The organism is Cognatilysobacter xinjiangensis (assembly GCF_014651995.1).
In the GTDB taxonomy this organism is placed as follows: domain Bacteria; phylum Pseudomonadota; class Gammaproteobacteria; order Xanthomonadales; family Xanthomonadaceae; genus Cognatilysobacter; species Cognatilysobacter xinjiangensis.
In genome coordinates this window covers 1-111,245 of record NZ_BMXY01000003.1, presented here as the reverse complement: position 1 = coordinate 111,245, position 111,245 = coordinate 1, and the positions used below count along the sequence as shown (strand labels likewise).

At 70.1% G+C, this 111,245-nt stretch carries 100 protein-coding genes, 6 tRNA genes, 3 rRNA genes, 1 other RNA gene and 1 pseudogene (1 of these 111 running past the window's edge); 55 read left to right on the top strand and 56 right to left on the bottom strand.

The genetic code is table 11. The features are described 5' to 3' along the window. Together IE066_RS11275 and uvrD are read left to right on the top strand one after the other, a co-directional pair. A protein-coding gene (locus IE066_RS11275) for a GAF domain-containing protein (RefSeq protein ID WP_189449889.1) crosses the window boundary here: on the top strand, positions 1-718 show its final stretch. Its footprint begins 980 nt before the window's first position; only the last 718 of its 1,698 coding nucleotides appear in the window; the start codon falls outside the window, past its left edge; its stop codon occupies positions 716-718. Positions 719-765: 47 nt separating this feature from the next. Beyond that, the gene (gene uvrD, locus IE066_RS11270) at positions 766-2,943 is read left to right on the top strand and encodes a DNA helicase II (protein ID WP_189449887.1); all 2,178 of its coding nucleotides are present in this window, start codon (positions 766-768) and stop codon (positions 2,941-2,943) included. Positions 2,944-2,962: 19 nt separating this feature from the next. Here uvrD and IE066_RS11265 read toward each other — a convergent pair whose 3' ends face one another. Both IE066_RS11265 and IE066_RS11260 read right to left on the bottom strand, forming a co-directional pair. Continuing rightward, complete coding sequence (locus IE066_RS11265; protein ID WP_189449885.1) at positions 2,963-3,637, bottom strand: OB-fold protein; 675 nt, start codon at positions 3,635-3,637, stop codon at positions 2,963-2,965. Between the two features lie 37 nt (positions 3,638-3,674). Beyond that, complete coding sequence (locus tag IE066_RS11260; RefSeq protein ID WP_189449883.1) at positions 3,675-3,971, bottom strand: DUF2782 domain-containing protein; 297 nt, start codon at positions 3,969-3,971, stop codon at positions 3,675-3,677. Positions 3,972-4,063: 92 nt separating this feature from the next. Between IE066_RS11260 and polA the strand changes: the two genes are divergently transcribed. After that, on the top strand, positions 4,064-6,823 hold the full coding sequence (gene polA / locus IE066_RS11255) for a DNA polymerase I (RefSeq protein WP_189449881.1): 2,760 nt from the start codon (positions 4,064-4,066) through the stop codon (positions 6,821-6,823). Positions 6,824-7,225: 402 nt separating this feature from the next. On the opposite strand, the gene IE066_RS11250 is transcribed toward polA, so the two are convergent. Together IE066_RS11250 and IE066_RS11245 are read right to left on the bottom strand one after the other, a co-directional pair. Then, positions 7,226-8,029: a class I SAM-dependent methyltransferase gene (locus IE066_RS11250; RefSeq protein ID WP_189449879.1), complete on the bottom strand. Its 804-nt coding sequence runs from the start codon at positions 8,027-8,029 to the stop codon at positions 7,226-7,228. Next, positions 8,026-9,444 carry an FAD-binding oxidoreductase gene (locus IE066_RS11245; protein ID WP_189449877.1) on the bottom strand — a complete coding sequence of 473 codons (1,419 nt, stop codon included), beginning with the start codon at positions 9,442-9,444 and terminating at the stop codon, positions 8,026-8,028. Before IE066_RS11245 ends, IE066_RS11250 begins: the two co-directional genes overlap by 4 nt. A gap of 114 nt (positions 9,445-9,558) precedes the next feature. On the opposite strand from IE066_RS11245, the gene IE066_RS11240 reads away from it, so the two are divergent. Then, complete coding sequence (locus tag IE066_RS11240) at positions 9,559-10,347, top strand: transcriptional regulator (RefSeq protein WP_189449876.1); 789 nt, start codon at positions 9,559-9,561, stop codon at positions 10,345-10,347. On the opposite strand, the gene hemF is transcribed toward IE066_RS11240, so the two are convergent. After that, the gene (gene hemF / locus IE066_RS11235) at positions 10,344-11,273 is read right to left on the bottom strand and encodes an oxygen-dependent coproporphyrinogen oxidase (protein ID WP_189450368.1); all 930 of its coding nucleotides are present in this window, start codon (positions 11,271-11,273) and stop codon (positions 10,344-10,346) included. The two genes, IE066_RS11240 and hemF, sit on opposite strands and share 4 nt — an antisense overlap. A 65-nt stretch (positions 11,274-11,338) precedes the next feature. Here hemF and IE066_RS11230 point away from each other — a divergent pair, with 65 nt between their 5' ends. Further along, positions 11,339-12,061, top strand: a complete 723-nt coding sequence (locus IE066_RS11230) for a pseudouridine synthase (RefSeq protein WP_189449874.1) — start codon at positions 11,339-11,341, stop codon at positions 12,059-12,061. A gap of 3 nt (positions 12,062-12,064) precedes the next feature. Here IE066_RS11230 and IE066_RS11225 read toward each other — a convergent pair whose 3' ends face one another. Beyond that, positions 12,065-12,559, bottom strand: coding sequence for a DUF2059 domain-containing protein (locus IE066_RS11225; protein ID WP_189449872.1), 495 nt, complete (start codon positions 12,557-12,559; stop codon positions 12,065-12,067). 84 nt (positions 12,560-12,643) lie between these two features. Here IE066_RS11225 and arfB point away from each other — a divergent pair, with 84 nt between their 5' ends. Continuing rightward, positions 12,644-13,054 (top strand): alternative ribosome rescue aminoacyl-tRNA hydrolase ArfB, encoded by a 411-nt coding sequence (arfB, locus tag IE066_RS11220; protein WP_229790788.1) that lies wholly within the window; start codon positions 12,644-12,646, stop codon positions 13,052-13,054. A 2-nt stretch (positions 13,055-13,056) separates the two neighbouring features. Continuing rightward, complete coding sequence (locus IE066_RS11215) at positions 13,057-13,683, top strand: lysophospholipid acyltransferase family protein (protein WP_189449868.1); 627 nt, start codon at positions 13,057-13,059, stop codon at positions 13,681-13,683. 169 nt (positions 13,684-13,852) lie between these two features. On the opposite strand, the gene IE066_RS11210 is transcribed toward IE066_RS11215, so the two are convergent. From IE066_RS11210 to IE066_RS11200, 3 genes are all read right to left on the bottom strand, one after another. After that, complete coding sequence (locus tag IE066_RS11210) at positions 13,853-14,641, bottom strand: isocitrate lyase/PEP mutase family protein (RefSeq protein ID WP_189449866.1); 789 nt, start codon at positions 14,639-14,641, stop codon at positions 13,853-13,855. Between the two features lie 30 nt (positions 14,642-14,671). Continuing rightward, positions 14,672-15,769 carry a bifunctional transcriptional activator/DNA repair enzyme AdaA gene (locus IE066_RS11205; RefSeq protein WP_229790787.1) on the bottom strand — a complete coding sequence of 366 codons (1,098 nt, stop codon included), beginning with the start codon at positions 15,767-15,769 and terminating at the stop codon, positions 14,672-14,674. A 67-nt stretch (positions 15,770-15,836) separates the two neighbouring features. After that, complete coding sequence (locus IE066_RS11200) at positions 15,837-16,775, bottom strand: LysR family transcriptional regulator (RefSeq protein WP_189449864.1); 939 nt, start codon at positions 16,773-16,775, stop codon at positions 15,837-15,839. 112 nt (positions 16,776-16,887) lie between these two features. Between IE066_RS11200 and aceB the strand changes: the two genes are divergently transcribed. Beyond that, positions 16,888-18,492, top strand: a complete 1,605-nt coding sequence (gene aceB, locus IE066_RS11195; RefSeq protein WP_189449862.1) for a malate synthase A — start codon at positions 16,888-16,890, stop codon at positions 18,490-18,492. 92 nt (positions 18,493-18,584) lie between these two features. Next, positions 18,585-19,874 (top strand): isocitrate lyase, encoded by a 1,290-nt coding sequence (gene aceA / locus IE066_RS11190; RefSeq protein ID WP_189449860.1) that lies wholly within the window; start codon positions 18,585-18,587, stop codon positions 19,872-19,874. Between the two features lie 158 nt (positions 19,875-20,032). On the opposite strand, the gene IE066_RS11185 is transcribed toward aceA, so the two are convergent. Then, positions 20,033-21,544 carry a YifB family Mg chelatase-like AAA ATPase gene (locus tag IE066_RS11185; protein ID WP_189449858.1) on the bottom strand — a complete coding sequence of 504 codons (1,512 nt, stop codon included), beginning with the start codon at positions 21,542-21,544 and terminating at the stop codon, positions 20,033-20,035. 10 nt (positions 21,545-21,554) lie between these two features. Continuing rightward, entirely contained in the window at positions 21,555-21,830 is a 276-nt protein-coding gene (gene ubiK / locus IE066_RS11180; RefSeq protein WP_189449856.1) for a ubiquinone biosynthesis accessory factor UbiK, read from the bottom strand. A gap of 161 nt (positions 21,831-21,991) precedes the next feature. On the opposite strand from ubiK, the gene IE066_RS11175 reads away from it, so the two are divergent. Then, the gene (locus tag IE066_RS11175) at positions 21,992-22,330 is read left to right on the top strand and encodes a P-II family nitrogen regulator (protein WP_189449854.1); all 339 of its coding nucleotides are present in this window, start codon (positions 21,992-21,994) and stop codon (positions 22,328-22,330) included. Between the two features lie 8 nt (positions 22,331-22,338). On the opposite strand, the gene IE066_RS11170 is transcribed toward IE066_RS11175, so the two are convergent. Both IE066_RS11170 and speE read right to left on the bottom strand, forming a co-directional pair. Beyond that, positions 22,339-24,213, bottom strand: coding sequence for a tetratricopeptide repeat-containing diguanylate cyclase (locus IE066_RS11170; RefSeq protein WP_189449852.1), 1,875 nt, complete (start codon positions 24,211-24,213; stop codon positions 22,339-22,341). A gap of 47 nt (positions 24,214-24,260) precedes the next feature. Continuing rightward, entirely contained in the window at positions 24,261-25,109 is an 849-nt protein-coding gene (gene speE, locus IE066_RS11165; RefSeq protein ID WP_189449850.1) for a polyamine aminopropyltransferase, read from the bottom strand. 267 nt (positions 25,110-25,376) lie between these two features. Between speE and speA the strand changes: the two genes are divergently transcribed. Together speA and IE066_RS11155 are read left to right on the top strand one after the other, a co-directional pair. Continuing rightward, positions 25,377-27,266: an arginine decarboxylase gene (gene speA / locus IE066_RS11160; RefSeq protein WP_189449849.1), complete on the top strand. Its 1,890-nt coding sequence runs from the start codon at positions 25,377-25,379 to the stop codon at positions 27,264-27,266. An 18-nt stretch (positions 27,267-27,284) separates the two neighbouring features. Further along, positions 27,285-28,142, top strand: a complete 858-nt coding sequence (locus IE066_RS11155; protein ID WP_189449848.1) for an NAD(P)-dependent oxidoreductase — start codon at positions 27,285-27,287, stop codon at positions 28,140-28,142. On the opposite strand, the gene IE066_RS11150 is transcribed toward IE066_RS11155, so the two are convergent. The 4 genes from IE066_RS11150 to radC all read right to left on the bottom strand — a co-directional run bounded on the left by IE066_RS11150 (position 28,143) and on the right by radC (position 31,946). Further along, positions 28,143-28,550 carry a hypothetical protein gene (locus IE066_RS11150; protein WP_189449846.1) on the bottom strand — a complete coding sequence of 136 codons (408 nt, stop codon included), beginning with the start codon at positions 28,548-28,550 and terminating at the stop codon, positions 28,143-28,145. 24 nt (positions 28,551-28,574) lie between these two features. Further along, positions 28,575-29,369 (bottom strand): SPOR domain-containing protein, encoded by a 795-nt coding sequence (locus IE066_RS11145; protein WP_189449844.1) that lies wholly within the window; start codon positions 29,367-29,369, stop codon positions 28,575-28,577. Then, positions 29,370-31,058 carry an arginine--tRNA ligase gene (argS, locus tag IE066_RS11140; protein WP_189449842.1) on the bottom strand — a complete coding sequence of 563 codons (1,689 nt, stop codon included), beginning with the start codon at positions 31,056-31,058 and terminating at the stop codon, positions 29,370-29,372. A 213-nt stretch (positions 31,059-31,271) separates the two neighbouring features. Then, complete coding sequence (radC, locus tag IE066_RS11135) at positions 31,272-31,946, bottom strand: RadC family protein (protein ID WP_189449840.1); 675 nt, start codon at positions 31,944-31,946, stop codon at positions 31,272-31,274. Between the two features lie 117 nt (positions 31,947-32,063). Between radC and coaBC the strand changes: the two are divergent. The 3 genes and pseudogenes from coaBC to IE066_RS14960 all read left to right on the top strand — a co-directional run bounded on the left by coaBC (position 32,064) and on the right by IE066_RS14960 (position 36,054). Then, a pseudogene (gene coaBC, locus IE066_RS11130) lies at positions 32,064-33,274 on the top strand (bifunctional phosphopantothenoylcysteine decarboxylase/phosphopantothenate--cysteine ligase CoaBC). Next, complete coding sequence (gene dut, locus IE066_RS11125) at positions 33,271-33,732, top strand: dUTP diphosphatase (RefSeq protein ID WP_189449839.1); 462 nt, start codon at positions 33,271-33,273, stop codon at positions 33,730-33,732. The pseudogene coaBC and the gene dut overlap by 4 nt, the downstream one beginning before the upstream one ends. Positions 33,733-33,750: 18 nt before the next feature. Then, positions 33,751-36,054, top strand: coding sequence for a phosphomannomutase/phosphoglucomutase (locus tag IE066_RS14960; RefSeq protein ID WP_189449838.1), 2,304 nt, complete (start codon positions 33,751-33,753; stop codon positions 36,052-36,054). A 90-nt stretch (positions 36,055-36,144) separates the two neighbouring features. Here the strand turns inward: IE066_RS14960 and IE066_RS11115 are convergent, their stop codons facing one another. Beyond that, entirely contained in the window at positions 36,145-36,804 is a 660-nt protein-coding gene (locus IE066_RS11115) for a hypothetical protein (protein ID WP_189449837.1), read from the bottom strand. A 60-nt stretch (positions 36,805-36,864) separates the two neighbouring features. Next, complete coding sequence (gene pyrE, locus IE066_RS11110; RefSeq protein ID WP_189450364.1) at positions 36,865-37,515, bottom strand: orotate phosphoribosyltransferase; 651 nt, start codon at positions 37,513-37,515, stop codon at positions 36,865-36,867. A 105-nt stretch (positions 37,516-37,620) separates the two neighbouring features. Here pyrE and IE066_RS11105 point away from each other — a divergent pair, with 105 nt between their 5' ends. Together IE066_RS11105 and IE066_RS11100 are read left to right on the top strand one after the other, a co-directional pair. Next, positions 37,621-38,427: an exodeoxyribonuclease III gene (locus IE066_RS11105; RefSeq protein ID WP_189449836.1), complete on the top strand. Its 807-nt coding sequence runs from the start codon at positions 37,621-37,623 to the stop codon at positions 38,425-38,427. Beyond that, a complete protein-coding gene (locus IE066_RS11100) occupies positions 38,417-39,763 on the top strand; it encodes an AmpG family muropeptide MFS transporter (protein WP_189449835.1) in 1,347 nt (448 codons plus the stop codon). The genes IE066_RS11105 and IE066_RS11100 overlap by 11 nt, the downstream gene beginning before the upstream one ends. Here IE066_RS11100 and IE066_RS11095 read toward each other — a convergent pair. Both IE066_RS11095 and IE066_RS11090 read right to left on the bottom strand, forming a co-directional pair. Further along, complete coding sequence (locus IE066_RS11095; protein ID WP_189449834.1) at positions 39,751-40,896, bottom strand: anhydro-N-acetylmuramic acid kinase; 1,146 nt, start codon at positions 40,894-40,896, stop codon at positions 39,751-39,753. The genes IE066_RS11100 and IE066_RS11095 overlap by 13 nt on opposite strands. Continuing rightward, positions 40,896-42,323 (bottom strand): M23 family metallopeptidase, encoded by a 1,428-nt coding sequence (locus tag IE066_RS11090; RefSeq protein WP_189449833.1) that lies wholly within the window; start codon positions 42,321-42,323, stop codon positions 40,896-40,898. Before IE066_RS11090 ends, IE066_RS11095 begins: the two co-directional genes overlap by 1 nt. A 182-nt stretch (positions 42,324-42,505) precedes the next feature. Between IE066_RS11090 and tyrS the strand changes: the two genes are divergently transcribed. From tyrS to rrf, 6 genes are all read left to right on the top strand, one after another. Next, entirely contained in the window at positions 42,506-43,714 is a 1,209-nt protein-coding gene (tyrS, locus tag IE066_RS11085; protein WP_189449830.1) for a tyrosine--tRNA ligase, read from the top strand. A 422-nt stretch (positions 43,715-44,136) separates the two neighbouring features. Next, positions 44,137-45,675: ribosomal RNA gene (locus tag IE066_RS11080) — 16S ribosomal RNA — on the top strand. A gap of 96 nt (positions 45,676-45,771) precedes the next feature. After that, positions 45,772-45,847: transfer RNA gene (locus IE066_RS11075), tRNA-Ala, on the top strand. Positions 45,848-45,879: 32 nt separating this feature from the next. Continuing rightward, positions 45,880-45,956: transfer RNA gene (locus IE066_RS11070), tRNA-Ile, on the top strand. Positions 45,957-46,196: 240 nt separating this feature from the next. Further along, positions 46,197-49,061, top strand: a 23S ribosomal RNA gene (locus IE066_RS11065). A gap of 156 nt (positions 49,062-49,217) precedes the next feature. Beyond that, a 5S ribosomal RNA gene (gene rrf, locus IE066_RS11060) occupies positions 49,218-49,331 on the top strand. Together the 16S, 23S and 5S rRNA genes with 2 tRNA genes alongside form the textbook arrangement of a ribosomal RNA operon. Before the next feature lie 709 nt (positions 49,332-50,040). Here the strand turns inward: rrf and rpiA are convergent. The 7 genes from rpiA to IE066_RS11025 form a co-directional block, all read right to left on the bottom strand. After that, complete coding sequence (gene rpiA, locus IE066_RS11055; protein ID WP_189449828.1) at positions 50,041-50,688, bottom strand: ribose-5-phosphate isomerase RpiA; 648 nt, start codon at positions 50,686-50,688, stop codon at positions 50,041-50,043. Between the two features lie 4 nt (positions 50,689-50,692). Beyond that, entirely contained in the window at positions 50,693-51,163 is a 471-nt protein-coding gene (locus IE066_RS11050; protein WP_189449827.1) for an EVE domain-containing protein, read from the bottom strand. Beyond that, positions 51,160-51,747: a 5-formyltetrahydrofolate cyclo-ligase gene (locus IE066_RS11045; RefSeq protein ID WP_189449825.1), complete on the bottom strand. Its 588-nt coding sequence runs from the start codon at positions 51,745-51,747 to the stop codon at positions 51,160-51,162. The genes IE066_RS11050 and IE066_RS11045 overlap by 4 nt, the downstream gene beginning before the upstream one ends. A 42-nt stretch (positions 51,748-51,789) precedes the next feature. Then, positions 51,790-51,975: non-coding RNA, 6S RNA (gene ssrS / locus IE066_RS11040), on the bottom strand. A gap of 143 nt (positions 51,976-52,118) precedes the next feature. After that, entirely contained in the window at positions 52,119-52,418 is a 300-nt protein-coding gene (locus tag IE066_RS11035) for a cell division protein ZapA (protein ID WP_189449823.1), read from the bottom strand. A 10-nt stretch (positions 52,419-52,428) separates the two neighbouring features. Then, on the bottom strand, positions 52,429-52,653 hold the full coding sequence (locus IE066_RS11030) for a TIGR02449 family protein (protein ID WP_189449822.1): 225 nt from the start codon (positions 52,651-52,653) through the stop codon (positions 52,429-52,431). A gap of 30 nt (positions 52,654-52,683) precedes the next feature. Next, complete coding sequence (locus IE066_RS11025) at positions 52,684-57,177, bottom strand: EAL domain-containing protein (protein ID WP_189449821.1); 4,494 nt, start codon at positions 57,175-57,177, stop codon at positions 52,684-52,686. Positions 57,178-57,303: 126 nt separating this feature from the next. Between IE066_RS11025 and IE066_RS11020 the strand changes: the two genes are divergently transcribed. Next, the gene (locus tag IE066_RS11020; RefSeq protein ID WP_189449820.1) at positions 57,304-57,852 is read left to right on the top strand and encodes a UPF0149 family protein; all 549 of its coding nucleotides are present in this window, start codon (positions 57,304-57,306) and stop codon (positions 57,850-57,852) included. A 70-nt stretch (positions 57,853-57,922) separates the two neighbouring features. Next, complete coding sequence (locus tag IE066_RS11015; protein WP_189449819.1) at positions 57,923-59,254, top strand: aminopeptidase P N-terminal domain-containing protein; 1,332 nt, start codon at positions 57,923-57,925, stop codon at positions 59,252-59,254. Between the two features lie 15 nt (positions 59,255-59,269). Here IE066_RS11015 and IE066_RS11010 read toward each other — a convergent pair whose 3' ends face one another. The 3 genes from IE066_RS11010 to IE066_RS11000 all read right to left on the bottom strand — a co-directional run bounded on the left by IE066_RS11010 (position 59,270) and on the right by IE066_RS11000 (position 61,560). Then, complete coding sequence (locus IE066_RS11010) at positions 59,270-60,199, bottom strand: histone deacetylase family protein (protein WP_189450361.1); 930 nt, start codon at positions 60,197-60,199, stop codon at positions 59,270-59,272. Between the two features lie 231 nt (positions 60,200-60,430). Then, positions 60,431-60,988, bottom strand: a complete 558-nt coding sequence (locus IE066_RS11005; protein WP_189449818.1) for a cob(I)yrinic acid a,c-diamide adenosyltransferase — start codon at positions 60,986-60,988, stop codon at positions 60,431-60,433. Then, a complete protein-coding gene (locus IE066_RS11000) occupies positions 60,988-61,560 on the bottom strand; it encodes a hypothetical protein (protein ID WP_189449814.1) in 573 nt (190 codons plus the stop codon). The genes IE066_RS11005 and IE066_RS11000 overlap by 1 nt, the downstream gene beginning before the upstream one ends. An 88-nt stretch (positions 61,561-61,648) precedes the next feature. Here IE066_RS11000 and ubiH point away from each other — a divergent pair, with 88 nt between their 5' ends. Both ubiH and IE066_RS10990 read left to right on the top strand, forming a co-directional pair. Beyond that, positions 61,649-62,893: a 2-octaprenyl-6-methoxyphenyl hydroxylase gene (gene ubiH, locus IE066_RS10995; protein ID WP_189449813.1), complete on the top strand. Its 1,245-nt coding sequence runs from the start codon at positions 61,649-61,651 to the stop codon at positions 62,891-62,893. Beyond that, positions 62,890-64,062 (top strand): FAD-dependent oxidoreductase, encoded by a 1,173-nt coding sequence (locus tag IE066_RS10990; RefSeq protein ID WP_189449812.1) that lies wholly within the window; start codon positions 62,890-62,892, stop codon positions 64,060-64,062. The genes ubiH and IE066_RS10990 overlap by 4 nt, the downstream gene beginning before the upstream one ends. A 66-nt stretch (positions 64,063-64,128) precedes the next feature. Here IE066_RS10990 and IE066_RS10985 read toward each other — a convergent pair whose 3' ends face one another. The 6 genes from IE066_RS10985 to IE066_RS10960 form a co-directional block, all read right to left on the bottom strand. Beyond that, entirely contained in the window at positions 64,129-64,635 is a 507-nt protein-coding gene (locus tag IE066_RS10985; protein ID WP_189449811.1) for an EF-hand domain-containing protein, read from the bottom strand. Positions 64,636-64,807: 172 nt separating this feature from the next. Beyond that, complete coding sequence (locus tag IE066_RS10980) at positions 64,808-65,227, bottom strand: EF-hand domain-containing protein (RefSeq protein WP_189450359.1); 420 nt, start codon at positions 65,225-65,227, stop codon at positions 64,808-64,810. A gap of 105 nt (positions 65,228-65,332) precedes the next feature. Beyond that, positions 65,333-66,427: a 23S rRNA (cytidine(2498)-2'-O)-methyltransferase RlmM gene (gene rlmM, locus IE066_RS10975; RefSeq protein ID WP_189449809.1), complete on the bottom strand. Its 1,095-nt coding sequence runs from the start codon at positions 66,425-66,427 to the stop codon at positions 65,333-65,335. Between the two features lie 7 nt (positions 66,428-66,434). Further along, the gene (locus tag IE066_RS10970) at positions 66,435-67,010 is read right to left on the bottom strand and encodes a nucleoside deaminase (RefSeq protein WP_189449806.1); all 576 of its coding nucleotides are present in this window, start codon (positions 67,008-67,010) and stop codon (positions 66,435-66,437) included. After that, entirely contained in the window at positions 67,010-67,474 is a 465-nt protein-coding gene (locus IE066_RS10965; RefSeq protein WP_189449805.1) for a hypothetical protein, read from the bottom strand. The genes IE066_RS10970 and IE066_RS10965 overlap by 1 nt, the downstream gene beginning before the upstream one ends. Positions 67,475-67,497: 23 nt before the next feature. Continuing rightward, positions 67,498-69,243 (bottom strand): glutamine--tRNA ligase/YqeY domain fusion protein, encoded by a 1,746-nt coding sequence (locus IE066_RS10960; protein WP_189449803.1) that lies wholly within the window; start codon positions 69,241-69,243, stop codon positions 67,498-67,500. A 75-nt stretch (positions 69,244-69,318) separates the two neighbouring features. Here IE066_RS10960 and IE066_RS10955 point away from each other — a divergent pair, with 75 nt between their 5' ends. After that, a complete protein-coding gene (locus tag IE066_RS10955) occupies positions 69,319-69,582 on the top strand; it encodes a putative signal transducing protein (RefSeq protein ID WP_189449801.1) in 264 nt (87 codons plus the stop codon). Between the two features lie 100 nt (positions 69,583-69,682). Then, positions 69,683-70,342, top strand: a complete 660-nt coding sequence (msrA, locus tag IE066_RS10950) for a peptide-methionine (S)-S-oxide reductase MsrA (protein ID WP_189450357.1) — start codon at positions 69,683-69,685, stop codon at positions 70,340-70,342. 7 nt (positions 70,343-70,349) lie between these two features. On the opposite strand, the gene IE066_RS10945 is transcribed toward msrA, so the two are convergent. From IE066_RS10945 to ahpC, 4 genes are all read right to left on the bottom strand, one after another. Beyond that, positions 70,350-71,000 (bottom strand): hypothetical protein, encoded by a 651-nt coding sequence (locus IE066_RS10945; RefSeq protein ID WP_189449799.1) that lies wholly within the window; start codon positions 70,998-71,000, stop codon positions 70,350-70,352. 4 nt (positions 71,001-71,004) lie between these two features. Further along, entirely contained in the window at positions 71,005-71,955 is a 951-nt protein-coding gene (locus IE066_RS10940; protein ID WP_189449797.1) for a LysR substrate-binding domain-containing protein, read from the bottom strand. A gap of 174 nt (positions 71,956-72,129) precedes the next feature. Beyond that, entirely contained in the window at positions 72,130-73,713 is a 1,584-nt protein-coding gene (ahpF, locus tag IE066_RS10935) for an alkyl hydroperoxide reductase subunit F (RefSeq protein ID WP_189449795.1), read from the bottom strand. Between the two features lie 191 nt (positions 73,714-73,904). Beyond that, positions 73,905-74,468 carry an alkyl hydroperoxide reductase subunit C gene (gene ahpC, locus IE066_RS10930; protein ID WP_189449793.1) on the bottom strand — a complete coding sequence of 188 codons (564 nt, stop codon included), beginning with the start codon at positions 74,466-74,468 and terminating at the stop codon, positions 73,905-73,907. 206 nt (positions 74,469-74,674) lie between these two features. Here ahpC and IE066_RS10925 point away from each other — a divergent pair, with 206 nt between their 5' ends. The 4 genes from IE066_RS10925 (at position 74,675) to pip (ending at position 80,684) form a co-directional block, all read left to right on the top strand. Continuing rightward, a complete protein-coding gene (locus IE066_RS10925; protein ID WP_189449791.1) occupies positions 74,675-77,359 on the top strand; it encodes a M1 family metallopeptidase in 2,685 nt (894 codons plus the stop codon). A gap of 259 nt (positions 77,360-77,618) precedes the next feature. After that, complete coding sequence (locus tag IE066_RS10920; protein ID WP_189449789.1) at positions 77,619-78,830, top strand: GGDEF domain-containing protein; 1,212 nt, start codon at positions 77,619-77,621, stop codon at positions 78,828-78,830. Positions 78,831-78,852: 22 nt separating this feature from the next. Then, positions 78,853-79,668 (top strand): peptide chain release factor N(5)-glutamine methyltransferase, encoded by an 816-nt coding sequence (prmC, locus tag IE066_RS10915; RefSeq protein WP_189449787.1) that lies wholly within the window; start codon positions 78,853-78,855, stop codon positions 79,666-79,668. A gap of 71 nt (positions 79,669-79,739) precedes the next feature. After that, positions 79,740-80,684: a prolyl aminopeptidase gene (pip, locus tag IE066_RS10910; RefSeq protein ID WP_189449785.1), complete on the top strand. Its 945-nt coding sequence runs from the start codon at positions 79,740-79,742 to the stop codon at positions 80,682-80,684. 67 nt (positions 80,685-80,751) lie between these two features. Here pip and galE read toward each other — a convergent pair whose 3' ends face one another. From galE to IE066_RS10890, 4 genes are read right to left on the bottom strand one after another with little or no spacing between them, the layout of a single operon-like run. After that, positions 80,752-81,723: a UDP-glucose 4-epimerase GalE gene (galE, locus tag IE066_RS10905; RefSeq protein ID WP_189449783.1), complete on the bottom strand. Its 972-nt coding sequence runs from the start codon at positions 81,721-81,723 to the stop codon at positions 80,752-80,754. A 29-nt stretch (positions 81,724-81,752) separates the two neighbouring features. Continuing rightward, positions 81,753-82,343, bottom strand: a complete 591-nt coding sequence (locus IE066_RS10900) for an NUDIX hydrolase (RefSeq protein ID WP_189449781.1) — start codon at positions 82,341-82,343, stop codon at positions 81,753-81,755. 30 nt (positions 82,344-82,373) lie between these two features. After that, positions 82,374-83,315 carry a 5'-3' exonuclease gene (locus IE066_RS10895; RefSeq protein ID WP_189449779.1) on the bottom strand — a complete coding sequence of 314 codons (942 nt, stop codon included), beginning with the start codon at positions 83,313-83,315 and terminating at the stop codon, positions 82,374-82,376. Continuing rightward, complete coding sequence (locus IE066_RS10890) at positions 83,315-83,920, bottom strand: nitroreductase family protein (RefSeq protein WP_189449777.1); 606 nt, start codon at positions 83,918-83,920, stop codon at positions 83,315-83,317. Before IE066_RS10890 ends, IE066_RS10895 begins: the two co-directional genes overlap by 1 nt. A 103-nt stretch (positions 83,921-84,023) precedes the next feature. On the opposite strand from IE066_RS10890, the gene IE066_RS10885 reads away from it, so the two are divergent. Both IE066_RS10885 and IE066_RS10880 read left to right on the top strand, forming a co-directional pair. Beyond that, on the top strand, positions 84,024-86,390 hold the full coding sequence (locus tag IE066_RS10885; protein WP_189449775.1) for a DUF1631 family protein: 2,367 nt from the start codon (positions 84,024-84,026) through the stop codon (positions 86,388-86,390). Between the two features lie 325 nt (positions 86,391-86,715). Then, entirely contained in the window at positions 86,716-87,822 is a 1,107-nt protein-coding gene (locus tag IE066_RS10880; RefSeq protein ID WP_189449773.1) for an NAD(P) transhydrogenase subunit alpha, read from the top strand. 13 nt (positions 87,823-87,835) lie between these two features. Here the strand turns inward: IE066_RS10880 and IE066_RS10875 are convergent, their stop codons facing one another. The 3 genes from IE066_RS10875 to IE066_RS10865 are packed head-to-tail and all read right to left on the bottom strand — an operon-like array spanning position 87,836 to position 89,198. Then, positions 87,836-88,249, bottom strand: a complete 414-nt coding sequence (locus IE066_RS10875) for a DUF3106 domain-containing protein (RefSeq protein ID WP_189449771.1) — start codon at positions 88,247-88,249, stop codon at positions 87,836-87,838. A gap of 5 nt (positions 88,250-88,254) precedes the next feature. After that, positions 88,255-88,650 carry a hypothetical protein gene (locus IE066_RS10870; protein WP_189449770.1) on the bottom strand — a complete coding sequence of 132 codons (396 nt, stop codon included), beginning with the start codon at positions 88,648-88,650 and terminating at the stop codon, positions 88,255-88,257. Further along, complete coding sequence (locus IE066_RS10865) at positions 88,647-89,198, bottom strand: RNA polymerase sigma factor (RefSeq protein WP_189449768.1); 552 nt, start codon at positions 89,196-89,198, stop codon at positions 88,647-88,649. The genes IE066_RS10870 and IE066_RS10865 overlap by 4 nt, the downstream gene beginning before the upstream one ends. Positions 89,199-89,391: 193 nt before the next feature. On the opposite strand from IE066_RS10865, the gene IE066_RS10860 reads away from it, so the two are divergent. Both IE066_RS10860 and IE066_RS10855 read left to right on the top strand, forming a co-directional pair. Continuing rightward, positions 89,392-89,691 carry an NAD(P) transhydrogenase subunit alpha part 2 gene (locus IE066_RS10860; RefSeq protein ID WP_189449766.1) on the top strand — a complete coding sequence of 100 codons (300 nt, stop codon included), beginning with the start codon at positions 89,392-89,394 and terminating at the stop codon, positions 89,689-89,691. Then, positions 89,688-91,139: an NAD(P)(+) transhydrogenase (Re/Si-specific) subunit beta gene (locus tag IE066_RS10855; RefSeq protein WP_189449764.1), complete on the top strand. Its 1,452-nt coding sequence runs from the start codon at positions 89,688-89,690 to the stop codon at positions 91,137-91,139. The genes IE066_RS10860 and IE066_RS10855 overlap by 4 nt, the downstream gene beginning before the upstream one ends. On the opposite strand, the gene IE066_RS10850 is transcribed toward IE066_RS10855, so the two are convergent. Next, positions 91,105-91,539, bottom strand: a complete 435-nt coding sequence (locus tag IE066_RS10850) for a hypothetical protein (RefSeq protein ID WP_189449762.1) — start codon at positions 91,537-91,539, stop codon at positions 91,105-91,107. The genes IE066_RS10855 and IE066_RS10850 overlap by 35 nt on opposite strands. A gap of 98 nt (positions 91,540-91,637) precedes the next feature. On the opposite strand from IE066_RS10850, the gene sufT reads away from it, so the two are divergent. Both sufT and IE066_RS10840 read left to right on the top strand, forming a co-directional pair. Next, positions 91,638-92,195: a putative Fe-S cluster assembly protein SufT gene (gene sufT, locus IE066_RS10845; protein WP_189449760.1), complete on the top strand. Its 558-nt coding sequence runs from the start codon at positions 91,638-91,640 to the stop codon at positions 92,193-92,195. Between the two features lie 473 nt (positions 92,196-92,668). Further along, the gene (locus IE066_RS10840) at positions 92,669-94,888 is read left to right on the top strand and encodes a M4 family metallopeptidase (RefSeq protein WP_308427445.1); all 2,220 of its coding nucleotides are present in this window, start codon (positions 92,669-92,671) and stop codon (positions 94,886-94,888) included. Positions 94,889-94,987: 99 nt separating this feature from the next. On the opposite strand, the gene IE066_RS10835 is transcribed toward IE066_RS10840, so the two are convergent. The 3 genes from IE066_RS10835 to wrbA are packed head-to-tail and all read right to left on the bottom strand — an operon-like array spanning position 94,988 to position 96,436. Continuing rightward, entirely contained in the window at positions 94,988-95,476 is a 489-nt protein-coding gene (locus IE066_RS10835) for an asparaginase domain-containing protein (protein ID WP_189449758.1), read from the bottom strand. A 46-nt stretch (positions 95,477-95,522) separates the two neighbouring features. Beyond that, complete coding sequence (locus tag IE066_RS10830; protein WP_189449756.1) at positions 95,523-95,849, bottom strand: DUF2069 domain-containing protein; 327 nt, start codon at positions 95,847-95,849, stop codon at positions 95,523-95,525. Further along, on the bottom strand, positions 95,846-96,436 hold the full coding sequence (wrbA, locus tag IE066_RS10825) for an NAD(P)H:quinone oxidoreductase (protein ID WP_189449754.1): 591 nt from the start codon (positions 96,434-96,436) through the stop codon (positions 95,846-95,848). Before wrbA ends, IE066_RS10830 begins: the two co-directional genes overlap by 4 nt. A 99-nt stretch (positions 96,437-96,535) precedes the next feature. Between wrbA and IE066_RS10820 the strand changes: the two genes are divergently transcribed. The 4 genes from IE066_RS10820 (at position 96,536) to IE066_RS10805 (ending at position 98,980) form a co-directional block, all read left to right on the top strand. Continuing rightward, positions 96,536-97,810 carry a YihY family inner membrane protein gene (locus IE066_RS10820; protein ID WP_189449752.1) on the top strand — a complete coding sequence of 425 codons (1,275 nt, stop codon included), beginning with the start codon at positions 96,536-96,538 and terminating at the stop codon, positions 97,808-97,810. Then, a complete protein-coding gene (locus tag IE066_RS10815; protein WP_189449749.1) occupies positions 97,807-98,352 on the top strand; it encodes a TlpA family protein disulfide reductase in 546 nt (181 codons plus the stop codon). Before IE066_RS10820 ends, IE066_RS10815 begins: the two co-directional genes overlap by 4 nt. After that, positions 98,349-98,618, top strand: a complete 270-nt coding sequence (yccX, locus tag IE066_RS10810) for an acylphosphatase (RefSeq protein WP_189449747.1) — start codon at positions 98,349-98,351, stop codon at positions 98,616-98,618. The genes IE066_RS10815 and yccX overlap by 4 nt, the downstream gene beginning before the upstream one ends. An 80-nt stretch (positions 98,619-98,698) precedes the next feature. Next, complete coding sequence (locus IE066_RS10805; protein WP_189449745.1) at positions 98,699-98,980, top strand: SemiSWEET family transporter; 282 nt, start codon at positions 98,699-98,701, stop codon at positions 98,978-98,980. Here the strand turns inward: IE066_RS10805 and IE066_RS10800 are convergent. The 4 genes from IE066_RS10800 to hemA form a co-directional block, all read right to left on the bottom strand. Next, positions 98,977-100,686, bottom strand: a complete 1,710-nt coding sequence (locus IE066_RS10800) for an O-linked N-acetylglucosamine transferase, SPINDLY family protein (protein WP_189449743.1) — start codon at positions 100,684-100,686, stop codon at positions 98,977-98,979. The two genes, IE066_RS10805 and IE066_RS10800, sit on opposite strands and share 4 nt — an antisense overlap. A gap of 1 nt (position 100,687) precedes the next feature. Then, on the bottom strand, positions 100,688-101,152 hold the full coding sequence (locus tag IE066_RS10795) for a GNAT family N-acetyltransferase (protein ID WP_189449741.1): 465 nt from the start codon (positions 101,150-101,152) through the stop codon (positions 100,688-100,690). 61 nt (positions 101,153-101,213) lie between these two features. Beyond that, a complete protein-coding gene (gene prfA, locus IE066_RS10790; protein ID WP_189449739.1) occupies positions 101,214-102,299 on the bottom strand; it encodes a peptide chain release factor 1 in 1,086 nt (361 codons plus the stop codon). A 66-nt stretch (positions 102,300-102,365) separates the two neighbouring features. Beyond that, entirely contained in the window at positions 102,366-103,640 is a 1,275-nt protein-coding gene (gene hemA / locus IE066_RS10785) for a glutamyl-tRNA reductase (protein ID WP_189449737.1), read from the bottom strand. A 95-nt stretch (positions 103,641-103,735) separates the two neighbouring features. On the opposite strand from hemA, the gene IE066_RS10780 reads away from it, so the two are divergent. From IE066_RS10780 to IE066_RS10725, 12 genes are all read left to right on the top strand, one after another. Next, positions 103,736-105,463: a tetratricopeptide repeat protein gene (locus IE066_RS10780; protein ID WP_189449735.1), complete on the top strand. Its 1,728-nt coding sequence runs from the start codon at positions 103,736-103,738 to the stop codon at positions 105,461-105,463. Then, positions 105,460-106,083, top strand: a complete 624-nt coding sequence (gene lolB, locus IE066_RS10775) for a lipoprotein insertase outer membrane protein LolB (protein ID WP_189449733.1) — start codon at positions 105,460-105,462, stop codon at positions 106,081-106,083. The genes IE066_RS10780 and lolB overlap by 4 nt, the downstream gene beginning before the upstream one ends. Beyond that, entirely contained in the window at positions 106,080-106,949 is an 870-nt protein-coding gene (ispE, locus tag IE066_RS10770; RefSeq protein ID WP_189449731.1) for a 4-(cytidine 5'-diphospho)-2-C-methyl-D-erythritol kinase, read from the top strand. Before lolB ends, ispE begins: the two co-directional genes overlap by 4 nt. A gap of 33 nt (positions 106,950-106,982) precedes the next feature. Then, positions 106,983-107,058: transfer RNA gene (locus tag IE066_RS10765), tRNA-Gln, on the top strand. 99 nt (positions 107,059-107,157) lie between these two features. Further along, positions 107,158-108,117, top strand: coding sequence for a ribose-phosphate diphosphokinase (locus IE066_RS10760; protein ID WP_189449729.1), 960 nt, complete (start codon positions 107,158-107,160; stop codon positions 108,115-108,117). 98 nt (positions 108,118-108,215) lie between these two features. Next, positions 108,216-108,839 (top strand): 50S ribosomal protein L25/general stress protein Ctc, encoded by a 624-nt coding sequence (locus IE066_RS10755; protein ID WP_189449728.1) that lies wholly within the window; start codon positions 108,216-108,218, stop codon positions 108,837-108,839. Between the two features lie 60 nt (positions 108,840-108,899). Then, a complete protein-coding gene (gene pth, locus IE066_RS10750; RefSeq protein ID WP_189449727.1) occupies positions 108,900-109,481 on the top strand; it encodes an aminoacyl-tRNA hydrolase in 582 nt (193 codons plus the stop codon). 67 nt (positions 109,482-109,548) lie between these two features. After that, positions 109,549-110,640, top strand: a complete 1,092-nt coding sequence (gene ychF / locus IE066_RS10745) for a redox-regulated ATPase YchF (protein WP_189449726.1) — start codon at positions 109,549-109,551, stop codon at positions 110,638-110,640. 80 nt (positions 110,641-110,720) lie between these two features. Then, positions 110,721-110,806 (top strand) — tRNA-Tyr (locus IE066_RS10740). Between the two features lie 63 nt (positions 110,807-110,869). Next, positions 110,870-110,943, top strand: a tRNA-Gly gene (locus IE066_RS10735). 32 nt (positions 110,944-110,975) lie between these two features. Next, a tRNA-Thr gene (locus IE066_RS10730) sits at positions 110,976-111,051 on the top strand. A 106-nt stretch (positions 111,052-111,157) separates the two neighbouring features. Beyond that, positions 111,158-111,245, top strand: an 88-nt coding sequence (locus tag IE066_RS10725) for a GTP-binding protein (protein ID WP_033473206.1), incomplete at its 3' end; no start/stop codon positions are given.

The window sequence follows — 111,245 nt, the reverse complement described above, 5'->3', positions numbered from 1 at the left end:
CGAGCTGGTGCGGCGCCTGGTCGACGCGCGCGACTTCGACGCGGCGCTGGTGCGCGAGCTGCCGCTGCTGCGCGCCGGCCTCGATGCCGACGGCGCCGCGCTGTGGTCGCAGGCGCGCTGGCAGGCCGACGGTCAGGGGCCGGACCCGCGCCGCATGGCCGCGCTGGTGGACTGGCTGCAGCGGCAGGGCGCCGCGGGCCTCGTCGCCAGCGATCGCGCCGAGGACTGGGCGCCGCGCATCGAGGGCGATCCGGTCGCCGGGGTACTGGGCTTGCGCCTGGGCGCGGACGACTGGCTGCTGCTGTTCCGCAACGAGCAGGTCGAGACCGTGCGCTGGGCCGGCGAGCCGAAAAAGGCGCTGGTGCCGACCGACGATGGCCTGCGCATCGCGCCGCGCCGCAGCTTCTCGGTCTGGCGCGAGAGCGTGCGCGGCCGCAGCGCGCCGTGGTCCGAGGCCGACCGTCGCGGCGCCACGCGCCTGCACGCCGTGCTGGCCGAGCAGCGTCGCCGCATCCAGAGCCGCCCGGACGACATGCCGGCGCTGGACCTGCAATACCGGCAGGCCGCGATGCACGACCGCAGCCGCCGCCTCGACGAACTCGCGCAGCTGCTGCAGGGCCTGTCGCATCTCGAGGCCGGCGCGAGCCGACGCCTGGACGCGCGGATCTCCGAGCTCGAGGCCGAGCTGCGCCGCCTCGCCGACATGCCGCTCACCTAGTACTGAACCACGCGGGGCCTGCGACAGCGGCCCCGTACACTGTCCGCATGGATGTCTCCCACCTTCTCGACGCGCTGAACCCGGCGCAGCGCGAGGCCGTCTGCGCGCCGCTCGGCCACTACCTCGTCCTCGCTGGCGCCGGGTCCGGCAAGACCCGCGTGCTCACCCACCGCATCGCCTGGCTCAACGAGGTCGAGCGCGTGCCGGTGCACGGCATCCTCGCCGTCACCTTCACCAACAAGGCCGCGGCGGAGATGCGCCACCGCGTCGACATGCAGCTGGAGAACGGCGCGCGCGGCATGTGGCTGGGCACCTTCCATGGCCTCGCGCACCGGCTGCTGCGCCTGCACTTCGAGGCCGCGCGCCTGCCCGACAGCTTCCAGGTACTCGATTCCGACGACCAGCTGCGGCTGATCAAGCGCGTGATGCGCGACCTGGAGATCGACGAGACGCGCTTCCCGCCGCGCCAGATCGGCTGGTGGATCAACGCGCGCAAGGACGAAGGCAAGCGCGCGCAGCACATCCAGGGCGGCGAGGACGAGTGGACCGACGTCATGCGCAAGGTCTACGCCGCCTATCAGGAACGCTGCGACCGCGCAGGCCTCGTCGACTTCGCCGAGCTGCTGCTGCGTGCGCACGAACTGCTGCGCGACCAGCCGCAGCTGCTCTCGCATTACCGAAACCGTTTCAGGCAGATCCTGGTCGACGAGTTCCAGGACACCAACGACATCCAGTACGCGTTCATCCGCGTCCTGGCCGGCGACACCGGGCAGGTGTTCGTGGTCGGCGACGACGACCAGGCGATCTACGGTTGGCGCGGCGCGAAGGTCGAGAACGTGCAGAAGTTCCTGCGCGACTTCGACGGCGCGAAGACCATCCGCCTGGAGCAGAACTACCGCTCCACCTCGACCATCCTCGATGCCGCCAACGCGGTGATCGCGCACAACCCCGACCGCCTCGGCAAGAAGCTGTGGACCGACGTCGCCGGCGGCGAGCCGATCGACCTCTACGCGGCCTACAACGAGATCGACGAGGCGCGCTTCGTCGTCGAGCGTGTCAAGCAGTGGGTCGCCAATGGCGGCAGCTATCGCGACACCGCCATCCTCTACCGCAGCAACGCGCAGTCGCGCGCCTTCGAAGAGGTGCTGATCGGCGAGCAGCTGCCCTACCGCGTGTACGGCGGCCTGCGCTTCTTCGAGCGCGCCGAGATCAAGGACGCGCTGGCCTACCTGCGCCTGATCGCCAACCGCGCCGACGACGCGGCCTTCGAGCGCGCGGTCAACACGCCGGCGCGCGGCATCGGCGAGCGCACGCTGGACGAAGTGCGCCGCGTCGCCCGTGCGGAGGGTTTCCCGCTCACGGTCGCCGCGCTCAAGCTCGCCAGCGGCAACGTGCTCGCCGCCCGCGCGCGCAACGCGCTGGCCGGTTTCCTCAAGCTGATCGACGACCTGCAGGTCGAATGCGCCGAGCGCACGCTGCCGGAGAAGATCGACCACGTGCTGCTGCGCTCCGGCCTGCGCGAGTTCTATGCGCGCGAGCAGAAGGGGCAGCTGGATTCGCGCATCGAGAACCTCGACGAACTGGTGTCGGTGGCCTCGCGCTTCAGCTACCGCGACGAGGACGACGAAGAGCCCGAGCTGCCCGAGCTGGTCGCGTTCCTGTCGTACGCATCGCTCGAAGCCGGCGAAGGCCATGCGCGTGCGAACGAGGACGGCGTACAGCTGATGACGCTGCACAGCGCGAAGGGTCTCGAATTCCCGCTGGTGTTCCTGGTCGGCCTGGAGGAAGGCCTGTTCCCGAACGGCAAGTCGGCCGAGGAAGCCGGCCGCATGGAGGAGGAGCGCCGGCTGGCGTACGTCGGCATCACCCGCGCGCGCGAGAAGCTGGTGCTGAGCTACGCCGAGGCCCGGCGCATCCACGGCATGGACATGTACGGCATGCCCTCGCGCTTCCTGCGCGAGATCCCGGCGCCGCTGATCCACGAGGTGCGCCCGAAGGTGCAGGTGGCGCGGCCGGTGTACGGCGCCGGCAGCCGCCGCGTCGACAGCGGCCTCGTCGAGACGCCTGCGATGCCGCTGGGCGCGACCGTGCGCCATCCCACCTTCGGCACCGGCACGGTCACCGACGTCGAGGGCAGCGGCGCGCATGCGCGCGTGCAGGTGAACTTCGACGACGTCGGCAGCAAGTGGCTGGTGGCGGCGTTCGCGAACCTGCAGCAGGTCTGAGACGTGGGGCCGCGGCCCCTCACTGCATCGAGCAGTCCACGACTTCCGCCGCGTTGCCGGTCGCGCCGGCGCCGCGGCAGGCCAGCGTGATCTGCTGCTCCGGCCGCAGCCCGGCCACCACTTCGTGCTTCAGCCCCTGCGCGCGCACGGGCGGGTAATCGTTGGCGGCCAGCGTCAGCGCCGAGCCGTCGCGGCCGGTGTCGGCCACCATGCCGGTCAGCAGCAGACCCTTGTCGCGGTACAGCCGGTCCGCCTCGGCCTTGTCGTAGGCATAGGCCGAGGCCAGCTCGACGGCGGTGATCGAGGTCATGAACGCACGCGCCGAGTCCTCCAGCCGCGGGCTGCCGACGGTCGAGGCCGGGGCGGGCGCGCTCGTGGCCGCCGGGGCGGCACCGGCGGGCGATGCGGCATCGGCCGTCGCGTCGTCGCCGATCAGCCGCGGCGCGATGGCGCCGCCCGGCGCGGCCATGAAGTACAGCAGCGGCGAGACCAGCACGGCGGCCACCAGCGGCGGCAGGCCGGTGCGGCGCCCGGCCCGCGCGGCCAGCAGCGCGAGCACCAGGCCGGCCACGGCCAGCGGCACGCCGGCGACGACGCGCAGCGACGGCAGCAGCAGCGCGATCCACGCCAGCACCAGCACGATCCAGGACAGGCGGGCCCACGGAGCGGGCTTCGACGCGGCAACGGTGGTCATATCGATCTCCCTTCGATCAGGACGGAACGGGTCGGGCTTACCAGCTCAGGATCTTGTACTGCACCGGCGTGATCGGGCCTTCGCCGCGACGGCCGTCCAGGCGTCCGTCGTTGTCATCGTCGGTGAGGTAATAGGTGACGCCGTGCCTGGGCACGATCTTCACCACGCGCAGCAGCCCGGCCACGCGGTACTCGGACACGGTGTCGCCGTTCTCCAGCGTGCGCGTGACCACGTCGGCATCGGCGAGCGCGAGGGTCGGATCGTCGACGGCGGCCATCGAGGCGCAGCCGGCAAGGACGGCTAGGCCGAGCGCGAGCGGGATCAGTCGGGGCATGGGCGGGCCTCCGGGCGGGCGCCCAGCATACGGCCGCCCGTGCGTGAACGCGCGGCGCAGGGCGCGCGACGCACGGCCCGTAGAATCGCCGGATGAAGAAGCTCGTGCTGATCGACGGTTCCAGTTACCTCTACCGCGCCTTCCACGCCCTGCCGCCGCTCACCAACGAGTTCGGCGAACCCACCGGCGCGCTGTTCGGCGTGGTCAACATGCTGAAGTCGGTGCTGGCCGAGAAGCCCGACTACGTCGCCTACGTGGTCGACGCCTCGGGCCCGACCTTCCGCGAAGCGCTCGACCCCACCTACAAGGCCAACCGCGCGCCCATGCCCGACGACCTGCGTGCGCAGGTGCAGCCGCTGTGCGACATCGTGCATGCTCTGGGCATCACCATCATCACCGAGCCGGGCGTTGAGGCCGACGACGTGATCGGCACGCTCGCGCTGCGCGGCTTCGCCGAGGGCCTGGACGTCACCGTGTCGACCTCCGACAAGGATTTCGCGCAGCTGGTGCGTGATCCGGTCGACGGCCGCGGCGTCGCGCTGGTCAACACCATGAGCGGCAGCCGCATGGATTCCACGCAGCGCGTGGTCGAGAAGTTCGGCGTGCGGCCCGACCAGATCGTCGACTTCCTCGCGCTGATGGGCGACAGCGTCGACAACATCCCGGGCGTGGAGAAGTGCGGCCCCAAGACCGCGGCCAAGTGGCTGGCCGAGTACGACACGCTCGACGGCGTGGTCGCGAACGTCGATGCGATCAAGGGCAAGATCGGCGAGAACCTCAGGCGCGTGCTCGACCGCCTGCCGCTCAACCGCACGCTGACCACGATCAAGACCGACTGCGCGCTCGCGCTCGGCCCGCAGGACCTCGCGTTGCGCGAGCGCGACCACGAAAAGCTGCGCGAGCTCTTCACCCGCTACGGCATGCGCCAGGCGCTGCGCGAGTTGGAAGGCGGCGACGCGGGCGCCGCGCCCGCCGGCCCGGGCAGTCGCGGCGTGGCGGCGCAGGTCGCGCCGGCCGAGGCGCTCGACCCTGCGCTGTCGGCCCCGGGCGAGTACGAGACGGTGCTGACGCAGGAACGGCTCGATGCGTGGGTCGAAACGCTGCGCGCGGCCGACGAGTTCGCGTTCGACACCGAGACCGATTCGCTGGACGCGCTGTGCGCGAACCTGGTCGGCCTGAGCTTCTCCGTCGAGCCCGGACGCGCCTGCTACATCCCCGTCGCGCACGACTATCCGGGCGCGCCCGCGCAGCTCGACAAGGCGCAGGTGCTGCGCGCGCTGGCGCCGATCCTCGAGGACGCATCGAAGAAGAAGCTCGGCCAGCACGGCAAGTACGACATCCACGTGCTGCGCTGCCATGGCGTCAACGTGCGCGGCTACAGCGACGACACGATGCTGGAGAGCTTCGTGCTCAATGCCACCGCCACGCGCCACGACATGGATTCGCTGGCGAAGAAGTATCTGGGCTACGAGACCATCAAGTACGCCGACGTCGCCGGCAAGGGCGCCAAGCAGATCCGGTTCTCGCAGGTCGCGCTCGACGACGCCACGCGCTATGCCGCCGAGGATGCCGACGTCACGCTGCGCCTGCATCGCGTGCTGGCGCCGAAGCTGCGCGAGGTGCCGCCGCTCGAGCGCGTGTACCGGGAGATCGAGATCCCGCTGATCCCGGTGCTCGAGCGCATCGAGGCCAACGGCGTGATGATCGACGCCGACGAGCTGCGCCGGCAATCCGCCGACATGGCGCGGCGAATGCTGGAGATCCAGCAGCGAGCGACGGAGGTCGCCGGCCGCACCTTCAACATGGATTCGCCCAAGCAGATCGGCGCGCTGCTGTTCGACGAGCTGGGCCTGCCTGCGACGGTGAAGACGCCGACCGGCGCGCCGTCGGTGAACGAAGAGGCACTCGAAGCCATCGCCGACCAGCACGAGCTGCCGCGGCTGATCCTCGATTACCGTGGCCTCGCGAAACTGCGCGGCACGTACACCGACAAGCTGCCGGAGATGCTCAATCCGCGCACGCACCGGCTGCACACGAGCTTCCACCAGGCCGGCGCGGCGACCGGGCGCCTCGCGTCCAGCGATCCCAACCTGCAGAACATCCCGATCCGCACCGAGGACGGCCGCCGCATCCGCACCGCGTTCATCGCGCCGGACGGCCGCCGCATCGTCGCCTGCGACTATTCGCAGATCGAGCTGCGGATCATGGCGCACCTGTCCGAGGACCCGGCATTGCTGCGCGCGTTCACCTCGAACGTCGACGTGCATACCGCGACCGCCGCGGAAGTGTTCGGCAAGACGATCGAGACCGTGGAGCCGAACGAACGACGCGCCGCCAAGGCGATCAACTTCGGCCTGATGTACGGCATGAGCGCGTTCGGGCTGGCGACGCGCCTGGGTATTTCGCGCGGCGAGGCGCAGGACTACATCGCGCTGTACTTCGCCCGCTATCCCGGCGTGCGCGAGTACATGGACCGCACGCGCCAGCAGGCGCGCGACCAGGGCTACGTGGAGACGGTGTTCGGCCGCCGGCTGTACCTGGAGAACATCAACGCCCGCAACCAGGGGCTGCGCTCGGGCGCCGAGCGCGCCGCGATCAACGCACCGATGCAGGGCACCGCGGCCGACATCATCAAGCGGGCGATGATCGACATCCACGGCTGGCTGCAGCCGGATGCCGAACGTGCGCTGATGGTCCTGCAGGTGCACGACGAACTGGTGTTCGAGGTGGACGAGGCTTTTGTGCCCGAACTGGTCGACGAGGTGAAGCGGCGCATGGCCGCCGCTGCCGAGCTGAAGGTGCCGCTGGAGGTCGAAGCGGGCGTCGGCCTCAATTGGGACCAGGCCCACTGAGGCGCCGCGCCTGCACCAGAACGATGCAGGGGCACCAACGCGAAGGCCGCTTCGGACAGGCCGCATGCGGACGCGGTCGCGCCGGTTCCCCGCGCCGGATCACGCTTTGCCGACAAGCGGCAGGAAATCGATGAATTCCCCCTGAATTTTTACGGATTGACAACGGATGCCTTCACTTTCCGTGCATGTTCCCGGTGCTTTCATGTCCCTGCGCCGGATGCAACGTCCGACGCTGATCCTCCCCTCCCCTGGAGCGATCCCCGGAACGTAAGGCCCCTCCCCAGGCCCCGTTCCTCAGCCCCGCCGGCCCCCCCTGCCTGCGGGGCTTTTTATTGCCCGCGATTCGCCGGCGGCCTGATGAGGCGCCTCGCGTCCGCATGTGCCGCCTCGCGTCGCAGGTCGTCATCGCGGTAGTGCCTCGGCCTCGATCATGTATTCGCCCAGCGCGCGCCCGGCCCATCGCGCTGTGACGGTGTAGCCGGCGCGTGCGAGGCAGCGACGCACCTGCTCGGGTGATGCGCGCCAGCGGAAGGGCTCGCCGTGGCGAACCAGCCAGCGCCGCGCCACCGCGGGCATGCGACGGAACCCGGCGCCGCAGCCATCCGCGGGCTCGAGTGCGGAAAAGATCAGCCTCGGAGGCACCGTGGACGCCGCCAGCCGGCGCAGCAGGCGCATCACGTCGCGTGGCGGCAGGTACATCAGGACGCCCTCGCAGACGACCGTGGCCGGCCGCGCCGCGCAGAGGGCGTCCAGCACATCGATGTCGACCGGCAGCGTGAGTGCGTGCATCCGCACCCCGGCTTCGTCGCCCAGGCGGGCACCACGTCGTCGCAGCGTATCGGGGTGATCGGTCTCGATCACGACCGCCTGCGGTGCGTGTCGCACGAGCGCGCGGCCCAGGCCGTCGAAGCCGATCCCTGCCCAGATCACCGGGGCGTCCACGACGGAGGTGCGCTGCAATCGCGCCCACAGCCAGGCCTTGCGCGCGCAGTGGTGCGCGGCGAGGCCCGGGAGCACCGCGCGCTCCACCAGGGCCATGAGCCATCGCCCGGGTCGGTAGCGCGCCAGCGCCAGCCACGATCCCTCTGCGTCGAGCGCGGTCTTCGCGATGCGGATGGCGGCAGGCGGAAGCCCGTGCGCGGCACCCGCTCGCACCACCGAACTGGCGACCAGCAGCGCGGTCGCACTCGGCGTGCCGGATTTCATGCCGCTGCGCGCAGCAGCGAGGCCTGCAGCGCGCAGTACCAGTCGCTGGCGAGCGTGCCCTGCGGATCGCGTGCGCGCTTGGTCGCGAGTACTTCGTCGATCCCCGGGTAGGCGGTGCGTAGCTGGTCGGGCCGCGCGTCGCGGTGGTAGGTCAGGTAGAAGCTGCCGCCCAGCTCGAGCGCCCGGTCGATGAAGCGCTGCATGTCCGCTCGCACGCGGCGCCGTCCGTCCGTGTCATGGCGCACGTGGACGTTGAGCACCACGCAGGCCCAGTCCTGCTTCGCCCAGCACAGGCGCGTCTCGTGTTCGGCGCGGATCTGCCGCACCGTGCCGTAGACGAGGTCGATTCGATGGCGTCGGCAGTCCTCGGCGAGCACCGCGAGGAAGTCGGCGATCGACCCACGCGGCACGTAGAGCTCGGTAATGAGCTCGGAGCCGCGGTGGCCGAGACAGGTATCGATGGCGTCGTGGTAGCCGTCGAGGTAGACCCCGAACTGGTGGTCGTCGCTGCCGTAGCGCTGGCCGTCGGTCGACAGGTAGAAGTCGCTGTAGCGCCGGAACGCGGCGGTCTTGTCGGTGTGGGCGAGGGCGAGCAGCTCGCGCCAGTGCGCGGACGACAGGTGGCGCGCCGCCTCCGCGGGATCGGCGTCGCCGTCGCAGGGCCGGTAGACCGAGAACACGCCGAGGTCGAGGAAGTCGGGACTGTCCGGGTCGATCGCGAACTGGAAGTCGCCGTACAGCGCGCCATCCACGCGGGCCTGCTCGAAGGCGGCATGCAGTTCGTGACGGCGTATCAGCGAGACATGGCGGGCCAGCACCCGGCGCGGCGCGAGGCGCAGGGTCAGGTCGGTCACGACGCCGAACATGCCGTAGCCACCGATCGCCAGCGCGAACGTTTCCGGCGCGCTGGCGCGGTCGACGCGGTGGATCCCGCCGTCGGGCGTGACCAGCGTGAATGCCTCGATGTCTTCGACGAACGGCCGCATGTCGAGCCCGCGTCCATGGATGTTGGCGGCGAGCGCGCCGCCGAGGCTGAAGTCGTCGGCCCCGGTCTGCTTCTGGCGCAGCGCCCAGCCGTCGCCGGACGGCGAGCGCCGCGCTTTCAGGAAGTGCTGCAGCGCCGGCCAGCGCGTACCGGCCCCGCAGCGCACGAGCCCTCGCGTGCGGTCGAAATCGATGACGCCGGCCAGCGCGGCGGTGTCGAGCAACCAGCCGCCCCCGGCGAACTGTTGCCCGCCCATCGCGTGCTGCGCGCCGGCCACGGCGACGCGCTGCCCCGACCGCGCCGCGCGACGCAGCAGCTCCGCGACCTGTTCGGCCGATTCCGGGCACTCGATGCGTGCGTGCCGCGTGGGATTGAGCCGGCTGTGGACGTCATTGCGTTGCAGCGGGTGGTCTCGATCGATCGGGTTCATGGGCGGGCTCCGGTGTGCGTCCGAAGCCAGCGGACCCGCGCCAGTAGCGCCATGCAAGCCCGGCATGCAAAGTAGCGCGAGGCGCTACCGCGCGTGACGCAGGCCGATACTTCGATGGACCTTCCAGGCCCGACGGCCGATCCCTCTGCGCTGATCGATGCGCTCAAGCGCGCCCTGCGCCGCCAAGGCCTGACCTACGCCGTCGTGGCCGGGCGCATGCGGCTGTCGGAGGCCAGCATCAAGCGGATGCTGTCGCGCGGGCGGCTGAGCCTCGCGCAACTGCTCCAGCTGGCGGAGATCGCGGGAACCGACCTCGCCGAGCTCGCACGGCAGGCGAAGGGCGGCACCCGCCTGCCGCGGCGGCTGAGCATCGAGCAGGAGCGCGCGCTGGCCGCCGACCCGCGTCTCCTGCTGCTGTTCCACCTGCTGGTGAGCGGGCGCAGCGTGGACGAGATCGCGGGCGACTTCGAGTTGCGAGGTACCGTCCGCACCCTGCTGCTCGCGCGGCTCGACCGCCTGGGGCTGATCGAGCTGTTGCCATCGGACCGTGTGCGCCTGCGCATCGCACAGGACTTCGCGTGGCGCAGCGATGGACCCGTGCGGCGCCGCTACGGCGCGCAGGTACTGCGCGAATTTCTCCACGACCGTTTCGACGGCGAGCGCACACTCCTGCGGTTCGAGGTGCGCGAGCTGAGCGAGGCGTCGATCGAAATCCTGCGGCGCAAGCTGCAGCGGCTCTCGGCCGAGGTCACCGAGCTTGCCGAGCTCGATGCGGAGCTGCCGAGCGGGCGCCGACGCAGCGTCGGCGTCGCACTGGCGATGCGGCCGTGGGTGTTCTCGCTCGCGGAAGCGCTGAAGTCGAAAGACGGTCCCGCAACGGGCGAGCCCGGCAGGACGGCCTAGCCCGCCAGCTCGGCTAGCCAGTCGCGCGGGCGCAGGTAGTCGGCCAGTCGCGACTCCGGCGAGCCGGGCTCGGGTGCGTAGCCGTACTCCCAGCGCACCAGCGGCGGCAGGCTCATCAGGATCGATTCGGTGCGGCCGCCCGACTGCAGGCCGAAGTGCGTGCCGCGGTCGAAGACCAGGTTGAACTCGACGTAGCGGCCGCGGCGGTACAGCTGGAAGTCGCGCTCGCGTTCGCCGCAGGGCGTGTCGCGCCGGCGCTCGATGATCGGCAGGTAGGCGTCGAGGAAGCCGTCGCCGACGGCGCGCGTGTAGCCGAAGGCCTCCTGGAAGTCGCCGTGCAGGTCGTCGAAGAACAGGCCGCCGACGCCGCGGGTCTCGTCGCGGTGCTTGAGGAAGAAGTACTCGTCGCACCAGCGCTTGTGCGCCTCGTAGCGTTCCTGGCCGCCGAACGGCTCGCACAGCGCACGGGCGACGCGGTGCCAGTGCAGCACGTCCTCGTCGAACGGGTAGTAAGGCGTGAGGTCGAAGCCGCCGCCGAACCACCACGCCACCGTCTCGCCGTCGCGCTCGGCGCGGAAATGGCGGACGTTGGCATGCGTGGTCGGCACGTACGGATTGCGCGGGTGGAACACCAGCGACACGCCGACCGCGCGCCAGAACGCGCCCGCGAGCTCGGGGCGGTTGGCGGTGGCCGACGGCGGCAGCCGCGTGCCGGAGACGTCGGAGAACCCGATGCCGGCCTGCTCGAACACGCCGCCCTCGCGGAGGATGCGCGTGCGCCCGCCGCCCTCGATCGGCGAGGTGCCGGGCACCTTGGTCCAGGCGTCCTCGACGAAGCGGGCGCGGCCGTCGGCGCCCTCGATGGCGGTGCAGATGCGGTCCTGAAGGCCGGTCAGCCAGTCGCGGACGGTGTCGAAGTCGGGCAGGGCGCTCATACGTGGATTCTAGCGAGCGGGTCGGCGCGCCCGCGTCGGTGCGTCGCACTGCGACAATGCCGCCCCGCCGCGGAGTGCCCATGACCGACCTCGCCCTGCCCGTGCTGCACGTCGACGACCGCCTCGCCGTGGTGGCCAAGCCCGCGGGCCTGATGGTCCACGACAGCGCGCTCGCCCGCGGCGAGACCGACTTCGCCGCCGACCGCCTGCGCGAGCAGTTCGGCCGTCCGGTGTTCCTGGTGCACCGGCTCGACCGCGCGACGTCGGGGTGCCTGCTGCTCGCGTTCGATCGCGACACCGCGTCCGCGCTCGGCCGCACGCTGATGTCGCACGAGGTCGAGAAGACCTACTGGGCGATCTGCCGCGGCTGGCCGGCGGAGGCCGAGTTCGTCGTCGACCATGACCTCGACGGCGGCCCCGGCAAGCCGCAGAAGAAGCCCGCGATCACCCGCTTCCGGCGCATTGCCACCGCCGAGATCGACGTGCCGTCCGCCGGCTTTTCGACCTCGCGCTACGCCTGGCTGGAGGCGAGCCCGCAGACCGGGCGCTTCCGCCAGATCCGCCGCCACCTCAAGCACCTCTCGCATCACCTGATCGGCGACACCAGCCACGGCGACGGCCGCCACAACCGCGCGTTCCGGATGATGGGGATCCACCGCATGCTGCTGCATGCACGGGCGCTGGCCTTCGCGCACCCGGCCACGGGCGAGCCGCTGCGCGTGGAGGCGCCGGTGGACGACGAATTCGCCAAGGCGCTCGCGCTGTTCGACGCGCAGTGAGCCTTACTTCTTCGGCGTGGCCTTCTGGAGTTCGTCCTTGAGATCGGCCATCGACCGCTGCATGAAGGACTGCATGATCGGCTGCATCTCCTGCATCGTGCGCCCCATCACCAGTGGCATCTTCTGCAGGATGCCGTGGCCTTCGGGGCTGCGGTAGAACCGCGTCATCGCGACGACCTCCTCGGCACTGAACACGTCCATGTAGACGCGGCGGTAGATCGGCGAGAGCCGCGACCAGCTCATTTCCTCACGCAGCATCGCCTGCTGTTTTGCGAGCAGCTTCCGCAGCAGTGCGCGATCGGCGTCGCTGGCATCGGCCGGGAGCGCGCTCGCCGCCATCTGCTCCATCGACTTTCCGATCTGGTCGTACATGCCGTCCAGCGTCGACGACATGTCCATCGACGCCATCAGCGCATCGACCTGCTCGGTGGTCGGCGAGGCGGCCTGCGCGAACGGCGCGGCAAGGACCAGGGCGGCGGCAAGTACGAGACGCTTCATGTCGATGGACCTTCCTAGGGATCGGCGAATGCTGCGGGCGATGGGTGACGGCGTCAACGCGGGCGCGTCCCTAGAATGCTTGGCATGAACACGCCTCCCGATATCCCCGAGAACGAACTCGTCGAACGCTTCGTGCGTTCTGCGGGGCCGGGCGGGCAGAACGTCAACAAGGTCGCGACCGCGGTCGAGCTGCGCTTCGACATCGCCAATTCGCCCACGCTGCCCGACGACCTGCGCGCGCGCCTGCTGGCGCGGCGCGACCGACGCGTCACCGGCGAAGGCGTGCTGGTGATCAGTGCACAGCGCTTCCGCACGCAGGAGCGCAACCGGGAGGACGCGCGCGAGCGCCTGCGCGCCTTCATCGCCGCCGGCGCGCACGTGCCGAAGAAGCGCGTGGCGACGAAGCCCACGCGGGCCTCGAAGGAGCGTCGGCTGGAGGCCAAGAAGGGCCGCGGCAGCATCAAGCGCGAGCGCGCCACGCGGCAATGGGATTGAGCATGAGCGAAGGATCTCCACCGCACGCGGGGCCGCCCGGGCAGGTGCCCCCGCTGCCGCCGAGCGCGCCGCAGGTGCGCCCGAACCGTTTCACGCGGTGGCTCGGGCGCACGGTGCTGCGGCTGGGCGGCTGGCGCATGCTCGGCGAGCTGCCCGACGTACCGAAGCTGGTGCTGATCGCCGCGCCGCATTCGTCCAACTGGGACGGCGTCTGGGGCTTCGCGGCCAAGCTCGCGCTGGGGCTCGACGCGCGCATCCTCGGCAAGGACGCGCTCTTCAAGGTGCCGGGCCTCGGCCCGCTGCTGCGCCGGCTGGGCGTCATCCCGGTCGATCGCAGCAATGCCCGCGGCGTGACCGGGCAGGCGGCGGCGATGATCCGGGAGGCCGACCGCATGTGGTTCGCGCTGGCGCCGGAAGGCACGCGCCGCCGCGTGGAGAAGTGGAAGACCGGCTTCTGGAAGATGGCGCGCGCGGCCGACGTGCCGGTGCTGCCTGTCTATTTCCACTATCCCGACCGGGTGATCGGCATCGGCCCGCTGTGGCGGATGACGGACGACCTCGCCGCGGACATGGCGCGCGTGCGTGCCTGGTACGCGCCGTGGATGGGCCGCAACCGCGGCACGCTGTAGCCGCACGCCCGTCGCGCGGCCGATCGCCTGCCGTCGTCATCGTCGTTGCAGGCGTGCATGCCACGGCGGATGCGGGCCGCCCGGTCGTCGCCACCGCCGAGTACCCCGTCGGCTCTAGGCGCTCATGCGTTCGTGCGCATGCACGGGCCGCGCGAGCCGTCATCGCCGCTCAGGGCGGTGCATCCATCTCGGCGAAGCCCGGTGCGCCTGCCGGCAGCAGCGTCGGCTGGTCGGCCAGGAAGCCGCGCGCGACCTCCTCGGATCGCGCATAGGCCGCAATCGCCAGGCCCGGCCCCGCGCTCACGCGGCGCACGCCGAGCTGGCGCAGCGTGTCCGAGGCGGGCAGGCCCGGCATCGCCATCAGGTTGAGCGGCAGGTCGACGGCCTGCACCGCGGCGGCGATCTCGGCCGCGTCCACGAGCGCGGGCACGAACAGGCCGTCGGCGCCCGCGTCGCGGTAACAGCGTGCGCGATGGACGCTGACCGCGAGTCGCTCCGCGGCTGGCGCGAGCGCGGCGAGGTAGACGTCGGTGCGCGCATTGACGAACAGCCGGTCGCGGCCGTGGCGCGCGCGGATCGCCCGGATCTTGGCCGCGAGCACGTCGGGCGATCCATCGCCGTCCTCCAGGTTGATCCCGCCGACGCCGCAGTCGACGAGCGCATCGACCAGCGCGGCGACCGCGTCCGGATCGTCCGAATAGCCACGCTCGAGGTCGATTGACAGCGCGGCGCCCGGGCAGGCGCGGCGGATCTCGGCCGCGCGCTGCAGCACCTGCGCAGGCGCGAGCGCCTCGCCGTCGGAGAGGCCGAGCGACCAGGCCACACCGGCGCTGGTGGTGGCGACAAACGGCGCGCCGGCGGCTTGGACGCGACGCGCGCTCGCGGCGTCCCAGGCATTGGGCACGCGCAGGTAGGGCGTCGCGCGCAGCAGATCGGGCAGGCGTAGTGGCTGGCGCATGCAGGGGGTGCCGTTCGGTCCGGAATGAGGTCAGCAGAGGGCGAGCTGGCGGCTTGGCGCGTCGTCCCGTCGGTCGCGCACGCTGCGCTCCAGCGCGAGCAGGCGCGCCTTGCGCGGCAGGCCGCCGCCGTAGCCGACGAGCTGGCCGTCGCGGCCGATCACGCGATGGCAGGGGATGACGATCGCGAGGCGATTGCGCCCGTTCGCCGCCGCGACGGCGCGCGCCGCGGTCGGCCGGCCGATGCGCCCCGCGAGTTCGCCGTAGGTCGTGGTGCCCCCGTGCGGCACGGCGCGCAGCGCGTCCCAGACCGCGCGGTCGAAGGGCGTGCCCGGCGCATGCAGCGGGCACGTGAATGCATCGAGCTCGCCCGCGAAATACGCGGCGAGCTCACGCTCGACGTGGTCGAGGTGCGGATGCCCGCCCTCGCTCGCGACATAGCCGTGGCGGGCTTCGAGCGCGTGCAGCTCGCGCGGCAGCGCCGGGCGGTCGGTGAATTCGAGCAGCACCAGGCCGCGCGGCTCGGCGAGCGCGAGCATCGGGCCGAGCGGCGTGGCGAGCACGCGGTGCACCGCGCGATGCGGCGTCGCCGCGCGACCGGGCGGCACGCCGTAGCGGCGGCGGAAGGCGTCGCGGAAGCCGCTGAGCGAGGCGTAGCCGGTGTCGGCGGCGACGTCGTCGAGCCCCGCGCCCTCGCGCAGCCGGTCCAGCGCGAGGCCGAGTCGCCGCGCACGGACGTGGGCGGAGAAGCTGCTCCCGCGATGCTGGCGGAACCAGGCGCGCACGCGCTCGGGCGCGAGGCCGAGGTCGCGCACGTCGGCCTGCGTCCAGGCGCGGTGCGGCTCGCGCTCGACGGCCTCGAGCAGCGGCGCGATCCACGCGGGTGGCGCGTCGACGGCTTCCAGCGGCCGACAGCGCAGGCAGGGCCGGAAGCCGGCCGCCGCGGCCTCGGCGCAGGTCGGATAGAAGTCGACATTGCGCGGCAGCGGCTTGCGCGCGGTGCAGGTCGGGCGGCAGTAGATGCCGGTGGTGCGCACCGCGGTGATGAAGACGCCCTCATAGGCGGCGTCGCAGGCGAGCATTGCGGCGACCATCTCGTCGCGCGGCGGCAGGGGTCGGGGCGCGTCCATCGGCAGATCGTAGACGGCGTGCGGCCCGGCGCTCCACCGCGAAAACGCGGGGGAATTCGCGCCGGGCTCAGGACGCGTCGGGCACGCGGCCGACGCTGTGCACGAGCTCGACGAACGCGCGCGCCTGGATGCTCAGAGCGCGTCCGCGCCGCGTCACCACGCCGTAGCTGCGCGACGGGAAGAACGCGGACAGCGAGCGCGAGGCCAGCTTGCCGGCGTCGGCCTCGGTCAGGCAGATCGCGGTGACGATCGAGATGCCCAGCCCCATCGCCACGTACTGCTTGATCACCTCCCAGCCGCCGACCTCCAGCGCCACGGTGTAGGGCACCCGCGCTCGCTGGAACACGAGGTCGACCATGCGGTAGGTGGTCTGGCGCTGCGGCGGCAGGATCAGCCCGTAGGGCGAGAGGTCGGCGAGCTCGATCTCCGGCCGGGCCGCCAGGGGGTGGTCCGGCGGGGTGATCAGCATCGGCTCGAAGGTGTGGACCGGCACGTAGGCGAGGTCGCCGGGCACGTCGAGCATCGAGCCCACGGCGAGGTCGGCGCCGTCGTCGCGCAGCAGGTTGAGCCCGCGCGGGCCGGTGACGTTGTGCAGGATCAGGCGGATCTCGGGATATCGCGCGCGGAACGCCTCCACGATCTTCGGCAGCAGGTAGACGATGGTCGAGCTGCCGGCGGCCACGTGCAGCTCGCCGGCGTCCAGCCCGCGGATGCGGTCGCGGAACATCGGCTCGAGGTTGTCCAGGCCCTCCACCAGCGGCCGCGCGAGGTCGTACAGCGCCTCGCCTTCGCGGGTCAGCACCAGCCGGCGGCCGCTGCGCTCCAGCAGGCTCACGCCCATCTCCCGCTCCAGCGCCTGCAGCTGCAGGGTCACCGCCGGCTGGCTGAGGAACAACGCCTCGGCCGCACGCGACACCGAGCCCAGCCGCGCGGTCTGGCAGAAGGCGCGCAGCGGCTTGAGGCGGTCGGCCTTGTAGGCGAAGCGGGAGGCGGCGGACTTGGGCATGACGGTCGCGTGTATTCGATTTTCAAATAGATCGCATTGACAAATCTTGTTTGTCAAATACCAGACGCAGGCGCATGGTCGGTCAGGACGAAACGGCCATACGAGGTGTGCGATGTCGGCAGTGCTGATCGAGTCGGGGGACGGGGTTCGGGGAGTCGAGGTTCGCGGTCGGGTGGACGGGCAGGACGCGCTGCTGACCGCCGAGGCCCTGGCCTTCCTCGCCGCCCTTCACCGCCGCTTCGAGCCCGAGCGCCAGCGCCGGCTGCAGGCCCGCCGCATCCGCCAGTCGACCTTTGACGCCGGCGCGCTGCCCGACTTCCGCCCCGACACCGCCCACATCCGCGCCGCCGACTGGCGCGTGGCGCCGCTGCCGGCCGCGCTGCAGGACCGCCGCGTCGAGATCACCGGCCCGGTCGACCCGAAGATGGTCATCAACGCGCTGAACTCGGGCGCGAAGGTCTACATGGCCGACTTCGAGGACTCGACCTCGCCGACCTGGGCCAACCTGGTCGCCGGCCAGCAGGCGCTGCGCGGCGCCGTCGCCGGCACGCTCGAATTCACCGCGCCCAACGGCAAGCACTACGCGCCCAAGCCGTTCGCCGAACAGGCGGTGCTGATGGTGCGCCCGCGCGGCTGGCACCTCGACGAGAAGCACGTCCTCGTCGACGGCCAGCCGATGTCCGGCAGCCTGTTCGACGCCGGCCTGTTCGCCTTCCACAACGCACGCGCCTTGGCTGCGAAGGACCGCGGCCCCTTCTTCTATCTGCCCAAGCTCGAGTCCATGGAGGAGGCCCAGCTGTGGAACGACGTGCTCGATCACGTCGAGGCCGAACTGAAGCTGCCGCGCGGCCAGATCAAGGCGACGGTGCTGATCGAGACGTTGCCCGCCGCGTTCGAGATGGAGGAGATCCTGTACGCCCTGCGCGATCGCATCGCCGGCCTCAACTGCGGCCGCTGGGACTACGTCTTCTCCTACATCAAGACCTTCCGCCGCCACCGCGACAAGGTGCTGCCCGAGCGCGGCCAGGTGACGATGACGCAGCCGTTCCTGCGCGCCTATTCCGAGCTGCTGATCCAGACCTGCCACCGCCGCGGGGCGCACGCGATGGGCGGCATGGCGGCGCAGATCCCGATCGCGAACGACACGGCCGCCAACGACGCCGCGCTCGCCAAGGTGCGCGCGGACAAGCTGCGCGAGGTCACCGCCGGCCACGACGGCACCTGGGTCGCGCACCCGGCGCTGATCCCGCTCGCGCAGGCGGTGTTCGACGAGCGCATGCCCGGCGCGCACCAGAAGCACCTCACCCGCGAGGACGTGCTGGTCACCCGCGACGACCTGATCACCCCGCCGATCGGCTCGATCACCCGCGCCGGCTTCGAGGGCAACGTCGAAGTCTGCGTGCGTTATCTCGCCGCGTGGCTCGACGGCAACGGCTGCGTGCCGATCCACTGGCTGATGGAAGACGCCGCCACCGCCGAGATCGCTCGCGCGCAGCTCTGGCAGTGGCTGCGCGCCGGCGACCTTTATCTCGACGACGGCACGCCCGTCGACGAAACCCTGTTCGAGCGCGCGCTGATGAAACTGCCGAGCCTGGCGAGCACCGACATCCCCGGCGCCAGCCGCATCAACGAGGCGATCGGCCTGCTCGACCGCCTCACCCATGCCGACGAGCTCGAGGCCTTCCTGACGCTGCCCGCCTACAGGCGCCTCGACTGAGTTTTCCGAACAACCCGCGATGACCCGAGCCGTCCGCACGGCGGACGGAACGGCCCCGCTTTGCCCGACGACGACCCGACAGGAGATCCGCCATGACGACGACGCTTCCGACCGCCGACCAGCTCCGCGAGCAGTGGGCCAACGATCCGCGCTGGGAGGGCGTGACCCGGCCGTACTCGGCCGAGGACGTCGTGCGCCTGCGCGGCCGCATCCCGGTCGAGCATTCGATCGCGAAGATCACGTCGCAGAAGCTGTGGAATTCACTCAAGACCGAGGACTTCGTCAACGCGCTCGGCGCGATGACCGGCAACCAGGCGATGCAGCAGGTCAAGGCCGGCCTCAAGGCGATCTACCTTTCGGGCTGGCAGGTCGCGGCCGACGCGAACATCGCGGGCGAGATGTATCCGGACCAGTCGTTGTACCCGGCGAACTCGGTGCCGCAGGTGGTCAAGCGCATCAACAACACGCTGCTGCGCGCCGACCAGATCCAGTGCGCGGAAGGCCAGGGCGACATCGACTTCCTGCAGCCGATCGTGGCGGACGCGGAGGCCGGCTTCGGCGGCGTGCTCAACGCGTTCGAACTGATGAAGGCGATGATCGAGGCCGGCGCCGCCGGCGTGCACTTCGAGGACCAGCTCGCCAGCGTCAAGAAGTGCGGCCACATGGGCGGCAAGGTGCTGGTGCCGACGCGCGAAGCGGTCGAGAAGCTCGTGGCCGCGCGCCTGGCCGCCGACGTCATGGGCGTGCCGACGCTGATCGTCGCGCGCACCGATGCCGAAGCCGCCGACCTCATCACCAGCGACGTCGACGACAACGACAAGCCGTTCTGCACAGGCGAGCGCACGGTCGAAGGCTTCTACAAGACGAACAAGGGCCTCGACCAGGCGATCAGCCGCGGCCTCGCCTACGCGCCGTACGCGGATCTCGTCTGGTGCGAAACCGGTAAACCTGATCTCGAGTTCGCCCGCAGGTTCGCCGAGGCGATCCATGCGAAGTATCCCGGCAAGATGCTCGCCTACAACTGCTCGCCGAGCTTCAACTGGAAGAAGAACCTCGACGACGCGACGATCGCCAAGTTCCAGAAGGAAATCGCGGGCTACGGCTACAAGTTCCAGTTCATCACGCTGGCCGGCTTCCACGCGCTGAACTACGGCATGTTCGACCTCGCCTACGGTTACGCGCGCCACCAGATGAGCGCATTCGTCGAGCTGCAGGAGAAGGAATTCGCGGCGGCCGAACGCGGCTTCACCGCGGTCAAGCACCAGCGCGAGGTCGGCACCGGTTACTTCGACGCGGTGACGCAGACCATCCAGGGTGGCCAGTCGTCCACCGTCGCGCTCAAGGGCTCGACGGAGGAGGAGCAGTTCGAGCGGGCGGCCTGATCGGGCTCTTGGTCGCGCGCCGTCAGACCGAAGGTTCGATGCCGATCGGCATCTGACACGGCGTCGAACGCGATTGCTGAAAAACGCCGGGAGCCTTCCCGGCGTTTTTTTGCGTGGAGTGGCGGGCGGGGTCGCGGAATGGAACCTGCGGCCGCCGCTCAGGCCGCCTGCGTGCGCGCCTGCTCGACGCCCCGGTAGGCGAGAGCCTCGGCCAGATGCGGCGTGTCGATGCCGTCGCTGCCGGCCAAGTCGGCGATGGTGCGTGCGACGCGCAGGATGCGGGTCATCGAGCGTGCGGAGAGCTGCAGGCGCTCCACGGCGCGTTCCAGCAGCGCCTGGTCGTTGGGCTGCAGCCGGCACATCGCGAAGGTCTCGCCCGGCGTCATGCGCGCGTTCGGCTTGCCGCAGCGCGCGAGCTGCAGCGCGCGTGCGCGCTCGACGCGGGCCCGCACCGCGGCACTGGACTCGCCGGCCCGGCCGTTGGCACCGAGTTCGCTCGCCGGCAGACGGGTCAGGCCGACGTGCAGGTCGATGCGGTCCAGCAACGGGCCGGAGACCTTGGCACGGTAGCGCTGGATGGCGTCGCCGCTGCAGCGGCAGCGCCCCGACGGGTCGCCGGCCCAGCCGCAGGGGCAGGGATTCATCGCCGCGACCAGCTGGAAGCGCGCCGGGAACTCCGCGCTGCGCGCCGCGCGCGAGACGGTGACCACGCCCGATTCCAGCGGCTCTCGCAGCACTTCCAGCGCCTGCCGTTGCCACTCGGGAAATTCGTCGAGGAACAGCACCCCGTTGTGCGCGAGCGAGACCTCGCCCGGCCGTGGCTGCGCGCCGCCGCCGATGAGCGCCACCGCGCTTGCGGTGTGGTGCGGCGCGCGGAACGGGCGTTCGAGCCAGCGCGACGGATCCAGCCCGCGTCCGCTGATCGACGCGATGGCGGCCGACTCCAGCGCCTCGGCCTCGCTCGCTTCCGGCAGCAGGCCCGGCAGGCGCGAGGCGAGCAGCGTCTTGCCGCAGCCGGGCGGGCCGACCAGCAGCAGATGGTGGCCACCGGCCGCGGCGACCTCGAGCGCACGCCGCGCCTGCAGCTGGCCGCGCACGTCCGAGAGGTCGGGCCCGGCGGTGCGTACCACGGGCGCTGCCACCGCGGTCGGCAGCGTCTCGCGCCCGGCGAGCATCGCGCAGACCTGCAGCAGCGTGCGCGCCGTTCGCACTTCGACGCGGGACGCGAGCGCGGCTTCCGCGCCGTTGGCTTCGGGCACGACCAGCCTGCGCCCGGCATCGCCCGCCGACAGTGCCGCTGGCAGCACGCCATCGACCGCCCGCAGCTCGCCGGTGAGTGCGAGTTCGCCGAGGAACTCGACGTCGCGCAACGCTTCCAGCGGCACCTGTCCGCTGGCGGCGAGGATGCCCAGTGCGATGGGCAGGTCGAATCGCCCGCCGTCCTTGGGCAGGTCCGCCGGGGCGAGGTTCACGGTGATGCGCCGCTGCGGGAACTCGAACTGCGCGCAGGCGATGGCGGCGCGTACGCGGTCCTTGGCCTCGCGCACCGCGGCCTCGGGCAGGCCGACGATGTTCATCGCCGGCAGCCCGCCGCCCAGGTGCACCTCGACGCGCACTTCGGGCGCACGGATGCCCGTTCGCGCACGGCTGTGCACGATCGCCAGGTTCATGGCGGCGGCCTCAGTGGCGAGGCGCGGGCGGCGCGTCGGCTTCCAGCGCGGCGACGGTGCGCTCGAGCTGCTCGAGCTTCTCGCGGGTGCGCAGCAGCACCGCGCGCTGCACTTCGAACTCCTCGCGCGTCACCAGGTCGAGCCGGGTCAGGCCGGCCTGCAGCACGGCACGGAAGTTCTGCTGCAGCTCCGTGCGCAGTTCCTGCGCGGATTCGCCGCGAAGGCCGGGCGGAACGAGGGCGCTGAGGCGGCGGGCGAGGTCGTCGAGCTGGTCGAGGTCGATCATGGAAGGTCTCCGGCGATGCAGGCAGGTTGCCTGCACGGCCCGGGGGATGCCGTCGGCGGGCGCCGCGGGCGGCTGTCGGAAAACTCCGAAGCGCGCGCACTTTACCCGCTCGCGGCGCCGCCGGCCGCGCGGGTTATCCTCGCGGCCACAGGAGGATGCCGATGAAGATGGTCATGGCGGTGATCAAGCCGTTCAAGCTCGACGACGTGCGCGAGGCGCTCGCGGAGGTCGGCGTGGCCGGCATCACCGCGACGGAAGTGAAGGGCTTCGGGCGCCAGAAGGGCCATACCGAGCTCTATCGCGGCGCCGAGTACGTGGTCGACTTCCTGCCCAAGATCAAGCTGGAGGTCGCGGTCGGCGACGACCAGCTCGACGCGGTGGTGGAGGCCATCATGAAGGCCGCCGGCACCGGCAAGATCGGCGACGGCAAGATCTTCGTGTGGGACCTCGAGCGCGTGGTGCGCATCCGCACCGGCGAGCTGGACAGCGACGCGCTGTAGATCCGGCCTCAGGTGGTGCGGGTGCAGTTGCGCCCGGCACCCTGGGCCTTGCGCAGCGCCTGGTCGGCGCGCGCGAGCAGGCGCGGCAGGCCTTCGTCGCCCGGGGCCAGCGCGGCGACGCCGAGGCTGATGGTCACCCGCAGCCCGGGTGCAAGGTCGTCGAAGCGCAGCGACTCGACTTCGGCACGCAGGCGCTCGGCGATCTGCCCGGCGCTGTCGATGTCGCTGTCGGGCAGCAGCACCAGGAAGCGCTCGCCGCCCATGCGGCCGATCTCGTCGGCGTGACGCAGCGCGTGCTGGCAGGCCTCGGCCACGCGTGCGATCACCGCGTCGCCGGCCGCCTGGCCGTGGACCTCGCGCAACGCCTCGAAACCATCGATCTCGAACGCGATCACGCTCAGCGGGCGCTCGTCGGCGCGCGCATCGGCCAGCGCCTGCGCGCCCAGCACTTCAATGCGGCGACGGTTGGCGACACCGGTGAGCGGGTCGGTCAGCGCCAGCACGCGCAGCCGGCGCGCCTGCGTGATCTGGCGACCGATCCACAGCCCGAGCAGGGCGATGAGCGCGACACCGAGGCCCAGCGCGATGCGCTGCCAGCGCCGGGCCTTGGCCTGTGCCTGCGCCTCGCGCTCGCGCAGCGACTTCTCGGCCGCGACGCGCCGGCTTTCGAGCTCGCGCTGCGAGGCTTCGGACTGCTCGCGCAGGATCAGCGCGCGCTGCTGGCTGCGCTCGGCCAGGCGTTTCTCGCGCAGCGCGAGGTAGCGCTTGTAGTCGGCGAGCGCGGCCGCGCTGGCGCCGCGCTTCTCGTGCAGCTCGGCGCGCACGGGATACAGCGCCTCGAGGTAGCGCTCGTTGCCGTCGCGCTGCAGCGTGGCCTCGGCGCGCGCGAGCAGCGCCAGCGCGCGGTCGGCCTCGCCGCGGATCGCGCGCGCGCGGCCTTCGAGCAGGTCGAGCATGCCCTCGTTGGAGCTGTCGCCGATCAGCGCGAAGCCGGCGCGCGCGGCGGTGACGGCCTCCAGCGCCTGCGCCGCATTGCCCAGCGCGGCCTGCGCCGAGGCGATCGCCATCTGCACCGGCGCCGCCTCGGCCACCGGCAGGCGCTGGCGCGCGATGCGCAGCGCGTCGTCGTAATAGGCCAGCGCGCGCTCGGGGTGGCCGGTGTCCTCGTGCAGGAAGCCGGTCTGCAGCGCGATCACCATCAGGCTGCCCCAGTCCTGATGGCGCTGTGCGATGGCGCGGCTGCGGTCGAGGTATTCGCGCGCCTTGTCGTACTCGCCCATGCGGCGGTAGGCGATGGCGATGTTCTGCAGGTTGCCCTCGGAGCGCTCGGCCTGGCGAGCGCCGTCGTAGAGGCGCTGCGCGTCCATGAAGTCGACCAGCGACTCGGCATGGCGACCGAGGTAGGAATACATGTTGCCGCGCAGCACCAGCGCGTCGCCGACCAGCGCCGGGTGCTCGGAGCGGCGTGCGATCTCGACGCCGCGGGTGAACAGCGCCAGGCCCTTCTGCGCGTCGCCCAGCATCGACTGCAGCGAGGCCTCGCACAGCTGGAAGCGCGCCTCGACCTCGGCGTCGCCGAGCTGGCGCGACGCGGCGAGCCCGCGCTGCGCGAAGGCCAGCGAGGCGCGCGTGTCCTCGGGCGACTGGAAGCACTCGGTGGACTGGTACAGCAGCTCGCGGCGGCGGTCGCCGGGCGGCACGAGCGCGCGCAGGCGGGCGAGGTCGGCCTGGCCTTCCTCGGGCGTCGCCGGGTTCAGGCGCTCGCTGTCGAGCTGCTCGAACAGCTTGTCGAAGGCCGCGGCGCGGTCGACCTGCGCGGCCGCGGGCGTCGCCGCGAGCGCGGCGAGCAGCAGGACCAGCAGCGATGCATGGAGTCGGGGCATCGGCGTCGTCGGGCGCGGCGTCTCGTCGACGGCCGCGCCCCCGTGGCTCACGCGTCCAGCGCCTCGGCGACGAACGGCGGCGTCGCCAGCGCGCCACGGTGGATGTCGGCGCTGTAGTACTTGGTGCGGATGCCGGACTCGCGCGCGGCCTGCTCGCGGAACTCGAAGCCGCCGGACTTGCGCGCCAGCGTGCAGCTCCACCAGCCGGTCGGGTAGCAGGGCTGCGGGAACGGCAGCGTCTTGAACGACGTGAAGCCGGCCTTGCCCATCTCCGCGCGCATCGAGCGGATGAGGTCGAGCAGCGCGAGCGGCGACTCGGACTGCTGCACGAGGATGCCGTCGTCCTTGAGCGCACGGAAGCAGGACTCGTAGAAGGCCTTGTTGAACAGGCCCTCGGCCGGGCCGACCGGGTCGGTCGAGTCGACGATCACGATGTCGACGCTGCCTTCGGGACAGTTCTTCATGTACGCCACGCCGTCGTCGAACAGCAGCTCGGCGCGCTTGTCGCCGTTCGAGTCGCAGAGCTCCGGGAACCACTTCTCGGCCATGCGCGTGACCTGCTCGTCGATGTCGCACTGCGTGGCCGACTCGACGCCCTTGTGCTTGAGCACCTCGCGCAGGGTGCCGCAGTCGCCGCCACCGATGATCACGACGCGCTTCGGGTCCGGATGGGTGAACAGCGCCGGGTGCGACATCATCTCGTGGTAGAGGAAGTTGTCGCGCGTGGTGAGCATCACCGCGCCGTCGATGAGCATGAGGTTGCCCCAGTCGGTCGTCTCGAAGATCTCGATCTTCTGGAACGGCGACTGCACTTCATCGAGCTTGCGGGTGACGCGATAGCCGATGGCCGAGCCGGTGTGCTCGAAGTTCTCGTACTGCCAGGTGGGTTCGCTCATGGCGGTTTCTGCGATCTCGTAGCCGTAGGCGGCAAACACCCGAGTGTAGCGGACGCCGCCGCGGTCGCCGGTCGTGGACGCTCACGCGGGCCGCGTAGGCGCCAACTGCAGTCGCGTGGCCACGGACCGGGCAGGCGCCGTTCCGGCCTGTCGCGCCGCCATGGCGGGCACGCGGTTTACCGCCGCTTGAACGCCGGTCGGCCGAGATCGGCGCCCGGTCACGCCCCAAGCCCTAGAATGCGCGCCTTCACAGCTGGGGTGCGCCCGATGTCCGACTGGTCGATCGACCTGGCCCGCAAGACGTATTCGATTCCTTACTGGTCGGAAGGCTATTTCGACGTCGACGCCGCCGGGCGGGTCAGCGTGCATCCGCAGGGCGCGGACGGCCCGTCCATCGCGCTCGCCGAGGCGGTGGACCGCGCGCTCGACGGCGGCGCCCAGCTGCCGCTGCTGGTGCGCTTCCCCCAGATCCTCTCCGACCGCCTGCGCAAGCTGCAGGACGCGTTCGCCTGGGCGATCGGCGAGACCGGCTACGGCGGCGGATACACGGCCGTCTATCCGATCAAGGTCAACCAGCACCGCTCGGTGGCCGGCACGCTGGCCTCCAATACGGGCGAGGGCTTCGGGCTGGAGGCCGGCAGCAAGCCGGAGCTGATGGCGGTGATCGCGCTGTCGCGCCCGGGCGGGCTGATCGTCTGCAACGGCTACAAGGATCGCGAGTACATCCGCCTCGCGCTGATCGCCCGCAAGCTCGGCCACGACACCTACATCGTGATCGAGAAGCCCTCGGAGCTGCAGCTCGTGATCGAGGAGTCGAAGGCGCTGGGCGTGACGCCGGGCCTCGGCGTGCGCATGCGGCTGGCCAGCCTCGGCGCCGGCAAGTGGCAGAACTCGGGCGGCGACAAGGCCAAGTTCGGCCTGTCCCCACGCCAGGTGCTCGACCTCTGGAAGCGCCTGCGCGATGCCGGCATGGGCGACACGCTCGGCCTGCTGCACTTCCACATGGGCTCGCAGATCAGCAACGTGCGCGACATCGCGGGCGGCATGCGCGAGGCGGTGCGCTACTTCATCGAGCTCTCGCGCCTGGGCGCGAAGGTGAAGTGGATGGACGTGGGCGGCGGCCTCGGCATCGACTACGAAGGCACGCGCTCGCGCAGCTACTACTCGATCAACTACGGCGTGCGCCAGTACGCGCTCAACATCGTGCAGCCGCTTGCCGACGCCTGCGAGCAGAACGGCCTGACGCCGCCGCGGATCGTCACCGAATGCGGCCGCGCGATGACCGCGCACCACGCGGTGCTGGTCACCAACGTGTCGGAAGTCGAGCGTGCGCCCGAAGGCCGCGTGCCCGACGCGCACGACGACGAGCCGCTGGTGATCCGCCACCTGCGGAGCATCCACGGCGAGCTCGACACGCGCCCGGCGGTGGAGCTGTTCCACGAAGCGCAGCATTACCACTCCGAGGGCCTGGACGCGTACACCACCGGCGCGCTCGACCTCACCCATCGCGCGCGCATCGACGACCTGTTCTACGCGATCCTGCACGGCGTGCGCGCGCGCCTGAACCCGCTGGAGAAGACCCAGCGCGCGGTGCTCGACGAGCTCAACGACCGCCTGGTCGACAAGTACTTCGTGAACTTCAGCGTGTTCGAATCGATGCCCGACGTCTGGGCGATCCAGCAGGTGTTCCCGATCGCGCCGATCGAGCGCCTCGACGAGCCGCCCGCGCGCCGCGGCGTGATCGCCGACCTCACCTGCGATTCCGACGGCCGCATCGACACCTACGTCGAGAACGAGACGCTCTCGACCTCGATGCCGATCCATTCGCCCCGGCCGGGCGAGGTCTACCGCATCGGTTTCTTTCTGGTGGGCGCCTACCAGGAGATCCTGGGCGACATCCACAACCTGTTCGGCGACACCGACGCCGTGGCGGTGAACGTGAACGGGCAGGGTTTCGAGTTCGTCCAGCAGCGCCGCGGCGACACGATCGACGTGATGCTGGACTACGTCGGGTACGATATCGCCCAGCTCCGGCAGGCGTATCGCGACAAGGTCGCCGCCGCCGGACTGGCCGCCGACGAGTCGCAGCGGCTCGACGAGGCCCTCGAAGCGGGCCTCACCGGCTACACCTATCTGGACGACGCGCCGTTCGACTGACGGCGCCAGGAACACGACATGAAAACCGGATTCATCGGCCTCGGTGCGATGGGCGCGCCGATGGCGCGGCACGTGCATTCGCGCGGCCTGCTGACCGCGGTCGGCTCGCGCACCCAGGACAGGGCCGACGCGCTGGCGGCCGAGCTCGGCGTGCGCGCCGCGCGCTCGGCGCAGAACTTCGCCGATTGCGATGTGGTCGCGCTGTGCGTGCCGCTCGATGCCGACGTGCTCGAGAACGTCGCCGGCCTCGCCGACGTGCTGCGTCCGGGCAGCGTGGTCATCGACCATTCGACGGTGTCGGTGGACACCGCGCGCCGCGCCGCGGCGATGTGCGCCGAGCACGGCATCGGCTTCGTCGACGCGCCGGTCTCCGGCGGCGTCGAAGGCGCGCGCAATGGCAGGCTGTCGGTCATGGCGGGCGGCGACGAGGCGGTGCTGGAGAAGGTCCGCCCGGTCTTCGACTGCTATGCCGCGCGTATCTCGCACATGGGCGACACCGGCGCCGGCCAGGCCACCAAGGCGGTCAACCAGGTGCTGGTGGCGGGCATCAACGAAGCGGTGTGCGAAGGCCTCGCGCTGGGCGAGAAGCTCGGCCTCGACGCGACGCGCCTGCTGCCCACGCTGATGGCGGGTGCGGCGGCGAACTGGTTCCTCGACAAGCGCGGCGCGACGATGCTGCGCGACGAGTTTGCACCCGGCTTCAAGAACGCGCACATGCTCAAGGACCTGCGCATCGTGCAGGCCATGGCGCAGTCCACCGGCATCCGCACCACGGTCATCGACCAGGCGCTCGCCGACTATGCGGAGCTGGTGCAGGAACGCGGCCTCGGCGAGGCCGATACCTCCGCGCTGATCGCGCTCAAGCGCGCGCGCTGATCAGGTGCGCCGGCGGGCCGCGACGCGCTCGCCGGCGAACGCCGCCGCCCACGCCGCCAGGCCCGACAGCGCGAGTTGCAGAGCGGTATTGCGCATGACCCAGGCCAAAGGCGGCGACTGCTCGGCCAGCGCATAGGCCGTGGCCGCGCTGGCCAGGCCGATCGCCAGCACCAGCGCCACCGCGATCCAACGGAAGCCGCCGCGCGCGATCGCGCCGCCGGCGGCCATCGCGACCATCGTCGCGACCAGTTCGAGCGGGGTGATCGGCCCCAGCGCCGTCGTCAGCGCGAGCAGCGAATGCCGCACGAGGAACAGCGCGCCGCTCAGGCCCAGCAGCAGGACCAGCGCCACGGTCGTGGCGACCAGCCGCCGCGACGGCGGCGTGCCGCCTGCGAGACGGTCCAGCACCTGCCTCCGCGGCGCCGGCATCGGTTACTGCGTCTTGATCGCCATCGCCGACAGGCCGCCACTCGCGAGCTTGCGCTTGGCGTCGGCCAGCTCGCCCGCGCTGCCGTAGGGCCCCATGCGCACGCGGTAGACCGTCTTGCCGCCGATCTGCGCCGACTCCACGCGCGCGCCCACGCCGAGCAGCGCGATCTTCGCTTTCAGCTCCTCGGCCTGGCCCGACGCCTGGAACGCGCCGGCCTGCAGGATGTAGCGGGTGTCGTCGTCGGCCGGCTCGGCAGCCGGCGTCGTCGCCGTCGTCGTGCCGGCGGCAGGCGTGGCCGGGCGGCTGTCGGTCGCGGCGGTGCGCGGTGCGCTCTCGTCGACCGGGGTCGGCAGCGGACGCGGATCGGTGGCCGTCGCCGGCGTGGCGGGCGTCGGGGTGGCGTTCGCGGCCGCCTCGCGTGCCTTCTCGGCGCGCTCGCTGGCGGCGAGCTCCGCGTCGGTCATCGGCACTTCCTTGCCGGGCAGCAGCGTGTAGAAGTCGAAATCCTGCTGCGCCTTCGCATCGTCGGCCGTGGCCGCGGGCTTCGGTCGCGTGGCGGGCTCGGCGATCGGCGCCTCGTCCACCACCGCGTCCTCGTTCACCGCCTGCGGCTGCGCGTCGGGATTGGGCGTAGGACGGAAGAAGCCGTCCTTCTGGCGCTCCATCAGGCGCGGCGCGGCGACCACGACGAGCAGCGTCACCGCCACGCCGATCACCAGCCAGGCCCAGCCGGGCATGCCGCCGTTGCCGCCGCCGCCGGAGCGGCGGGCCTGGGTCTTGCCACGCTTTGCTGCCACTTACATCACCTCGGGGGCGGAGACGCCCAGCAGGCCCAGTCCATTGGAGATGACCTGACGCGTCGCTGAAGCCAGCGCGAGGCGCGCGTTGCGCACCGGGGCTTCGTCGACCAGGAACTGGTGCTCGTTGTAATACGACTGGAACGCCTGCGCGAGTTCGAGCAGATACGCGGCGATCTGGTGCGGCTCGAGGTCGCGACCCGCGGTCTCGACGACTTCCGCGTAGCGCGAGAGCGTGGTCACGAGCTCGTGCGTGGTCGCGTCGTCGAGGTCGAGCTGCTGCGACAGACCGTCGTCCACGTCGAACGAAAGGCCGCGCTCCTTGAGCTGGCGCATCAGCCCGCACATGCGCGCATGGCTGACCTGCACGTAGTAGACCGGGTTGTCCATCGACTGGCTGCGCGCGAGGTCGATGTCGAAGGTGAGCTGCGAGTCCGGCTTGCGTGCGATCAGGAACCAGCGCACGGCGTCGCTGCCGACCTCGTCGATGAGGTCGCGCAGCGTGAGGTAGCTGCCGGCGCGCTTGGAGAGCTTCACCTCCTCGCCGCCGCGCATCACCGTGACCATCTGGTGCAGCACGTATTCCGGCCAACCCTGCGGGATGCCGGCGTCGAGCGCCTGCAGGCCGGCGCGCACGCGCGCCAGCGAGCCGTGGTGGTCGGCGCCGAGCTCGGTGATCGCGCGCTCGTAGCCGCGCTGCCACTTCGACAGGTGGTAGGCGACGTCCGGCACGAAATAGGTGTACGTGCCGTCGGACTTGCGCATCACGCGGTCCTTGTCGTCGCCGAAGTCGGTCGAGCGCAGCCAGAGCGCGCCACCTTCCTCGTAGGTGTGGCCGTGCGCGATCAGCTCGCGCACCGTCTCCTCGACCTTGCCGTCGGTATAGAGCGACGACTCGAGGAAGTAGACGTCGAAGCTGACGCCGTAGGCCTCCAGGTCGAGGTTCTGCTCGCGGCGCAGGTAGGCGACGGCGAATGCGCGGATCGCGTCGAGGTCATCAGGATCCTTCGCGCCGACGACGGTGTGGCCTTCGACCTCGACGGCATCGCCGCGCAGGTAGGCGGCCGCGACATCCTTGATGTAGTCGCCGCGGTAGCCGTCCTCCGGCCAACCCGCGTCGTCCGGCCCGCGGCCCTGCGCGCGCGCCTGCACGCTGATCGCGAGGTTCTGGATCTGCACGCCGGCGTCGTTGTAGTAGAACTCGCGCGCCACGTTCCAGCCGTTGGCCTCGAGCACGCGCGCGATGCAGTCGCCGATCACCGCCGCGCGGCCGTGGCCGACGTGCAGCGGGCCGGTCGGATTGGCCGACACGTACTCGACGCCCGCGCGGCGGCCGTTGCCGCTGTCGTTGCGCCCGAAGGTCGCGCCCTGCGACGCGACGTCGCGCAGCGTCGCGCGCCAAGCGCCTTCGGCGATGCGGAAGTTGATGAAGCCCGGGCCGGCGATCTCGACCGAAGCGATCGCCTCGTTCTTCGGCAGCGCGTCGACCAGCGCCTGCGCGATGGCGCGCGGGTTCGACTTGGCCGGCTTGGCCAGCAGCATCGCGGCATTGGTCGAGAAATCGCCCTGCGCGCGGTTCTTCGGGCGCTCGATCACGAAATCGGGCGAGGCGGCGTCGGCCGGCAGCGTGCCGGCGCTGCGCAGGGTGTCGATGGCCTGCTCGACGAGGGCGCGGAGGGTGGATTTCACGGGCGGTCCGGGACTTCGGGACGGGGGCGGCATTGTACGGGCGCGCCGTCGCCCACGCCGGGCGGGGCGCGGCAAGGCGGCGAACGGTGCGTGGCCTCCGGCATGCATGCGGCGCGTCGCCTGTCCGTTCTCGGGGCGCCCGCGTGCACAACGGCTGCCGACCGCGCCCGGGAAGGAGGGGCCCGCACGCGGCCGGCACGGCCTCCACACACCTCAGACCCAGCCGCGCGCCGCCATCGACACCGCCGGCCCGTCGCCGACCACGAAATGGTCGAGCAGGCGCACGTCCACCAGCGACAGCGCCTGCTTGAGCCGCGCCGTCACCGCGCGGTCCGCTGCGCTGGGCTCCGGGTTTCCGCTGGGATGGTTGTGGCCGACGATGACGGCCGCCGCGTTGTGCGCCAGCGCGCGGCGGGCGACGTCGCGGGTGTGCACCTCGGCGCCGTCGAGCGTGCCGTGGAACATCTCCTCGAAGGCGAGCATGCGATGGCGCGTGTCCAGGAACATCACCGCGAATACCTCGTGGTCGAAAGCGCGCAGGCGCTGCGCGAACAGGCGCCCTGCGGTGGGGGGATCCTTCAGCGCCTCGCCCCGCTCGAGGTCGGCGGCGAGCACGCGCTGGCCCAGTTCCAGCGCCGCCGAAAGCGTGCAGGCGCGCGCCGGGCCGAGCCCGGGAAGTTCGGCGAGCGCGGCGGTCGGCTGCTCCATCAGCCGGCGCAGCGGGCCGTGCGCGGCGAGCAGGGCGCGTGCGGTGGCCACCGCGTCCTGGCCGCGCAGGCCCGAGCCCAGGAACAGCGCGACGAGCTCGGCGTCGGACAGCGCAGCCGCGCCGCGGGCGAGCAGCTTCTCGCGCGGACGCTCGGCGGCCGGCCAGTCGCGGATGTGCATGTGTCCCTCCATGGACGACGTCGTTCCCTCGGCGGTGATTACAACGCGGTGCGCGGCGCGGCCGACGTCGGGCGATTCCGGCCGTTCGGGTAAGCTGTCGGCCGCATTCGCCGTAGGATTTTTCGCCACGTGACCGCGCTTACCGGCCATCGCGTCCTGCTCTGCGTGACCGGCGGCATCGCCGCCTACAAGGCCGCCGAACTGGTACGCCGCCTGCGCGACGCGGGCGCCGAGGTGCGCGTGGCGATGACCGAGAACGCGCAGCGCTTCGTCGGAGCGACCACGTTCCAGGCGCTGTCGGGCGAGGCCGTGCGCAAGTCGCTGTGGGACGAGCACGCCGAGGCCGCGATGGGCCACATCGAACTCGCGCGCTGGGCCAGTGTGGTGGTCGTCGCGCCGGCCACGGCCAACACGATCGCCAGGCTCGCGCACGGTTTCGCCGACGACCTCGTCAGCACGCTGTGCCTCGCCACCGAGGCGCCGATCGCGGTCGCACCGGCGATGAACCGCGTGATGTGGGCGAACGCCGCAACGCAGGCGAACGTCGCCACGCTGCGCGACCGCGGCGTGCTGCTGATCGGCCCCGGCAGCGGCGACCAGGCCTGCGGCGAAGTCGGCGAGGGCCGCATGGCCGAGCCCATGGCGGTCGTACGCGCGCTGTCCGGAGAGGACGCGTGAGCCGGCTCGCGGGCCGGCGCGTCGTCGTCAGCGCGGGGCCGACGTACGAGGATCTCGACCCGGTACGTTTCCTCGGCAACCGCAGCAGCGGAAAGATGGGCTTCGCGGTGGCCGCGGCCGCTGTCGCGCGCGGCGCGGACGTGCTACTCGTCGCCGGGCCGGTGTCGCTGCCCACGCCTGCGGGGCTTGCGCGCATCGACGTGCGCAGCGCCGCGCAGATGCACGAGGCGGTGATGGCCACGCTGCCCTGCGACGTCTACGTCGGTGCGGCCGCGGTGGCCGACTACACGCCGGCGTCGATCTCGCCGGCGAAGATCAAGAAGCAGCCCGGGCAGGACGGCCTCGTGCTGCAGCTGGTGCGCACGCGCGACATCCTCGCCGACGTCGCCTCACACGCGTCGCGCCCGGCGCTGGTGGTCGGCTTCGCGGCCGAGACGCAGGACGTCGACGACTACGCGCGCGCCAAGCTCGTCGCCAAGAACCTCGACCTCATCGCCGCCAACCGCGTCGGCGTGGAAGGCAGCGGCTTCGAGAGCGATGCGAACACGCTCATCGTGCACGACGCGCAGGGCGCCACCACGCTCGGGCCGGCCGCCAAGACCGAGCTCGCGCACGGCCTGCTGGACCTGATCGAGGCGCGACTGCCATGACCGACCACACCATCGAAGTGCGCCTGCTCGACGCGCGCTATGGCGACACCTGGCCGCTGCCCGAATACGCGACGCCCGCGAGCGCCGGCGTCGACCTGCGCGCCGCGCTCGATGCACCGCTCGTCATCGCGCCGCGCGAAACGCACCTGCTGCCCACCGGCCTGTCGATCCACATCGGCGATGCGAACCTCTGCGCCGTCATCCTGCCGCGATCCGGCCTCGGGCATAAGCACGGCATCGTGCTCGGCAACGGCACCGGGCTGATCGACGCGGACTACCAGGGGCCGCTGATGGTCAGCGTCTGGAACCGCGGCGAGGCGGCTTTTACGATCGAGCCGGGGGACCGCATCGCCCAGCTCGTCGTGCTGCCGATCGTGCGGGCGCGCTTTTCCGTGGTGGACGAATTCGAATCGACGGCGCGCGGCACGGGTGGCTTCGGCCACACCGGCGTGCGCTGACAATCAGGAGTGAACGCAATGCCCAATGTGCAGGTCGACCGTCTGAAGCCGCTGCTCACGCTCGCCGCAGCGTTGGCGCTGGTGCTCGCCGGCTGGTTCGGATGGAACGCCTGGGCGCAGTGGCGCAACGAGGCGCGCACGGCCAAGGTGGAGGACGCGCGCGACGCGGTCGCGGCCTCGCTGGGCGCCACCGTGCGCGATGCGCAGAAGCGCTTCGCCGACCAGCTGGCCAGCCCCGGCGTGCGCGACGCGCTCGCGCGCGGAATGATGGACCGCGCCGCCGAGCAGCTCACCGCCGGCTGGAAGGGCGCGAGCGCCGGCGAAGTGCGCGCGGCCGAACTGGGCGGCGTCTACGAGGCGGTCGGGCAGAAGGGGGGCAAGGGCCCGGGCTACGGCCACGTCGCCGTGCTCGAGACCGCGATCTCCACCGGCAAGCCGGCCACGCTCGCGATCCGCGAGAACGGCGCGTTGTGGTTGGGGCTGGCTGCGCCGGTCACCGCGGGCACCACGCCGGCGGTCGCCTTCGTGCGCGTGCCGCTGTCGGGCCTGAACGCCGCGATGGACGCCGCCGACATCGGCGAGGACACCTATCTCGCGGTGCGCCAGGGCGGCGCCACGCTCGCCCGCAAGGGCGACGAAGCGCTGACCGACAGCGCCGAAGCGCTGATGGCGCCTGTCGATGGCAGCGAGCTGCGCGTCGCCGCCGGCGTACCCGACGTCGCCGGCGCGCCGCTGGGCATGGGCTCGATCGGCTGCGCCATCGCAGCGCTGCTCTGCCTCGCGCTCGCCGCCCTGGTGCTGAGCCTGCCGAAGCTGCTCGCACGCCGCGCCCGCGTGGCGGTCGACGAGATCGACGATTCGCCGACGCTGGCCGACGTGGTGCGCCCCGTCGAGCCGCCACCGGTGCCGGAAGGCGCGAGCGCCGAGGCGGTCAAGCAGACGCTCGCGCTCGATCGCGGCATCTTCCGCGCCTACGACATCCGCGGCATCGTCGGGCAGAGCCTGGACGCCGGCATCGCCGAGCTGATCGGCCAGGCCATCGGCACCGTGATGCAGGAGCAGGGCCTGCGCGACATCGTGGTCGGCCGCGACGGCCGCCTGTCCGGCCCCGCGATGGCAGAGGGCCTGATCACCGGCCTGCGCCGCGCCGGCCGCAACGTGCTCGACATCGGCGTCGTGCCCACGCCGGTCACCTACTTCGGCGCCTACCACCTGCGCGCCGGCTCCTGCGTGTCGATCACCGGCTCGCACAATCCGCCGGACTACAACGGCTTCAAGATCGTGGTCGGCGGCGAGACGCTGTCGGGCGACGCGGTCATGGACCTCTACTCGCGCATCGCCGACGACCGCCTGCATACCGCGCCCACGCCGGGCAACGTCGAGCAGCGCGACATCGCCGAGGACTACGTCCAGCGCATCGCCAGCGACATCCAGATCGACCGCCCGCTCAAGGTGGTGGTCGACGCCGGCAACGGCGTGGCCGGCGAGATCGGCCCGCGCGTGCTGGAAGCCATCGGCGCGGAAGTCATCCCGCTGCACTGCGACATCGACGGCACCTTCCCGAACCACCATCCGGACCCGAGCGAGCCGCACAACCTCGTCGACCTGATCCAGATGGTCGACCGCCTCGACGCCGACTTCGGCATCGCCTTCGACGGCGACGGCGATCGCCTCGGCGTGGTCACGCGCGACGGCCAGAACATCTTCCCCGACCGCCTGCTGATGCTGTTCGCCGCCGACGTGCTCGAGCGCAACCCGGGCGCGGTGATCCTGTTCGACGTGAAGTGCACCGGCCGCCTGCCGGGCCACATCCTGCGCTACGGCGGCAGCCCGCTGATGTGGAAGACGGGCCACTCGCTGATCAAGTCGAAGATGCGCGAGACCGACGCCGAGCTCGCCGGCGAGATGAGCGGCCACTTCTTCTTCAAGGAGCGCTGGTACGGCTTCGACGACGGCATCTACGCCGCGGCGCGCCTGCTGGAGATTCTCGCCGCGAGCCCGCGCACGCCGACCGAGACGCTCAATGCGCTGCCCAACGGCGTGTCCACGCCGGAGATCAAGGTCGACGCACCCGGCGGCAACCCGCATGCCTTCGTCGAGCGCTTCCAGGCCGAGGCCACGTTCGAGGGCGCCCGCCTGTCGACCATCGACGGCCTGCGCGTGGACTACCCGGACGGCTGGGGCCTGGTGCGCGCGTCCAACACCACGCCGATCCTGGTGATGCGCTTCGACGCCGACTCGCACGAGGCGCTGGCACGCATCCAGGCCGCGTTCCGTGAGCAGATCCTCGCGCTGCAGCCGGACCTCGCGCTGCCGTTCTGACGGCGGCCCCGGCGCCGAAACGGAATCGCCCGCGACGTTTGTCGCGGGCGATCTCGTCTGGCGGGGCCGGAACGCGCCGCGGCGCGTCGTTCAGCCCGCGGGCTGCGTCGCGGCGTTGCCGGCGGGCTGCGGCTTCATCTCGCGATAGCGCGCCACCGCCTCGTCCATCTGCGCGCGGATCGTCGCCGACTCGCGCTGCAGCGAGGCCAGCGCGGCCTGCTGCGCGAGCAACTGGCGATGGTGCGCCTGGATCTCGTCGGCGAGCTTCTTCGGCACCGGGCGCTGGTTGAGCTCGGCGTCGCCGGCGCGGCGCAGCCGGTTCACCAGGCCCTCGCGCAGGCCGTCGATGCCCATCCGCGCGGTCTTGATCGCATCGCGGTTGAGCACCACGCGATTGTCGAACGAACGGCGCAGGTCGGCTTCGGTGGCGAAGGTGGTGACCATCGCCATCAGCCGGCGGTGCGCGGCTTCGGCCGCCGCGGCGGCGTCCGCCTGCGCGCGCGCCTGGGCTTCCGCCGAGGCCTTCTCGTCGGGCGTCAGCGCGCGCGGCAGCGTGGCGGTGGCCATGCCGCTCTTAGCGTTGATCTCGGTGCGTGCCGCATCGACCGCGCTCGCCGGCAGCGCGTCGCCGCAGACCTTGCGGCCGCCCTCGTTCCAGCAGTACAGCTTCTTCGCCGGCGTCGCCTGCTGTGCATGCAGAGGGGCGACGGCGCCGGTCAGGGCGAGCGCAAGCAGGGAGGCGCGGATCATGGGTGGGCGGTCGCTCGACGAAGTCTCGCCAGTGTCAGGCAAATTTCGCGCCAGCGGCCGTCATTCGCAACCGTAGGCCGCGCGGTAGGCCTGCAGCGCCTCATGTGGGACGCCCGGCACGTTTCCGGCGTCGAGTTCGAGCAGGTCGGCCATGCGCGCGACCGCGACCACCGGCAGCCCGTGCTCCTGTGCGACGGTTTGTGACGCCGAGCGTCGCGATACGGCCGGGTCGACCGCTTCCTCGCGGTCCAGCGCGATCACGATGCCGGCAGGCACGCCGCCCGCGTCGCGGATCAGCCCCAGCGCCTCGCGGATCGCGGTGCCGGCGGTGATCACGTCGTCGACGATCAGCACGCGGCGGCCTTCGAGCGCGGCGCCGATCAGCATGCCCCCCTCGCCATGCACCTTGGCTTCCTTGCGGTTGAACGCGACCGGCAGGTCGCGCCCGCGCCGCGCGAACTCGCAGGCCAATGCGGTGGCGAGCGGGATGCCCTTGTAGGCGGGGCCGAACAGCACGTCGAACTCGACGCCCGCGGCCTCGACGGCGTCGGCATAGCAGGTGGCCAGCTGCGCCAGCGCGGCGCCCGAATCGAAGCGCCCGGCGTTGAAGAAATACGGGCTGACGCGACCGGACTTTAGGGTGAATTCGCCGAAGCGCAGCGCGTCGACGGACAGGGCGAGCTGGAGGAAGAGGGTGCGGTGGTCGGCCATCGGATCGAAGCTGCTGCGACGGAAGACCGGCATCGTAAAGCAGCCAGCGGCTACGCTTGGCGCCCGGTCGCCGCGGGCGGCCGGTTCCATCGAACCGGACAGCACATGCGCGTCATCAGCTTCAACGCCAACGGCTGGCGTTCCGCCGCCAAGAAGGGCTTCATCGAATGGCTGCACGAGAAGGGTGCCGACATCCTCTGCGTGCAGGAGACCAAGGCGCAGGAAGACCAGCTGCGCGTGCCGGGCCTGGTGCCGGACGGCTATCACGCCTATTTCCGCGACGCCTCGACGAAGAAGGGCTACAGCGGCGTGGCGATCTACAGCAAGCGCGAGCCCGACGAGATCCGCTCGGGCCTCGGGCGCGCCGATTTCGACGAGGAGGGCCGCTACATCGAGGCGCGCTTCGGCGATCTCTCGGTGGTGTCGGTCTACGTGCCGTCGGGCACCACCGGCGAGCTGCGCCAGGGCTTCAAGGAATCGGTGATGGACTGGTTCGCGCCGATCCTGCGCGAATGGCTCAGCAACGGCCGCAAGTACATCGTCTGCGGCGACTGGAACATCGTGCGCAGCCAGCGCGACATCACCAACTGGCGCGGCAACCAGAAGCAGACCGGCTGCCTGCCGCACGAGCGCGCGTGGCTCAACGGCCTGATCGCCGATACCCACGGCGACGGCTCGCCCTGCGCGGGCGACCTCGGCTGGCTCGACAGCTTCCGCGTGGTCAAGCCCGACGAAGCCGCCGAGTACACCTGGTGGAGCAATCGCGGACAGGCGCGTGCGAAGAACGTAGGCTGGCGCATCGATTACCAGCTCGTGACGCCGAACCTGCGCGACGCGATCCGCCACTGCGAAACCCACCGCGAGCCGCGGTTCTCCGACCACGGCCCCTACATCGTCGACTATGACCTCTGAAACCAAGGCGGCCCGCCCGGGCTGGCAAAGCGTCCTCCGCGGCCTCGGCCAGCGGAAGGTGGCGGTGATGCTGATGCTCGGCTTCGCCTCGGGCCTGCCCTTCATGCTCGTCGGCAACACGATGGGCTACTGGCTGCGCGAGGGCGGCATCGAGCTCGCCACGATCGGCTTCGCCTCGTGGGTCGGCCTCGCCTATTCGTTCAAGTTCCTGTGGGCGCCGATCATCGACAAGGTGCGCGCGCCCCTGCTCGGGCGCTGGCTCGGCCAACGCCGCGGCTGGATGGCGCTGGCGCAGGTCGCGATCGCGCTCGGCCTGCTCGGCATGGCGCTGGTCGGCCCGGCGGGCGGGCTCGGTGCCTTCGTCGGGCTCGCGCTGGTCGCCGCGTTCGCCTCGGCGACGCAGGACATCGTGATCGACGCCTGGCGCATCGAGAGCTCGGAGAAGGGCGAGGAGCTCGCGCTGCTCAGCTCCGCCTACCAGCTCGGCTACCGCGCCGCGCTGCTGGTCACCGACGCGCTGATCCTGATCCTCGCCGCGCATATCGGCTGGATGGCCTCCTACGAGCTGATGGCCGCGGGCATGGGCATCGGCCTGCTCGCCACGCTGTGGGCGCGCGAGCCCGACGCCAGCCTGCGCGCCACCGCCACGCACGGCTCGCTGCTGACCGGGCGCGGCCTCTACGACGCGATCGTCGGTCCGTTCGTGGCGTTCTTCCGCGCCCACGGCAGCTGGGCGCTGCTGATGCTGGTCGCGATCAGCCTGTACCGGCTGCCCGACTTCTTCATGGGCCCGATGGCCAATCCGTTCTATGCCGATGCCGGCATCGACAAGGAAACCGTCGGTGCCGTGCGCGGATCGATCGGCCTGATCGCCTCGCTCGCCGGCATCACGGTGGCCGGCCTGTTCGCGCTGCGCTTCGGCTACGTCGCCACGCTGCTGGCGGGTGCGATCCTCGGCCCCGGCTCCAACCTCGCGTTCGCCTGGCTGGCGTTCCACGGTGCCGACACGACGAGCTTCTCCATCGCGATGTTCATCGACAACTTCGCGACCGGCTTCGCCGGCACCGCGCTGGTCGCCTACATGTCGTCGCTGACCAACGTCGGCTACACCGCGACGCAGTACGCGCTGCTGAGCTCGTTCTATGCGCTGCCCGGCAAGTTCCTGAAGGGCCTGTCGGGCGAGGCGGTGGAGTGGTTCGCCGCCGGCGATTCGCTGCTGCACGGCTACGGCGAGTTCTTCGTGCTCACCGCGCTGATGGGCCTGCCGGTGCTGCTGCTGTGCATCGCGCTGGTGCGGCGCCGTCCTGCCGCCGTGGCCACGCCTCAGGCGGGGTAGACGGCCCCGAGCACCCGCGGCCCGCGCGCGCCGGTCACCGCCGGCACGTTGCCGGGCAGGCCGGCCAGCGTCTGCCGCGCGAGCCACGCGAACGCCATGGCCTCGACGAAGTCCGCGTCGAGGCCGTGCGCATCGGTGGGCTCGATCGCGCAGCCGTGCAGGCGCGCGGCGATGCGCTCGATCAGCCGCGCATTGCGCACGCCGCCGCCGCAGGTGAGCACGCGCTTCGTCGCCGGCTGATGCGCGAGCAGCGCATCGCAGATCGTCGCGGCGCTGAGTTCCATCAGCGTCGCCTGCACGTCCGCGGTTGACTCGTCGCCGCGCAGGCGCGCCTCGACCCAGTCGAGATGGAACTGCTCGCGGCCGCTGCTCTTGGGCGGCGGCTGCGCGAACCACGGCTCGTCCAGCAGGCGCGCGAGCAGCGCATCGTCGACGCGCCCGCTCGCGGCGAACGCGCCGCCGCGATCGAAAGCCTCGCCGCGATGGCGCAGGCACCACGCATCCATCAGCGCGTTCGCCGGACCGGTATCGAAGCCGCGCACGTCGCCCGCACGCGGCAGCAGGGTGAAGTTGGCGATGCCGCCGAGGTTGAGCACCGCGCGGTCCTCGTGAGCCGACTGCAGCATCGCCGCATGGAAGGCCGGCACCAGCGGCGCGCCCTGGCCGCCGGCGGCGACGTCGCGGCGGCGGAAATCGGCCACGGTGGTGATGCCGCAGCACTCGGCGATGACGTTCGCGTCGCCGATCTGCCAGCTGAAAGGATGTGCGCCGTCGTGCCCGGCACCGGCGGGGCGATGGCGGACGGTCTGCCCGTGCGAGCCGATCGCGCGCACGTCGCGCCCGTCCACCTTCGCGTCCGCGAGCAAGGTCTGCACGGCCGCGGCGAAGGCCTCGCCGACCTGCACGTCCAGCATGCCGATCTCGTCCAGCCCGCGCGCATCGCCGCCCTGGCCGAGTTCGACCAGGCGCGCCCGCAATGCGGGATCCCAGGGCAGGGTGATGCCGTGCTCGAGCCGGCAGCCCGTGTCGGACGCGTCCGCTCCAAAACGAACGAGCGCCGCGTCAATGCCGTCGGCGCTCGTACCGGAAATCAGGCCGACGTAGAGACCGTCGGCCGGTGTCGCGCTGGTCATCAGGAACGGCGGCCGGGCTTCGTATCGTTCTTCGACGGCGCCTTCGCCACGCGCGGCTCGTCGTCGCCGGCGTAGATGATGTTCTCGACCTCGCGGATGCGCGCGAGCGCCGTACGCGTCTGGCCGCGGAAGGCGGCGAGCGCGGCGCCGGACAGCGGCTCCGGCGGCGGCATCGTCACGCTGAGCGGATTGCGGTGCACGCCGTTGATCTGGAATTCGTAATGCAGGTGCGGCCCGGTCGACATGCCCGAGGTGCCGACGTAGCCGATCACCGACCCCTGCGAGATGCGCTGGCCGACCTTGTACTTGCCGAACTGCGACATGTGCGCGTACAGCGTGGTGTAGCCGCGGCCGTGGTCGAGCATCACCACGCGGCCGTAGCCGCCCTTCCAGCCGACGAACTTCACCCGCGCATCGCCCGCCGCCATGATCGGCGTACCGGTGCCCGCGCCGTAGTCCACGCCCTTGTGCATGCGCATGCGGCCCAGCACCGGATGCTTGCGCGCACCGAAGCTCGAGGTCAGCCGCGCGTACGGAATCGGCATGCGGATGAAGGAACGGCGCAGCGAGCGGCCGTCCGCGGTGAAGTACTCGGGCTTGCCGTCGCGCACGAAGCGGAACGCCGAGTGCAGCTTCTGGCCGGTGGTGAACGTGGCCGCGAGCACGGGGCCGGTGTTGACGATCTCGCCGTCGCGCCAGGTCTGCTCGACGACCACGCTGAAGCGGTCGTCGGCGCCGACATCGTCGTTGAAGTCGATGTCGTACTTGAACATCTCGTCGGTCAGTGTGTTGACGTGCGAGCGGGTCAGGCCCAGCTTGCGCGCGGACGCGTACAGCGAACGCCCGACCTTGCCGCTGATCACCACCGTGCGCGTCTCGGTCGGCCGCACGATGACGTTCTCGTGCACCTCGCCGTTCTTGACGGTGAGTTCGACCTGGCGGCTCGCGTCCTGGTCGAAGCGCACGGCGCGCAGCTCGCCGCCCACGGGCAGGTCGAACGCGATCTGCATGCCGGGCTTGAGCGAGCGCAGCTGCGCCTTGAGCGTGGGCTGCGCAAGCAGCTTCTCGCGCGTGGCCTGCGGGATTTCCAGCTCTTTCATGATCGAAGCGAGCGTCTGGCCGCGCTTGATCTGCACGATCTGCCAGCTGTCGCCCTGCGCCTGCGCCAGCCGCAGCGGCGGCAGCGCGAGGGCCATCGAATGTCGCGGTGCGGGCGCATGGCCCTGCGTCACCACCGGCCGGTCGAAGCCCGGTACGATCGCCGCCGCCAGCATCGCGGCCATCGCGAACAGGCTCGCGTGAGCCCACTGCCTGCGCGACCAGCGTCCGCTGAAGCCCGTGCTTTCCTGCGCGACGACCTGGCGATGCAGGGTCTTTTCGCGAAGGGCATCGAGGCGCGCGCGGCGCGCCGAGACGGTGTCTGTCATGCTCGTTCCCCGAAGGCCGTGTAGGCCCCGTCACGACGGTAAAATAGACACGCTAGGTCTGTGCGTCAAACCATTGATGTAAATGGTTTTTTTCGTCAAGGCCCGTTTTACGTCCACTTAACTTTTGACTGGTCCGAGCGTGGACCGCGGTCGCAAGTCGCGACCTTCCGTGAGACCGAACCATGTCGACCCAGGCTGCCCTCGACCTCATCGCCCGCGGCGCGGACGAGATCCTCAAGCCCGAAGAGCTGGCCAAGCGGCTGGACGAGGGGCGCCCGCTGCGCATCAAGGCCGGCTTCGACCCGACCGCGCCGGACCTGCATCTCGGCCACACCGTGCTGCTCAACAAGATGCGGCAGTTCCAGGACCTCGGCCACCAGGTGATCTTCCTGATCGGCGACTTCACCGGAATGATCGGCGACCCGACCGGCAAGAACGCCACCCGCAAGCCGCTGACGCGCGAGGACGTGCTCGCCAACGCGGAGACCTACGCCGAGCAGGTGTTCAAGGTGCTCGACCGCGAGCGCACCGAGGTGCGCTTCAACAGCGAGTGGTTCGGGAAGATGTCGGCCGCCGACATGATCAAGTTGGCCGGCCAGCACACGGTGGCGCGCATGCTGGAACGTGACGACTTCTCCAAGCGCTTCGCCGCGCATCAGTCCATCGCCATCCACGAATTCCTCTATCCGCTGGTGCAAGGCTACGACTCGGTGGCGCTGGAGGCCGACGTCGAGCTCGGCGGCACCGACCAGAAGTTCAACCTGCTGATGGGTCGCGGCCTGCAGGAACACTTCGCCCAGAAGCCCCAGATCGTGCTGACCATGCCGCTGCTCGAGGGCCTGGACGGCGTCAACAAGATGAGCAAGTCGCTCGGCAACTACATCGGCATCGACGAGCCGGCGATCGACATCGTCACCAAGACGATGAAGATCGACGACACCTTGATGTGGCGCTGGATCGACCTGCTCAGCTTCGACATCTCTATTGGTGAGGCACGGGCGCTGCGTGGCGACATCGAGTCGGGCGCGCTCAACCCGCGCGACCTCAAGATGCGCCTGGCCCGCGAGCTGGCGGCGCGCTTCCACGGCGCGGCGGCGGCGGAGCAGGCCGTTGCCGGCTGGAACGCGGCCGTGCGGGGCGAGGGCGATGTGTCCCAGCTGCCGCTCGCCGATATCGTCATTCCAGCCGACGGGTTGCGTATTGCCGCCCTGCTGACGGCCGCCGGCCTGACGCCGAGCAACTCCGAGGCCAACCGCAAGCTCAAGGAGCGTGCGGTGCGCATAGACGGCGAGATCTTCGAGGACGCGAGCCGGCAGTTCATGCCGGGCTTCGAGGGCGTCCTAGCGGTCGGAAAGCGCACGTTCGCGCGGGTCCGCCTCGTTACCGCCTGAACGATCGAAAAAAAACTTCTCACCGGGGCTTCACAAGCGCCCCGGATCTCTACATAATGGCCGACCCAGCTGATGACGACCGCCGACAAGGCGACCGACGGAAAGCCGGGGCAGCAAAAAAATTCGATCACAGGGTGTTGACAGTGATCGAAAATGCTCTAAGATGGGCGGCTCACTCGGACGGATTGATTGCCGGGTGAAACGTAAGAGGGACGAGGCGCTGAGGCCGAAGTCCGGTGATCTTTGACAGTGTGCGCAGGTGACTTGTGCGGGCGTCTGGTGGTGGATGACTGTCCATCGCAGATGTCTCGTATCAAGCACAAAGATTCAAGTAAGCATGCAAATGCAAGCTGAGTTTTGGTGCCTGGACGGGCTCTGCACTTCAAAGCTTTAGCTGATCCTTCGGGATTGGTTGCAAAACTTAAGTGAAGAGTTTGATCCTGGCTCAGAGTGAACGCTGGCGGCAGGCCTAACACATGCAAGTCGAGCGGCAGCGGGTCCTTCGGGATGCCGGCGAGCGGCGGACGGGTGAGGAATGCATCGGAATCTGCCTCTATGTGGGGGATAACGTAGGGAAACTTACGCTAATACCGCATACGACCTACGGGTGAAAGCCGGGGACCTTCGGGCCTGGCGCAGAGAGATGAGCCGATGCCGGATTAGCTAGTTGGCGGGGTAAAGGCCCACCAAGGCGACGATCCGTAGCTGGTCTGAGAGGATGATCAGCCACACTGGAACTGAGACACGGTCCAGACTCCTACGGGAGGCAGCAGTGGGGAATATTGGACAATGGGCGCAAGCCTGATCCAGCCATGCCGCGTGAGTGAAGAAGGCCTTCGGGTTGTAAAGCTCTTTTGTTGGGGAAGAAAAGCTTCCGGTTAATACCCGGGAGTCCTGACGGTACCCAAAGAATAAGCACCGGCTAACTTCGTGCCAGCAGCCGCGGTAATACGAAGGGTGCAAGCGTTACTCGGAATTACTGGGCGTAAAGCGTGCGTAGGTGGTTCGTTAAGTCTGATGTGAAAGCCCTGGGCTCAACCTGGGAACTGCATTGGATACTGGCGATCTGGAGTGCGGTAGAGGGTGGCGGAATTCCCGGTGTAGCAGTGAAATGCGTAGATATCGGGAGGAACATCCGTGGCGAAGGCGGCCACCTGGACCAGCACTGACACTGAGGCACGAAAGCGTGGGGAGCAAACAGGATTAGATACCCTGGTAGTCCACGCCCTAAACGATGCGAACTGGATGTTGGGTGCAACTTGGCACTCAGTATCGAAGCTAACGCGTTAAGTTCGCCGCCTGGGAAGTACGGTCGCAAGACTGAAACTCAAAGGAATTGACGGGGGCCCGCACAAGCGGTGGAGTATGTGGTTTAATTCGATGCAACGCGAAGAACCTTACCTGGCCTTGACATGTCTGGAATCCTGCAGAGATGCGGGAGTGCCTTCGGGAACCAGAACACAGGTGCTGCATGGCTGTCGTCAGCTCGTGTCGTGAGATGTTGGGTTAAGTCCCGCAACGAGCGCAACCCTTGTCCTTAGTTGCCAGCACGTAATGGTGGGAACTCTAAGGAGACCGCCGGTGACAAACCGGAGGAAGGTGGGGATGACGTCAAGTCATCATGGCCCTTACGGCCAGGGCTACACACGTACTACAATGGTGGGGACAGAGGGCTGCAAGCCGGCGACGGTGAGCCAATCCCAGAAACCCCATCCCAGTCCGGATTGGAGTCTGCAACTCGACTCCATGAAGTCGGAATCGCTAGTAATCGCAGATCAGCATTGCTGCGGTGAATACGTTCCCGGGCCTTGTACACACCGCCCGTCACACCATGGGAGTCTGTTGCACCAGAAGCAGGTAGCTTAACCTTCGGGAGGGCGCTTGCCACGGTGTGGCCGATGACTGGGGTGAAGTCGTAACAAGGTAGCCGTATCGGAAGGTGCGGCTGGATCACCTCCTTTAGAGACCGGCAGCACTGCTGCCAGGCGCCCGCACAAGACACCTGCATTCGAAGTTCCAGAATCCCACGGGGGATTCTGGGGAGCGTCCCGCATCACGGGGCTTTAGCTCAGCTGGGAGAGCACCTGCTTTGCAAGCAGGGGGTCGTCGGTTCGATCCCGACAAGCTCCACCATCTCGCTGGCCTGCGCTGCGGACAGCAACATCGGGTCTGTAGCTCAGGTGGTTAGAGCGCACCCCTGATAAGGGTGAGGTCGGTGGTTCGAGTCCTCCCAGACCCACCATTTGCTCCGAATACTTCGAATGTTTGCACACACAAGATTAGAACCGCACGGGCGCTGAGGCCGGTGAGGTGTTCTTTGAAAATCAGGATGTAGCGAGCGTTTTAGACGTGAATGTCTACAGACGTGTCGTGAGGCTAAGGCGGGGATCCTCGAGATCCCTAAAAATTGAGTCGTTGAATTCGCGTCCGGGCTTTGTACCCCTGGACACAAATACGACCCCGAGGCGACTTGGGGTTATATGGTCAAGCGAATAAGCGCACACGGTGGATGCCTTGGCGGTCAGAGGCGATGAAGGACGTGACAGCCTGCGAAAAGCGCGGGGGAGCTGGCAATAAGCATTGATCCCGCGATGTCCGAATGGGGAAACCCACTGCGCAAGCAGTATCCTGCAGTGAATACATAGCTGCTGGAAGCGAACCCGGAGAACTGAAATATCTAAGTACCCGGAGGAAAAGAAATCAACCGAGATTCCCTGAGTAGTGACGAGCGAACGGGGACCAGCCCTTAAGCTGGATTAGTTTTAGCGGAACAACCTGGAAAGGTTGGCCATAGACGGTGATAGCCCGGTACGCGAAAAGGCTTTTCCAGTGAAATCGAGTAAGGCGGGGCACGTGAAACCCTGTCTGAACATGGGGGGACCATCCTCCAAGGCTAAATACTACTGACCGACCGATAGTGAACCAGTACCGTGAGGGAAAGGCGAAAAGAACCCCGGAGAGGGGAGTGAAATAGACCCTGAAACCGTGTGCGTACAAGCAGTCGGAGCCCGCAAGGGTGACGGCGTACCTTTTGTATAATGGGTCAGCGACTTACTGTTCGTGGCGAGCTTAACCGTATAGGGGAGGCGAAGGGAAACCGAGTCTGAAAAGGGCGCATAGTCGCGGGCAGTAGACCCGAAACCGGGTGATCTAGTCATGCCCAGGGTGAAGGTCCGGTAACACGGACTGGAGGCCCGAACCCACTCCCGTTGCAAAGGTAGGGGATGAGGTGTGATTAGGAGTGAAAAGCTAATCGAACCCGGAGATAGCTGGTTCTCCTCGAAAGCTATTTAGGTAGCGCCTCATATGTATCCTCTCGGGGGTAGAGCACTGTTATGGCTAGGGGGTCATTGCGACTTACCAAACCATTGCAAACTCCGAATACCGAGACGGACTGTATGGGAGACACACGGCGGGTGCTAACGTCCGTCGTGAAAAGGGAAACAACCCAGACCCACAGCTAAGGTCCCAAATTCATCGCTAAGTGGAAAACGATGTGGAAAGGCACAGACAGCCAGGAGGTTGGCTTAGAAGCAGCCACCCTTTAAAGAAAGCGTAATAGCTCACTGGTCGAGTCGGTCTGCGCGGAAGATTTAACGGGGCTAAGCGATGAACCGAAGCTTGGGGTGCACAACTTGTTGTGCGCGGTAGAGGAGCGTTCCGTAAGCCGTTGAAGGTGACTTGAGAAGGTTGCTGGAGGTATCGGAAGTGCGAATGCTGACATGAGTAACGATAATGCGGGTGAAAACCCCGCACGCCGAAAGCCCAAGGTTTCCTTGCGCAACGTCAATCGGCGCAGGGTGAGTCGGCCCCTAAGGCGAGGCTGAAAAGCGTAGTCGATGGGAAGCTGGTTAATATTCCAGCACCTCGCGTAAGTGCGATGGAGGGACGGAGAAGGTTAGGCAGGCCCGGCGTTGGTTGTCCGGGTGAGAGAGTTGAGGCGGTCCCCTTAGGCAAATCCGGGGGGGCAACGTTGAGACTAAGGACGAGTCCTTTAGGACGAAGCTGCTGATATCACGCTTCCAGGAAAAGCTCCTAAGCTTCAGCTTACGCAGACCGTACCGTAAACCGACACAGGTGGGCAGGATGAGAATTCTAAGGCGCTTGAGAGAACTCGGGTGAAGGAACTAGGCAAAATAGCACCGTAACTTCGGGAGAAGGTGCGCCCTTTTTGGTTCATAGCTGAGAAGGGCCGCAGTGACCAGGCCGCTGCGACTGTTTATCAAAAACACAGCACTCTGCAAACACGAAAGTGGACGTATAGGGTGTGACGCCTGCCCGGTGCTGGAAGGTTAAGTGATGGGGTTAGCCGCAAGGCGAAGCTCTTGATCGAAGCCCCAGTAAACGGCGGCCGTAACTATAACGGTCCTAAGGTAGCGAAATTCCTTGTCGGGTAAGTTCCGACCTGCACGAATGGCGTAACGACAGCGGCGCTGTCTCCACCCGAGACTCAGTGAAATTGAAATCGCTGTGAAGATGCAGCGTTCCCGCGGCAAGACGGAAAGACCCCGTGAACCTTTACTATAGCTTTACACTGAACGTTGAGTTCGTCTGTGTAGGATAGGTGGGAGGCTGTGAAACCGAGGCGCCAGCTTCGGTGGAGCCATCCTTGAAATACCACCCTGATGTGCTTGACGTTCTAACCTGGCGCCGTTATCCGGCGCGGGGACCGTGTATGGTGGGTAGTTTGACTGGGGCGGTCTCCTCCCAAAGAGTAACGGAGGAGCACGAAGGTACGCTCAGCGCGGTCGGACATCGCGCACTGTGTGCAAAGGCATAAGCGTGCTTGACTGCAAGATCGACGGATCAAGCAGGTACGAAAGTAGGTCTTAGTGATCCGGTGGTTCTGTATGGAAGGGCCATCGCTCAACGGATAAAAGGTACTCCGGGGATAACAGGCTGATACCGCCCAAGAGTTCATATCGACGGCGGTGTTTGGCACCTCGATGTCGGCTCATCACATCCTGGGGCTGTAGTCGGTCCCAAGGGTATGGCTGTTCGCCATTTAAAGTGGTACGCGAGCTGGGTTCAGAACGTCGTGAGACAGTTCGGTCCCTATCTGTCGTGGGCGTTGGAGATTTGAGAGGGGCTGCTCCTAGTACGAGAGGACCGGAGTGGACGAACCTCTGGTGTTCCGGTTGTCACGCCAGTGGCACTGCCGGGTAGCTATGTTCGGAAGCGATAACCGCTGAAAGCATCTAAGCGGGAAGCGCGCCTCAAGATGAGATCTCCCGGGAGCTTGACTCCCCTGAAGGAACCATCAAGACCAGGTGGTTGATAGGCTGGGTGTGTAAGTGCAGCAATGCATTGAGCTAACCAGTACTAATGATCCGTGCGGCTTGACCATATAACCTCAAGACGCTTTGGGCAGCCAAAGCACCTTACCCTCGCGATACGTCGCGACATTCACTGCTCGCTACATCCCCCCCTTTTCCGCTCGAACCCACGGGTTCGTCGGTAACCAACGAGAGCGCGGCGCCGTGAGGCGACCCTCCACCCTCTCCCTGGTGACCATAGCGGTGTGGAACCACCCGATCCCATTCCGAACTCGGACGTGAAACGCACCCGCGCCGATGGTAGTGTGGCTTTGCCATGCGAGAGTAGGTCATCGCCAGGGTCTTTATCCCGCAACCCCCCAGCCGTCCCAACGGCTGGGGGGTTGTCTTTTGGGCGATAGGAAATGTCGCTCCGACTCGGCAAGGAAAGCCGGGCACCTGCGGGCGGGACGTGGACGTTGCTCGCGTGCTCGCTGAGCTAATCCTGCCGACCTGGTGATGCCGCCGTCTGCAACTGGCGTGGAATCTTCTGCCTGCAGGCGTCCTGCCATACCACGCGGCGCTGCGTCGCCTGTTCGTCCAGTCAAGCCGGCGAACGTAAATAGTCCCGAAAACGCTTTCGAAACTGTCGCTTGGAAACCTCGTAGGCGTAGCTGACAGAGGGCCCCTGTTCGCGCCGCTGGTATCGGTAATGACGCCGATGGACGTCCTCGCGGACGGCGCGGCCTTTCCGGCGCCGGTGCTGACCGACCCACTCCTGTGCGCATATCGGCGGCGCCAGTCCGCGGTTGCCTGACAGGGCATGCAACACCTCTGGTTGCGCGCAGCGAGACGGCCGCGCTCAAACCGGGATGCCGTGCGGCCCGGATGCAGACATCGCCGGGCGGCGCGTCAAGCCGCGGTGGCGCGCCCGCTTTCAACGTTGCCGCCGATCGCTCAGACAGCAGCCAGGCTCAATGGCCGATTTTTGCCCGCCTCGGCCGGGCTACGAGCGATCCGACGCCCGATCTTTCGATGCCGGCCCCATCAAGGCAGGCCAATGGCGGCGATTCATAGAATCCGCGGCGTGTCCTCGCCGACGATGACGACGTCGGCCGGACGCCTCGCGAACAGGCCGACGCTGACGACGCCCGGTAGCTGGTTGATCGCCGTTTCCATGGCTACCGGGTCGATGATGCGAAGGCCATGGACGTCGAGGATCCAGTTGCCGTTGTCGGTGACGACGCCCTCGCGCCAGACCGGCTGGGCGCCAGTGAGCGCGACGATGTCGCGGGCGACCAGGCTGCGGGCCATGGGGACGACTTCGACCGGCAGCGGGAAGCGGCCGAGCACATCGACCTGCTTGCTGGGGTCGATGATGCAGACGAAGCGCTGGCTCGCCTGCGCGATGATCTTCTCGCGCGTGAGCGCCGCGCCGCCGCCCTTGATCAGGCGCTTGGCGGGGTCGCATTCGTCGGCGCCGTCGACATAGAGCGCCAGCGGGCCGGTCGCGTTGAGGTCGAGTACCTCGATGCCATGCGCACGCAGGCGTTCGGTGCTCTGCTCCGAGCTGGAAACCGCGCCGCGGACGCGCTCGGGCTCGCGGCCCAGCGCGTCGATGAAGTAGGCGACCGTGGAGCCCGTGCCGACGCCGACGATCATGCCGTCCTCGACGAAGTCCATCGCCTTTTCGGCGGCGCGCCGTTTCGCTTCGCTCATGGTTTCACTCGAGGGACAGGAGAAGGTTCCACTGCGCTGCCGATACCGGCAGCACGGACAGGCGGCTGCCGCGCTTGACCAACGCGAACTCCTCGCCAAGCTCATCGGCGTGCGCGCGGATCTCGTCGAGCGGAATGATGCGCGACAGCTTGCGCTCGAACGTCACGTCGACGTTGAACCAGCGCGGCTCTTCCTGCGTGGCCTTGGGGTCGAAGTAATGCGACGCACGGTCGAACTGCGTCGGGTCCGGGTAGGCCTCGCAGGCGACGGTCGCGATACCGACGATGCCGGGCGGCGTGCAGTTGGAGTGGTAGAACAGCACGCCGTCGCCGGTGCGCATGCCATTGCGCATGAAATTGCGTGCCTGGTAGTTGCGCACGCCGGTCCACGGTTCGGTGCCGACGCGCTGCAGGTCATCGATCGAGAAGGCGTCGGGCTCGGATTTCATGAGCCAGTAGCGGCGGCGTGCACTCATTCGGCGGTCGGGGCGATGTAGACGGAGGATTCGGTGCAGACAGCGTCGAGCGGCACGTCCCACGCGGCGGGCGCGATCGCGTCCACGCGCTGCAGTTCGTACGCGGCGCCGACCAGCAGCGGCCGCGGTTGCCGATCGCGCACGCCTGCGAGCGTGCGGTCGTACCAGCCGCCGCCCATGCCGATGCGGTTGCCGTTGGCGTCGAATGCGACCAGCGGCATCACGATCGCGGCGAGCGCGGATGCGTCCAGCAGCGAGGTCGGTTCGACATCGGGCTCGGGGATGCCGAAACGGTTGGACACGAGCGCGTCGCCCGAACGCCAGGGCGCGAACCGCAGGCGATCATCGTCGCCGAGCACGGGCAGGCAGTAGATACGATCGCTGCCGAGCGAGGTCTGCCAGGACAGCAATGGGATCTCGCCATCAACGGCCCAGTAGCCGGCGACGTAACCCGATGCCGGCATCGATGCGAGCGACGACAGACGCGCGGCCACCTGCTGCGCGGCGGCGATGCGGAAGGCCGGCGTGAGCGCCGCGCGGCGCGAGCGGATGTCGCGGCGTAGTGCGCGGAGATCGACGCTCATCGCGGCCCGTCCGGATCGGACAGGCGCGACGAGGAGAAAGAGGAGTCCTCCACCATGTCGATGCGTGCGAAACGACCTTGAACCCGGGGTTCAAGTGGGAACGCTCGACCATCTTCGGGCTTCCCGCTCGTGGACGGGCATGCGCGCCGGACGGTTGTCACGTTCCCGGTGTCGTTTTTAAGGGCCAAGGCGAATGTTTGCACACGCCGTCGCACACAGCAGAGGACGTGGACGGAGTATAGCGCGTGGCATCGCGCGCGCACTTTCCGCGCGGATGGCGGCTGGCTGGAATTCAGCAGGTTGATGGTCGCGTGGTGGCGTGCCGCGACGTCGCCTTCGCGGCACCTGTGCGAGGCGGCGGTATGCGCAGGTCAGCCGGAGGACTGCTCGAGCAGGTCGTCGAGGCGGCGGTTGAGCATGCCCAGCGAATGCGCGATGTCGCGCTCGCGATGGGTGTCCGGGCGCACCTGCAGGAACTCGTGCGCGATGTTGAGCGCGGCGAGCACGGCGATGCGGTCGACCGCGGCCATGCGGTTGCTGCCGCGGATCTCGCGCATCTTGTTGTCGAGGAGCTTGGCCGCGGCGAGCAGGCCGTCGCGCTGCTCGGGCGTGCAGCCGACCGTGTATTCGCGGTCGAGCAGGCGGACGTTGACGGGTTCGGACGTGCTCATGCGGGCGGGCTCAGGTGTGCTGCTCGAGCGAACGCAGGCGCGCGATCATCGCTTCCACGCGTACGCGGGCCTGCTCGTTCTTGGCCAGCAGCGAGGCGCGCTCGGACACCAGTTCGGCCTGTTGCTGGCGCAGGCTGCGGTTCTCGTCCTGCAGGCGTCGCAGGCGGTCGCCGAGTTCGTCGATGCGCCGGGCCAGCCGGTGGATCAGCTCGAGCGTCTGGGGCCTGTCGTCCATGCGGCCACGATAGCAGCGCGCGGGGGCGAATCAAGGCAGGGCGACGGCACCCGGGATGCAGGCGTCCCACTCCCATTCGCGCAGGAAGCGCTCGCAGGTTGCCGGGTCGAGCGGGCGCGACAGCCAGTAGCCCTGGATCTCGTCGCACCCGTGGCGGCGCAGGAAGTCGAGCTGACCGGCCGTCTCCACGCCTTCGGCGACGACGTGCAGGCCGAGCGAATGCCCCATGGCGATGACCGCACTGGTGATCGCCTCGTCGTCGGCGTCGCGGGTGAGGTCGCCGACGAACTCGCGGTCGATCTTCAGCGCGTTGATGGGCAGGCGCTTGAGGTAGGCGAAGGACGAGTAGCCGGTGCCGAAGTCGTCGATCGACATGTGCACGCCGAGATCGCGGATGGCGTGAAGCGCCGACCACGTGGCCTCGGCCATGACCACGCTTTCGGTGAGCTCGATCTCGAGGCGATGGGGCGGCAGGCCGGTCTCGGCGAGCAGCCGTTCGATGGTGCCTTCGAGCTGGCCGCGGCGCAGCTGCAGCGCCGACACGTTCACCGACATCGCGATGTCGAGGCCGGCCGCATGCCAGGTGCTGAGCTGGCGACAGGCATGGCGCAGCGCCCATTCGCCGATCTCGAGGATCAGCCCGGACTCCTCCGCGAGCGGGATGAACTGACCGGGCGAGACCGGGCCGAACTCGGCCGAGTTCCAGCGCAGCAGCGCCTCCACGCCGACGATGCGCTGCTCGCGCAGCGACAGGCGCGGCTGGTAGACCAGCGACAGCTCCTCGCGGTCGATCACCTTGCGCAGGGCGGCCGACAGCGTGGCGCGCTGGCGTGTCTCCACGTCCATCGAGCCTGCGTAGCGCATGAAGGTGCGACGGCCGAGTGCCTTGGCCTGGTACATCGCGGTGTCGGCATGCTTGAGCAGGTCCGACGGCGTGTCGGCATCCTCGGGATACAGCGCGACGCCGATGGACGGCGAGACGACGACGTCGCGCAGGTCGCCGGCGTCGAGCGGCGCCTCGAACGCGGCGAGCAGGCCGCGCGCGAGCGCCTCGGCCTCGGCGGCGTCGCCCACGTGCTCCATGACCACGGTGAACTCGTCGCCGCCGAGCCGCGCCACCACGTGATGGCCGCCGACCGCGTGCTGCAGGCGGCCGGCGGTGGCGCGCAGGATCGCGTCGCCCGCAGCGTGGCCGAGCGAGTCGTTGATGTCCTTGAAGCGGTCGAGGTCGAGGAACAGCACCGCGATACGCGTTTCCTGGCGCTTGGCGCGCGCAATCGCCCGCGACAGCCGCTCCAGCAACATCGCGCGGTTCGGCAGCCCGGTCAGCGTGTCGTAGTTGGCGAGGTAGCGCAGTTCCTGTTCGGCGCGCTTCTGGTCGGTGATGTCGGACAGCACCGCGACCCAGTGGCCGCGCTGGCCGGCGCTGTCGAGCACGACGCTGGCCTGGAGCCAGCACAGGAATTCGCCGCCGTCCTTGCGGCGCTGCCAGAGCTCGCCCGACCAGCGGCCGTCACGGCGCAGCGCGTCGCGCATGGCGCGGTAGACATCGGCATCGTGCTGGCGGCTGTCGATGAGGCTGGTGTCGTGGCCGACCACTTCCGCTTCCGCGTAGCCCGTCATCCGGGTGAAGGCCGGGTTGACCGAAACGAACAGGAAATCGTCGTCGAACACTGCAACGGCTTCGGCCATGCTGCGCAGCACTTCGCTGGCGACACGGCGGTCGCGCTCGGCGCGGCGCGTGGCGGTGATGTCGCGTGCGGTGCCGGCGATGCGCAGGGCGCGTCCGTCGGCGTCCTGCTCGACCACGCGGCCGCGCGCGCCCATCCAGGTCCAGCCGTCCTGGCCGTCGAGGACGCGATGCTGCGACTCGAACACCGGCGTCTCGCCGCGGACGTGCTGCCTCAGCTGCGTGCGTACGCGTTCGATGTCGTCGGGATGGATGTGGTGGTTCCGCCGGTGCAGCGATTCGGCTTCCAGCTGCGCGTCGCCGTCGGTGACGCGCACCCGCACGCGGTGCATGGCGCCATCGCGCAGATCGTAGTCCCAGAACTGCTCGCCCGAGGCCCAGAGCGCCACTTTCAGGCGTTCCTCGCGCTCGCGCAGTGCGGCCAGGTGCGCGCCGTCGCGGCGGCGGCGCTGCAGCCATTGCCAGCCGGCGAACCCCAGCGGCGCCAGCAGCAGCAACGCGGCGGCGGCGAGCACCAGCGGATGGCGCCACAGCGGCGCGTGCACGGTGACGTCGAAGCGCAGGCCGTCCTCGGTCCAGCGCCCGCTGCGGTCGGTGGTCTGCGCGCGGAATGTGTAGCGGCCCGGCGGCAGGCGCGAGTAGGTGATCTCGCGCTGGGCGCCGTTGTCGATCCAGCCGCGGTCGAACCCGTCGAGCCGGTAGCGGTAACGCGGACGCGCGGCCGGCGCGAAGTCGAGCGCGCCGATGCGCAGGCGCAGCAGGTCCTCGCCGGCGGGCACTTCGAGGCCGCCGGGCACGCGCAGCGCGGCCTCGCCGAGTTCGCGCTCGCCCAGGCGGGCCGACAGCAGGCGCAGCGGCGGGCTGATGGCCGGGGCGTCGCGGCGGGACGGGTCGACCAGGTTGAGCCCGCGCACGCCGCCGAAGGCGAGGCGACCGTCGCTGAGCCTGCCCGCGGCGCCGCCGTTGAATTCGAGGTCCTGCAGGCCGTCGCCGAGCCCGAACAGGCGCGCCTCGTGCAGGTCGGGGCGATAGCGCAGAAGGCCGGCGTCGGTGCCCCCCCACAGCGTGCCGGCCGGGCCTTCCTGCAGCGAGAAGATGATCGAACCGCGTTGGCCCGGCAGGTCGGCATCGAGCGGTCGGCTGAGCGTCCACTCGCCGGTGCCGACCGGTTGCGCGACCGCGAGTCCGCCCTGCGTGCCGATCCAGACGCGTCCGCGCGCGTCCTGGTGCAGGGAGCGCACCAGGTTGTTGGGCAGCGCGACGGTGGTGCCGGCCGAATGCCGGTAATGGCGCACGCGACCGGTCGCCGGTTCGAGCACGTCCAGGCCGTCGCCGGTGCCGAACCAGACCTGGCCGTCGCGCGCGACGAGCAGCGCGTGCACGTTCGGGTGCGAGAGCGTGCGACCGGCGACGTGATGTTCGAGCGCGCCGGTCGACGGCACGAAGCGGTAGGCGCCGTCGCCCGCGGTGCCGAGCCAGAGCGCGCCGTCGGGCGCGACGACGAGTGCGCGGAACGAGGGCTTGGCGACACCGGGCAGGGGCACGGCGTCGAGTCGTCGCGTGGCGGGGTCGAGTTCGAACAGGCCCGACGAGGCGGCCGCCCAGAGCCGGCCATCGCGGCCCGGCGCGAACGCGGCGACACGGCCGCCGCCGAGCCGGTCGCTCAGGTCCTCGTAGGCGCCCGTCGCGAGGTCGTAGCGCAGCAGGCGGTCGCCGTCGGTACTGATCCACAGCGCGCCGGGCGTGCCGGTGACGGCCCGCACGCTGTCGTCGGCGGCGGGGCTGCGGCGGTCGGCATCCGGTGTGCTGGTGACGTAGGCGAAGCGGGCGCCGCGCGGATCGCCGACGGCCGCGCCGCGGTACTGCCCGCCCACCCAGAGGGTGCCGCTGCGGTCGACCAGCAGGCGCCCGATGGCGTCCTCGGGCAGCGCGCCCGGCACGCTGGGGTCGGCGCGAAGCGCACCGACGGTCCCCGTGGCCGGGTCGAAGCGGCGCAGGCCGTCCGGATAGGCCGACAGCCACAGGCGGCCGTCCGGCGACTGCACGATCGCGCGCACCTGTGCCGGTTGCCGCGGCGTGTCGCCGAGCCAGACCGGCACGCGGGTCTCGCCTTCGATGCGCTCGAGGCCACGGTCGCCCCCGACCCACAGACGGCCCTCGCGGTCCTGCAGCAGCGACCAGGCCGGCGCCGCGTCCCCGATGCGCCGTGCGGTGCGGCCCTCGATGCGGTAGAGCCCCGCGCCCGTCGCGTACCAGAGGCGGCCCTCGCGGTCGCGCAGCAACTGCTGGCCACGGGAGCCGGTGCGGTCGGGCAGGTCGAGCAGGCGCTCGCGGTGCCCACTGGCGGGATCGAGGCGGTCCAGGCCGCGAACGGTGCCGACCCAGAGCGCGTCGGGCGCGGCGGCGAGGGCCACCACCTGGCGGTCGTCGCGGCGGTCCGGCGCCGCGCTGCCGTAGCGCCGGATCGCGCCGGTGCGCAGGTCCATGCGGGCCACGTACTGCGAGAACGTACCGACCCACAGGACCGGTCCGTCGCCGGCGGCGATCTCGGTGACGAAGCTGTCGGGCAGGCTGCCGGGGTCGTTCGGGTCGTGGCGGAAGACGCGGTAGCGCTCGCCGTCGTAGCGGTGCAGGCCGCCCTGCGTGCCGATCCAGACGAAGCCGAGTGAATCCTGTGCGATCGCGCCGATCGAGCCCTGCACCAGGCCGCGCTCGCTGCCGACGGGCTCGAAGTAGACCTCGCGCATGGCCGCGGCGGCAGGCGACGCCAACGTCGCGAATAGCAGCAGCATCGCGAGCTGGGCCCGCAGGCGCGTGGCGACGGGAGCACGCACGGAGCGGGTGGGAACAGGCATCGAGCGGCAGTGTAGGGGGCCTTCACGCGGCGTCACAACCGCGCCAGCGGCCTCGCGCGGTCGCGTTGCTACACTCGCGACCCCCATCGCGCCCGAAGCGAGACCGTGTCCGAATCCGAACTGCCGACCGTTGCCGAGATCGATGCCGAATCCGTGCGTCTGGGCCTCGCCACCTCGCCCTACGAACTTCACGGCGCGCTCTGCGGCTGGCTCGCCGGCGGTGGCCGCGACGAACGCGGCTGGCTGGCGCCGGTGTTCGCCGACCGCGACCTCGCCGCGCCCGCCGAGGGCTCGCCGTTGGATCGCCTGCGCGAGATCACTGCCGCGCAACTGTCGGACCGAAGCTTCGAGTTCGAACTGCTGCTGCCCGAGTCCGACGCGCCGCTGGTCGAGCGCAGCGGCGCGCTGTTCGACTGGTGCCGCGGCTTCGTCGGCGCATTCGGCCTCGCCGCCGGGCAGGCCTCCACGCTGTCGGACGAAAGCCGCGAGGCGCTGGCCGACCTGGCCAAGCTCGCCGCCGCGCAGCCGCAGGAGGACGGCGACGAGGAAGACGAGGAAGCGCTGGTGGAGATCGAGGAGTTCGTACGCGTGGCCGCGCTGCTGCTGCACGGCGACTGCGTGCTCGCGCGCGAACACCGGCAGCGCCTGAACTGAGGACGCGACGGCGCGCGGCCGCACCGCGCCCGTGACTGCACCCCGTGGAACGCCGTCTAACATCGCCACGATGGCCCGATCGATTTCCGAACCTCGAAACACGCGCAGCCCCTACGCGCGCCGTCGCAGGCACCTGATGCGCATGGCCGGCGACGACGCGATCGTGATCGTCCCCGCCGCCGCCGAGCGCATCCGCAGCCGCGACACCCACTATCCCTATCGGCAGGATTCCGACCTGCTGTACCTCACCGGCTTCCCGGAGCCCGAGGCCGTGCTGGCGCTGATCCCCGGGCGCCGCCACGGCGAGGCCATCCTGTTCTGCCGCGAGCGCGATCCCGAGCGCGAGGGCTGGGACGGCCCGCGCGTCGGGCCCGAGGGCGCGGTCGAGGCCTTCGGCGTCGACGACGCCTATCCGATCACCGACCTCGACGATATCCTGCCGGGCCTGCTGGAAGGCCGATCGCGCGTCTACTACCACTTCGGCCGCGACGCCGAGTTCGACCTCAAGCTGATCGGCTGGCTCAACCGGGTACGGGCGCAGGTGCGCAGTGGCGCGCAGCCGCCGCACGAGTTCCTTGAGCTCGGCCATCTGCTCGACGAGCTGCGGCTGTTCAAGGACGCCGGCGAACTCAAGCTGATGCAGAAGGCCGCCGACGTGAGCGTCGCCGCGCACGAGGCCGCGATGCGCGCCGCGCGCCCGGGCATCGCCGAATACGAGCTGCAGGCCGAGCTCGAATACGTGTTCCGCCGCAATGCCGCGACGCCCGCCTACAACAGCATCGTCGGTGCGGGCGCGAACGCCTGCGTGCTGCACTACAACGCGAATTCGGGCGCGGCGCGCGGTGGCGAGCTGGTGCTGATCGACGCCGGCGCCGAGGTGCAGGGCTACGCCGCCGACATCACCCGCACGTTCCCGGTGAACGGGCGTTTCTCGCCGGCGCAGCGCGCGCTGCACGACCTCGTCGGGCAGGCACATGCCGCCGCGCTCGCGAAGGCGCGGCCGGGCGAGGTCTGGGATTCGATCCACGAGGCCGCCGTGGCGACGCTCGCCGAAGGCCTGCTGCGGCTGGGGCTGCTCAAGGGCAAGCTCGAGAAGGTGATCGCCGACGGCAGCTACAAGCGCTTCTACCGCCACAAGACCGGCCACTGGCTCGGCCTCGACGTGCACGACGTCGGCGACTACCGCGTCGACGGGCAGTCGCGCGTGCTCGAACCCGGCATGGTGTTCACGATCGAGCCCGGGCTCTACGTCGATGCGAACGACACGACGGTCGATGCGAAATGGCGCGGCATCGGCATCCGCACCGAGGACGACGTGCTGGTCACCAAGGACGGCGCGCGCATGCTGACCGCCGCGCTCGCCCGCTCGGCCGACGAGATCGAGGCGTTCATGGCGCGCTGACCGCGCCGCGCGGATTCACCAACTCGCGCCGTCCGCCACCAGCGCGCCCGCATGCGCGGCGGCGCATTCGGCCAGCGCCTGCAGGTCGTAGCCGCCTTCGAGCATGGACACGATGCGGCCCTCGCAATGGCGTCGGGAGATCTCGCGCAGCTGCCCGGTGATCCAGAGATAGTCGACCGCTTCGAGTTCGAGCTGCGCGAGCGGATCGCGCTGGTGCGCGTCGAAGCCGGCGGAAATGAAGAGCAACTGCGGCGAGAACGCGTCGATGGCCGGCAGCAGCGTCTCGCTCCAGGCGCGGCGGAAGCCCTCGCTGCTGGTGCCCGGCGGCAGCGGTGCGTTGAAGACGTTCCCGATGCCCCGCTCGTCGGCATGGCCGGTCTCGGGGTACAGCGGCAGCTGGTGCGAACTGCAGAACACGACGCGCGGATCGCGCTCGAAGATCGCCTGCGTGCCGTTGCCGTGGTGCACGTCGAAATCGACGATCGCGACGCGAGAAAGGCCGTGCACGTCCAGCGCATGCGCGGCGGCGACGGCGATCGAATCGAAGAAGCAGAAGCCCATCGCGGTGTCGCGCGTGGCGTGGTGGCCGGGTGGCCGCACCGCGCAGAACACGCGGCGTGCCTTGCCCGACATCACGGCGTCGACCGCCGCAATACCCGCACCCGCGGCGCGCAAGGCGGCTTCGGCGGCACCGGGCGAGAGGAACGTGTCCGCATCGAGCTGCACAGTGCCTTCGGCGACCGGCGTGTCCAGCACCTGCCGGATCAGCGCGTCGTCGTGCACGCGCGCGAGCTGTTCGCGAGTCGCCAGCGGCGCCTCGGCCCAGGGCAGGTCGGGATAGGTGTCGCGGATCGCGTCGACGACCGCTGCGAGCCGCTCCGGGCGCTCGGCATGGCCCGGCGGCGGCACGTGCGCCGCGCAGGCGGGATGGGTGATCAGGAGCAGCGGCAGCATGTCGGTCATGCCGCGATTGTCACCGAGCCGCGAGGCGAATGCAGGCTTGCCGACGAGCCGGGTGACGGCCGGCGCAGGCGTCGGGCTTGGTCAGCGAAGCGATCGCGTGATTACGACGCGTCCTGCCGCTCCGTCGTAGCGCGTGGCCACGAAACGTCGGATGCGGACTAGGCCGCTCGCGTCGCGGTCCTCGGGTAGCGACGCGAGCGCGGCGACGACACCTCAGCCGTGGCGCCGCTCATGGTTCCAGAGCACTTCGCCGTGGCCGCTGGCGCGCGCCAGCACGCGGGCCAGCACGAACAGCAGGTCGGACAGGCGGTTGAGGTAGCGGATCGCTTCCGGCCGCACGGTTTCCACACGCGACAGCGCGACGCATTCGCGCTCGGCGCGACGCACCACGGTGCGCGCGATGTGGCAGCGCGCCGCGGCCTCGCCACCGCCCGGCAGGATGAAATCCTTCAGCGGCGGCAGCGGCTCGTTGAACGCGTCGAGCTGCTGCTCGAGACGCTCGATGTCGGCATCGACGATCGCCGCATGCCCTGGGATGCACAACTCGCCGCCGAGGTCGAACAGCTGGTGCTGGATCGACGTCAGCAGGCGTGCGACGTCCTCGGGCAGTTGCGGGCTGGCGAGCACCAGCCCGATGCAGGAATTGGCCTCGTCGACCGTGCCGTAGGCGTCGACGCGCGGCGAATCCTTGCCGGTGCGCGAGCCGTCGCCGAGGCCGGTGCTGCCGTCGTCGCCGGTGCGCGTGTAGATCTTCGAGAGGCGGTTGCCCATCAGCGCGCGGCGACGGCGCGGCCGTTGCGCGACAGTGCGCCGGCGGCGACGTACACGACGGTGGCGCCGGCCACGTACATCGCCGCGGTCTGCAGGTAGCCCGGCAGGAACTGGAGGTAGTTCTGCGCCCAGCCGGCGACGGTCGGCGCGGACACCGCCACCCAGTAGAAGCTGCCCTGCGCGATCAGGTGGCAGACGGCGGCCGAGACGACGAGCGAGGCGGCGAGCAGGCCCAGCGAGCGCAGGTCGCGGCCGACGCCGCGGCGGCGCAGCCACATGCCGCCCGCCCACATCACGAAGTAGGCCGGCACCAGGCACCAGTACGCCGGCGACACGCAGTAGTGCTGGAAGAAGCTCGCGCCGCTGCGGGTGATCACCGCGTAGTCCACCAGCACCGCCAGCGCCATCAGCACGGGGAACGCCCAGCGCGTCCACGTCGACAGCGCGAAGCCGCCGATGAAGAACACCGCCCAGGACGCATCCGGCACCGGTGCGAAGTGGTTGAGGCGCGTGGCCGCCATCAGCGCGGCGAGCAGCATGAGGATCAGGGTGCGCTGGGCGGTGGCAGTCATCGGTCGCTCCGGAAGGACAGGGCCGGCACGGGACCGGCGAGCCCCGCATTCTAACGGAGCCCACCCGGGCAGGCCGTATCATGGCGACATGAATGCCGACGCGCCGCGCAAGCACGACCTCGTCATCGTCGGAGGCGGCCTGGTCGGCGCCAGCCTCGCCCTCGCACTCGAGCCGCTGGGGCTCGACGTCGCGCTGGTCGACGCCACGCCCGCCGGCGAAATGCCGCCGGTGTTCGACGAACGCTCGCTCTCCTTCTCCGAGGCCACCGTCAACGCGCTCACCGCGCTGGGCGTGATTCCGATGCTGCGCGCCGCGGGCGGACCGATCCGCCGCATCGTGGTGAGCCGCGAGGGCGACTTCGGACAGGCGAGGCTGGACGCGACGCGCTACGGGCGCACCGAATTCGGCCAGGTGGTGGTCGCGCGCGATTTCGGCCATGCGCTCGAAGCGCGCCTGGAGACGATGCGCGGGCTGACCCGCTACCGCCCCACGCGCTTCGTCGGGAGTTCCATCGACGGCGATGTCCGCCGGGTCACGCTGCAGGGCACGGATGGCACGGTCGAGCTCGCCGCGCCACTTGTCGTCGGCGCCGACGGCACGGCGAGCGGCATGCGAGCGGCGCTCGGTATCGGCGCCGAAACGCTCGACTACGGTCACGCGCTGCTCGTCGCCCGCCTGCGCACCGAGCGCGCGCCCGACGGCACCGGCTACGAGCGTCTCACCGATGCCGGCCCCACCGCATTGCTGCCGCGCGCCGACCGTCATTACGGGCTGGTGCACGGCGTGGCCTCTGCGGAGGTCGACACGGTCGAAGCGCTCGACGAAGCCGCGTTCCTCGCGCGCCTGCAGTCACGCTTGGGCTGGCGCCACGGGCGTCTGCTGGCCTGCGGCCCGCGCAGCCGTTACCCAGCGCGTCGCGTGGTCGCCAACGCGACGACGGCGCCGCGCGCGGTGCTGGTCGGCAATGCCGCGCAGACCATCCATCCGCTGGGCGCGCAGGGCTTCAACCTCGGCCTGCGCGATGCGCTGACGCTGGCCGAGGAGATCGCCGCCGCGTTGCCGCAGGGCCGCGATGCACTCGGTGCCGACGCGCTGTTGCAGCGCTATGCGGCGCGGCGCGTCGACGACCGCCGCCGCACGCTCGCGTTCTCCGATCGGCTGTTGCGCGTCGGAATGGCGCGTGGCGCGCTGATGCGGCCGCTGCGCTCGCTGGCGCTGCTTTCGCTCGACCATCCGTCGTGGCTGCAGGCCTGGCTGGTCGGCGGCGCGATGGGCTATCGCGGCGACGTGCCTGCGCTCTGCCGCGGCGACGACGCGAGGCGGCGCGCATGAACCGGCGCGAGGGCGTGGACATCGCGGTGGTCGGCGGCGGCGTGGTCGGCGCGGCCGCGGCGCTCGCGTTCGCGCGCGACGGCTGGAGCGTCGCGCTGCTGGAAGCGCGTGAGCCGATCGCCTGGCGCGAGGCGCAGCCCGACCTGCGCGTGTTCGCCATCGCACCCGACGCCATGGCACTGCTCGACACGCTGGATGCCGGCACGGCCGTGCGCGCCGCGCGTGCGCCGGCCTATCGCCGCATGGAGGTCTGGGATGCCGCCGGCGGTGGCGCGCTGACCTTCGATGCCGACCGTTTCGCACGACGCGAGCTCGGCTGGATCGTCGAGAACGCCCTGCTGGTCGATCGCCTGTGGCAGGGGCTGCGCCGCGAGGGCGTGGCGCTTCACGTGCCGGCGTCGGTCGAGGCCTTCGAGCAGGACGACACGCGCGCGACGCTGCGCCTGGACGACGGCCGCCGCCTGCACGCACGGCTGGTGATCGCCGCCGACGGCGCCGCCTCGTCGCTGCGCGGGTTCGCCGGCATCGATGCGCCGACGCACGACTACGGGCAGGGCGGGCTGGTTGCCTATGTCGATGCCGAGATGCCGCTGCAGGCGACCTGCTACCAGCGCTTCCTTCCTACCGGCCCGCTCGCGTTCCTGCCGGTCGGCGCGCATCGCGCATCGATCGTGTGGACGCTGCCGGCCGACGAGGCCGCACGTCTTCGCGACAGCGACGAATCGACGTGCGCGACCGCGCTGACCGATTCCTCCGGCGGCCGCCTGGGCCGCGTGACGCTAGCATCGCCGCGTGCGGTGTTCCCGCTGCGGCGGCAACTCGCGAGCGCGTACCGCGCGGGTCGGCTGCTGCTGGTGGGCGATGCCGCGCACGTGGTCCATCCGCTCGCGGGGCAGGGCGTCAACCTCGGCCTGCGCGACGTCGCCGCGCTGCGCGCCGCGCTGCCGCGCCCGGGTCGTGACGCCGATCCCTCGACCTCGCGCCTCGCGCGCTGGGCACGCGAGCGCCGCAGCATGAGCGCACGCGCCGCCTACGGTTTCGAAGCGATCAACCGCGGCTTCTCCAACGATGCGCTGCTGCCGACGATGCTGCGTGGTCCGCTGCTGGGGCTTGCCGGCCGGCTGCCGCCGCTGCAGCACCTGCTGTGGAAGGAAGCGGCGGGGCTGTAAGCGGCGATCAGCGCGCCGTGGTCACGCGAGTGCGGTGGCCACGCTCGATCAGTTGATCCTTTCGCGTCAGCGCGTCGACATCCGACGCGTCGCGTCGCTGTCGACCCAGGCACGGAACTCCGCGGCATCGAGGCGACCGTTGCGGTTCACGTCGCTGTGCGCGAAGCCCGCCGCCAGGCGCGCATCGGCGCGCGCCTCGTCGCGGCTCAGGTTGCCGTCGCCATCGCGATCGAGCGTGCGGAACCAACGTGCCGGGTCGTCGCCGAGCATCTCGCGCGTCGAACCGGTGCGCCTGGCGAGGCTGCCCTCATGCAGCCAGGCGCGCAGCTCCTCGGTCGCGATCGTGCCGTCGCCATTGGAATCGATGGCCGCGAAGTTCGAGTTGAGCGTCAGATTCGACGCGGCTTCCTCGCGTGTCAGCAGGCCGTCGCGATTCGTGTCCAGCACCGCGGTATCGATCTGGAAGCGGCTGTCCGTCGATGCGTCGGCAGGCGCCGGCATGCCGTCCTGCGCCGATGCATTGAACGCCAGCAGCGCAGCGAGCGTCGCCATGGAAACGGTTCGAATACTCATGTCGCCACCTCTGTGGGGATGCGGCGCGAACGCTAGACGCGAGGGGGTCGATCGCGCGTGGAATCCGGCGGTCTCGTCGAAAGGCCGCTCAGTCGCTCGACAGGCTTCGTGCGCCTGAACGACGATGCCCCGCCGGGGCGGGGCATCGGGTGTCGCGGTGACGTTCGGTCGATCAGGGCGTGCGGTCCATCGCCGTGCCGCCGATGGCGTCGAGTTCGGTCCGCGACAGGCGGCCATCGCGATTGGTGTCCAGACGCGTGAACGCGGCGGTGAACTCGGCCCTGGTCACCGAGCCGTCGCCGTTGCCGTCGAACAGCGCGAAGTCGCCGCTCGCCGCAACGGCGCTATTGCTCGACGCATTGGCGCGCGCGGTATCGGAGGCATTGCTCGACGCATTCGTGGTCCGGCCGCGCGCATCGGTGTTCTGCTCGGTCGTGCCCCACGTGGTGCTGCTGTTGCCGGCGCTGGTGGTGCCGGTGGTGGCGCCCGCGGTCGGGCGGGTTTCGGTGCTGGTGCTCTGCGCGAAGGCCGGTGCCGCGAGGCCCAGCGCGAGCGTCGCGGCGGTGTTGATCAGCGTGTTTCGAACGTTCATGGTCGCCTGCCTCGTTGATGAGGCGGCGATGTTGGAGGCCTTCGGATTAACTGCACGTCCAAGCGGCAGGCTTCGCGACAGGGCGGCTCATCGCGCGCTCAGCTTTCAGCTGCCGGTGCGCGCGAACACCGTGATCTCCTCGCGGTCGTGGTACAGCTGCCGCGCGCGCCACTGCACCGGCCGTTGCGCCTCGCGCTCGAACAGCTCCATGCACTGGCGCGTCTCGTCCCAGCGCTTCTTCATCGGCAGCTTGAGGTTGAAGATCGTGCGACGACACCAGCCTTCGCGCAGCCACGTGGCCATGCGCTCGGCGACGCGCCGCGGCTGCTCGACCATGTCGCAGACCATCCAGTCGAGCGTCCGCTTGGGATGCCAAACGAAACCGTCGGCACGCAGGTGCTCGACGCGACCGCTGTCGAGCAAATGCTGCGCGAGTGGGCCGTTGTCGACGCTGGTCACGCGCAGGCCGTTGCGCATCAGCACCCAGCTCCAGCCGCCGGGTGCGGCACCGAGATCGGCCGCCTGCATATTCTCCTTGATCCACGTCGCGCGTTCCTCGGCGTCGAGCAGCGTCAGCAGTGCTTCCTCGAGCTTGAGCGCGGAGCGGCTCGGCGCCTGCGGGTGCATGCGCAGGCGCGGAATGCCCATCGGCCATTCGCTGGCGTCGGCCGGGTCGACGATGCCCAGGTGCGCGTGGTCGCCGCTTTCCAGCAGCACGTGCAGGCGCGGACGGGCAGGCGAGTCGATGTGCGTGAGCCAGCCGGCCTCGCGCAGCGCAGGCCGTAATGCGTTGCCGAGCGCACGCGCCAGCGCGGCGAGCGGCTTGCCCTCGTCGCTGTCGGGATGCTCGACGTGGACGTCGCCGAAATGCAGCGTCGGCTCGCCGAGCGTGACGGCCATCGCGGTGACGATGGCGCCGACGCGGTCGGGTTTGATGCCGGGCGATGCGCCGAGCGTCGGGAGTTCGGCGAACGCGACCATCTTCTGCCGCGCGAAGATCAGTTCGCGGAAGGGCAGTGCGCGCGACAGCGCGGCCGCGTCCTCGCAGACATAGCGCACGAAGCCGCTGCCACGATCGGTGCGCCCGTAGCCGGCGAAGCCGAGCATCGCCGCGCGTTCGGTGAATTCGGCCGCGAGCTCGGGCTCGAAGCCGGCACGGCAGTAGCCCAGCAGTGCCGGCTGTGCGAGGGGCGCGGCCATCGGAGCGTCAGTACCGCGCGCCGCCGCCGGCCGAGTACGCGCGCAGCGCCTCGCAGGCGGCTTCGCGCTGCACGTCGCGCACGACCTCGATGCCGCGCCGCTCGAGCTGGCCGACCCAGTCCGCCGGCAGCGGGCCTTCGTCGAATTCCGTCAGCGATTCCACGTCCTCACTGCGCGCGCCGATGAGCAGGCGATCGATGCCGGCCCAGACGGTGGCGCCGTAGCACTGGCAGCAGGGTTGCGCGGACGTGGCCAGCGTGACGGGGCCGACGCGCGCGCCGCTCGCATCCTCGTTGAGACGTGCGCGCTGCGTGCGCTGCTGCGCGAGCATGTAGGCCATCGTCTCGGCATGCGCGACCGAGCAGGTATGCGGCATCACGCGGTTCACGCCGATCGAGACGATGCGATCGTCCGGACCGAACACCGCGGCGCCGAACGGGCCGCCGCTGGCGGCCTCGACATTGCGGCGGGACAGGTCGATCGCGAGCGCGACCTTCGCATCGTCGCCTTCGTAGGCGCGGCCGGTATCGACGAAGTCGTGCACCCACGCCGGCAGCGTGAGGTGGATCTGGGCGTAGAGCATCAGTGGGTCATCATCACGTTGGCCTTGCAGGCGCCGGCGACGCAGCTGCAGCTGTCGATCGGCTTGAAGGCGCAGGTCGACATCGTTCCGCGCGCCTGGCAGTCGGCCTGCACCGCGGCCGGGTCGACCGGCGAATCCTTGTTGACGCAGGCCGGCTGCGTGCCGCAGCAGCTGCCGACGTCCTTGACCACGCAGTCGGCATCGGTGGCGCAGCTGGTCACCAGTTTCGGCACGCGGGCGGGCAGCTCGTCGACGCGCTCGGGCGGCAGCGGCGTGCTCTTCGGCGGCGCGGGCTCGGTGCGGCCGGGAATGCCGGTGTCGGACTTCGCGGGCGGCGTGGCATCCGGCGCGGCCTCGCCCGAGGTGGCGACGGGCGCGAGCGGCGTTTCGGCCGACGTGGTCGGCCGCGCGCAGCCGGCCATCAGCGCAAGGGCGAGAAGCGGTACGAGGGCGAATGCACGCATGACGGTGCTCCGTGACGGGGAGATCAAGCCTTGCCCGACCAGGTGTCACGCAGCGTGACGCTGCGGTTGAACACCGGGCGCGCCGCCGAGTGGTCGTAGCGGTCGGTGACGAAGTAGCCGATGCGCTCGAACTGGAAGCTGGTTTCGGGCGCGGCCTCGGCGGCCGCGGGCTCGACGTAACCCGACACCACGCGTCGCGATTCGGGGTTGAGGTAGTCGCGATACGTCTTGCCGTCCTCGTCCGTATCCGGATCCGGCACGGTGAACAGGCGGTCGTAGAGGCGGATCTCCGCTTCGACCGCATGCCTCGCGCTGACCCAGTGGATCGTGCCCTTCACCTTGCGATTGGCGCCTTCCATGCCGGGCCGGGATTCGGGGTCCAGGGTGCAGCGCACTTCGACCACGCGGCCGTCGGCGTCCTTGATCACGTCGTCGCAGCGCACGATGCCCGCACCGCGCAGGCGCACGTCGCCGCCGACGGTGAGTCGCTTGAAGCCCTTGGGCGGCACTTCCTCGAAGTCCTCGCGCTCGATCCACAGCAGGTTCGAGAACGGAACCTGCCGCGATCCCGCGGCCTCGTCCTTCGGGTGGTTGGCGAACGTCAGCGATTCCTCGTGCCCGTCCGGCAGGTTGGTGATCACCAGCTTCAGCGGGTCGACCACGCCCATGCGGCGCTGCGCGCGCGCGTCGAGGTCGTCGCGCAGCGCGCCCTCGAGAATGGAGATGTCCAGCAGCGAGTTCTGCTTGGAGATGCCCACGCGGTCGACCATCAGCTTCAGCGCGCCCGGCGTGTAGCCGCGACGGCGGATGCCCTGCAGCGTCGGCATGCGCGGGTCGTCCCAGCCGTCGACCAGCCCGTCGCTGACCATCGCGAGCAGCTTGCGCTTGCTCATCACGAGGTAATTGAAGTTCAGGCGCGAGAACTCGATCTGGCGCGGCTTGGCGGCCTCGCGGGGGAAACCCTTGTCGAGCAGCGGCTGCAGCAGTTCCGGATGGTTGACGAGGTCGACCTTGTCCACACACCAGTCGTACAGCGGGCGGTGGTCCTCGAACTCCAGCGTGCACAGCGAGTGCGTGATGCCCTCGATCGCGTCGGACAGCGAATGCGCGTAGTCGTACATCGGATAGATGCACCACGCGTTGCCGGTGTTCTGGTGTTCGACGTGCTTGATGCGGTACAGCGCCGGGTCGCGCAGGTTGATGTTGCCGCTGGCCATGTCGATCTTCGCGCGCAGCGTGCGCGCGCCGTCGGCGAACTCGCCGGCGCGCATGCGGCGGAACAGGTCGAGATTCTCCTCGACGCTGCGATCGCGGAACGGCGACGGACGGCCCGGCTCGGTCAGCGAGCCGCGGTATTCGCGCACCTGCTCGGCGGTGAGGTCGTCGACGTAGGCATCGCCCTGCGCGATGAGCTTCTCGGCCGCGAGGTAGAACACCTCGAAGTAGTCCGACGCGTGGCGCAGCGAGTTCCACTCGAAGCCCAGCCAGCGCACGTCGTCCTGGATGGCGCGCACGTACTCGGGGTCTTCCTTCGCCGGGTTGGTGTCGTCCAGGCGCAGGTTGCAGCTGCCGCCGAACTCCGCCGCGATACCGAAGTCGAGGCAGATCGCCTTGGCATGGCCGATGTGCAGGTAGCCGTTGGGCTCGGGCGGAAAGCGCGTCCGGATCGCCTGGTGCTTCCCGCCCGCGAGGTCCTCGCGCACGATCTGGCGGATGAAGTCGTTCTTGACGCCGGCATCGGTCGCGGCGTTCTCGGGCGTGCTGGACATTGCGGGGTTGCAACCACGTGGGGAAGCCCGCAGTTTAGCGAAGAAGGCCGTTCCGGCCCGTTTTCGAAGGCCGCCATGAAATCCGTCTACGACGCCGCCAATCTCATCGATGCCCATCTGGTGCGGCACGCGCTCGAGGATGCCGGCATCCCGGTGTTCATCCGCGGTGAGGCGCTCGCCGGCGGCATGGGCGAGCTGCCGATCCACGGGATGATGCAGGTCTGCGTGCCCGAGGCGGCGTGGCCGGAAGCCGACGCGATCGTGAAGGCGCTGGATCTCGGCACCCCGCGCGAACCGCTGGACGAAGATGACTGGGAGCCGGGCCTGCAGCCCGGCTGAGCGCTTGCTCCGGCGCGCCCGCGCCACCACATCGCAGGAGCGCGGACGATCCGCGAGCCATCGCCGGTTTCCGGCCGAGGAGTCCTCCATGCTCGACAAACTGCTGGGAATCGGCGCCTATAAGCAGCGCATGCCGCGCGAAGGCGAGGCATTGCCCGGGCGCGACGCGCCCATGCGCATCCAGAACGCGCACCACGTGCATGGCCGCCCGTTGCAGGGCGACTTCGAAGGCCTGGAGCAGGTGCAGTTCGGCCTCGGCTGTTTCTGGGGCGCCGAGCGGCTGTTCTGGCGGATCCCGGGCGTGCACACGACGGCCGTCGGTTATTCCGGCGGCGTCACGCCGAACCCGACCTACCGCGAGGTCTGCAGCGGCATGACCGGCCATACCGAGGCCGTGCTGGTCGTCTACGACCCGAAGCAGGTGACGTTCGACGCGCTGCTCAAGGCGTTCTGGGAAGGTCACGATCCCACGCAGGGCATGCGCCAGGGCAACGACGTCGGCACGCAGTACCGCTCGGCGATCTACTGCACCACGCAGGCCCAGTACGACGCCGCCATCGCCAGCCGCGGCGGCTACCAGGCGCGCCTGCGCGATGCCGGCCTCGGCGACATCACCACCGAGATCCGCTACCCGGCGCCGACGTTCTTCTATGCCGAGGACGAGCACCAGCAGTACCTGTCGAAGATTCCGAACGGTTACTGCGGGCTCGGCGGCACCGGCGTGAGCTGCCCGATCGGCGCCGGCGTCCACGCGGCCTGATCGCGTTTCAGCTGCCGGCGATACGCCGCAGCGAGCAGACGTAGATCACCTCGCAGGCGCCGTCGCCGCTGTCCTCGCGCGAGAGCGAACTGCGCCAGCGCCAGCCGTCGGCGGCTTCGGCGTCCACCAGCCAGCCGTCGATGCGCACGCGGTCGTCCGTGTCGACCTCATCCAGCGCGCGGGCGACGGCCTCGTTCGCCGGAATGAGGTGCATGTTCGCGCTCGACCGCAACATCTCCGCGGCGGGAATCGGTGCGTCGCCGGACCAGCGGTAGTGGTACCAGCGCCCGGACTGCGAGATGTCGAGCCGGTCGAGCACCGCGTCGTCGTTCATGCGGCCCCAGCCGAGCGCGAGGTCGGTGGGCGAGAGATCGGCCTCGCGGCCACTTTCGTAATCGCGCCGCGACAGTACGCGCGCCTGCAGGCTGAAACCGGCAAGCGGCCGGAGCGTCGCCGCCTGCAGCCGGAACGGACCGACGTCGCCGGGCACGTCGCTCTGCAGCGGCGGGCGCTCGCCGGTGATCGTGGGCGGCATGGGGCAGTGCACCTCGCCGACCGGTACGGCGGCGCGCGCGGACCGGCGCGCGGGGCCGACCGGCGAGAACCACCAGCCGGCCAGGACGATCGCGGCGAGGATGGCGAGGCTGCGGCCGCGCATGCGCTCAGCCCGCGCAGCGCCGGCGCGGCGCGGCGTCCTTCTTCGGCGTCGACGGCAGCGTCAGCAGGCCATCCGGCAGCCGGCGGAACTCGGCCGCCAGGCGCTCCAGGAATGCGCCCATCGCCGAACTGCGCCGCCAGACCATTGCGATGCGCCGATGCGGTGGCTCGCCCGCGAACGGCAGCAACGCCACGTCCGGTGAAGCGGGCACGGGCGGCTGCACGGCGAGCATCGGCAGCAGCGTCATGCCGACGCCGGCGGCCACCATCTGCCGCAGCGTTTCCAGCGACGTCGCGCGAAAGCCCTCGCGCTCGCCCGCGCCGGCGAGGCGGCAGACGTCGAGCGCCTGGTCGCGCAGGCAGTGGCCTTCCTCGAGCAGCAGCAGGTCGGCGTCGTGCAGGTCGTCGGCCTGGAGCGCGCCGCGCGCGGCGATCGGGTGCGACTTCGGCGCGGCCAGCACGAAGGGCTCGTCGAACAGCGGCTCCACGCGCAGCTGCTCGTCGTGCACGGGCAGGGCGAGGATGCCGGCGTCGAGGCGGCCGTCGCGCAGGCGCTGCAGGATCGCGTCGGTCTTCTCCTCGACCAGCAGCAGCTCCAGCCGCGGGAAGCGTTCGCGGATGTGCGGCAGCACGTGCGGCAGCAGGTAGGGGCCGAGCGTGGGGAACAGGCCGAGGCGGACGCTGCCGGCCTCCGGATCGCGGCTGCGGCGCGCGAGCTCGGTCATCGCCTCGACCTCCGCGATGATCCCGCGCGCGCGGTCGGCGATCTCGCGGCCGATCGGCGTGAGCATCACGCGGCGCGGCGCGCGCTCGACCAGCGACACGCCCAGCTCGTCCTCCAGCTTCTTGATCTGCGTCGAAAGCGTCGGCTGGCTGACGAAGCTCGCCTGCGCCGCGCGGCCGAAATGGCGGTGGTCGGCGAGGGCGACGAGGTATTTCAGGTCACGCAGGTTCATGCGCGGATGGTAGGACGCGGGCGGCAGGATGGCCATCGAAAACCCGGGTTCGATTCACGCGGTCGATGCCGCATGCGGCGCCGAAAAAGCGAAGGGCCCGTACGCGGCGCGCATGGGCCCTTCGGCGCCGCGATCGCTTCGGACGATCGCCGCGGCTGGGGGACGAGGTGGCGCTTACGCGGCCGCGGCCTGTTCGGCGGGCGCCGAGGTGCGGATCAGGTGGTCGAAGGCCGACAGCGCGGCGGTGGAACCCGCGCCCATCGCGATCACGATCTGCTTGTACGGGACGGTGGTCGCGTCGCCGGCGGCGAACACGCCCGGCACGCTGGTCGCGCCGCGCTCGTCGATCACGATCTCGCCGCGCGGGCTGAGCTCGACGCTGCCCTTGAGCCATTCGGTGTTCGGCAGCAGGCCGATCTGCACGAACACGCCTTCGAGCTCGATGGTGCGCGACTGGCCGGAGGCGCGGTCCTTAACCACCAGGCCCGTCACCTTCGCGCCGTCGCCCAGCACCTCGGTGGTCTGGCCGTTCACGATGATCTCGACGTTCGGCAGGCTGCGCAGCTTTCGCTGCAGAACCTCGTCGGCGCGCAGCTTCGTATCGAACTCGACCAGCGTGACGTGCGCGACGATGCCGGCGAGGTCGATCGCGGCCTCGACGCCCGAGTTGCCGCCGCCGATCACCGCCACGCGCTTGCCCTTGAACAGCGGGCCGTCGCAGTGCGGGCAATAGGCCACGCCCTTGTTCTTGTACTGCTCCTCGCCCGGCACGTTCATCTGCCGCCAGCGCGCGCCGGTCGACAGGATCACCGACCTCGCTTTCAGCGACGCGCCGTTCTCGAGCTCGACGGTGATCAGGCCGCCCGGCTGCGAGGCCGGCACCAGCTTCGACGCGCGCTGCAGGTTCATCACGTCGACCTCGTAGTCGCGCACGTGCTGCTCCAGCGCGACCGCGAGCTTCGGGCCCTCGGTGTAGGACATCGAGATGAAGTTCTCGATCGCCATGGTGTCGAGCACCTGGCCGCCGAAACGCTCGGCCGCGACACCGGTGCGGATGCCCTTGCGCGCGGCATACACCGCCGCCGCGGCGCCCGCGGGGCCGCCGCCGACGACGAGCACGTCGAACGCGTCCTTCTTCGCGATCTGCTCGGCCGCGCGCGAGGCCGCGCCGGTGTCGAGCTTGGCGAGCACCTGCTCGACGGTCATGCGGCCCTGGTCGAAGGGCTGGCCGTTGAGGAAGATCGTCGGCACCGACATGATGCCGCGCGCCTCGACTTCTTCCTGGAACAGCGCGCCGTCGATGGCGACGTGCTTGATGTTCGGATTCAGCACGCTCATCAGGTTCAGCGCCTGCACCGTGTCCGGGCAGCTCTGGCAGGACAGCGACATGTAGGTCTCGAAGCGGAACTCGCCCTCGAGGTCGCGCACCTGGTTCTGCACCTCTTCCTCGAGCTTGGGCGGATGGCCGCCCACCCACAGCAGCGCGAGCACCAGCGAGGTGAACTCGTGGCCCATCGGGATGCCGGCGAAGCGCACGTCGATGTCGGTGCCGGCGCGCACGATGGCGAACGACGGCTTGCGCGCATCGTCGTCGGCGCGCAGGTACTCGACCTTGTCGTTGAGCGCGGCGATGCCCTGCAGCAGGGCTTCGAGCTCGCGCGAGGCGTCGGACCCGTCGAGCGAGGCGACGAGCTGGATCGGCTGCTGCAGCTTCTCGAGATAGGCGGAGAGCTGGGTCTTGAGGCTGTCGTCGAGCATGACTCGGGCTCCGTGGCGCGAAAGGGGAGGGCACGACGCGCGGAACGGCGTCGCGGAAACGACGGGCGGCCGCCCGTCCTGCATCGATCGTCGAGCGATGCGTCGAACACTGGCGGCAGCGTCATGCGCGATGCCGCTGCCGCCAGCCTTCGAAGCGGACGCCGGGCGCGAACGCCCGGCGTCCTTCGAAATCAGATCTTGCCGACGAGGTCCAGCGACGGCTTGATCGTGTTGGCGCCCTGCTGCCACTTGGCCGGGCAGACCTCGCCCGGGTGCTCGGCGACGTACTTGGCTGCCTTGAGCTTGCGCAGCGCTTCCTTCATGTCGCGTGCGATCGCGTTGTCGTGGATCTCGTAGGCCTTGATCACGCCTTCCGGATTCACGATGAAGGTGCCGCGCAGCGCGAGGCCTTCCTCGTCGATGTGCACGTCGAACGCCTTCGTGAGGGCGTGGGTCGGGTCGCCGACCAGCGGGAACTGCGCCTTGCCCACGGCCGGCGAGGTCTCGTGCCACACCTTGTGCGAGAAGTGCGTGTCGGTGGTGACGATGTAGACCTCGGCGCCGTTGGCCTGGAACTCGGCGTAGTTGTCCGCGGCGTCCTCGACCTCGGTCGGGCAATTGAAGGTGAACGCGGCCGGCATGAACACGACGACCGACCACTTGCCCTGCAGGTTCTTCTCGGTGACCTCGATGAACTTGCCGTTGTGGAAGGCCTGCGTCTTGAACGGCGGGACCTGCTTGTTGATGAGCGACATGCGACGACTCCGGTGGGAGGGGAACTGAACAGGGGGCCATGCTAACCAGCGATCTAGCATCCATCAAATCGATTGACATGATCGTGTCGATAGGCGGTGCATATTGATCGCTGTAGCGCCCATACGCTAGCGCCTAGGACTTTAGTCATGCGTGCAAGCGGCGGCCCGCCGCTTACGCTCCCGGGTCACCCTGGGGAACCCGACCGATGCGCCGACCACGCCGCCACGCACTCGCACTCGCGCTTTCGCTCGCCGCCATCGGCGCCGTAGAGGCCGCAGAGACCGCCGTCCCGACCGGCCCCTTGCCGCGTACGGTGGTGCCGACGCTGGTCCAGCTCGAGCTGAAGATCGACCCCAAGCAGGCCGGCTTCAGCGGCGTCACGCGCATCCAGGCCGACATCGCCGAAGCCACGGATACCGTGTGGATGCACGGCCGCGGGCTGAAGATCGCCAAGGCGAGCGCGACGGTCGGCAAGCGCACGATTCCGCTCACGGCCAGCGAAGCCGATCCCTCCGGCGTGCTCAGGCTCGTTTCCGCGACACCGCTGCCGGCCGGCAAGGCCAGCTTCGACATCGCCTTCGAAGCGCCCTACGGGCAGCTGCAGGGCGCCTACAAGGTCAGCCCGGACGGGCGCGCCTACGTGATGACGCAGATGGAGCCGCTGGGTGCGCGCACCGCGTTTCCCGGCTTCGACGAGCCCAGTTTCAAGCAACCGTGGGACATCACGCTGATCGTCCCGCAGGACGCCACCGCCGTCGCCAACACGCTGGAAGGCACCGCCACGCCGCTGGCCGGCGGCTGGAAGAAGGTCACGTTCGCACGCACGCCGGCGCTGCCGAGCTACCTCGTCGCGTTCGCGGTGGGTCCGTGGGAGATCGTCGACGGCCCGGCGATCGCGCCGAACGGCCCACGCACCGCGCCGATCCGCCTGCGCGGCGTGGCTGCGGCGGGTCAGGGCTCGAAGATGAAGTACACGCTGGCCAATACGCCCGCGATCGTCACCGCGCTGGAGGACTACTTCGGCAGCCCGTATCCATTCGACAAGCTCGACAACCTCGCCGCACCCGACTTCTGGGCCGGCGCGATGGAAAACCCGGGCCTGATCGCCTACCGCGATTCACTGATGTTTCCCGACGAGACGTCGGCCGTCGGTCGTCGCCAGTCGTTCTGGGGCACCAGCGCGCACGAACTCGCGCACCAGTGGTTCGGCGACCTCGTCACCATGAAGTGGTGGGACGACCTGTGGCTCAACGAGGGCTTCGCGACGTGGATGGGCAACAAGATCCACGGCCAGCTGCAGCCGCAGGCGCATACCGACCGCGGGCTGCTGGAAGGCGCGATCGGCGCCATGGGTGCCGACAGCCTGGCGTCGACGCGCCGCATCCACGAGGCGATCCGCGACTACCGCGACATCGAATCCGCCTTCGACGGCATCACCTACCAGAAGGGCGGCGCCACGCTCGCGATGTTCGAGCGCTACATCGGCGAGGACAAGTTCCGCGACGGCATCCGCAACTACCTGTCGACGCATGCGCGCGGCAACGCGACCAGCGCCGACCTCATTGCCGCGCTCGCCGCGCAGAGCGACGACCCGGAAGGCGTGTCGAAGGCGTTCTTCAGCTTCATCGACCAGCCCGGTGTTCCGTATCTCGCGGTCGACGTCGACTGCTCGGGCAAGGTGCCGGCCCTCAGCATCACCCAGCAGCGCTACCGCCCGATCGGCTCCACCGCCGGCGCCGACGGTAGCTGGGGCGTGCCGATGACCATCCGCTATGCCGACGGCACCACGGTGCGCGAGCAGAAGGCGCTGGTGCACGACCGCCAAGCGCGCGTCGAACTCACGCAGGCCACGCGCTGCCCGACCTGGGTCATGCCCAACGGCTACGGCGCGGGCTACTACCGCTTCGCGCTCGTGCCGAAATGGCAGGCCGCGCTCAATACCGCATTCGCATCGCTCGACGAGCGCGAGCAGCGCATGGCGGCGGATTCGATCGTCGCCGCCTACGGTGCCGGCTCGCTGAAGCCCGCCGACCTGCTCGCCGCGCTGCCTCGCTTCGCCTCGGCCGAGGTGCGCCAGACCGCCACCGCCGGCATGGGCGCGACCGGCTGGATGAGCGAGTACCTCGTCGCCGACCACAAGGCCCGCGACGCCTTCCACGCGAAGGTCGCCGCCATCTACCGCCCGCGGCTGGACGCGCTCGGCCTCGCGCCGAAGGCGGGCGAGCCGGACGATGACGCCCTGCTGCGCAGCTCGCTGGTGCAGCTGTTCGCCATCCGGCTGAAGGACGCCAAGGTGCGCGCCGAACTCGGCCGTCTGGGCCGGCAGGTGCTCGGCCTCGACGGCGACGGCCAGCTGCACGCCGACGCCGCCCCGCGCGACCTGCGCGATACCGCGCTGGTGGTCGCGCTGCAGGAGGGCGGGGTGCCCGCCTTCGATGCCGCCGAGAAGCACTTCCGCGCCAGCCAGGACGCAGTGACCCGCAGCGAGCTGCTGTCCGCGATGGGCGCCACCGGCGCCCCGGCGCTCGACGAGCGGGCGCGTGCACTGGTCTTCGAGCAGGGCCTGCTACGCCGCAACGAGATCTTCCCGGTGATCGGCGGCCAGGCCGCGAACCCGGCGGGTCGCGCGGCGCTGCGCGGATGGATCGACAGCCACTTTGCCGACCTGGAGGCACGGCTGGCCCCCGCCGGCGCGGCACTGGTCGGCATGTACGCGGCCGGCATGTGCAGCGAGGCGGAGGCCGCGGAGCTGGAGGCGAAGTTCAGCCCGCGCATGGCGAACGTGGAGGGCGGCCCTCGCGAGATCGAGCAGACCGTCGAGGGCATCCGCCTCTGCGCCGCGCAGGTGCAGGCCCGCAAGGGCCTGCCGCTGGACATTGCCCGGCGCTGATCGCGCCACCCGGTGACCTTCCACGACGGGCGGCGGCTGCCGCCTGTCGTCGTTTCCGGCCCGCCGCCGGCACGGCGACGAATCAACCGGCCGGGCCCCGACGTCCGCTCGTCGGCGCGCCCGCCGCGGCCTGCGCCGATCTGGCAGGATGCGCGGCCGACCGCGGGCCTGCCGTGTCGCGATCGGCTGCACCGCGCCCCGCGCCTGCCCGCTGGCAGGCGTCTTGCATGGCCGGTGGTACTGGCCTTCGGGGGAAGCCATGGAACTTATCCGGCAACTGGACACCGCGACGCTCGCCTTCGTGACGGGGCTGGCGGGCTTCCTGCTCGCCGGCACCATGGCCGGCATCCGCTACGCGGGCACGCGCGACGCGGCCCTCGTCTACTGGGGGCTCGCCGGGCTCTCCTTCGGCCTCGGCCACCAGTTCGGGCACCTGTTCCTCACCCTCGGCCTCGGCCTGCCGACGCCGGTCGTGGTCGCGATCGCCAATGGCCTGATCTCGCTCACCCACGGGCTGCTGCTGGCGGGTGTCCGGACCTACACCGGACGCCGCTCCGGCATCGTCCCGCTGGTCGGGTTGTCACTGGCCGTGGTCGCCGCCGGGCTCACCTGGCCGGAGATGCGCGACGTGATGCGCAGCCGTGTGCTGCTGCTGTCCGCGACCTACATGTCGATGGACCTCTGCGCGGGCTGGCTGCTGTGGCGCTGGCCGAGCCCGGTGCGCCGCTTCCAGCGCATGGCGGCCGCGGTCTTCGTGTTCAACAGCAGCTTCCTCGCGATGCGCTTCGCCTATGCCTGGGCGACCGATGGGCTGTCGGGCTCGTTCGCCAAGGATCCCTCGCAGATCCTGTTCTTCGTGGTCAGCCTGGTGTTCGTCTACGTATTGACGCTCGCGCTTGCGCTGCTGATGTTCCGCAGCAAGGAGATCGAGCTGCAGCGGCTCGTCCACCGCGACCCGCTCACGGGCCTGTTCAACCGCCGCTCGCTGTTCGAGCACGCCGCGCGCGAGCAGGCGCGCTGCGAGCGCTACGGCACGCCGCTGTCGCTGCTGATGCTCGACATCGATGCGTTCAAGGCCGTCAACGACACCCATGGGCATGCCGCCGGGGACGCCGTGATCTGCGAGACCGCCGCGCGCATCGCCGGCGGGCTGCGCGATGTCGATACCGCGTTCCGGCTCGGCGGCGAGGAGTTCCTAGTGCTGCTGCCATCCACCGCACTCGAAGCCGCCGTCGCCGTCGCCGAGCGACTGCGGACCGCCGTGTCGGACACGCCGGTCGCCGCGACCGGCGAGCGCGTCACCGCGAGCTTCGGCGTCACCGAGCTCGTGCGCGGCCAGGAAGGCTGGGAGGCCGCGATGCGTCGCGCCGATGCCGCGCTCTATCGCGCCAAGGACGAGGGCCGTGACCGCGTGTCGGCGCTCCCCGCGGCGACGCCGAGCCCGGCCACCGCAGTGATCGAAGTAACATAGCCGCCCCACGACGGAGCCCCGCATGCGCATCGATGCCCTGCTGCGCGCGACGCGGCCGCGGCTCGACGCCGGCGAATGCGAGCACCTGCTCGCGCACGTGCTCGGCCGCACGCCTGCCTGGCTGTACGCGCACGGCGACGACGAGATCGACGATGCCGACATCGACGCTTACGAGCGCCTGCTCGCGCGCCGCGAAGCCGGCGAGCCCGTCGCCTACCTGACCGGGCGCCGCGGCTTCTGGCGCTTCGAGCTCGACGTCGACGCCGCCACGCTGATTCCGCGGCCCGAAACGGAGCTGCTGGTCGAACTCGCGCTCGATCGCCTGCCGCAGTTGCCCTGCCATGTCGCCGACCTCGGTACCGGCAGCGGGGCGATCGCCCTCGCCATCGCCAGCGAGCGACCGCGCGCCGAGGTCGTCGCCACCGACGCCAGCCCCGCGGCGCTCGACGTGGCGCGTCGCAATGCCGCGCGGCTCGGCCTCGCCAACGTGCGCTTTTCCGAGGGCAGCTGGTACACGCCACTCGCGGGCCAGCGTTTCGACCTGATCGCCAGCAACCCGCCCTACATCGCAGCAAACGACGCGCATCTCTCGCAGGGCGACCTGCGCTTCGAACCCGCGAGCGCGCTCGCCTCGGGCGCCGACGGTCTCGACGACATCCGCGTGATCGCTGCCGGAGCGCCCGCGCATCTCGCGGCCGGCGGCTGGCTGCTCGTCGAACACGGCTACGACCAGGCCGCGGCCGTGCGCGAAATTCTCGCCGACGCGGGCCTCGTCGGCATCGCGACCGTGCAGGATCTCGAGCACCGCGATCGCGTCACGCTGGGACGCGCGCCGTAGACCTTCGGCACGTGCCCGCGACGGCACCCCGATCTAGACTGCCTGCTTCCCGGTTTCACAGGTGCCGACGCATGCGCAGCCTCTATCCCGAGATCGAGCCCTACGACAGCGGCATGCTGCAGGTCGACGATCGCCACACGCTCTACTGGGAGCAGTGCGGCAATCCCGACGGCAAGCCGGTGGTGATGCTGCACGGCGGCCCGGGTGGCGGCTGCAGCCCGAAGATGCGCCAGTTCCACGACCCGTCGAAGTACCGCATCGTGCTGTTCGATCAGCGCGGCTCGGGCCGCTCGACGCCGCATGCCGACCTCGTCGACAACACCACCTGGCACCTCGTCGCCGACATCGAGACGCTTCGCGAGAAGCTCGGCATCGACAAATGGCAGGTGTTCGGCGGCTCGTGGGGCTCCACGCTCGCGCTCGCGTACGCGCAGACGCATCCGCACCGCGTCACCGAGCTCGTGCTGCGCGGCATCTTCATGCTGCGGCGCTGGGAGCTGGAATGGTTTTATCAGGAAGGCGCGTCGCGCCTGTTCCCGGAAGCCTGGGAGCAGTACCTCGCCGCGATCCCGCCGGTGGAGCGCCACGACCTGATCAGCGCCTACCACCGCCGCCTGACCAGCGAGGACGAGGCCACGCGCCTGGCCGCCGCGCGCGCATGGAGCGTCTGGGAAGGGGCTACCTCGTTCCTGCACTACGACCCGGATTTCACCGCCGCGCACGAGGAGCCGGAGTTCGCACTGGCCTTCGCGCGCATCGAGAACCATTACTTCGTGCACAGCGGTTTCTTCGAGGCCGACGACCAGCTGCTTCGCGACGCCGCGCGCATCGCGCACATCCCCGGCGTGATCGTGCACGGCCGCTACGACGTCGTGTGTCCGGTCAAGAACGCATGGGACCTGCACAAGGCCTGGCCGCAGGCGCAACTTGTGATCACGCCCGCATCGGGCCATTCCGCGTTCGAAGCCGAGAACGTCGATGCGCTGGTGACGGCGACGGATCGATTCGCCGGCTGATTGCAGTTCGATCGATGGACAAAAAGGGCGGGCCCCGCGGCTCGCCCTTTTTCTTTGCGTCTGGCGATCAGTACGCCGGCGACTCGTGCCAGGCCCAGGCCGTCTCGATGATCGGCTCGATGCGATCGAATTTCGGTGTCCAACCCAGCTTTTCGCGCGCCTGCGCGCTCGACGCCACCAGCACCGGCGGATCGCCGGCGCGGCGCGGGCCGATTTCGTACGGGATGTCGCGGCCGGTGACCTTGCGCGCGGCCTCGATCACTTGCAGCACCGAGAAGCCATTGCCGTTGCCGAGGTTGAAGCGGTGCGCGCCGGGCTCGCGGTCCATCCAGTCGAGCGCGCGCAGGTGCGCGTCGGCGAGGTCGAGCACGTGCACGTAGTCGCGCACGCAGGTGCCATCGGGCGTGGGGTAGTCGTTGCCGAACACCTTCAGGCCCGCGCCTTCGCCCGCTGCGGCCTTGAGCGCATTCGGGATCAGGTGCGTCTCGGGTTCGTGCGATTCGCCGATGCCCTCGTCCGCGGCGGCGCCCGCGGCATTGAAGTAGCGCAGTGCGACCGAGCGCAGGCCGTAGGCATTGGCGGCGTCGGCGAGCACGCGCTCGACCATCAGCTTCGACGCGCCGTACGGATTGATCGGATTCTTCGGATGGTCCTCGTCGATCATGTCGCTGACGGGGTTGCCGAACACCGCGGCGGTCGACGAGAACACCACCCTGTCGACGCCGTGGCGGCGCATCGCCTCCAGCAGGTTGACCGTGCCGGTGACGTTGTTCTGGTAGTAGGCGTACGGATCGGTGACCGATTCGCCGACCAGCGAGCGCGCGCAGAAGTGCATGACGGCGTCGACCTTGCGGTCGAAGGCCGAATCGAGCGTCTCGGGCTTGAGGATGTCGGCATCGACCAGCCGGCCCCAGCGCACCGCCTCGCGGTGGCCGGTGAGCATGTTGTCGAGCACGGTGACTTCATGGCCGGCGCGCGCGAGCGCCAGGCAGGCGTGCGAGCCGACATAGCCGGCGCCGCCGCAGACGAGGATGTGCATGGATCGCTTCCCTGTGGAATCGCGGGATCTTAGGCGGCCGCATCGTCAGCGAGCCGCGAAGGCGACGTGCGTGCAGGCGAACCGTCCGGATCGCGTTCGAGCATCCACAGCCCGCCCCAGAGCTTGAGGTCGACCTCGTATCCCTCGGCGTGCTTGCGCATCAGCCAGGCGGGCGCTTCGGCCCGCGGCACACGGTGCACGACGATCTGCTCGTCGTCCACGCCGCCGCCTTCGCCGACCTTGCGAAGGCCTGTGGCGCGCACGAAGGCGATGCGCTCGCTGCTCATGCCCGACGACGTCGGCCCGGTCAGCAGCACTTCAACATGCGCGGCCTCGTAGCCGGTTTCCTCGATCAGCTCGCGGCGCGCGGCGCCGGCCAGCGTGTCGTCGTCGTATTCGTCGCCGACCAGCCCGGCCGGCATCTCGATCGTCGGCTTGCCCAGCGGCACGCGGAACTGCTCGACGAACAGGACCTCGTCCTCGGGCGTCGCGGCAATGATGATGACGGCCATGCCGTGGCCGTGGACACGCTCGGCGAACTCCCAGCGTCCGCGCTTCATCAGCCGCAGCCAGCGGCCTTCGTGCAGGGTTTCGAGCGGGGCGTCGCGATCGTCGGTCATGGCGGCAGGCGGTGTCGTCTGCCGCCGATGCTAGACGTTCGCGGATGCGACAGGCATGAAGTCGAGGCCGCAGGCGGCGTGGATGCGCCGGCGCGTGAGCGGCCCAAAGCGCAGCCGCTCGCAGAGATCCTGCAGCGGCCGCTGCTGCGGCGCACCGCGGCGGAAATGGTCGTCGGCGCCTTCGCAGGGCGCGTGCAGCACGATGGTGGCCAGCTCGCGACACAGCAGCGCCTGTTCGCGATGCGTGCGCAGCTGCTGCGCAGCGCGCGCGGCGCCGCGGATCGAGGACAGGTACGGCACTTCCTCGACGCGCCGCAGCACGTCGTCGAGAGTCCCGAAATGCGCGAGCAGGGCGGCCGCCGTCTTCGAACCGATGCCCGGCACGCCGGGGATGTTGTCGATGGCGTCGCCGGTGAGGGCGAGGTAGTCGGCGATCTGGTCGGCGCGCACGCCATGGCGCGCCGGCACGCCCGCGGCGCCCCAGCGCTGGCCGCGCGCGAAATCCCACTGCTCGTCGCCGTCGCCCAGCAGCTGCGAGAGATCCTTGTCGGCCGACACGATGACGCCGCGGAAACCATGCGCGCGTGCCGCGTGCAGCGCGCTGCCGATGAGGTCGTCGGCCTCGTAGTCGGTATGCGCGAGCACCGTCATGCCCATCGCGACGCAGAGGTGCTTGCAGGCCGCGAACTGCCGCTGGAGTTCCTCGGGCGCGGCGTCGCGATTGGCTTTGTACGAAGGGTAGAGCCGGTTGCGGAAGCAGCTGTCGAGCGCGTCGTCGAAGGCGACCACGATGTGCTCGGGGCGCGTGCGCTCCAGCAGTTCCAGCAGGAAGCGCGCGAAGCCGTGCACCGCGTTGGTTGGCCAGCCCTCGGCATCGGTGAACTCGTTCGGCATCGAATGCCAGGCACGGAACACGTAGATGCTCGCGTCGACCAGGTACAGGGTGGGGGAGGTCGACGCGTCGGCGGTCATTACGGGGTCCAGTCGGTGAGCAGCTGCGCCGGATCGGGCCGGTCGCGCTCGGGCGCGGGCTGGCGGATCGATCCGATATGGATGAAGCCCACGATGGCTTCGTCGTCCCCCACGCCCAGCACGCGGCGCATTTCCGGGTCGTAGGCCGCCCAGCCGGTGAGCCAGACCGCGCCGAATCCGAAGGCCTGCGCGGCCTGGAGGAGCGCAAAGCATACGGAGCCGGCGCTGAGCAGACGCTCACTGGCGGGAATCTTGGCGTCCTCGCCCTGCGCGGCGATGACGGTGACGATGACCGGCGCATGCAGGAAGCGGCGACGGTCCTTCTCGATCACCGCCTCGCTCGCGGACGGGTCGCGCTCGCGGCTGCGCGCGGCCATGCGCTCGCCGAGCGCCTCGCGCGCGTCGCCCTCGATCCGCACGAAGCGGAAGGGCACGCGCTTTCCGTGATCGGGGACACGCACCGCGGAGCGGAGCATGCGCATCAGCACGTCGTGACCGGGACCCGGTTCACACAACTGCGAGGCGGGCACCGAACGTCGCTCATCGAGTGCGTTCAACACGGGGTTTTCACCACTAATCGGGTTCGTATCGGTCGCTTGGGACATGGCTCACAGAACGTTAAATCGAGTCAGGAAGTGACGCGGAACGCCACTATGCTGCATTTCCAGTCGAGTCAGTGACCGCAGCGGCACCTGCAGGAGTAGCCACGTGATCGGCCAGTTCCCGGATGAAGGAATCGAAGCGCGCATGGACCCGGCGCGCGTGCTCGAAGCGTTGAAGCGCCTCGCGGTCGAACGTCTCGGTACGTTCCCGACGGTGCTGTACGTCGGCGCCGAGCGCGAGCTGAAGGAAGCCGGCCCCGACGCCTACCACGAGCTCGCAGGCGTCAACGTGCTGCGCGCGCGCAGCGCGTCGGACACGATGACGTTCCGCCAGCAGATCGCGCAGGCGTTCGAGGAGTTCCGTAATCCGTTCATTCGTGCGGGCCTCACGCTCGGCCTGATCGACGAAGAGGAGATCGACCTGCACCTGCAGGCGCAGGCGCTGACCGAGATCCTCGACAAGCGCTACGAAACGCAGCTGCAGGCGCTGCGCACGCAGATGGAGGAGCTCACGCTCGCCATGCGCGTGCCCGCCGGCCCGAATCCGATTTCGCCTAGCAAGCTGTGCACGATGCTGATCGCGTCGATCGGCAATGCGGGCATCTCCGAGCCGCTTGGCCGCGTGCTGTTCCGCCAGTTCCAGCAGCAGCTGGTGCCGCTGCTCGACAGCCTCTATCCGAACGCGGGCGCCGTGCTCAATCGCGCCGGCTACGGCCTGAGCGCCTGGGCGCCGGCCACGCTGGCGAAGTTCGAGCGGGAAGAGGCCCCGGCCGCCGCCGCGCTGCAGGAGACGCCCGCGCCGCTGTCGACCGACACCGCCCCCGTCGCGCCGATCGCCACGCATGCGCCGCAGGCGCCGGCCTATGGCGCGTCGGCCGGCTATGGCGCGCCCTCGCATCCGCAGATGCCGCAGGCGCCACTCGCGCGTGCGCTCGGCGACGGCCTGGGCGGGCATCGCCATTCCACGGAACTCGAGCCGCTGCGCGAGCAGCTGCGCCTGTGGCGCATGGAGCGCCAGCACGGCGGCGTGCGCACGCTGACGCAGGCGCCGGTTGGCCTGCAATACGGCATGCCGGGCGTCGCCCCGCCGTCGGCGGGCGCCTTCGGCGTGCCGGGCGCGATCGGCGGTAGCGCGATGGGCGCGGCGCCCGTGCTGCGCGAGTTCCAGCCCCGCGAGCTCGCCAGCATCGCGTCGGTGCTGCAGGCCGAGCCGCCGGATATCTTCGCCCGCGCGCTGGGCGTCAACGGCAAGCTGTCGGACGCGATCCGCGGCTACCTCGCCGAAGGCGCGCGCCGGATGGGCCTGCATCCCGAATACACCGCGCTGTCGCCGGACGACGAGGACGCTGTCGACATGGTCGCGCTGCTGTTCGAATCGCTGTTCCGCACGCATGCGCTGCAGGAGCGCGCGCGCCGCGTGTACGCGCGCCTGGTGCTGCCGTACCTCAAGGTCGCGATCAACGACGACTCGATGTTCGTCGAGCGCGAGCATCCGGCGCGTCGCCTGCTCGATGCGCTGACCGAGGCCTGCGAGGACAACAACGGCGCGACGCCGCAGGAGCGCGAGCTGCTGGAGCGCGCTTCCGCGGTATCGCAGCGCATCGTCGCCGAGTTCAACGAGGACCTCTCGGTCTTCGAGATGGCGCATGCCGAGATGGAGGAGCTGCTGTCGCAGCAGCGCCGCCGCGTCGAACTGCAGGAGCAGCGCGCCGCCAAGGCCAGCTACGGCCGCGAGCGCCTCGCGCAGGCCCGCAGCCGCGCCGACATGGTGCTGCAGCGCCGCCTCGCGCAGACCGCGCTGACGCAGGCCGTGGGCGATTTCCTGATCACCCCGTGGCGCCACCACCTGGTGCAGACGCTGCTGCGCGACGGCGAGGACAGCGTGCGCTTCCGCGAGGCCATCGCGATGGGCGATGCGCTGGCGCAGGCCGATGCGCTCGCCGCGCGTGCCGATGGCGACGCGCTGGTGCGCCAGTTGCTTGATCTCGAAGTGCCGCTGACCGAATGCCTGGCGTCGTCCGGCCTCGACGCCACGGCGGCCAGCCACGGCCTCGCCGGCATCGTGCGCGGCCTCGCCGACCCCGACGCGCCGCGTCGCGTGCGTGCCATGCCGGCGCCGGTGCGCGACGAACCCGAGCAGGAAACGCGCCTGTGGCTGGCCGGCGGCACTGATACGGTGCAGGCCGATCCGCAGTGGATCGCCAGGATCCGCCGCCTCGAAGTCGGCGCCTGGGTGCGCCTGAGCGACGCACAGGGCGAGCCGATCTCGGCGAAGGTGGCCTGGGTCAGCCCGCTGACCTCGCGACTGCTGCTGGTCAACCGCCGTGGCATGCGCGTGCTGGCCGCCAGCATCGAGGAACTCGCGGTGCTGGGCGCCGAGGGCCGCCTGACGCTCGCGACCGGCCAGTCGCCGTTCGAGGCGGCGATGGAGCAGTTGCAGCAGCAGCTGCGCAGCGTGGTCGGCGCGAATTGATGGCGCGCTGAGCGGTCCGATCGGAAAAGGCGGCTTCGGCCGCCTTTTTCTTTTCGTACAACCGGCATCGCGTTTGCCTACGCCTTCCCCGGATCGACGAGTCGCGACTTTGGGCGCCCGTTACCGTTCGGGGTCGCCATCGTGTTTCACGCACGATGAGCGAACGACGCGAGACCGGCAACGATGTATCTCCGTCGGCGGGGGGCGTGTCGAGGCGACGCCATGTCGCGGCCACCGTTCGCCGCAGGACCCGGCGCGTCGGCACTCTCCGCCATCCGCACCGCATTGCCGCTAGCATGGCCCGAGGCCCCGACGGAGCACCCGCATGACGGACGTGACGGTAGGCATCCTGCGTGAGCGCGCGCCCGGCGAACGGCGCGTGGCGGCCACGCCCGAGACGGTGCGCAAGCTGGCGGCGCGCGGCGCACGGGTGGTCGTCGAGAGCGGTGCGGGTCGCGGCGCCGGTTTCGTCGATGAGGCATACGCCGACGCCGGTGCGAGCGTCGCGTCGCTCGACGACGTGCTCGCGGCCGATCTTCTGCTCGTCGTGCAGCCGCCCGCCGACGAGCTGCTGGCGCGCGCGAAACACGGAGCGACGCTGGTCGGCCTGCTCGCGCCGCAGGCCTCAGAAAGCCGCGCGGCGATCCTCCGCGAGCGCGGCCTCCATGCGTTCCCGCTCGAACGCCTTCCGCGCACCACGCGCGCGCAGTCGATGGACGTGCTGAGCTCGCAGGCGGGCATGGCCGGCTACAAGGCGGTGCTGATCGCCGCCACGCTCGCGCCGCGCTTCTTCCCGATGCTGACGACCGCGGCCGGCACGATCCGGCCGGCGAAGGTGCTGGTGATCGGTGCGGGCGTGGCAGGCCTGCAGGCCATCGCGACCGCGCGCCGGCTTGGCGCGCAGGTGGAAGGCTTCGACGTGCGTCCGGAAACCCGCGAGCAGATCGAGTCGCTGGGCGGGCGCTTTCTCGACCTCGGCGTCAGCGCGGCGGGCGAGGGCGGTTACGCGCGTGCGCTCACCGACGACGAGCGCGCCGAGCAGCAGAAGCGCCTCGGCACGCATCTCGGGTCGGTGGACGTGGTGGTCTGCACGGCCGCGGTGCCAGGTCGGCCGGCGCCGCGCATCGTGACGTCGGTGATGGTGGCCGGGATGCGGCCGGGCAGCGTGATCGTCGACCTCGCCGCTGAGAGCGGCGGCAACTGCGAGGCGACGGTGCCGGGCGAAACGGTCGACGTCGGCGGTGTCACCGTGGCCGGGCCGCTCGGGCTCGCCAGCCTTGGCGCGGTGCACGCGAGCGAGATGTACGCGCGCAACGTGCTGAACTTCGTCGCGCTGTTCCTCGACGCCGGCCGGCTGTCGTTCGACTGGAGCGACGAGTTGCTCGCCCGCACCGTTTGGCCGGAGCGCGCGGACGAGGCCGTCGCGGCCTAGCCCAGCGGATCGGTCAGTTCTGCCGGTTCTGCGACTTCAACCAGGCCTTGCGCTGCTCGGGCGTCATGTTGCGAAGCTTCTCGCGCATCGCTTGGCGCTGTTCCGGCGGCAGGTTGCGCATGCGGTCGAAAGCCGCGCGGGCCTGCTCGCGCTCCTGCGGCGACATTCCCTGCCAGCGCTCCATGCCGCGGCGTGCCTGTGCGCGCTGGGCCGGCGTCATCGTGCGCCAGCGCTGGGCGTGGTCCCACATGCGGGTGCGGTTCTGCGGGCTCGCGTTCCAGCGCTCGCGCAGCGGAGCGATCAACACCTCGCGCTGGGCGGGCGTCAGTCGGTCCCATTCGGGCAGCGGCGCCGGGCGCGACTGCGCGGCGGCGGGAAGGGCCGCGGCGAGCAGCAGGGCGGACAGGAGGGCGGCGGTTCGCTTCATGGCTATCACTCCGTGCGGGCCGGGCCGCCATCGCCCAGCCACAGGTAGAAATCGGGATCCTCGATCAGGTCGGGGCTGATGCTTTCGGCATCGGCCGAGCCGAGCGCGGCCAGGCGCGGCGCGTCCGACGCGGGGCGGACGGCGGCCACCTGCGCCGGCGGCTGCACTGTCGACGGCGGATGCAACTGCACGACCAGCGCCAGCGCGAGGCCGGCGGTCGCCATGCCGGCCCAGGGCAGCAGGCCGCGCGACGCACGCCGCGGCGTTGCGCCCTGCAGCGCCTCGCGCCGACGCAGCGCGAGCTGCGCCTGCACGCGCGGGGAGAGGTGGTCCAGCGACCGCGCATGGACGTCGCGCATGCGGGCGTCGAGCGCGTCGCCGGCGGTGTCGTGTCGGCTCATCGGAAGTCCTCCAGTTGCTTCGACAGGGCGTCGCGCGCGCGGGACAGGTGGGTCTTGACCGAGCCTTCGCTGCAGCCCATCACCCGCGCCGTCGTGCCGACGTCCAGTTCCTCCAGTACCCGCAGCGTGAATGCCTCGCGTTGGCGCGCGGGCAACTGCTGAAGGGCCTCGGCGAGGCGCGTGTACGCCTCGCGCGAATCGTTGCTGCGCGACGGATCCGGCCCCGGGTCCGCCCAGTCCACCGCGCCCTCGTCCCCGGCCGGCGCCGGCAGCACCCACTTCAGCCGGAAAGTGCGGCGGCGCTGCTGGTCGATGATCCGGCTGCGCAGCACGCTCCAGAACAGCGGCGTCCATTCCGACGGCGGGCGCTGCGCGTAGGCCAGCATCTTCACCATCGCGTCCTGCACCGCGTCGAGCGCGTCCTCGCGGTGGCGCAGCCCGAGCTCGGCGAAGCGGAAGGCGCGCGTCGACACCGACGCCAGGAAGGCGTCGAGCGTCTGCGGCGCGTCCGGCGCGTCGTCCTCGATCACGGCCGCGGGCACGCTCATGCGCCTCCGGAGCCCCGGTCGGGCAGGACGCTGGTGGCGGCGATGTGCATGGGCGGGCTCCGGCGGACTCGTCGGCGGCGCGAACGCGGCCGGCGCAGGGGTGGAAACGCGCGTGCGGCCCGGTGGTTGACGCATGGCGGGCCGGATTCAGGCGTCGTTATGATGGGCGCAACCGGGGATGGGGAGTGTCGCCGTGTCGGACGGGTTCGTCGCGCTGTACATCTTCATGCTCGCGGCGATCGCGGGCCACGTGATCATCTCGCGCGTGCCGGTGATCCTGCATACGCCGCTGATGTCGGGCAGCAACTTCATCCACGGCATCGTGCTGATCGGCGCGATCGTGGTGCTGGGGCATGCCGACACCACGCTCGAGAAGGCGATCGGCTTCGTCGCCGTGCTGCTGGGTGCGGGCAACGCCGCCGGCGGCTACGTGGTCACCGAGCGCATGCTCGAGATGTTCAAGCCGTCCAGGAAGCCCGGGAGCGAGGCATGAACCCGTTCGAGGGCCCGGACCAGGCGCGGCTGTTCGTCGCCGCCGTCGCGTATCTGGTCGCCGCCACGCTGTTCCTGCTCGGGCTGTCGCGCATGGCCTCGCCGGTGACCGCGCGCAGCGGCATCCGCTGGGCGGGCGCGGGCATGGTGATCGCCACGGCGGCCACGTTCCTGCTGCCCGGCCTGCACAACCTCGGGCTGATCCTGGTAGCGCTGGCGCTGGGTACGCTGTTGGCGTGGGTGTCGGGCAAGCGCGTGGCCATCACCGACATGCCGCAGATGGTGGCGCTCTACAACGGCATGGGCGGCGGCTCGGCGGCCGCCATCGGCGCGTTGGAGCTGCTGCGCTGGTCGTCGCTGCGCGAGTCCGCCACGCTCGCCAGCGCGGCAGGCGCGACACCGCCGGCGCAGGCATCGACCACCGCCATCGTGCTCGCGGTGATCGGCGCGCTGATCGGCGCGGTTTCGCTGTCGGGATCGGTGATCGCCTGGGCGAAGCTCGACGGCCGCCTCGACCGTCGTTTCGTGTTTCCCGGCCAGCAGTTGTTCAACGGCCTCGTGTTCCTCGCCACGCTCGTACTCGCGGTGATGATCTGCGCGCAGTTGGGCATGGACGCCATCGTCGCCTTCTTCGCGCTGGCGCTACTGCTGGGCGTGCTGATGACGCTGCCGATCGGCGGCGCCGACATGCCCGTGGTGATTTCGCTCTACAACGCATTCACCGGGCTCGCCGTCGCGCTCGAAGGCTACGTGCTCGGCAACGAGGCACTGATCATCGCGGGCACCATGGTCGGTGCCGCGGGCCTTCTGCTCACGCGGCTGATGGCGAAGGCGATGAACCGGCCGATCCGCGGCGTGCTGTTCGGCTCGTTCGGCGCGGGCGGGGAAGCGCAGGAGATCACGGGCAGCCAGAAACCGATCGAGGCGGGGGACGTCGCCGCGCTGATGGCCTACGCCGAGCGCGTGGTGATCGTGCCGGGCTACGGCATGGCCGTCGCGCAGGCGCAGCACAAGATATGGGAGCTCACGCAGAAGCTCATGGAGCGCGGGGTCAAGGTGAAGTTCGCGATCCACCCGGTGGCCGGTCGCATGCCCGGCCACATGAACGTGCTGCTGGCCGAGGCCGGCGTGCCCTACGACCTCATCGCCGACATGGACGACATCAATCCGGAGTTCAAGAACACCGACGTCGCGCTCGTGATCGGCGCCAACGACGTGGTCAACCCGGTGGCGAAGACCGACCCGGCGAGCCCGATCTACGGCATGCCGATCCTGGACGTGGTGGACGCGAAGAACGTGGTGGTGATCAAGCGCGGCCGCGGCACGGGCTTTGCGGGCATCGAGAACGCGCTCTTCTATGCCGACAACGCGCGAATGCTGTTCGGCGACGGCGCGGCGATGGCGGCGGCGCTGGTCAGCGAGCTGAAAGCGCTAGACGGCGGGCATTGAAGAACGGCCAGCCGGCCGAGATCGCCAGCGCCAGCACGACCCAGACACCGTCGCGCCAGTCGTTGGCCAGGCCCGCCAGCGTGCGCGCGTGGTGCAGGCCGAGCTTGGCCATCGAGGCCAGCGGCCCGGTGCCGAGCGGCCCGCCGAGATGGATGGCGATGATCGACCAGTTGGCCAGCACGACCAGCGCGGCGGTCGACAGCGTCGCGAGCGTGGCCCGCGCGGCGACGCCCATGCGCGGCGCGAGGCCCAACACCCACAGTACGTCGATCGCGCCGACCACCGCCATGAAGCTGCACTGGCGACCCGAGTACAGCGCGGCGAGCGTCCACAGCGCCGCGAAGCCGGCGACGACGAGCGGAAGCAGGAGCCAGGCGAGGGCGGGGCGGGTCGTCGGCATCCGGGCGGTCGGTCGAGCGGCCGCACAGGATAGCTGCCGGACAGGGAGGCGGCGCGAAACCGGACTAGAATGGTGCTGGTTCCAAGATGGCCCCGCCGATGTATTCCCGTTCCAGCGAACCCGTCCGCTTCGAGCGCGACTGCGCCGCCGTGCTCGTCCCGCAGGGCGAGGCCGTGACCCTGCCCGCCGGCAGTGTCGGCTACATCACGCAGGCGCTCGGCGGCAGCTTCACCGTCTTCGTCGAGGGCAACCTGTTCCGCATCGCCGGCCGCGACGCCGACGCGATCGGCAAGGAGCCGCCGGAGCCGCTGGAACTGGCCGAGGACGCCAGCGACGAGGCCGTCGAGAAGCTCGTCTGGCAGCAGTTGCGGACCTGTTTCGACCCCGAGATCCCGATCAATGTGGTCGACCTCGGGCTGGTCTATTCGGTGGAGATCGACCATCGCGAGGACGACGCCTCGCAGCGCGTGGTGCGCGTCGAGATGACGCTGACCGCTCCGGGCTGCGGCATGGGCGACGTGCTGGTGGCCGACGTGCGCGACAAGCTGGAGCTGATCCCGACCGTGGCCGAGGCGGACGTCGAGCTGGTATTCGACCCGCCGTGGAACCGAACGATGATGTCCGAGGCCGCACGCCTCGAAACCGGGATGTTCTGAGCGGACGGGCCGTCGGCCGACGGGCGACCGCCTGCTGGATGGCGCTCAAGCATCGGTGCTCTGGGGCTCGGGCTTCCTGTGCGCACGCCCCGGGCGACGTTGGTGCCTGAGCCCATGCCTTCGGGCAACCTGTGAAGCGACGGCCAGGCGGGTCGAGCGTGGGGAATCTTCGTGTCCAGCCGACGAACGGTCGCCCATTGTGGCTGCTGCAATGCGGCAATCATCACTGTTTGCCGCGGCTGGCGCGCATGGCGACGCCGGCAAGCTATTGAATTTCCTGGGGCATGGCCGGGTAACGTAAACCGCTCGTCGGACCGGACAGAAAAATCCGGATTCTTCTGGCGCATCGCGCTGGCGCCGGGGCATTGTCGGCGGGACGCAGAAGGATCGCGTCCCACCGTGCCCGGCCCGCTGCCCCGCGATACGGGCTTCCCGCCGTCGAACCCACGACGTACCCGTCCCAAGGATCTTCCATGTCGAAACCGACTTCCCGCCTGCTGGCGCTCTCCCCCCTCGTGCTCGCGATCGTCGCGGGCAGTGCCGGCGCCGCCACCCGTACCGATCTGCACCGCATGCCGGCCGGCAAGGTCGGGCAGCAGTACAGCGCCGCCACCGCGACGCTCGGCGCCGCCCCTGTCGCCCGCGACCGCCATGCCGAACTGGTCGGCGTGGATTCGCTGTCCGCGCTGAAGCAGGTCGGCTTCGTGCAGGAGCGAGACGGCTCGCAGCACTACCGCTACCAGCAGACGTTCCGCGGCATCCCGGTGTTCGGCGAGAACATCGTGGTGAGCGAGAAGGCCGGCGCCGTGCGCGCCATGTTCGGCCGCAGGGTCGAAGGCCTGGCCGCCGAGATCCCGGCCGGCGCCACGCGCCTGTCCAACGCGGGCGCGCTCGACATCGGCAAGCGCGCCGCGCACGGCCAGAAGATCGCCGCGATGAAGACGCGCAACGAGAAGTCGGAGCTGATGATCTTCATCGACGACGCCGGCAAGGCGCACCGCGCGTTCGTGGTGTCCTACTTCGCCGAGCGCGACGGCGGCGGCGATGCGTCGCGTCCGTTCGTGATCGTCGATGCCGACAGCGGCGCGGTGCTCAAGCGCTGGGAAGGCCTCACCACCGCCGAAGTCGGCACGGGCCCCGGCGGCAACGCCAAGACCGGCCAGTACGAGTACGGTTCGGGCGGCCGCTACGGCTACCTCGACGTCGCGCAGTCGGGCACGACCTGCACGATGAACAACGCCAACGTGAAGACGGTGAACCTCAACGGTGGCACCAGCGGCAGCACGGCGTTCTCGTACACCTGTCCGCGCAACACGGTGAAGACCATCAACGGCGCGTACTCGCCGCTCAACGACGCGCACTACTTCGGTGGCCTGATCACCAAGATGTATCCGGCCTACACCGGCTACAACGCGCTCAACTTCCAGCTGGTCATGCGCGTGCACTACTCGTCGAGCTACGAGAACGCGTTCTGGGACGGCCAGTACATGAGCTTCGGCGACGGCAAGAACACGTTCTATCCGCTCGTCAGTGCGGACGTCGCCGGCCACGAGGTCAGCCACGGCTTCACCGAGCAGCACTCGAACCTGACCTATTCGGGCCAGTCGGGCGGCATCAACGAAGCCTTCTCCGACATGGGCGGCGAAGCCACCGAGTACTACTGGAAGGGCAGCAACGACTTCAACGTCGGCACCGAGATCTTCAAGTCGACCGGTGCGCTGCGCTACATGTGCAACCCAAGCCAGGACGGCGCGTCGATCAACAACGCGTCGCAGTACACCAACGGCATGGACGTGCACTACTCGTCGGGCGTCTACAACAAGGCGTTCTGCACGCTCGCCAAGACCTCAGGCTGGAACACGCCGACCGCGTTCAAGGTGTTCGCCCGCGCGAACGCCCTGTACTGGACCGCTAGCAGCACGTTCAACTCGGCGGCCTGCGGCGTCGAGACCGCGGCGCAGGATCTGGGCCTGAGCAAGGCGGACGTCACCGCGGCGTTCACCTCGGTCGGCGTGAGCTGCTCGGGCGGCAGTGGCGGTGGCGGCACCACGACGGCGCTCACCAACGGCACGCCGGTCAGCGGCATCTCCGGCAGCGCCGGCAGCGCGAAGTACTACTCGCTGGTCGTGCCGTCGGGCGCTTCGAACCTGACCTTCAAGACCACGGGCGGTTCGGGTGACGTGGACCTCTACGTCAAGCTCGGCTCCAATCCGACGACGTCGAGCTACACCTGCAAGTCCGAGGCGAGCAGCTCGACCGAGACCTGCACGATCGCCGCGCCCACGGCCGGCACGTACTACGTGCTGCTCAACGGCTACTCGGCCTACTCCAACGTCACCCTGACGGGCAGCTACAGCACGGGCGGTGGCGGCGGTGGCGGCACGGTGCTGACCAGCGGCGTGCCGGTGAGCCTGCCGTCGGTGGCTGCGGGCGGCGTCTCGGCGAACTACACGCTGAGCGTTCCGGCCGGCAAGACGAGCGTGGTGTTCACGATCTCCGGCGGCACCGGCGACGCGGACCTGTACGTCAAGCTCGGCTCCGCGCCGACGACCTCCTCGTACACCTGCCGTCCGTACCTCAGCGGCAACGCCGAGACCTGCACGATCAACGCGCCGACCGCCGGCACGTACTACGTGAACGTCCGCGCGTACTCCGCGTACTCCGGCGTCACGCTGAAGGGCACCATCAACTGACGGCGACGCGCGCCGGCTCCGGCCGGCGCGCTACCCGCGGAAAACGAAGACCCCGGCCGCGAGGTCGGGGTCTTTTCTTTCGAGGCGCGTGCGAGGTGCCTATTCGATCGGCTCGAAGCGGTTGGCCTCGACGTTCTTGCGAACCTTGGTCGGCTCCCAGATGCGGCCGTTCATGGCGATGTAGACGCCCGGCGGCAACGCCTGCACGGCCCCAACCGCGGTGCCGATGTTGAACTCGGCGTCCGAGCCGCGGAAGCGCGCGGGGTTCAGCGCGCCGGTGAGCACGATGGTCTTGTCGGTCAGCGAGGAGAGCACCTGCGCGGTCTGCACCATGCTGTCGGTGCCGTGCGTCACCAGCACGTGGCGGCAGGGCTGCGCGGCGATGGTCGCGCGTACCAGCTCGCGGTCGGAATCGGTGATGTGCAGCGAGTCCTTGCGCAGGATCGGGATCACGTTGAAGCGGAACGCGACACCGAGCTCCTCGAGGATGCGCCCGATCTGCGGCTCGCCGACCTGGAAGTCCGACTTGTCGTCGAAGTAGATCTTGTCGATCGTCCCGCCGGTGGTGACGATGCAGAGCGAATCCATGGTGCGGTCCAGGCGTCGGAGGACGCGGATTATAGGCCGCGCCCGCTCAGCGCCGGCGGCCGAAGCGCGCGCACAGGCCGGGCAGGCTGCCCGCGATCACGATCGCCAGCGACAGCACGACTTCCGCCAGCGCCCAGCCGCGCTCGGCCGGGCGCGACCAGGCCACCATCACGCCGTGGCTGAACCAGGCGAGCGCGAGCACGCCCGACCAGAAGCCCGCGGTACGGCGCGCGAGCGCCACCCCGGCAAGACAGGCCAGTACCGGCAGCGCGAACACGGCGGCGGCGATCCATTCGTCGAGGCTGCCGAACCACGCGAGGTAGAGCACCGCGAGCAGCGCCAGCGACGCGATGAGGACGCTGCGCGCGCTCATGCGAGCCTCGCCGCGATCTGCGCGATGCGACGGCCAAGCGCGCGCGCCAGCTGCGCCTCGTCCTCGTCCACCGGCGCGTCGTCGCCCGTGCCGGCGACGTGGCTCGCGCCGTAGGGCGTGCCGCCCGAGCGCGTCGAGCTCAGCTTCGGCTCGGTGAACGGAATGCCGGTGATCAGGCAGCCGTGATGCAGCAGGGGCAGCATCATCGACAGCAGCGTCGACTCCTGCCCGCCGTGCATCGTCGACGACGAGGTGAACGCGCCCGCGGGCTTGCCGACCAGCGTGCCGCTGGCCCACTCGCCGCCGAGGCCGTCGATCCAGTACTTGAGCGGCGCGGCCATGTTGCCGAAGCGGGTGGGGCTGCCGATCACCACGCCCGCGCATTCCTGCAGGTCGCGCGGCTCGACGTACGGGGAGCCGGACTCCGGCACTGGCGGCGCGGCCGTGCTGGTGACCGCCGCGACCGGCGGCACCGTGCGTAGACGTGCCTGCATGCCGTCGACTTCCTCCACGCCACGCGCGATCTGGCGCGCGAGGCGGGCGACGGAGCCGTTACGGCTGTAGTAGACGATGAGGACGTCGGGCATCGGGCGACCGCGGCGTTGAAGGACGCGGAGGATAACGCGTCGCTCACGTCCGCCGCCGGCGACGTCGCGCAAGCGGCCGATCGGGTAGGCTGCGGCGCGATGGAGCCGCCCTACCTGCTCAGCCTGTTGAGCCCGCGCCTGCGCGACCGTGCGCGTGCCGTGGCGTTCTTCCGTTTCCTCGCGCGTCGTTTCCTCGACGACGACCTGTTCCAGGCCGCGGGCGCGCTCGCGTTCACCACGTTGTTCGCGCTGGTGCCGCTGTCGATGGTGATCTTCGGCGTGCTGTCCGCCTTCGAGGCGCTGCGCCCGCTGTCGAGCCAGCTGGCCGACTACATATTCTCGAACTTCGTCCCGGGCGTGGCGCGTTCGGCGCAGAACTACCTGCTGGAAACGGCGGCCGCCAACAAGGGCAAGCTCACGGCCACCGGTGTCGTGGCGCTTGTGCTCTCGCTGCTGGTCACCTTGACGGGCGTGGAGCGCACGTTCAACGCGATCTGGCGGGTCAAGGCCGGGCGACCGAAGCTCGGGCGCTTCCTCGTCTACTGGACGGTGTTCACGCTCGGCGCGGTGTTCGCCGCCGCCAGCCTCGCGCTCTCGGCGCGCTTCTTCGCGCTCGCGCTGTTCGCGACGCGCGCCGGCCATGCGCTGGAATCGTTTCTGTTGCAGCTCACGCCGCTGCTGATCGAGGTGGTGGCGTTCGCGGCCATCTACCGCGTGGTGCCGCATCGCACGGTGCGCTGGCGGCACGCGTTTTCGGGCGCGGTGCTGGCCACGCTCGGCTTCGAGGCGGCGAAGTGGGCGATGGGGGTCTACCTCACCAGCTTCGACAGCTACGCACGCATCTACCAGCAGCTGGCGATCATCCCGATCTTCATGCTGTGGATGTACTTCGGCTGGCTCGCGATCCTGCTCGGCGCGTCGTTCGCGGCCTCGCTGTCGGCCTTCCGCTACCAGCCCGCCACGCAGCGGCTGCCGGAGGGCTTCGAGATCTACGGCCTTCTGCGCCTGCTCGCGCGTTTCGACGAAGCGCGGCGCAGCGGCGAGGGCCTGCATGTCGACGACATCCAGCGCGTGGAGCCGATGCTGACCGATGCACTGGCGCAGCAGTTGCTCGCGCAGCTGTCGACGATCAACGTCGTGCGGCGCGCGGAAAGCGGCGAGTGGCTGCTTGCGCGCGATCTCGACGAGGTCAGCCTGGCCGAGCTGTACGAAGCCTGCAGCCTGCGCATCCCGATCGCCGAAGCCCATCTGCCGCATCGCGACGACGCGATCGGCCACCATGTCGCGAAGGCCATCGACGAGCTGCGCCTTCCGCTGCGCGACGTGCTCAGGCGTCGCGTCACCAGCGTCTGGAATTCCGGAGAGTCCGCATGACCCGAATCCTAGTCCTCGCCGCCGCGCTGCTGGCGGGCCTCGCCGCCTGCAGCCGCGACGAGCCTGCGCCCGAACAGCCCGTCGTGCAGGTGGAGGCGAAGCCGAGTCAGCCGCAGCCCGTGCAGGCCGTGCAGCCACGCCTGCAGGTGACGACCGTGGACGGCGCGACGTTCGACCTCGCGCGGCACCGCGGGCGCTTCGTGGTGGTCAATTTCTGGGCGACCTGGTGCGGGCCCTGCCTGAAGGAGATGCCCGAGCTCTCGAAGCTCGCCGAGCGCGGCGACGTCGACGTGATCGGCCTCGCCTACGAGGAGATCGAGCCGGACGCGATGCGCGCGTTCCTGAAGACGCGGCCCGTGTCCTATCCGATCGCGATCCTCGATACCTACAAGCCGCTGCCCGACTTCGAGACGCCGCGCGGCCTGCCGATGACTCTGCTGATCGCACCGGACGGACGCGTCGCGATGAAGGTGGCGGGTGCGGTGACGGTGGCGGCGATCGACGAGGCCATCGCGCGCCACGCGTCGGACGCGCAGGGATGAGCGCCGCGCGCTTCCTCGTCAGCGGGCGTGTGCAGGGCGTGGCTTTCCGCGCGCATACGCGGCACGAGGCCGAAGCGCTCGGGCTGGCGGGACATGCGCGCAACTTGGCGGACGGGCGCGTCGAGGTGCTCGTGCACGGCGAGGCGCAGGCGATCGAGCGCCTCGCCGGCTGGCTGCGCCAGGGCCCGCCGCTCGCGCGCGTGGACGACGTGGTGCGCGATGCGGTCGTCGACATCGACGCGCCCCGTGGCTTCACCATCGGCTGAACGCGTCCGCGACGCTTCACCACGCTCCGACGCGATGCACGGGACGCTGCGCGCATGCACGCAGCACGACTCCGACGTCCATGACGCCCACCGACCTGATCGGCTGGGCCGCGTCCGCCATCCTCATCGCCACGCTGGGCCGGCAGGTCTACACGCAGTGGCGCGAACGCAGCACCGAAGGCGTGTCTCGCTGGCTGTTCATCGGGCAGATGTGCGCGAGCGTCGGCTTCGTGGTCTACAGCTGGCTGCTCGACAACGGCGTGTTCGTGTTCACCAACGCGGTGCTGCTGCTGACGGGCGTCGTCGGCCAGCTCATCTACCGCCGTAATCGCCGGCTCGCCGACGCGCAGGAATCGGCCTAGGCGGCGCCCGACGCGCGGCCTTCGCGCCAGGCCAGCACCATGCGCCGCGCGATCGCGGCGAAGTCGTCGGCGAAGCGCGTCATGTCGAACAGCGGCGAACGTTCGCGGGCGTCGGCCAGGCGGGTCTTCAGGGCCGCGCGCGCATCGGCGTCGCGGCCGAGTTCGACGGCGATCCGCACGAAGGCCGCGTCGTCGTCCGCAACCAGCTCGGTCAGCCCGAGCGCCGTCAGCAGGCTCGACGCCACGCGCGAGGCGAAGGTCGCGCCGGGACACGTGACCACGGGACAGCCCGCCCAGAGCGCGTCCGACGCGGTGGTATGCGCGTTGTACGGATTCGTGTCGAGGAACAGATCCGCGAGCTGCAGGCGCGCGAGGTAGGCCGTGTGCGGCTGCTTGGGCATGAACACCAGGCGCAGGGGGTCGATGTCGGCTGAGGCGGCTTGTGCACGCAGGCGCTCGTCGGCGCGGCCAGGGCCGGACAGCAGCCATAGGACGCTGTCCTCGACCGCACGCAGCACCTCGAACATGCGGCCCATGCTGCGCGGGTTCAGCTTGTAGCTGTTGTTGAAACAGCAGAACACCACGCCGCTCTCAGGCAGGCCGCATTCGCCGCGCGGCGGCGGCGGTGCGAGCGCGCGACGGGTGTCCGACGGCTGGAACGCACGCGGCATGTGCACGACGGTTTCACTGAAGTGCGGCGCGAGCGCGGCTGGAAGCACCACGTCGTCAGCGAGTATGTAATCGATCCACGGCGCGCCCGAGGTGCCGGGATAGGCGAGCCAGTTCACTTGCACGGGTGCCGGCCGCATCGCCAGCACTTCCGGCGCGCCGCCGCCGCCCCAGCCGCGCAGGTCGTACAGCACGTCGATGCTCGCGTGACGGATCGCCTCGGCGACGACGCGATGCGGGCGCAGTGCGACGTCGTGCAGTTGCGTCGCGGCGGCAAGGCGCCGGCGGACCGGGCTGGCGTCGTCGGGGTTCAGCGCGAACAGATGTGCCTCGACGCCGTCCACGTCCGCCAGCGCCTCGAGGAAGGCGACGGTGAGCAGGCCGGTGGGATGCGCGCCGAAGCCGTTGGACAGGAAGCCGAGCCGGATCGGTTCGCCCTCGCGCGAGGCGCGCTCGACCGGCGGCATCGGATGGAGCGACGACGGAATCATCGCCGCGCGCAGTCGCGCGCACTGCAGCTGTTCGGCGGGCGTCGCGTCCTCACTCAGGAAGGCGAACGGCTCCACTGCGGCCTGGCGCTGGCGCACGGCGGCGCGCACCTGCGCCGACAGCGAATCCACGTCGCGCCAGTCGCAGAGGCGACGCCGCGCGGCGAGCAGATAGCCGGCGACCATCGGCTCGTCGGGCAACAGGCGGTGCGCATGCGCGAAGGCCTGGGCAGCGTCCTCCACGCGGCGCACGTCCTCCAGTGCATGACCGAGCCAGACGGCGATGCCGGGATGACCCGGTGCGCCGGCGGCCGCGCGCAGCAGCGTATCGACGGCTTCGTGCTGCCGGCCCAGCAGCGACTGCGCGCGACCGAGCCGCGCGAGTGCTTCGGGATGACCCGGCGCGAGCGCGAGTGCGCGTTGCGCGGCGCGCTCGCCGGCGATGGCGTCGCCCGCGTCGAGCTCGGCCTCGGCCAGCACGCACCAGGCGATCGCATCGCCGGGCGCGCGCTGCACCTGCAGGCGTGCGTGCTGCCGTGGATCGCTCATGTCAGACGGGCAGTTGCAGCTTCGCGAGGTCGAGCGAGTACCACTGCGTGGCTTCTTCCTCCCAGCCCGCGTCGCGGTAGAGCGCACGCGCCGGCAGGTTCTCGCGCGCGGTCTCCAGCGCCACGCGCACCGCGCCGGCGGCCTTCGCGGCCACGGCCGCGGCTTCGAGCAGGCGGCGGCCTACGCCAAGCCGGCGCGCGTCGGTGTCGACGTAGAGATCGTTGAGCACCCAGACCGAGGCCATGCGCACCGAGGAGAACATCGGGTAGAGCTGCGCGAAGCCGACGGCGTCGTCGCCGTGCTCCGCGAGCAGCACCAGCGACTGCCGGTACTCCATGCGCTCGGCGAGGAAGGCGCGCGCGGCGGCGCGGTCGGAGGGCTGTCCGTAGAACTGGCGGTACGCGTCGAACAGGCGCGCGATGGCGTCGAGGTCGTCGGGCGTCGCGGTGCGGATGCGCAGGTCCATGGTCGGGGCCGGGCGATGGATGCGTCGATTGTCGCCGCTCGCCGCGGGTGACGACACCCCGTCAGCCGCCGGAGGTCAGGCGCGCGAGTTCGTCGGCCTGGTGTTCCTGCTGCAGGCGGTCGAGCAGCGCGTCCAGCCCGCCTTCCATCACGTTCGGCAGGTCGTACAGCGTGAGCCCCTCGACGCGGTGGTCGGTGATGCGGCCCTGCGGGAAGTTGTAGGTGCGAATGCGCTGGCTGCGATCGCCGCTGCCGACCTGCAGCTTGCGCGTCTCCGCCTGTGCCGCCGCCGCCTTCGCGGCCTGCGCTTCGGCCAGCATCGCGCGCAGGCGCTTCATCGCCTTGTCGCGGTTCGCGTGCTGGCTGCGCTCCGTCTGGCTCTCGACGACCAGGCCCGACGGGATATGCGTGATGCGGATCGCCGAGTCGGTCTTGTTGACGTGCTGGCCGCCGGCGCCGGAGGAACGGAAGGTGTCGACGCGCAGGTCCGCGGCGCTGATCTCGATCGGCGCCTCGTCGGCCTCGACGGGAATGATCGCCACCGTCGCGGCGGAGGTGTGGATGCGGCCCTGCGATTCCGTTGCCGGCACGCGCTGCACGCGGTGCGTGCCGGATTCGAACTTCAGGCGCGAATACGCGCCCTGGCCCTCGACGCGCGCGATCACTTCCTTGAAGCCGCCGTGCTCGCCGGGATTCGCTGATTCCACCTCGATGCGCCAGCCCTGGCGCTCCGCGTAGCGCGAATACATGCGGAACAGGTCGCCCGCGAAGATCGCCGCCTCGTCGCCGCCGGTACCCGCGCGCACCTCCAGGTAGAGGTCGCCGTCGTCGCGCGGGTCACGCGGGATCAGGTGCGACAGCAGCTCGGTTTCCAGCTGCGCGAGGCGCTGCGTGGCGACATCTATCTCGTCGTCGGCGAGCTCGCGCATCTCCGGGTCGTCGCGCATCGCCTGCGCGGCGTCGAGGTCTTCACGGGCGCGCTGCTCGGCCGCGAGCGCGGTGGCGACCGGCTCGAGTTGCGAGAACTCGCGCGAGAGCCGGCGGAACTGCGCGGCATCGTTGATGACGGCGGGATCGGCGAGCAGGCGCTCGAGCTCCTCGCGGCGTTCGGCCAGGGCTTCGAGCTTGCGGCGCAGGGACGGGTTCATGCGGATTCCGGGCGACGGGACGGGGCGGCCCGCACGCGGCGGGCCGGACGGCGACGGACCGGGTCGCTAGGCCTCGCCGTTGCGCGGCGCGTCGGCCGGCGCTTCGGGAAACAGGCGCTCGGTGGCGCGGGCGAGGTCGCCATCACCCTGCGCGGCGGCCTCGCGCACGGCCACGGTGGGCGCGTGCAGCAGGCGGTTGGTCAACGTGTGGGCGAGGAATTCGAGCGCGTCCTCCGGCGACATGCCGGCGGCAAGCTGCTGCTTCGCCCTGGCCAGCACCTCGGCACGTGCGGCCTCGCCATGCGCGCGGATGCGCTTGACCGGCTCGGTACGACCGCTGGCCTCGAGCTTCTCGCGAAAACGCGCCACCTGCAGCTCGACGATGGCCTCGGCCTCGTCGGCGGCCTCGCGACGGCTGCGCCGGTTCTCCTCGATCGCACGTTCGAGGTCGTCGACGGTGTAGAGGAATACGTCGTCCAGCAGCGCGACGTCGGCGGCGATGTCGCGCGGCACGGCGAGGTCGAGCAGCAGCATCGGCCGGCGACGGCGCGCGGCGAGCGCGGCGTCGACCTGCGTCGCGTGCAGGATCGGCTCGCGGCTGGCGGTCGCGCTGATCACCACGTCGGCCTCGGGCAGGTGCTTGTCGAGGTCGCCCAGCGGCAGCGCATAGCCGCCGTGACGTACCGCGAGTTCCTGCGCGTGCGCGAGCGTGCGGTTGGCGACCAGCAGGCGCCGGGTGCCGGCCTGCACGAGATGGCGCGCGGCGAGTTCGATGGTTTCGCCGGCGCCGATCAGCAGCACGGTGGACTGGCCGAGCGCCGCGAACGATTCCTGCGCGAGCTTCACCGCGGTCGACGCCACCGACACCGGGTTCGCGCCGATGCGCGTGTCGGTGCGCGCGCGCTTGGCGGTGGTGAACGCGTGCTGGAACAGGCGATCGAGCCGGTTGCCGAGCGTGCCGGCGGCGCGCGCCGTCGCCCAGGCGTCCTTCACCTGGCCGAGGATCTGCGGCTCGCCCAGAACCAGCGAGTCGAGCCCGGTCGCGACGCGGAACAGGTGCCGCACCGCGTCCGCCTCGTGGTGGCGGTAAAGGTAGGCGTGCAGGTCGGCGCCGACGCCCGAGCGGCGGGCGAGCCAGTCGGCCAGCGCGGCCTCGTCGTCGGCCGCCTCGGCGTACAGCTCGGTGCGGTTGCAGGTCGACAGCAGCGCGACCTCGCTGACGCCGGGCAGGGCGCAGACCTCCGCCAGCGCACTGCCCAGCGCATCACCGGCAAAGGCCACCCGTTCGCGCACGTCGACGGGCGCGGTGGCGTGGTTGAGGCCGATGACGTGGAAACCCATTCGTTACAGGAGCCTGCGCTAAGCTGCGGCGGCAGCGCCCGTCATTCTACCGGTGCGGGTGCTGCCCCCTCTGAGACTCAGTATCCCGGGTGCGCATGCCTCACGTTTTGCGTTCGATCAAGCGGATGGGCCTCGCGCTCGCGGTGTCGATCGCGCTGCCGGCGATGGCCGCCAAGGCGCCGGCGGCGGCCGACCTGCCGCTCGAGCCGCTGCTGGCCGGCGAGTTCGCGCTGCAGGCCGGGCGCCTCGACGAGGCCGCCAATAGCTACCTGCAGGCCGCGCGCACCGCCCGCGACGCCGCGCTCGCCGAACGCGCGACGGGCATCGCGCTGGTCGCCAAGGACGACCGCCGCGCCGCCGAGGCGCTGAAGCTCTGGCGACAGCTGCTCGGGCCGGCTGCGGCCACGGCGCCGCAGATCGACGTCGCCGAGGCCACGTTGGCGCTGCACCGCGGCGACGACGCCACCGCCATGCGCGAACTCGCCGCGCTGTTCGCTCGCCCGGGCGATGGCTGGAAGACGGCGATCGGCACTCTTGCGGCCGGCGCGAAGACCCCGAAGCAGGTCGCCGGCGTGATCGGCCGCCTCCTCGACGCCAAGGCCGTGCCGACCACGCTGCCCGCATGGCTGGCGCTCGGCGGCCTCGCGCAGCGGCTGCAGCAGCCGGCGCTGGTCGAGCGCATCGTCGACGACGTGATCGCCCGCTTCCCCGGCGATCCGCGCGTCGCGCTGCTCAAGGCCAGCCAGCTGCGCGACGACGGCAAGCAGGCCGAGGCCCGCGCGGTGATCGACGGCCTGCGCGACGCGGCCTCGGCCGATGCCGAGCTGCGCCTGCTGGTCGCCCGCGAATACGACGCGCTGGGCGACGCCGCCGCGGCCGCCGACACGCTCGCCCGCGGCCCACAGGACGACCAGACCTACGCGCTGCGTGCGTCGCTTTACGCGCGCGCCGGGGACAAGACCCGCCTGCAGCAGCTGTACGACGAGCTCGCGCGCGACGCGCAGCGGCCGCAGCCCGATCGCCGCCTGCTGCTCGGCCAGCTGGCCGAGTACCTCAAGCATTTCGACGCCGCGCTGGACTGGTACGGCAGCGTGCCTGGCGGCCCGCAGCGCTTCACCGCGCGCCTGCGCACCGCCAACGTGCTGCACGAGCTCGGCCGCAGGAAGGAGGCCGTGGATACGCTTCGCGCCCTGCAGCAGGACGCCACCGCCGAGGACGACGTGCGCAGCGACGCCTATGCGCTGGAAGCCGCACTCTGGCAGAAGGACAGGGACGACGCGCGCGAGATGGACGCCTTCGCCCGCGGCCTTGCCGAGTTCACCGACGATCCGGACCTCCTCTACGCCCGCGCGCTGGCCTGGGAGCGCCGTGACGACGTCGCCCGCGCCGAGGCCGACCTGCGCCGCATCCTCGTCGCGCAGCCCGACAATGTCGCCACGCTCAACGCGCTGGGCTACACGCTGGCCGACCGCACCACGCGCTACCAGGAGGCGCTGGAGCTGATCAATCGCGCCCGCGCGGCCGAGCCCAACAACGCCGCCATCGTCGACAGCTACGGTTGGGTGCTCTACCGCCTGGGCCGCCCGGCCGAGGCGATCGTCGAGCTGCAGCGTGCCTACACGTTGCAGAAGGACGCCGAGATCGCCGCGCACGTCGGCGAGGTGCTGTGGGTGCTCGGTCGCCAAGACGAGGCACGCGGCTATTTCGAGGAGGCGCGCAAGCTCGATCCCGACAGCCGCGCGCTCGCCCGTGCGCTGGAGAAGACCGGCGCCACGCTGCCGCCGGCGCCCGCGAAGCCGGCGGCCGGAGGGAAGGGCGAATGAGCCGTTTTCGCACCCGTGTTGCCGCGCTGCTTGCCGCGGGCCTGCTGGCCGGCTGCGCCACGGCGCGCATCGAGGCGCCTGCCGTGCCTGCCGCCGAGGCCGAGGCGCGCCAGCTCGAGCGCGAGCGGACGATGGCCGCGGACACCGACTGGGGTTTCGAGGGCCGCGTGGCGATCTCCAACGCACGCGATGCCGGCAGTGGCCGGCTCGAATGGCGCCAGTCCGGCGCGCGCTTCGAGGTGTCTCTGACCGCGCCGATCACGCGGCAGGGCTGGCGCCTGAGCGGCGGCCCCGGCGGCGCGACGCTCGACGGCCTGCCGGGCGGCCCGCGCGAAGGCGGCGACGCCGAGGCCCTGCTGCGCGAGGCCACGGGCTGGGAGATCCCGGTGCGCTCGCTGCCGTACTGGGTCCGCGGGCTGCGCACCGACCCGCGCGGCGCCGTGCTGCAGTTCGGCCCCGGCGGCCGCCCGTCGCGCCTGAGCGAAGGCGGCTGGACGATCGACTACAGCTGGCCGGCCGACGCGCAGGCCGAGCTGCCCAGCCGCGTCGAGGCCCGCCGCGACGACGCCCGCGTGCGCCTCGTCGTCGACCGCTGGACCGACGGCGCCGAGGCCCCATGACCCACGGCTGGACCGCCTGGCCGGCCCCGGCCAAGCTCAACCTGTTCCTGCACATCACCGGCCGCCGCCCGGACGGCTACCACGAGCTGCAGTCGGTCTTTCGGTTGCTCGAATGGGGCGACACCGTGCGGTTGCGGGTTCGGAGCGATGGCGGCATCCACCGCGTCGGTGCCTCCGCCGTAGGCGTCGAAGAGCAGTCTGATCTCGCCATACGTGCGGCCAAAAGGCTGCAAGATGCCGCCAAATGCAGCCAAGGCGCTGATATCTCGCTTGAGAAGCGCATTCCGACCGGCGGCGGCTTCGGCGGCGGCTCATCGGACGCCGCGACGGCGCTGGTCGCACTCAACCGGCTCTGGGGTCTGCACTGGCCGCTGCAGCGGCTGGCGGAACTCGGGCTGTCGCTCGGGGCCGACGTGCCCGTCTTCGTGCTGGGGCGCAATGCCTGGGCCGAGGGCGTGGGCGAACGGCTGCGTCCGATCCGCCTGCCGCCGGCCTGGTACGTGATCGCCGAGCCCGGCGTCCACAGCCCGACCGCTGCGCTGTTCGCGGCCCCCGATTTGACGCGCGATTCACCGCCCTTGAAAATGGCGGACTTCGTTGCGGGGGGCGACCTCCGGAGTGGCCGGTTCGGAAATGCCTTCGAACCCGTCCTGCGCGCGCGCGAGCCGGTGGTCGACGCCACGCTCTCTGCGCTGTCGCAGGTGGGTCGGGCCCGACTGACCGGCACGGGCAGCGGTTGCTTCGTCGAGTTCGCCACGCGCGAGTCGGCGGAGGCCGCGATCCGCCGGCTGCCGCCGGCCCTGCGTTGCCGGCTCGTCGCCGGCGCCGTGGTGTCGCCGCTGCACCGGGCACTCGCCAGAACGTAGGCGTCGCCCAGGTGGCGTCGGGTTTTCGACAACAGGGGCGTCGCCAAGCGGTTAAGGCACCAGGTTTTGATCCTGGCACGCGAAGGTTCGAATCCTTCCGCCCCTGCCATTAGCGACGGATGCCGTCCGACAGCGCGTAGCGCGCGTCCCCGGCCTCCCGGTGTGCATCAGACCGAATTCCGAATTTCCGTCCCGAACCCCGGCCGCCATGCACAAAGATCGCAACCTCCTGGTCTTCTCCGGCAACGCCAACCGGCCCCTCGCCGACGCTGTCTGCAAGGAGCTCGGCGTGCGCATGGGCAAGGCGCTCGTCGGCAAGTTCTCCGATGGCGAAGTGCAGGTGGAGATCGAGGAGAACGTCCGCCGGCAGGAAGTGTTCGTCATCCAGCCGACGAACGCGCCCACCGCCGAGAACTTCATGGAGCTGCTGGTGCTGATCGACGCGCTCAAGCGCGCCAGTGTCAGCAGCATCACCGCCGTCGTGCCGTACTTCGGCTACGCCCGCCAGGATCGCCGCCCGCGCAGCTCGCGCGTGCCGATCACGGCCAAGGTGGCGGCCAAGATGTTCGGTGCGGTCGGCACCGATCGCGTGCTCACCGTCGACCTGCACGCCGACCAGATCCAGGGCTTTTTCGATATCCCGGTCGACAACGTCTACGCATCGCCGCTGCTGCTCGCCGACATCTGGCGCGCGCACGGCACCGACAACATGGTGGTGGTCTCGCCCGACGTCGGCGGCGTGGTGCGCGCCCGCGCGATCGCCAAGCGCCTCGACGACGCGGACCTCGCGATCATCGACAAGCGCCGGCCGAAGGCGAACGTCGCCACGGTGATGAACATCATCGGCGACGTGGACGGCAAGACCTGCGTGCTGGTGGACGACATCGTCGATACCGCCGGCACGCTCTGCGCGGCGGCCATGGCGCTCAAGGAGCGCGGCGCGCGCAAGGTCGTGGCCTACTGCACCCACCCCGTGCTGTCGGGCGCGGCGATCACCAACGTCGGCGGTTCCGCGCTCGACGAGCTGGTGGTCACCGACACGATCATGCTGTCCGAGGCGGCGCGGGCATGCCCGAAGATCCGCCAGCTCAGTGTCGCCGAGCTGCTGGCCGAAACCATCCGCCGCGTGGCGTTCGGCGAGTCGGTGAGTTCGCTGTACGTCGACTGATTTCCGCGGCGCAAGCCGCACCTCCACTCACCTGGTCGCGGGTGAGTGACATCGCCGCCGCGAGGCGGTTTCCATCGCAGTAACAGTGAGTAATCGAAATGTCCGATCACACCATCAAGGCTACCGGCCGCAGTGACAAGGGGAAGGGTGCGAGCCGCCGCCTGCGTCATGCCGCCGCCATCCCGGCCATCGTCTACGGCGGCAACGCCGAGCCCAAGCAGATCCAGCTCGAGCACGAGAAGATCTGGCTCGCCAGCCAGAACGAGTGGTTCTACGCGTCGATCCTGAACCTCGACATCGACGGCAAGGTCGAGAGCGTGCTGCTGCGCGACATGCAGCGCCATCCGTACAAGCAGCAGATCATGCACCTGGACTTCCAGCGTGTTGACGCCAACCAGGCGCTGCGCGCGTCGGTGCCGCTGCACTTCCTCAACCAGGAGAAGTCGCCGGCCGGCAAGTCCGCCGAGGTCGTGGTCACCCACGAGCTCAACGAAGTGACGGTCAGCTGCCTGCCGAAGGACCTGCCGGAGTTCATCGAGGTCGACCTCGCCGCGCTCAAGCAGGGCGACATCGTCCACCTGTCGGACATCAAGCTGCCGTCGGGCGTCGAGATCCCCGAGCTCAAGCTGGGCAAGGAGCACGACGTCGCGGTGGTCATCGCCAAGGCCGCCCGTACGGCGGACGAGGACGAGACCCCGGCCGCGGAAGGCGACCAGAAGTAATCGCGTCATGCGGACGGGCCGGCCCTCGCGGTCGGCCCGTTCGTATTTGCGGATCGAGCGATGGCAGGCCTGAAACTCATCGTCGGACTGGGCAACCCCGGGCCCGAGCACGCGCGCCAGCGGCACAACGCCGGGTTCTGGTTCGTGGACGAGCTCGCGCGCAGGTGCGGCGGCAGCTTCCGCGTCGAGTCCAAGCTGTTCGGCGAAACCTGCAAGGTCGAGATCGGCGGACAGAGCGTGTGGCTGCTGAAGCCCGCGACCTTCATGAACCTCTCGGGCAAGTCGGTCACCGCCGCGCTGCGGTTCTGGAAGATCGAGCCGGAGGAGGCGTTGCTCGCGCACGACGAGCTGGACCTTTCGCCCGGCACCGCGCGGCTCAAGTTCGACGGCGGCCACGGCGGCCAGAACGGCCTGCGCGACACCATCCGCCTGCTCGGCCACGCGAAGTTCCACCGGCTGCGCGTAGGCATCGGCCATCCGGGCCACAAGGACAAGGTCGTCGGCTGGGTGCTCGGCAAGCCTTCGCCAGCCGATGAGACGCTGATCCTGCGTTCGATCGACGACGCCATCGACGTCATGCCGCTGGCCGTTGCCGGCGACATCAACGAGGCGATGAAGCGCCTCAATACCGCGAAAGCCTGAGCGGGCATGCGCAAGCGCCGGTGATCCGCCGCTTGCGCATTTCCGTTCGAATCACTGGAGCCACGCCATGGGCATCAAATGCGGCATCGTCGGCCTGCCCAACGTCGGCAAGTCGACCCTCTTCAACGCGCTGACCAAGGCGGGCATCGCCGCGGCGAATTTCCCGTTCTGCACGATCGAGCCCAACGTCGGCGTCGTGCCGGTGCCGGATCCGCGCCTCAACCAGCTGGCCGAGATCGTCAAGCCGCAGAAGGTGATCCCGACGGCCGTCGAGTTCGTCGACATCGCCGGCCTGGTCGCCGGCGCCGCATCGGGCGAAGGCCTGGGAAACAAGTTCCTCGCGCACATCCGCGAGGTCGACGCGATCACGCACGTGGTGCGCTGCTTCGAGCATCCGGACGTCATCCACGTCGCCAACAAGGTCGACCCGATCGCCGACATCGAGACGATCGACACGGAACTCGCGCTCGCCGACCTCGAGTCCGTCGACAAGGCCCTGCAGCGCGCCGAGCGCTCGGCCAAGACCGGCGACAAGGACGCGAAGGTGCGCGTCGAAGTGCTGGCGCGCATCCGCGCCGGCCTCGACGAGGGCAGGGCCGCGCGCAGCCTCGGCCTGTCGGACGAGGACAAGGCGGCCGTTCGCGACCTGTTCCTGATCACCATCAAGCCGGTGCTCTACATCGCGAACGTCCTCGAGGACGGCTTCGAGAACAACCCGCACCTCGACGCCGTGCGCGCCCGTGCGGCTGCCGAGGGCGCCGAAGTAGTGCCGGTCTCGGCCGCGATCGAGGAGGAGCTCAGCCAGCTCGACGACGCCGACCGCGACGCGTTCCTGACCGACCTGGGTCTCGAAGAGCCGGGCCTCAACCGCGTGATCCGCGCCGCCTACAAGCTGCTGGGCCTGCAGACCTACTTCACGGCCGGCGTGAAGGAAGTCCGCGCCTGGACGGTCAAGGCCGGCTCCACCGCCCCGCAGGCGGCCGCGGTCATCCACACCGACTTCGAGAAGGGCTTCATCCGCGCCGAGACGATCGGCTTCGACGACTTCATCAAGTACAAGGGCGAAGCCGGTGCGCGCGACGCCGGTCGTCTGCGCCTGGAAGGCAAGGAGTACCGCGTCCAGGAAGGCGACGTGCTGCATTTCCGCTTCAACGTCTGACCGCCGGTTCGGCATCCGCTAGAAGAAGTGAACGATCCGTTGACTTGCCGGATCGGCTCCGCCAGAATTGCGGGCTCTCCGGAGGGATACCCAAGCGGCCAACGGGGGCAGACTGTAAATCTGCTGGCTTACGCCTTCGGTGGTTCGAATCCACCTCCCTCCACCAGTTTCATGTTTCAACCGCAGGCCTTACCAACCGGCGGCGCAAGACCCAAGCGGTTCGTCCGGCGCGGGAGTAGTTCAATGGTAGAACCTCAGCCTTCCAAGCTGATGGTGCGGGTTCGATTCCCGTCTCCCGCTCCATTGAAGCTGCGACAGACATCCGCAAGTTCCACGCTCACGTAGCTCAGTCGGTAGAGCACCTCCTTGGTAAGGAGGAGGTCGCTGGTTCGATTCCAGTCGTGAGCACCATGCTGTAGGCGGATCCTTCCGCAGGAGTCCCGGCCATCGGGGCCGGACTCGTCACCAGAGCAATCCACCGTACGCCTCCCGCGAGGCGCCCCAACGAGACGGAACCATGGCCAAGGGTAAGTTCGAGCGCACCAAGCCCCACGTGAACGTGGGCACGATCGGTCACGTGGACCACGGCAAGACGACGCTGACGG

Bases quoted from the DNA above. Each gene is read 5' to 3' on its own strand.
- uvrD (WP_189449887.1), top strand. From the start codon at position 766: ATGGATGTCTCCCACCTTCTCGACGCGCTGAACCCGGCGCAGCGCGAG.
- IE066_RS11265 (WP_189449885.1), bottom strand. From the start codon at position 3,637: ATGACCACCGTTGCCGCGTCGAAGCCCGCTCCGTGGGCCCGCCTGTCC.
- IE066_RS11260 (WP_189449883.1), bottom strand. From the start codon at position 3,971: ATGCCCCGACTGATCCCGCTCGCGCTCGGCCTAGCCGTCCTTGCCGGC.
- polA (WP_189449881.1), top strand. From the start codon at position 4,064: ATGAAGAAGCTCGTGCTGATCGACGGTTCCAGTTACCTCTACCGCGCC.
- IE066_RS11250 (WP_189449879.1), bottom strand. From the start codon at position 8,029: ATGAAATCCGGCACGCCGAGTGCGACCGCGCTGCTGGTCGCCAGTTCG.
- IE066_RS11245 (WP_189449877.1), bottom strand. From the start codon at position 9,444: ATGAACCCGATCGATCGAGACCACCCGCTGCAACGCAATGACGTCCAC.
- IE066_RS11240 (WP_189449876.1), top strand. From the start codon at position 9,559: ATGGACCTTCCAGGCCCGACGGCCGATCCCTCTGCGCTGATCGATGCG.
- IE066_RS11230 (WP_189449874.1), top strand. From the start codon at position 11,339: ATGCCGCCCCGCCGCGGAGTGCCCATGACCGACCTCGCCCTGCCCGTG.
- IE066_RS11225 (WP_189449872.1), bottom strand. From the start codon at position 12,559: ATGAAGCGTCTCGTACTTGCCGCCGCCCTGGTCCTTGCCGCGCCGTTC.
- arfB (WP_229790788.1), top strand. From the start codon at position 12,644: ATGAACACGCCTCCCGATATCCCCGAGAACGAACTCGTCGAACGCTTC.
- IE066_RS11215 (WP_189449868.1), top strand. From the start codon at position 13,057: ATGAGCGAAGGATCTCCACCGCACGCGGGGCCGCCCGGGCAGGTGCCC.
- IE066_RS11210 (WP_189449866.1), bottom strand. From the start codon at position 14,641: ATGCGCCAGCCACTACGCCTGCCCGATCTGCTGCGCGCGACGCCCTAC.
- IE066_RS11205 (WP_229790787.1), bottom strand. From the start codon at position 15,769: ATGGACGCGCCCCGACCCCTGCCGCCGCGCGACGAGATGGTCGCCGCA.
- IE066_RS11200 (WP_189449864.1), bottom strand. From the start codon at position 16,775: ATGCCCAAGTCCGCCGCCTCCCGCTTCGCCTACAAGGCCGACCGCCTC.
- aceB (WP_189449862.1), top strand. From the start codon at position 16,888: ATGTCGGCAGTGCTGATCGAGTCGGGGGACGGGGTTCGGGGAGTCGAG.
- aceA (WP_189449860.1), top strand. From the start codon at position 18,585: ATGACGACGACGCTTCCGACCGCCGACCAGCTCCGCGAGCAGTGGGCC.
- IE066_RS11185 (WP_189449858.1), bottom strand. From the start codon at position 21,544: ATGAACCTGGCGATCGTGCACAGCCGTGCGCGAACGGGCATCCGTGCG.
- ubiK (WP_189449856.1), bottom strand. From the start codon at position 21,830: ATGATCGACCTCGACCAGCTCGACGACCTCGCCCGCCGCCTCAGCGCC.
- IE066_RS11175 (WP_189449854.1), top strand. From the start codon at position 21,992: ATGAAGATGGTCATGGCGGTGATCAAGCCGTTCAAGCTCGACGACGTG.
- IE066_RS11170 (WP_189449852.1), bottom strand. From the start codon at position 24,213: ATGCCCCGACTCCATGCATCGCTGCTGGTCCTGCTGCTCGCCGCGCTC.
- speE (WP_189449850.1), bottom strand. From the start codon at position 25,109: ATGAGCGAACCCACCTGGCAGTACGAGAACTTCGAGCACACCGGCTCG.
- speA (WP_189449849.1), top strand. From the start codon at position 25,377: ATGTCCGACTGGTCGATCGACCTGGCCCGCAAGACGTATTCGATTCCT.
- IE066_RS11155 (WP_189449848.1), top strand. From the start codon at position 27,285: ATGAAAACCGGATTCATCGGCCTCGGTGCGATGGGCGCGCCGATGGCG.
- radC (WP_189449840.1), bottom strand. From the start codon at position 31,946: ATGCACATCCGCGACTGGCCGGCCGCCGAGCGTCCGCGCGAGAAGCTG.
- dut (WP_189449839.1), top strand. From the start codon at position 33,271: ATGACCGACCACACCATCGAAGTGCGCCTGCTCGACGCGCGCTATGGC.
- IE066_RS14960 (WP_189449838.1), top strand. From the start codon at position 33,751: ATGCCCAATGTGCAGGTCGACCGTCTGAAGCCGCTGCTCACGCTCGCC.
- IE066_RS11115 (WP_189449837.1), bottom strand. From the start codon at position 36,804: ATGATCCGCGCCTCCCTGCTTGCGCTCGCCCTGACCGGCGCCGTCGCC.
- pyrE (WP_189450364.1), bottom strand. From the start codon at position 37,515: ATGGCCGACCACCGCACCCTCTTCCTCCAGCTCGCCCTGTCCGTCGAC.
- IE066_RS11105 (WP_189449836.1), top strand. From the start codon at position 37,621: ATGCGCGTCATCAGCTTCAACGCCAACGGCTGGCGTTCCGCCGCCAAG.
- IE066_RS11100 (WP_189449835.1), top strand. From the start codon at position 38,417: ATGACCTCTGAAACCAAGGCGGCCCGCCCGGGCTGGCAAAGCGTCCTC.
- IE066_RS11095 (WP_189449834.1), bottom strand. From the start codon at position 40,896: ATGACCAGCGCGACACCGGCCGACGGTCTCTACGTCGGCCTGATTTCC.
- IE066_RS11090 (WP_189449833.1), bottom strand. From the start codon at position 42,323: ATGACAGACACCGTCTCGGCGCGCCGCGCGCGCCTCGATGCCCTTCGC.
- tyrS (WP_189449830.1), top strand. From the start codon at position 42,506: ATGTCGACCCAGGCTGCCCTCGACCTCATCGCCCGCGGCGCGGACGAG.
- rpiA (WP_189449828.1), bottom strand. From the start codon at position 50,688: ATGAGCGAAGCGAAACGGCGCGCCGCCGAAAAGGCGATGGACTTCGTC.
- IE066_RS11050 (WP_189449827.1), bottom strand. From the start codon at position 51,163: ATGAGTGCACGCCGCCGCTACTGGCTCATGAAATCCGAGCCCGACGCC.
- IE066_RS11045 (WP_189449825.1), bottom strand. From the start codon at position 51,747: ATGAGCGTCGATCTCCGCGCACTACGCCGCGACATCCGCTCGCGCCGC.
- IE066_RS11035 (WP_189449823.1), bottom strand. From the start codon at position 52,418: ATGAGCACGTCCGAACCCGTCAACGTCCGCCTGCTCGACCGCGAATAC.
- IE066_RS11030 (WP_189449822.1), bottom strand. From the start codon at position 52,653: ATGGACGACAGGCCCCAGACGCTCGAGCTGATCCACCGGCTGGCCCGG.
- IE066_RS11015 (WP_189449819.1), top strand. From the start codon at position 57,923: ATGGCCCGATCGATTTCCGAACCTCGAAACACGCGCAGCCCCTACGCG.
- IE066_RS11005 (WP_189449818.1), bottom strand. From the start codon at position 60,988: ATGGGCAACCGCCTCTCGAAGATCTACACGCGCACCGGCGACGACGGC.
- IE066_RS11000 (WP_189449814.1), bottom strand. From the start codon at position 61,560: ATGACTGCCACCGCCCAGCGCACCCTGATCCTCATGCTGCTCGCCGCG.
- ubiH (WP_189449813.1), top strand. From the start codon at position 61,649: ATGAATGCCGACGCGCCGCGCAAGCACGACCTCGTCATCGTCGGAGGC.
- IE066_RS10990 (WP_189449812.1), top strand. From the start codon at position 62,890: ATGAACCGGCGCGAGGGCGTGGACATCGCGGTGGTCGGCGGCGGCGTG.
- IE066_RS10985 (WP_189449811.1), bottom strand. From the start codon at position 64,635: ATGAGTATTCGAACCGTTTCCATGGCGACGCTCGCTGCGCTGCTGGCG.
- IE066_RS10980 (WP_189450359.1), bottom strand. From the start codon at position 65,227: ATGAACGTTCGAAACACGCTGATCAACACCGCCGCGACGCTCGCGCTG.
- rlmM (WP_189449809.1), bottom strand. From the start codon at position 66,427: ATGGCCGCGCCCCTCGCACAGCCGGCACTGCTGGGCTACTGCCGTGCC.
- IE066_RS10970 (WP_189449806.1), bottom strand. From the start codon at position 67,010: ATGCTCTACGCCCAGATCCACCTCACGCTGCCGGCGTGGGTGCACGAC.
- IE066_RS10965 (WP_189449805.1), bottom strand. From the start codon at position 67,474: ATGCGTGCATTCGCCCTCGTACCGCTTCTCGCCCTTGCGCTGATGGCC.
- IE066_RS10960 (WP_189449803.1), bottom strand. From the start codon at position 69,243: ATGTCCAGCACGCCCGAGAACGCCGCGACCGATGCCGGCGTCAAGAAC.
- IE066_RS10955 (WP_189449801.1), top strand. From the start codon at position 69,319: ATGAAATCCGTCTACGACGCCGCCAATCTCATCGATGCCCATCTGGTG.
- IE066_RS10945 (WP_189449799.1), bottom strand. From the start codon at position 71,000: ATGCGCGGCCGCAGCCTCGCCATCCTCGCCGCGATCGTCCTGGCCGGC.
- IE066_RS10940 (WP_189449797.1), bottom strand. From the start codon at position 71,955: ATGAACCTGCGTGACCTGAAATACCTCGTCGCCCTCGCCGACCACCGC.
- ahpF (WP_189449795.1), bottom strand. From the start codon at position 73,713: ATGCTCGACGACAGCCTCAAGACCCAGCTCTCCGCCTATCTCGAGAAG.
- ahpC (WP_189449793.1), bottom strand. From the start codon at position 74,468: ATGTCGCTCATCAACAAGCAGGTCCCGCCGTTCAAGACGCAGGCCTTC.
- IE066_RS10925 (WP_189449791.1), top strand. From the start codon at position 74,675: ATGCGCCGACCACGCCGCCACGCACTCGCACTCGCGCTTTCGCTCGCC.
- IE066_RS10920 (WP_189449789.1), top strand. From the start codon at position 77,619: ATGGAACTTATCCGGCAACTGGACACCGCGACGCTCGCCTTCGTGACG.
- prmC (WP_189449787.1), top strand. From the start codon at position 78,853: ATGCGCATCGATGCCCTGCTGCGCGCGACGCGGCCGCGGCTCGACGCC.
- pip (WP_189449785.1), top strand. From the start codon at position 79,740: ATGCGCAGCCTCTATCCCGAGATCGAGCCCTACGACAGCGGCATGCTG.
- galE (WP_189449783.1), bottom strand. From the start codon at position 81,723: ATGCACATCCTCGTCTGCGGCGGCGCCGGCTATGTCGGCTCGCACGCC.
- IE066_RS10900 (WP_189449781.1), bottom strand. From the start codon at position 82,343: ATGACCGACGATCGCGACGCCCCGCTCGAAACCCTGCACGAAGGCCGC.
- IE066_RS10895 (WP_189449779.1), bottom strand. From the start codon at position 83,315: ATGACCGCCGACGCGTCGACCTCCCCCACCCTGTACCTGGTCGACGCG.
- IE066_RS10890 (WP_189449777.1), bottom strand. From the start codon at position 83,920: ATGTCCCAAGCGACCGATACGAACCCGATTAGTGGTGAAAACCCCGTG.
- IE066_RS10880 (WP_189449773.1), top strand. From the start codon at position 86,716: ATGACGGACGTGACGGTAGGCATCCTGCGTGAGCGCGCGCCCGGCGAA.
- IE066_RS10875 (WP_189449771.1), bottom strand. From the start codon at position 88,249: ATGAAGCGAACCGCCGCCCTCCTGTCCGCCCTGCTGCTCGCCGCGGCC.
- IE066_RS10870 (WP_189449770.1), bottom strand. From the start codon at position 88,650: ATGAGCCGACACGACACCGCCGGCGACGCGCTCGACGCCCGCATGCGC.
- IE066_RS10865 (WP_189449768.1), bottom strand. From the start codon at position 89,198: ATGAGCGTGCCCGCGGCCGTGATCGAGGACGACGCGCCGGACGCGCCG.
- IE066_RS10855 (WP_189449764.1), top strand. From the start codon at position 89,688: ATGAACCCGTTCGAGGGCCCGGACCAGGCGCGGCTGTTCGTCGCCGCC.
- IE066_RS10850 (WP_189449762.1), bottom strand. From the start codon at position 91,539: ATGCCGACGACCCGCCCCGCCCTCGCCTGGCTCCTGCTTCCGCTCGTC.
- sufT (WP_189449760.1), top strand. From the start codon at position 91,638: ATGTATTCCCGTTCCAGCGAACCCGTCCGCTTCGAGCGCGACTGCGCC.
- IE066_RS10840 (WP_308427445.1), top strand. From the start codon at position 92,669: ATGTCGAAACCGACTTCCCGCCTGCTGGCGCTCTCCCCCCTCGTGCTC.
- IE066_RS10835 (WP_189449758.1), bottom strand. From the start codon at position 95,476: ATGGATTCGCTCTGCATCGTCACCACCGGCGGGACGATCGACAAGATC.
- IE066_RS10830 (WP_189449756.1), bottom strand. From the start codon at position 95,849: ATGAGCGCGCGCAGCGTCCTCATCGCGTCGCTGGCGCTGCTCGCGGTG.
- wrbA (WP_189449754.1), bottom strand. From the start codon at position 96,436: ATGCCCGACGTCCTCATCGTCTACTACAGCCGTAACGGCTCCGTCGCC.
- IE066_RS10820 (WP_189449752.1), top strand. From the start codon at position 96,536: ATGGAGCCGCCCTACCTGCTCAGCCTGTTGAGCCCGCGCCTGCGCGAC.
- IE066_RS10815 (WP_189449749.1), top strand. From the start codon at position 97,807: ATGACCCGAATCCTAGTCCTCGCCGCCGCGCTGCTGGCGGGCCTCGCC.
- yccX (WP_189449747.1), top strand. From the start codon at position 98,349: ATGAGCGCCGCGCGCTTCCTCGTCAGCGGGCGTGTGCAGGGCGTGGCT.
- IE066_RS10805 (WP_189449745.1), top strand. From the start codon at position 98,699: ATGACGCCCACCGACCTGATCGGCTGGGCCGCGTCCGCCATCCTCATC.
- IE066_RS10800 (WP_189449743.1), bottom strand. From the start codon at position 100,686: ATGAGCGATCCACGGCAGCACGCACGCCTGCAGGTGCAGCGCGCGCCC.
- IE066_RS10795 (WP_189449741.1), bottom strand. From the start codon at position 101,152: ATGGACCTGCGCATCCGCACCGCGACGCCCGACGACCTCGACGCCATC.
- prfA (WP_189449739.1), bottom strand. From the start codon at position 102,299: ATGAACCCGTCCCTGCGCCGCAAGCTCGAAGCCCTGGCCGAACGCCGC.
- hemA (WP_189449737.1), bottom strand. From the start codon at position 103,640: ATGGGTTTCCACGTCATCGGCCTCAACCACGCCACCGCGCCCGTCGAC.
- IE066_RS10780 (WP_189449735.1), top strand. From the start codon at position 103,736: ATGCCTCACGTTTTGCGTTCGATCAAGCGGATGGGCCTCGCGCTCGCG.
- lolB (WP_189449733.1), top strand. From the start codon at position 105,460: ATGAGCCGTTTTCGCACCCGTGTTGCCGCGCTGCTTGCCGCGGGCCTG.
- ispE (WP_189449731.1), top strand. From the start codon at position 106,080: ATGACCCACGGCTGGACCGCCTGGCCGGCCCCGGCCAAGCTCAACCTG.
- IE066_RS10760 (WP_189449729.1), top strand. From the start codon at position 107,158: ATGCACAAAGATCGCAACCTCCTGGTCTTCTCCGGCAACGCCAACCGG.
- IE066_RS10755 (WP_189449728.1), top strand. From the start codon at position 108,216: ATGTCCGATCACACCATCAAGGCTACCGGCCGCAGTGACAAGGGGAAG.
- pth (WP_189449727.1), top strand. From the start codon at position 108,900: ATGGCAGGCCTGAAACTCATCGTCGGACTGGGCAACCCCGGGCCCGAG.
- ychF (WP_189449726.1), top strand. From the start codon at position 109,549: ATGGGCATCAAATGCGGCATCGTCGGCCTGCCCAACGTCGGCAAGTCG.